Here is a 114,740-nt window from a genome sequence, read left to right on the forward strand (position 1 = left end):
GGGCTGTTTTATGGCAGGGATTCTCTAACATGTCTTGTTTAACTAAATGACATTGGGAGTGAACAGTAACCGGGCTTCGCGACGCAGCAGGTGTTTGAGACCGGCGCAAACAGTACACAGCTTCCATCTTCTCCTTGCCGATTTCTCCGGGTGGGCGTATAATACCCTTAGCGTTTCCCGCTCGCGGGATCTGGCGCTGCAATAACACAGCGCAAAAACATAGCATTTACAGATAGAATTTTACAGACAGGAGACTTAAATCATATGATTACCGGACACACACGTCTGACCGGGCTTCTTGGAAGTCCGGTCGCGCACAGCATTTCCCCCCTGATGCACAATAAAGCCTTCCAGCTTCTGGGGCTTGACTATGCGTATCTTTGCTTTGAAGCGAAGGAAGCAGATATGGAAGAGGCGATAAAATCACTTAAATTTTTGAACGCACGCGGCTTCAACTGCACGATGCCGGTAAAAATCCGCATGTGCGAGCTTGCCGACAGGCTTTCCCCCGCCGCGGAAATCATCGGCGCTGTCAATACGGTCGTCATTGAGGACGGCGTTCTGACCGGGCACAATACCGACGGCATCGGCTATATGGCGGCACTCCGGGAGGCTTCGGTAGATGTTATTGGGAAAAAAATGGTGCTCCTGGGCGGCGGCGGCGCAGCCACGGCGATTGCCGTGCAGGCTGCTCTCGACGGAGTTTCACAGCTTTCGCTCTTTAACCGCAGGGGACGTTCCTGGCAGCGCGCGCAGAAGCTTGCGGATACCCTGAATGACCGCACCGGCTGCCGCGTTTCCCTGTTTGATATTGCCGACAGCAATACGTTAAAAAAAGAACTGGCTGACAGCTATCTTCTCACCAACGCGACGCCCGTTGGCATGGCGCCGGATACCGGTGTCAGCCCGGTTCCGGACGTCACAATGCTCCATGAGGAGCTGATTGTCTCCGATGTCATTTATAATCCGCGCCGGACAAAATTGATGGAAGACGCCCAGAGCCGCGGCTGCCGCACATGCAACGGATTGTATATGTTACTCTACCAGGGCGCGGAAGCATTTCGTCTCTGGACAGGATGTGACATGCCGGTGGAAGAAATCAAAGCAGAATTTTTCAAGTAAAAATCTATCAAAAACTTAAAAATAAGAGCGAGCAGCCAACTGGAAATAACCACGCTCCCAACAATCCAGAGCATAAGAAACAAGGATAGAAAATGAGAAAACATGAAAAGCATTCCTCTTGTGATAATATTCTGATAAAGTTAAGATATAATAAGCAATGCGAAAGGAGTGTATAAACATGATACAAATTAGACCTGTTTCTGACCTTAGAAATAAATTCCCAGAAATTGAAGCCATTGTAAACAGTGGAAAACCTGTATATCTCACCAAAAATGGATATGGAGCAATGGTCGTATTAAGTCTGGAAGAATATGCAAGCCTGACTGACAGTATCGAGATGAAACTAGATGAAGCTGACAGACAGGCGGCAATGACAGAAGAAAGGCTCTCCCACGAGACAGTTTTCAGTAATGCAAGGAGTTCGGTGCATGGAAAATAAATCCATCAGCTCAGGTATTTACCACTGTTTGAACAGGATTTGATCAGCACAGCGAATTACATTACCAATGTTTTAAAAAATGAGGACGCAGCATTACGATTGATTGATGATGTTGAAGCCGCTATTTTAGAAAGACTGAACAATCCTGTTGCTTTTGAGCCGTACCATTCTGCAAAAAACGTGACTATCTATCCTATCGAATCTATGTAAGAAACTATGTCGTCTATTATGTGGTGATTGATGATGTAATGGAAGTACGCCGCTTAATGTATGGTGCAAGAGATACGGACAGACATTTATAACAGAATAAAGATTCACATGAGCAGTAAATCTATAGAGTTTGCTGCTTTTTTCATGGAAAAGAGAATTCTATATGCCACAATTCAAGTCAGCAACCACCAGTTCAACTGGTGGTTTGACATTGTTACTTGTCTGCTCAGTGCGCCGCCATCAGCTCCCGCACAATGTTGGCGTCGGTGGGATAGGCATAGAGCCGCCGTCCGATTCTCTGGAATTTTTCGCTGCCTCTTCCCAGAACGAGAACCAGCGTTTTTTCCGTTCCGGAACCGGCTTTCTCCAGCGCGCTGCGGATGGCGATTCTGCGGTCCGCTATGCAGTCGCAGGCTCCCCCTGCCATTTCCACATAGCTGCCCACCTCGTCGGCGATCCTGCTCTCATCCTCCATGCCGGGGTCGTCCGATGTCACATAAACATAATCCGAGAACATCCCAGCCAGCACACCGAGCTCCCTGCGGCGGTTGAGCGCCTTGCCGCCCGGACAGCCAAACACCGTGATAATCCGGTGAAAGCTCCGGTATTCCTGGAACACCGTCTGGAACAGCTTCTGGAAGCTGAGCTGATTGTGCGCATAATCCACAATCGCACAGACCTTCTTATCCCCGCTTTCAAAGACCTCCATCCTTCCCGGAACAGTCGTTTCCGCCAGCGCTTTTTGCATACAGTGTACCGGTACACCATACACCTGTGCGGCGGCAATCGCAGCCACAGCGTTTTCTATATTAAAGCTCCCCCTCATTTTCAGCGAAAACTGCTCCGTAAACTGCGGACAGGTGACTTCAAAGGTCTGCTTTCCATCCTTTTCAGGCAGAATCCGGTAGCGGAGCTGCGCCTCATGATGCTGCCCGAACGTCACCACGCGCTGCGCCTTCTGCGCTTCTTTCAGAATCTGCTGCGCATAATCGCTGTCCAGGTTCACGCACGCCGTGCCGCACTGTCTGAGCAGAGACAGCTTCGACTGGAAATAATCTTCAAAATCCCGGTGCTCGCCCGGACTGATATGATCCTCCGATATATTCAGAAAAATCCCCACCTGGAAATGAAGCCCGTCCACCCGGTGATACTTCAGCGCCTGGCTGGAGGTCTCAATCGTCATGTATTCGCTTCCTGCCGCCCTCACCCGCGCGATCAGCTCATAAAGCACCGGCGCCTCCGGCGTCGTCATCACCGCGTCTGACCGGCTGCTGCCGTCAAAGTTTTCCACACTGGAAATAAGCCCGGTTTTCTTTTTTCCCTTTTCCTGCTGCCATTCATCCAGCATTGCCCGCAGATACCACGCCGTCGTCGTCTTTCCCTTGGTTCCGGTGATTCCTGTGAGCTTCAGCGCCTCCGGCTCATATTCAAAAAATGCCGCCGACACCACCGCCATCGCGCGCCGGATATCTTTTACCACAAAGCCTCTGACTGTTTTCGGCGTTCCCCAGCGTTCCTCGCTCATATAGGCAATGCAGCCATACGCCACAGCCTCCAGCAGGTATTCCGGCAGAAACTCCGCCCCCTTGCAGATAAAGAGCGTGCCGGGAATTACTTCTCTGGAATCACACGTAACCCACGTAACCGGCGCCGCCTCTTCATTTTTATCCGCACGGCAGAGAAGCCCCTGCTCCCTCAAAATCCGCTCCACATCATGCGTTGTAATCATGCCCGCCACTCCTTTTCTGTTTCATTTCTGCAGAAAGGATAACTCCGGCATGCATCAGAATTTCTTCAAAACTGTATCAGAGTTGTATCTTTTTTTATTTTTCTACCAGTTTTCACTTCCGTTATAATATCCGTCTGTATACAGTACATCGCAGAACAGCTCTGTATCAATCAATCCATCGATACTCTGCCAGTAGCTCCCGTCTGTATCCTCCTTGTACAGACATTCCATAAATACGCCGGGACTCTCTGTCGGTCCGAACATCACGGCAAGTCCGTAGCCTGCGACCGAATCCGGATATTCTTTGAAGGACTGGTAATTCTCCCCTTCAATCAGGCGGCGCTGTGCTACTGTCCGGAAGGAATCGTATACAATATCCGCCTCCAGCTCCAGATACCCCGGAGAAGAGGTCACTACCGCACGGTCCGCGCCGCAGACAGCGGCAAAATCCATTCCGGAGATATCCGGGCTTACCTCAAATTCCCGCGAGCCATTCTTCACCAGATTTCTCTGCAGATCATCCAGGGAGGAATAGCCAAGCTGCTTTGCCATATACTCCCGCACCCCGTTCCCGACCGCCGACATGTAGTACGCTTTTTTCGTTTCGGCATCCAGAACCATCGTGACGCATCCGTTTTCACTATTACCCACAAATAAATCATCATCCAGCGAGAAGGAGAAGATTGCCACCGGAATCTCGTTTTCTCCCGCAATGAGCGTCCTGCATTCTATCAGATATACTACCCTTTTTGCTAAGTCAAGCTGTTCCTCCTCCAGTGGAAGCAGTCCGTTTGCACACCAGATTTTTGCTTCTTCCTCACATGCCTGAATATACTCATCCCATTCCGACGTGACGGTATAGTACCATCCCTCGCCGTTTTCCCAGAAAAAGTCGGTGCATGCCTCCAGCTCCTGCCATCTGGAAATCTGGTCCAGCTCAGCCCCGTCCAGGAAATCAATCTCCGCGCGGTCTGAGAGCTGCACCTGCCCGATCAGCCGGCTATCCTGCCAGTTACCATAGGCTTCCGGCAGAAACCAGCCCGCCGCTATGCACAGAGCCAGAACAAGAACTCCCGCCGCATACAGCAGAATCGTTTTTATTTTCTTTTTATCCGACATCTTTCCTCCTGCGCCTTCTCTGCTCCTGCCATTTCATCTGCGTGTTTCTCAGGCAGACCGTGATTTTGGTTCCCCTGCCCTGCTCGCTCTCTATTTTCCAGAGCGCCCTGTGAACCTCCAGGATTTTCCGGCAGAGCGCCAGCCCCAGACCGGCTCCGCCTTCCTTGCGCGCACGCGATTTATCCGCCATATAAAACGCTTCCGTGATACGGCTCAGCGATTCCTGCGGTATTCCGCGTCCTTCATCCTCCACTGTGATGATATAGCCGGCACCGTTTACAAAGCCCTTCACCCAGATATGCTGTCCGCTCTCAGACGCCTTGCGGGCATTATCGATAAAATTGATAAATACCGTGGAGAGCAAATCCCGGTCGCCGTAAATAACGCCCTTCTGCGCCTGGATTTCCAGTAAAATCCCCTTTTCCTCCAGCGCCGGAGCCACCGCCGCGCCTACCTCCTGCAGGAATTCCTGCACCGGGATTTCCTTCTGCTGAAAATCCTGCCTGCCCGCCATCATCAGCTCCAGCAGCTTGTAGGAAAGCGACTGCAGACGCTTTCCCTGATGGTAAATATAATTGGCGCACATATCCGTCTCTTCCCTGGAGAGCTCCATCTGCCGCAGCGTGTCCGCATAGCCGATGATGGAAGTGAGCGGCGTTTTCAGCTCATGCGCAAACGCGGAGGTAAACTCCTCCTGTCTCTCCACCTCGCTCTGCAGCTTCTCCATCTGGACGCTCATGGCATCCGCCATCCAGTTGAAATCCGCCGCCAGCGCACCGATTTCATCATGGCTCTTCACCTGCGCGCGCACGCCGTACTGTCCCCCGGCAAAGCTGCGCACCGCCGTGGAAAGCTTTTTCACATTCTTCATAACGGCGAAAATGACAAGCAGAATCAGCCCGCCCGCCGCCAGGCAGACGAACAGCATCGCCGTCTGGTATCTTGCATACATCTCCGACCGGCTGGTAAACAGCTCGGAAATGTCCGCCGTCGTCTCTATATACTGCGAAAAGCTGGTGGCGCTCATGACGACCAGATACATTTTGTCGTGCCACTTTACCAGCTCATAGCCGGTATTGTTTTCCGGCGTCAGGCTCTCCCGGATATTGTGCTCCACCTGCATACCGGTATCCTGATACAGAACGCTGCCGCTTTCGTCGTAAATCCGCGTATTCGTACCCTTTTTTCCGTCATGCTGGTAGAAGCTCTCCACCAGCCAGTCCACCGACACCTTGGCAAGCTGCTTCTTGGAAAGATTGTGCCGGGTAAGCTCATAGGAATTCTGAAAAAGCTGGTTTTCCGCCAGGCAGCGCCCGATTTCCTGCTGCAGGCTCCTCTGAAAGCTGTCCTGGATTACCCAGGAGCCTGTCAGAGTGAGAAACAGGATAAAAATCGGTGTTGTCAAAAAAAATAGTTTCCAGGATAATTTCATTGGTCCTCCTGTTATCTTCCGCCCGGAATTACACCTCCAGCCGGTAGCCTACCTTATAAATAGCGGTGATGTGTTCCTCCAGACCGAGTTTTTTCTTTAAGCGCTGCACATGCAGGTCGACGGTTCTGCCCGCCCCGCTGTATTCGCCGCCCCATACGCTCTCATAAATGGTTTCCCGGTACAGCGCACGGTTTTTGTTGCGCAGAAATAAAAGCAGCAGCTCGTATTCCTTGATGGTAAGATCCACTTCCCTGCCGCCGCGCTCCACCCTGCGCGACTGCGTATCAATTTCAATGTCAAACAGCTTTATCCGCTGCTCCGTTTTCTTATAGCGGCGCAGTACCGTCTCCACGCGCGCCAGCAGCTCCGCAATCTCAAAGGGCTTTGCGATATAATCCTCCGCGCCCAGCCGCAGACCCTTTACCTTCTGCTGCGTCTCGCCCATCGCCGTCAGAAAAATCACCGGAATATCCACCGATTTTGCATACTCCAGCACCTCATAACCGTTTAGCTTCGGCAGCATGATATCCAGCAGAATCAGGTCATAGCTCTTCTGGGCAATCTTATCCGCCGCCTCCTCCCCGTCAAAAGCCAGCTCACACTGGTAGCCCGCTTTTACCAGATTCATCCGTATGAGGTTCGCAATGGCTTCCTCATCCTCCACAATCAGTATTTTAATCACTTTCTCTTCCCCTTTTGCGTCTTTGAAATCGCACCCTCGTATAAAACTACTTTCATCATACCGTAGCAGGAATAAAAAAACAACCCCGATTTGCCAAACGCAAAGAGACGGCAGAAACCTCTGCCGCCTGAAATTTAAACCGTTGTAATGATTGCTTTTTTACTGCCTTCCTGCATAAAAGTTATGTTGGATAAGTATAACTCTTTGTCTTTTTCAATATATTCTGCCAGTTGCGTTCCTCCCGCAATACCCTTAGAATATGAACTTCCTTTTTTTCTTCCATGAGAATGTAAAAAATAATTGATGGCGGGAATGGCTTTTTATGAATAGTATAATTCCGATACAGGATTCTCGTTTTAGGAAATCCGCCGCCTATGTAACCAAGCTTTTTCATTTCCTTTTTTATATCCTCCTGGAAACGGTCAGCCCGGTTCTGTCCAAACTCAGCCTCGATATAGTCTGCAATATCAGTCACATCATAAATTGCTTCCCAGGTCAGGATCACTTCACATTCTTGCATTTCTTCTGGCGTCTCTCAATTCTGTAATTTTTTTGAAAGCATCCTCCAAAGGTAATTCTCTGCCAGCTTCCATATCGTCAATTCCTCTGTCCAGCATACGCAAGAAAGATTCGTTTTCATGCAGTCTCTCTGTCTGTCTGCTCTTTGTCAATTCCATGCCATCACTCCATCCGTTCTGTTCCATAATAGTCTATGCAGATCAAAGTTTCTTAGTCAGAGTATACCATAGAACCAACATTTCTACAATGAAATTTTTGAGATCAGACAGGGGTAAAAGCGCAAAATCTTTTTCCCTTTAGCTCACCTCTCGTTTTCTCCATATGCTCCCCGCCAGAAGGCTTCCGCCCACCGCCGCTGCTGCCGCCGCGGGAACGCCAAGGGCCGCGTAGAAAAGGTCTCCCATCTGCCCGATCCCCATGAGCAAAGCGAACTGGAGCTGATATGCCGGAAGCAGACCGAGGATTTTAAAGAGCGGAGCGCTTTCCGGCATAGTCATAAACAGCGGAAACGCAAAGAGGAACGCTGCGGCGATCAGCGAGGTGGTCTGATTTTTTGCCGCGGCGGAGACGGCAAGTGTGATGCCCGTGAGCATAAGAATGCCGCTGACAGCAAGGATCGTCTGCCAGATAAGCATTTCCTGGCAGCTTATCGGAAACGGCATCCATTCCTGGTAATAAACTCCGCAGAACCGGGTGCTTGCCTGCAGACCCTCCGTTCCCATCGCCAGAAAGGCGCCGGTAAAATTTCCGGTAAGCACCGCGAGGACTACTGCCAGGGACGCAAGGAATGCGGCCGTTATTTTCGCCATCACACATTTTGTTTTTCCAAACCGCGCCGCCAGCAGAAGCTGCTCCATCCCGGCGTATTCCCCGGCAAATACCGGACTTACCATCAATACGCAGAAGATTGCTGCTCCCAGCATCATTTTCGCAAGCAGTCTGGAAAAATCCAGCCAGCCGCTGTTGTAGCCCACCCGGATTTCCTGGTCACCAAAAACATCACGTACTGTTTTTCCGTTCCAGGTTCCGTCCTCCTTTGCGAAGTATGCATGAACCGCTGTCTGGATGGAATTTTGCCCGATATACATCACATGTACACCCTTCCACATATTGATCTGCTCCTGTGAGGGCAGAAAATCCCTAAGCATCTGCTGCACCTTTTCATCGTCCAGCACCCCCTCATATTTCCTGGCGATTTCCTGTTCGTATGCCGTTTCCTCTGCCGGAAATTCCCCCACAAAGCTGATGATATTTAAGCCCGCCAGCACAACCAGCGCCGCCAGAATAATCTTCCTCGAAAAAATTTTTTTCAGCTCAAACCAGATTAATTGTCTCATGACTCTTCCTCCTCCCCAAAATAATATAAATACAATTTTTCCAGGTCGTCCGTCATCATTTCCGTCCGCCCGGTATAAACGATTTTCCCGTTCTTCATTATCAAAATGGTGTCCGCCGTACTCTCCACATCAGATACAATATGTGTGGACAGCAGCACGATCTTGTTTTCTGCAAAAGAATGCAGCAGATTTCGGAAGCGTATGCGCTCCTTCGGATCAAGCCCCGCCGTCGGCTCATCAAAAATCAGGATTTTGGGATCGTTCAGCAAGGCCTGCGCAATTCCGAGCCGCTGCTTCATGCCGCCGGAAAACCGCCGGATCTTTTCTTTTCCTCTTTTTTCAAGCCCCACTGCCGTCAGAAGCTCCCGGCTTTTTTTCCGCGCCTCGTTTTGATTCAGCCCCTTTACCGCCGCCATATAAAGCAGAAAATCCTCCGCTGTAAAGTCCGGATAATAGGGAAACTGCTGCGGCAAATAGCCAAGCAGCCCTGTATAAGCGGCTCCCATTTGCGAAACCGGCTTTCCATCTAACCGGATCTCTCCCTCTGTCGGTTTCTGCAATCCGCACAGCAGCCTCATAAACGTGGTCTTTCCGGCGCCATTTGCGCCCAGTAAACCATAAATTCCGTTAGTCAGGATCAGATTTAAGTGATTCACCGCCGTCTTATCGCCGTATTGCTTTGTGAGATTCCTTGTCTGTAACTGCATATTTCTCCTCCTACAATGTCTGAAAATCACGGGGAACTGTCCTTCAAATTTGAAGCACTGCTTTTTCACGCTCTGTTTTCCGCAAAAAAACTCTCCCCGTGTCATGGAGAGAGTTTAAATCATAAATTTCTACTTTTTATCAACTTTCCGTTTTTTTCTGAAAAAATGCCGTTACCTTCGCGCCGGGATTTCTGTTTGTGATTTCCAGCCAGCCGCCATGCTGCCGGCAAAGCACTCTGCAAATATAAAGTCCAAGCCCGAAATGATCTGCACCGTCGCTTTCTGCCGCGGTCCTGTTTTTCTGTTCACGGTAATAAGGCTCCGCGGCGTTTTTCAGTCCCTTTTCCGAAAAACCACCGCCGTCGTCCGCGACCGTGAGCAGTAATCCGTCCTCCCTTTCCTGTACCTGTACCGCAACATAAGTCTGCGCATAGCGCACCGCGTTCGAGAGCAGATTTTCAAATACCTGCTGCAGAATATCCTCATCCATACAAAGCTCCGCGGACACTGTCTGATCATCAAAATGCAGCTCCCTGTCATACTGCGCACAGAGCACCCCGGCGCTTTGTTCCATCGTTTCCAGAAATTTCTTCAGCCGCAATATGCGATAATCCGGCGCGCGGTCCTCCAGCCGCTGGACGCTGCTCATGCTTCCGGCATAATTCTCAAGTCTCCTTATATGCTTCTGCATCATGTCCGCCGTGTGCCGTTCCTGCTCATTTCCCGTGAGCTGAAGCATCTCATTGCAGCCGCGCAGAACAGTCAGCGGCGTGCGCAGATCATGTGCAAATGCCGCATTCAACCGTTTGCGCTCCTCCATCGCCCGCCACATTTCCTTTTGATTTTTCTCCAGCGCAGCACGCATCAGCTCGAAGGAACCGCAAAGCCTGCCCATCTCATCCGCGCTGTCATATTTCACAGAAAAATCCAGATCATTTTGTGATATTTTCTCCGACGCCTCCGTGAGCAGCGCCAGCGGACGCTTTAATTTTCTGCGGTAAAAGAGCATTGCCGCCGCCAGCACGCATATCGCTGAGTACACCGGCGTTAGCAGCATCGGAAGGTTCTCCAGAATATCCAGCATCCGGTCTGCCTCCTGCGGAAGCGCCCGGGGCGTTTTATAAACATATGTGCTCCCGTCTCCAAGCCGCTGTCCATCCTCATTAACCAGATAATAACGCTCCCGCTCATCCGGGTATTTCGCATAAATCGCGTCAATCCCGCTCTGACAGACAGATTCGGTAATTCCGACAAGGAAAACCGCAAGCAGCGCAAACACGGCTATGTAGCAGGCAAGGCTTTTTCGCAGAGACATGTTCTGAAAAACTGACTTTAGCTTACCCATTTGTAACCGCACCCCCAGACCGTTTCGATGTAGGTTTTTTCCGAAACTGCAGACAGCCGCGCACGGATACGGCGGATGTGCTCGGCAACCACGCCGCTGTCGCCCTCCCCGTCATATCCCCATACCTTCTCATAAATCCGCTCTTTGTCGAACACCTGTCCCGCATTTACAGAAAGAAGCTCGATGATCGCAAATTCTTTTTTCGGAAAGGAGAGCGCTTTCCCATTTACAAAAACCTGCCGCTGTGAATAATCAATCGACAGCTCCCTGCCAAACCGGACACTCGCGCCGCTTATCCGGCGCATCTCCCGCCGCAGATGCGCAGCAACCCGCGCCTCCAGCTCCGCCAGGGAAAACGGCTTGATAATATAGTCGTCGCCGCCCACTGCAAAGCCCTGCACCTTGTCACTATCCTCAATGCGCGCTGTCAGAAACAGGATCGGACAGGACACAAAGCCCCGGATGCGCCTGCATACCTCCATGCCGTCCAGCTCAGGCATATTGATATCCAGCAGGATAATGTCCGGCTGCTGCTCTGCCTTCCTCAGCGCCTGCGCACCGTCCGTCGCCGTCAGCACAAAATAGCCGCGGCGCTCAAAAAAGCACCGCAGCATCTCCACAATATCCGGTTCGTCATCTGCAATTAAAATACGGTTCATGGGTGTCTCCTTATGATTCTTTCTCTGTTACTCATCCGACAAAGTCAATTTCTTCATGACAGATCAATTTAATTTTATTCTCTTTCTTGCGTAGCTTCAATATAAAAAATTTTAAAAATTCATTACCTGCAGGATCTGCCATCGGTAGCTTCCTTCGGAGGCACGGCAACACAAAAGCCGCCCGTGCAAGAACAGAAATATTCCTGTGCGGGCAGCCATTTTTATAACCGCCATTTCTCATGCCAGCGGATCACCGGCTTCTCCCCCTGCCATTCTACCGGCAGCCATACATACCTTGATTTCCAGGTGTTATCCTTATGCCGTGTTTCCACTTCCGGCAGCGGCTGCGCCGCCCTTGGGCTTCCATCCGGCCTGTAGTCCTTAAAATGACGCTCCATGCCGGATATGATCTGCTTTGACATTTTCGGAACCAGCCATCCCGGTTTCCACCTGTCCGCGCACGCCACATACAGCTCTTTTCCCGGTATCTTCAGCACACTGGTAATCTGGCTGTTAAAGGTGGCGTGGCTCTTATCGCCGATGCATGGATCGCCCAGGTCTTTATATTCCCCGTGATAATCGTCAAATACACACACCCTGCTCGCATTGGGGAAATAGCCGCTGGTACCGGAGGTAAATAAATACTTTTTCCCATTCCGCTCAAAAAATACCGGAGCCTCCCGCGTATAAGGCGGGAGCAGGCCGTCATAGTGTACAGAATATTCGCCGGTCACACCGGTAAAATCCTCCGTCAGACTGGCGCAGATCAGCTGGAAATGCGGGCGCTCAAAGAAAATATATCCCCGCCCGGTTTCCTTATCCACATGGAGAGCAAAATCACCGGTGTCCATCTGCAGCGGTTTATAAATTTTATGCACGAACGTATAGGGTCCCTCAAATTCATCCGCCTGCAATACAGACATAAACTGACAATCCGCATGTTCTCCGCCTGCCATGATCTTCAGCCATGCCACGTACTTCCCCGTGCTTTTACAGTAAAGGATATGCGGACGGTCCATACAGTAAGTGGGATGCAGAGGACTGCTCAGATCCTCCGGTTCCGGCGGAATAATCAGGCCCCTGTCCGTCCAGTTATACAAATCCAAAGAAGTATACAGCCGCACGCCCCAGTGCCAGATCGTTCCGCCCTTTTTCGTCCGTTCCTTATTTTCTCCATACCAATAATACAGCTTTTTTTCTTCGTTATAAAACACAGAAAAGCCATGCGCCTGAATCGGTTTTCCAGCAGTATCCAGCCATACTCTGCCCGGACGAATACAGTCATAAGTTTTCATCGTTTCCACCTCCTGTAAAATATGGACATTTTCCTCTCTGCTGCATGCTCATGAACGCAGGTTGCTGCGCGGCTTACAGGAAAGAGGACATTCGCATTCCGCCTGGCTGCTTACGTTCGAACTCATGGCAGCCTGCCGCTATCACGCAGCGATCCCCGTCCGGAAATATCACTTCGGCAGTGGTATTTGCCGGTACTATTATGGTATAGCGCACGCCATCCTCTGTCCTTGTCCATCTGCTTTCTATCTTTCCATAGATGCTCTGATAGCCTGCCTCCGCGTAAGTCAGCGTGCCTCCCGGCACAGGCGCTATTTTAAAATGGTTCTCACCATCCGGCCGGATGCCTGCCACCGTTTCAAAGAGCCACTGACACACTGCGCCGGGTGAATAATGATTCCGGCTGACCCTGCCTTCCCAGTCCTCCCAGATCGTCGTAGCCCCCGCATTAATTTCCGCCAGCCAGCCGGGCGCCCGTTCGTTTTCCAGCATTTTATATGCCGTTTCCGTATAGCCTGCCTCTGTTAAAACAGGAAGGATGAAGGGCGTGGAGAGAAATCCCGTTCCGACGCAATACGCCCCCTTCTCCACCGCCTGCTTCAGGCGCTTTTCCACATTGGATTTTTTCGCACCGGACAGCAGGCCCAGCGCCAGCGGCCGCACCAGCTTTGCCTGACGGTCCGTATCGATCGTGCCGCTTTTCAGGAACAGATAATCATACGCTTTTACTGCCCCATCCGCATATTCCGCAAACAGCTTTTCATCCTCCTGCTGCTGCAGCTCTCCGGCAATTTCCGCCATACATGACATCGTATAGTGCAGATATGCGGTAGCTTCCTCGGTATGCAGCGCACGGTGCCCGGCGGTAATTTTCTCCTGAAACTCCTCCGGCTCCAGCCACTCCCCCAGATGGAATCCCTTTTCATAAACATACTTGTTGTAGGGATTCGTTCTGGCTGCTTTTTTATTTTTGTGGCCGGTATTTTGTATCATAAACATGGCAAGCTTACGCATCGTCTGATAATTCTCACGCAGGATTCTCCGGTCGCCATACCGTTTCCAGTAGCGGTACGGCACCAGTACGACCGCATCGGCCCAGCCCACACTGGCGCCGGTATTATCATACATGAGAGAAAGTCCGTTATAAGGAACGACCGCACTTAAGCTTCCGTCCTTTTTCTGTCCATCCTTCATATCGCGCAGCCATTTGCGGAAAAACGGCGCTGTATTCATCAGATAAGCGCCTGTTTCAAAGAAAATCTGGGCGTCCCCTGTCCATCCAAGCCGCTCTCTTGTCGGACAGTCGGTAGGAACATCCAGAAAGTTTCCCTTCATGCTCCAGAGCGTATTGTGAAATAATTGATTTACCTTCCCGTTGGAGCACCGGAAGCTGCCTGTCTGCTCCATGTCTGAATAAACGGCGATTGCTTCAAACGCTTGCGGGTCAACCTCTATTTCTGTCTCAATCAGCGCATACCGGAAGCCAGACACGGCAAAGGCTGTCTTATAATGGTCGATGCCGCCGGAACAGGTGAACAGGATCTCCTGCTTTGGTGTCATCTGTTTTTCCCCTGGAAGCTTTCCGCCCATGCCGACAGCGAGGAATACCTCTCCCAGCTTTCCCACTTCCCGGACCGGTTTTACAGACTGTATATTTTTCTGCGTAAATTCTCCCTTTTCATCAAGCATTTCTCCCAGACGCAATTTTATCTGCTGCCCTTTTTCTCCATGCACGGTAAAAGATAAAAAGCCCGCAAGATTCTGCCCAAAGTCCAGAACCTTTTTCCCCGCCGGCGTTATAATAAGTTTCGCCGGAAAATGCTCCTGTTCCGTCGGGCAGACATTATCCGCCGCAGCCAGAATCATGTCCTCCGGCGCTTTGGTCAGTCTCGCTCTCCCGCGGTAAGAAGGTTTCCGCCTGGCATCATAGATTTCCCCATCCTTCAGGTCCGCAAAACGGTATGGTCCGTCGTTGCTCCAGCTCCAGCCATCGTCGCTGATGATGGTATTGCGGCTGCCGTCCGCATAAGTAATCTCCATCTGACAGAAAATTCTGCTTTCCCTTCCGAAAACATTCGTCATACCGTAGCAGCCGACGCTTCCCCGGTACCAGCCGTCTGCCAGCTGTATCTCCAATGTGTTATAAGCCGCGAGGAAATCCGCCACATCATACGTCTGGTACTGCAGGCGTTTGCGGTAATCCGTGCATCCGGGAGCCAGACAGTATCTCCCCACACGCCTGCCGTTCAGCCTTGCCTCATAAAGGCCGCAGGCTGTGATATACAGTCGCGCACGGGCAACCGTCCCCTTCACCGGAAACGTTTTCTGAAAACAATCCACCGGATAACGGACATTTTTTCCCGGACGGTAATCGCCGGTCATCCATTTCGCCGACCAGTCTGCCTTCTTTAGAAGCCCAATTTCAAACCAGCTTCCCGACCATTCGCCGGGATGATCGTTTTCATCCCAGAGGCGCACCTGCCAGTCGATGCGATCCCGGCTCTGCAGTGGTTTTCCCCCATAACAGATATGCGTCATGGAAGCCGATGCCACCTTCCCGCTGTCCCACACCTTCTCACCGTTTCTCCTGGCAATGATCTGATAGGCAGTCTGTACTGCGCCGCCCTCACAATTCCAGTAAAACCGCGGTTTCGTAATGCCAAGCCCCAGGGGCCTTGTCAGATATTCTGTCTGCAGACGGATTGCTCTCATAGCCTCTCTCTTCCTTCCTGTAATTATTTGAGAACAAGTGCTTCGTCACACCGCTGTGACGGCAACGCTTTCTGTGCCCAGCTTCTCCCCCGATACGGATATCTTTATCTTCCCCGGCTGCGGTGCATAGACCACTGCCAGCGCTCTGCCCTGATAGGCAGTAAAGCTGCCGGCATCATACCGCTCCTGTGTGCAGGGATCGGCGCTTCCGAAGGCAAGCAGCGTGCCGCCTTCCACACTGACCGAGAGCTTTTCATCCGCATTCGATTCTACGATGCCGTTTTCTCCGGTAATCTCCACCGGAACATATACAATGTCTCCTGCCTGTATGACCGCCTCCTCCGGCTTCAGAGTGATACGGAATTTCCCCTTTGCCGAAGACAGCGTGCTCTCCCCAAGGACCGCCCCGTCTGCATCATAAGCGACCGCCCGCAGGGTGCCCTCTGCGTATCTTGTCTTATACACGGCTTTGCATTCCTTCAGCCGCTTCTTTCCCAGTGATTTCCCATTCAAAAACAGTTCCACACCGGCTGCCCCGGCATAGATCTCCACCTGCGCCTTATTTCCGTCGCAGCCTCTCCATGACCAGCTTTCAATCGCATTGGTGCCGCGCCATACGGATTTTGAAACGCGCACACCCGGATGGTTCACCGGCCGGACCGCGATGACCGGCTTATCCGCGCGCTCCCAGACCGTTTCCGCATACCTGCAGGAGGCGTCCGGATTTCCCAGAATATCGATCACGCCCGTGCCGCCCAGAAGCCACGGATACGGACGGTTAAAAGGCATTCCCCCCGTATAGCTCCACGCTCCCAGCCCGGCCTCTCCCAGATAATCCCAGGCTGTCCACATAAAATCTCCCACCAGATAGGGATATTTTTTTACCTGCTCCCAGTTTTTATAGATTTCATACGGGAAGGTCTCGCTGCCAACGATCACCCGCCCAGGATGCAGCTTTCCCTCCAGCGGATAGCGGCCGGAAGCGTAATTATATCCGGCAATATCCAGCGCATCCAGTATCGGTGTGGTGACCATATCCACCTTTTTCGAATTTCCCGCTTTATTCATCCCCGGTCCTACCACGGTCGCCATCATGTTAAAAATCAGGCTGGCGTTTTTCGGCTCTTTGCTGTCATTTGCAGCTTTTTTCTTCTCTTCCTTATCCACGTTATCATACTGGCCTTTTCCTTTGGCATAATTCCCCATAATCATCAGATTCATGCCGCCGGTGACTGCACGGGAAGCATCCAGGCTTTTCACGAAAGAAATCATTTCTTTTCCCAGCTTTACTCCCTCCGGCTTTCCCGGTTCGGAGACTTCGTTTCCAATGGAATACATGATAACGGAAGGGTGGTTATAATCCCGATCGATCATGGCTTTCGTATCCGCCTGCCACCATTCTTTAAAGTCCCTGCCGTAATCGTATTTGCTCTTTCTCACGTACCACATGTCAAAGGTCTCATCCATCAGATACATCCCGTACCGGTCACATGCCTCCAGCATGGCTTTCGAAGCAGGATTGTGGGCAGAGCGGAGCGCATTAAATCCGTGTTCCTTCATGATCCGGACTCTGCGCTCCTCACTTTTCGTCCAGCATGCCGCTCCGAGGATACCGTTATCGTGATGGATGCACCCTCCCCGAAGCAGCGTCTGCTTCCCGTTTACCAGCAGTCCCCCGCTGCTCCACGTTATCAGACGGATGCCGAATTTTTCCGTTACCGTATCGCATACTTTGTCCTGTTTTTTCAGGGACACCCTGCACTCATAGAGGTAAGGCGTCTCATCCGACCAGAGCTTTGCATCCGGTATAGCAAGCTCTGCATTCCGGCCGCTTCCGGATGCAATCACCCGCCCCTGCTCCAGAATCTCCACCAGGATTTTTACTTCATCGGAAGCACTGGCGTCCGTCTCCACCCGGATACGGGCAGGCGCAAAGGACAGCGTCGTGATGCGCACGCCCTGATACGCAATATGCTCTTTGGGCGAAATCAGCAGCGAAACCGGGCGGTAGATACCGCTTCCGGTGTACCAGCGGCTGTTGGGAAGCTCTGAATTATCCACCGTTACCGTAATGACGTTTTCCCCGCCGTATACGAGAAATGCATCCATGCAGATGACAAAGGGCACATATCCATACGGTCTGCCGCCAGCTTCTCTTCCATTAATGAATACCTTGCTGTTACGGTATACCCCTTCAAATTCAATGGAAACTGTCTTCTCCCGCCACTCGTCCGGAGCTGTGAAACGCTTCTCATACACATATTTTCCTCCCGGAAAGTATCCGTGAGCGCCGCCTCCCGGCACATCCGGCCGCCTCTCCTCATGAATCATGGCGTCATGGGGCAGCGTAACGGTCTGCTTCTTCGTGCTTCCTTCTTTCCAGAATATCCAGTTATCATTAAACGTTTGTCGTTTCATAATTATTACAGACTCCTTTTTCAGCGATATATTTTGATCAGATGTACATCATTGACTCCCAGTACAGCCGCCATATGCAGTCTGCCGTCTTTATAAGTATAGGGCTGCTCCTCCTCCGCCAGAGAGGCGGCTTCATCGATTCTGGCGGCATCCGCCGGTTTCATGTCCATCGGACTTCCCATTTCCTGCCAAAGCTTCAGGGGATTTCCGTGGTCTTCATCAATTTTCTGTACCGTCACCCGCTTCGGCGCATCGCACAGAATTTCTATTTCCGCAGTTTTGACCGGCAGCCTGCGGCACTTCAGGTCGAGACGGTACAGCAAAAGCTGCAGCCCTTCCTCATTTTCAAAAGCGCCCAGCTCAATCTCATTTTTTTCCGCCTGTACTTCAATGCGTGTATCTCCCACCTGGCGCAGAAGCGCAAAGGCATGATACACCGGCTTCCGGATGCCGTGAATGGTCAGCAATCCGAAATTCCCCGAAAATTCCTGCGGAAACAGAAAGGATTCCTCAAAAATATCAGAAAAGCACCAGATCGAGCTTCCCTGCAGATGTCCCTCCACATCCAGAATATTTTTCACCGCATTGGCCGCCAGCTTCCTCGTATCATTATGGGGCGCCCCGCAGCAGGAGGCGGCATTCCATTCCGTATAAAACAGCGGCAGCCCTCCCGCCTGCTCTTTGACCGCTTTCACATTATCGGAAAATAAGGTTTCCGGAAAATCTCTCGTTTCAGAGGAATCCTCAAACATCAGCCGGATTCCCTCGTTGATGCTCCCGCCGGGATGCTTTCTTATCTTCTTCATGCCGCCGCATACCGCTTTCACCAGCCCCTTCATCATGCCGGCGTCATGTCCCAGCGGCTCGCCCATATACTGATGCGTGGAACAAAAATCTATAGGAACCCTGTGCGTCCGGCAGTAATCCACCAGTTCCTTTACCCAGGAATTAGTCGCCGTGGCAGGTCCTCCCACACGAAGCGTCCGGTCCACTGATTTGATCGCTCTGGCAGTGTGTGCGTAAAGCTTAAAATAATCCTCCTGGGTGCCGCTGAAAAATGTTCCGATATTTGGCTCATTCCATACCTCAAAGTACCACTGTTCTACCTCTTCTTTTCCGTAACGGTCAAGGAGAAAACGGATAAATTTTTTGACAAAGCCCTCCCACTCCCCATAATCCTTCGGCGGCGAAATACTGGCTTTATAGCTGAAGCCAAGCTGCTTTTAGTACCATAAAAGTGTAGTAGTTAGAGAGTAATTAACTCTGACATCTGCACTTATTTTATTATAATAGGGGAAGCAGTTGGTATGGCATGGGCTTTTTTGGATTTTTAACATCCGTCAATAAAACCGTCAACCAACCCCTTATTATAAATATTCGCTTAGGCAGGTTGATACTCTATGAGAGCTTTCGTGTAACGAACTAAACTGAATCGTAATAAGTGTGGATGGTTTTACTGATTGCTAATAAAAATTTACCAAGGTTGTAGGAGGTTATTATGATCAGTGTAGGAATTGATGTGGCAAAAGGGAAAAGTACGGTATGCATACTGAAACCTTGTGGGGAAATTGTCAGCAGGCCGTTCGACATCTCCCATGTAGAAAAGGATTTGGGGGAACTCGCGGCTATGCTTCTAAGGTTTGACGATGAAGTAAAAGTTGTTATGGAGGCAACTGGCATCTATCATCTTCCAGTCCTTACCTATTTACAGGAAAAAGGACTGTTTGTAGCTGTTATTAATCCATACTTGATGAAAGTATACCGCAGCGGGGATCTTAGAAAGGCAAAGACAGATAAGATAGATTCCAGGATTATTGCTAATTACGGCATTGAGCACTGGTTTACGATGGCAGAGTTCAAAGCATCAGGTGATGTGTATGGAGAACTTAAGATGCTGGGACAGCAATATAGGCACTATATGAAACTGCATATCATGTCCCTGCATGAATTGACGCATTTGCTGGATTATACAATGCCTGGAATCAAGGGGATGCTTGCAAGTTGGAATGAAGGAAACCGAAAGGATAAATTGAGTGATTTTGTTGAACGGTTTTGGCACTATGATACTATCACATGTCTTAGTGAAACAGAATTTATAAAGCAGTACACGTTCTGGGCAAAAGAAAAGAAATACCATCAGAGCCAGGACAAGGCGAAAGCCATATATGCCCTGGCCCGTGAAGGCATTCCTACCTTATCTTCAGAAACCCCATCCGTCAAAATGCTGGTAACTGAAGCGGTCCGAGTGCTCAAAGAAGTTGATGCAACTCTAAGCATAATCTTATCACGAATGCAGGAATTAGCAAAGAGCCTGCCGGAATATTCCGTTGTGAGGGGAATGGGAGGCGTGGGAGAAGTTCTGGCGCCAAAGCTAATTGCTGAAATTGGTGATGTCAGGAGGTTCCATAGCGGAAAGGCTTTAATAGCATATGCGGGAATAGATACTCCGCCTTATGAATCGGGGCAATTTGTTGGTTCTAATCGAAAGATAACTAAACGTGGGTCGGCGGCTCTGCGTAAAGTCGGCTATGAAACCATGAGATGCATAAAAACGCACCCAAGGCCAGATGATCCAGTTTACCAGTATATAGTCAAAAAAGAATCTGAAGGCAAGTCAAAAAAAGCTGCTAAAATAGCAGGGCTGAATAAGTTTCTCAGAATATATTACGCACGAGTTAAAGAAGTCTATACGGATATAAAATAAATATCAAAATGAAAGACTGCAAAAAGGCTGCCTAAATGACAGTCTACTTGTTGTACCTAATTTTATAAAAGAAAAATATTCTAAAAATCTGCAAAAAACTATTGACTTTTCTTAGCAGGTTTTATTGCGGGCAAAAAGCGCCGGCATAAAAGACAGCTCCACCAGAGGCCGCATCCCGGCGGACAGGACATTATCATAAGCCAGACCAATCTGATTAAACGAGACGTCTCTGAATTTTTCCATCCCCGGCATCGGAAGATAACTCTTCAGGTGGAGAACCACCTTCATATCCTCATCGAAAATGCCATGAAAACGCACCCGCTCTATCCCCAGCTCCTCATGCACCCGTTTTAACTGCGCCACATAATCTGTGCGCAGCGCCAGCGGTGCATGGCCGCTGCCAACACAAAACTGATAATGCCGGTCAAAAATATGGCGTTTTTCTTTTCCTGTGATTACATATGTCATAGGGATCCCCCTCTCTCCTGCTATTGATTCAGTTCCGCCAGCAGCTTGCGCAGCTCCTCCTGCTTCTCCTTCGGAAGAAAGCCATCCAGCATACCAAGCGGCTGCCCCAGCAGCACCTGCACGCCGCCGGTTCCTCCGGCAGCATTTCCCGCACGCTGCGCAAGCATATCGATCGCAGCCAGATTGACGCCGCCGGGAAGCTGCTCCAACATCGCCGCCATTTCTTTTGGAATGAAGCCTGCCGCCGCCATGCCCTTTATCATATAAATGATATTCTCATCCAGAAACCGGCGTCCCTTCGGACTCTTCGCAAACTCTCCCATCGGGATACCAATGTGATAGCCGCCTGCCGGCGGAACCGGCTCCGCCTCCATCTGCACCTCTGCTTCCAGACAAATATCATGCGCGTTTTCTCCAATTTGAATGGTATATTTCCCGCTTTCTGTGCGCCACTGATGAACCGTCGGATTCCAGTGGGCAAAGGCACGTTTCTGCAGAGTAAAGGTAACCGTTTTGCTCTCCCCCGGAGCCAGCTCTACCTTGACAAAATCCTTCAGCTCCCGCACCGGTCGGATCATCTCCACCTTTTCCGGAGCGACATACACTTGAACGACCGCTTTTCCCGCTCTTTTTCCTATGTTGGTTACCGTTACCGCTGCTGTTAAGTCTTCCCCTTCCGTCAGTTTCTTTTTATTTAACTGCAGATCGCTGCAGCGGAAAGTCGTATAGCTTAACCCGTGTCCGAACGGAAACAGCACCTCCTGTTTTTTACTTTCATAATAACGATAGCCGACAAACAGCCCTTCATTATAATTCACCACACCGCCCTCGCCAAAGTAATACAGATAAGATGGATTGTCCTCCAGGCGCTTCGGAAATGTCTCCGGCAAATGCCCCGAAGGGTTCACGTCTCCATAAAGCACATCTGTCACAGCCTCCCCGACGGCCTGCCCTGCCAGATAGCATTCCAGAATCGCCTTCGGTCTGTCCACCCACGGCATCTCCACCGGAGAACCATTGTGCAGCACCACTACGGTATTCGGATTCGCCGCGCATACAGCTTCAATCAGCATATTATGCCCCTCCGGAAGGCGCATATGGCGGCGGTCCACTCCTTCCGATTCCATCCCATCCGTGAGACCGGCAAACACCACCGCTATTTTTGCCTGCTTTGCTTTTTCGATTGCCTGTGCAAGCAAAAGCTCGTCTGTCCCTCCGTCGTGACGGCATCCCGCGGCATATTGTGCCCGGACGCCGCGATGCTCTGCCGCTTCCAGGGCGCCGACTACCTTAAAGCTGTTGATATGACTGGAGCCTCCGCCCTGATAACGCGGCTCCTTTGCAAAGGGACCGATAAACGCCACGTCCGCTTCCTCTGCCAGCGGCAAGATATTGTCTTCGTTTTTCAGCAGCACCACAGACTGCCCGGCGATCTCCCTGGCAAGGGCATGGTCCCCTTCGTAATCAAATGCAATATTCTCTCTGTGCTGCTCTGCCGCCCGGAACGCCAGCTTCAGCAGACGGATGCAGCACGCATCCAAAGCTTCCTCACTCAGTGTTCCATTTCTGACAGCCTCCACAATCAGATGATCCGTATCCTCCGCCGGCATCGTCAGATCACAGCCCGCCGCCACCACCGCCGGACGGTCATGCGTCGCACCCCAGTCACTTGTCACCACTCCTTCAAAGCCCCATTCCTTCCGCAGAAGGTCTGTGAGATATTTCCGGTTAGCGGTAGAATACACGCCGCCGATTTTGTTGTAAGATGCCATAACCGTCCACGGCTGTGCCTGCTTTACCACCGTCTCAAAAGCCGGCAGATAAATCTCGCGCATGGTCCTCTCGTCCATTTCCGAGCTGGCATCCATGCGGCGGTGCTCCTGACTGTTGGCGAAAAAGTGTTTCAGGCTCGTTCCCACGCCCTGGCTCTGCACACCTTTCACAAAAGCTGCCCCCAGCTCGCCCGCAAGATACGGATCTTCCGAAAAATATTCAAAATTCCGCCCGCACAAAGGGCTCCGTTTGATGTTTACTCCAGGTCCAAGAAGTACATGAACGCCGGTGCTCTGACACTCCCTTCCGAGCGCTTCCCCCATACGGTAAAGCAGATCCCGGTCAAAGCTCGCTGCTGTAGCGCAGGCCGCCGGAAAGCATACCGCAGGAATACTTGCATTTTCTTCCAGAGAATTTACCTCTCCCGCCTGGGTCCGCAGCCCGTGAGGTCCATCGCTGGTGTGCACCTGCGGTACCCCCAGACGTTCTACTGCCTTTGTAAACCAGTTATCTTTTCCCGAAGTAAGACCTGCCTTCTCCTCCAGCGTCAGCATAGAGACCAGTTCCCCGATTTTCTTTTCTGTCATAACCATCTGCTTCCTTTCTGTAATCCCGTCTGAGCGGCGTTTCAGACCGCCGCTCTGATCAAACAATGCCGGATTTATTTTTTCCGGTTTTTCTTCGCTACCTTTGCTTCTTCCTTTGCCCTCCGGGCGGCAAGCTTTGCCTGGTATTTTGCTTCTTCCGTCTTAAAATCCAGACCCTTTTTCGCACATTTGGCCTTTAATTCCTCAATGCGTTTTTCCTCCGCCTGCCGGTCAAGCTGCTCCTGCTCCATAGCCGCCTTTTCTTCCGGCGTATAATACACCTCTCCCCGCGCCTCCGCTTCCGCCTTGCGCCGTGCATTGATGTCCGCCGTCATCTGCGGCACCTTATCTTCCACATCATAAAACTTCATAATCAGCGAACCCAGCAGAAATCCGATCATCGGTATTCCCGCAAAGCACCATGCAAAAAAGGTCTGCATTGCCGGCGGCTGATTGATGACGTCCGCCGTGGACGCCGGTGCGATATAGCCAAAAGCATGGATCCCGCTCAGGATAATACTCTGACCGATTCCGGCTGTCACGGTAATAATAATGGCATATACAGAGGCAGAAAAGCCGTCTGCGCGGAATTTATTCACCCATTCAATATGGTCAAGAGCCTCCGCGAGCTGCGCCATCATACAGTATGTCGGAAGCGCGCCGAAGGATTTGATAACAAGCCCCACCATGACAAGCGTAAAACTCCCCGTATTGGTAAGGATCAGCAGGCTGCCTGCCGCGCTTGCCAGAAAACCGACCTGCGCCACGCGGCGTTTTCCGAATTTATGTACCAGCGGCCAGAGAATCACGATCCCCAGTCCAAGCGGAGCCTGGCCAATGGCATTTACAAGCACCTGCAGACCGGTACCTCCGTCCACAGAGTTGCTGAGTACCCAGTTGCAGAAATAAAGCATACTGTTTGTCTGCAGAATATTATAGATATTATAAATTACGATAAAGCCCATGATAAGCAGCCAGTATCTGTCCGTAAAACACGCCTTAATCTGTTTGCTCATGGGCACGACCTCTGTCCGGTTCTCGCCGGAGTCATTAATCGCTTCCTCCGTCACACGCTCCTTTGTAAAATAATATTCAAGCAGTGTCGCCGGAATCGCCAGGATCGAGATCGTGCTCATCATCCTGATCCAGGTATCCTGCGCGCCGGTTCCAACGCCAAACTTCTGAATCATGATCGGAAGAATAATCGTCACCAGAAATCCCGGTATCATATTCATGCCAAAGCTCTGCATCATTGCCAGACCGTCACGCTGTTTTGTATTCCGGGTGGAAAGCGGGACCATCAGACTATGGCTCATATTATAGATGGTAAATGCCAGCGCAAAAAACAGATTATAGCTGATAATGATCCAGACAAGCTGCACCTGATAAGACGCTTTCGGCACCATAAACAGCAGACATCCGGTAATCGCGATCAGAAATCCGGACAGAAATATCCAGGGTCTTGCCTTTCCCTGGCTGGTGCGTGTCTTATCAATGATGCGTCCCATGATGATATTGGTAATCGCATCAAGAATCTTGGAAAAGACCGGCATAAGCGCCAGGAAGGTTCCCGCGATGCCAAGCACGTCCGTATAAAACTGCGTAAGATAAGTACCCGCCACCGAATAATAGACCATATAGAGCAGACACGGCCCAGCAAAATAGCCAAGCCACATTTCACTTTTCTGCGTATTCGCCGACGTAATTCTGGAATTCATAAACCTTTTTGAAAATAATCCTGTCTTTTTCTTTGCTTTCATCGTGTTTTCCTCCCGCTTTTCTGTCAAAATGTACATTGTGACTAAATGATAACAAAAAGACAGGAGAAACTGTTATAACAAATCGGCTTTTATTATAATAATTCCGCTTTTATTTGAAAATAAGACTGATTTATTGCTAAAATAGCGTTTTTATGATAAAATACAAGGGCGATGATTGCTGTATTTCAGAGCAATGAAATGAATTGACATAAGAGGAGGGTATCCTTATGGAAACCGAAACCAGATTATCTCTGTTCCGTGATATGATTAGCTGCTGTCATAATCTTTACCTGTGGACCTATGACAGCGCGTTCCATCTGATTACCAGCAACTGCCCCGAACAGACGATTATCGATAATTTGTTTGTGATGAACCGCAGCAGGGACGATTTCATCCGGCAAATAGCCGAGCAGGACACGCCTGTTATTTATACAAATGAAATGGGGCTGATGTGGGTTATGACGCCTTATTTTCTGGATAATGAGCTGCTGCGCTTCTATATTCTGGGACCGTTTTTCGTAGACGATATTCCGCCAAAAAGTCTGGAAGCACAGTTAAATAAGCACAATCTGAGCGTCCCCCTGCGTCAGGAGTTTATGCTTTTCCTGCACAAGCTGCCGGTCATCAGCCTGAGCCGCATTTTCGAGTACGCGATCATGCTGTACTTCTGTATTACTGAAAAGAAAATTACCGTCAGCGCTCTGCGCTATCATGAAAACACCCGGAAGATCAACGGGGAATTTATCCAGAGGGAATCGATGGACGCCCACGGCACTTACAAGGGCGAACAGGAAATGCTGCGGATGGTGCGGGAGGGTGATCTGAATTATCAGTCTCATATGAACAAAATGTCCATAACCGGACATCTTGGCAAGCTGAGCAATGGCGACCCGCTCCGCCAGATGAAGAATGCGGTATTGGTCTGCATCACATTGTTTTCCCGTGCCGCCATTGAGGGCGGACTGACGCCGGAGGTCTCCTATACCCTGACAGACCACTATTTCTAGAGTGTGGAAGCCTGCACCGCCATCACGGACCTGGTGGAAATTGCCCACACGATGCAGGACGATTTTATCCAGCGGGTACACCGCTGCCGCACCAGCAGCCTTTCGCAGCCGGTACGCGCCTGCTGCGAATATATCAGCCTGCACCTGGAAGACAGGCTCTCCCTGTCCATGTTAGCCCGCCAGACAGGCTACACGGAAAACTATCTGAGCAAAAAATTTAAGCGGGAAACCTCGCTGACTCCCAACGAATATATCCGCAGACAGCGGCTGGAGCAGGCAGCCTTTTTGCTCCGCACAACTCAGGATGATGTGCAGAATATCAGTGAACGGCTGCAATTTTGCTCTCAAAGTTATTTTGCAGATCATTTCCGCAGATACTTCGGCGTCACCCCGACGGAATACCGGAAGCAGGAAACACACTAAATCGTTTAACGGCAAAATCCGCCTGCACGGTATAGTTGCTATATTCCGCTGTATTGCTCTCACTCAAAATCGGAAAAGCACTTGATATCGTTTTCCTTCAGTGCTATAATGCTCTTAAGTTAGCTATGGCTAACTTCCGGCATACTTATGAAAATGCGGATCGTGCGGCTGGACTTTTGCAAGGGAGGCAACTAGGCGATGAAATACTTTGAATTTGGCAAAGATCACCGGGAGCTGATGGTGATGCTCCACGGCGGCGGGGTGTGCTATCGCGGGGCATTGCCGGTGGCAGAGGAAATGGCAAAAACCTATCATGTGGTGCTGGCAGCCTACGACGGCTTTAATCCTGATGAACCGGAGACGAAGTTTCATTCTGCGCAGGAGGAAGCCAGACGGCTGGGTGACTACATCGTGAAGCACTATGACGGGAAGATTGACATTCTCTATGGTGTGTCCTACGGAACCTTTGTCCTGATGGATGTGCTGGCGGATGAACGGCTCACCATCACGACAACTATCGCCGACGGAATGCCCACTATGGATTACGCGGATATCAAAAATCCGCTTCTGCAGAACATCTATCTTTTTTTCTTAACGGGCTTTGCGTACTGGCTGATCGGAAAGGCAGGCCCCATCCGCAGGAAGATCGTCTGCAGGATGATGAACCGCAGCGAGGCATCCTTTGATCGCATTGTCTACAAAGATGCCACATGGCACAGCTGGGTCAATCAGGGCAAGTGCATGATTGGACGACACCGGGATTTTGAGCTTTTTAAGCGGACGGATATGTACATCTGGCACGGCATCCAGAGTTCCACCGAAAAGAAACTGGCAAAGCATATCAGGGCATGGCAGGATAAGGGCTATGCCTTCACCTATAAGGTATTCCCCAACATGGGACACGGTACGCTGGCGGGGGAGCATCCGGAGCAGTTTTCACAGGAAGTACAGGCAGCGCACCGGAAGTCTCTGCATCCGAAGGAATACAAAGCCACGCGGGGTGGATATCGACCGGAAGATTACCCGAATTCTGCGGAAATGGTAAGGCGCTGCAGAATAGAGAAATAGCCGTTGAACTTCAGGGAGAGGAGAAAAGGTTGTGCAGTATAATGGATTGTACTTCGCGCTGTTTCGCGGGACAATGAAAAAGGTCCTGACAGAGCGGTACGGAAAGAATTTTGCGAAAAAAACGATGAGAGAAGCCTCTTCGCTTTATCAAAGGATCGTCCGGGAAGCGGACGATCTGGGAAAAGGTAACCCTATGGCTTATAACGAACTGTTTGCGCTGGCCTTTGTCGCTCCCTATCTTGCCTGCGGGAAGCGGATCACGCCGGAAGATGTGCAGGAAATGATGCGAAGAAGTTTGTACCATGTAAAATGGTATTTCTCCATGGTCGATTTGAATACAGGCAAGGGAAAAGCAGCCAATCAAAAAAGTATCCTGAAATACGTCAATTGGTATACGCCGGAACGGGAAAAGCAATACCCAACGTCTTTCAGGGTGGATTTTGTGGGAAAGCCCCACGAGAACGCCTGCTATTACCGCATCACCCGCTGCCCTATCTGTGCCTGTTGCGCAAAGCTTGGCGTCAGCGAACTAATGCCGCTGTTATGTGAGTTGGACGAAGTGATGATCGGTTTGCAGCATGGAGTGCTTTACAGGCAATACACCATAGCCTCTGGCGGGCCTTACTGTGACTATTATATTGTCGGTGACCGTGAAACTTCTAAGGAAGAAAATGCCAGGGATGGAACCGTATGAAATATACAAAAACAGAAAGTGTCCTTTGGCTGGTCTTTGCCGGGCCGTGCTTTCGATATCTGTCCAGTCAGGGTATCCCGGTGGATCGCCGCCGGGCCAAAAAGATTTACCGGGAGCTGGCAGCCCGGACGCCGGATATTGGCGGCATAAAGGAAAACCCACTGCGGATGTGCCTGTCTGCGGGGATGGTATGGCTGTCTGTTTATGAAGCGGCAGATGGGAAACTGCCGGATGAAACGTTCGGCCAAATGGTGGAACGCAGTATGTGTACGCCCCTTATTCAAGCGGTGTACAACCGCAAGGCACAAACGGCCTTTACCCTGGAAGCACAGAAAAAACGTGCCGACGTTGCGGCGAAAACAAATGTCCTCGCAAAGGACAACCCTTTCCATTGGAGCTGCGAGGTGCTTTTGGGCAGGGATGCAGATGAATATACTATCAACTACCACCAGTGCGGCCTGTGCGCTTTGGGACGGCAGGAAAAACTGCCCAGGCTGGTTCCTTATTTGTGTGTGCTGGATACCCTGACTATCGACTGGATGGGCGGCGTACTCCGCAGAACGAAAACACTGGCCACGGGCGGAGATTGCTGTGACTTTTATCTGTGCAGGAAGGGGTCAAAATGGGATGAAAAACAGAAATAGCCCGGAGCCGGACGGTTTCCACCGCGCCAAGCTCCAGGCTATCCTGTTTTTCTTTATATATTAAGAGGTGCCGTTATCCCTCGATGGCAATGTATTTCTTTTCTTCAACCTCCGGCTTTCTTGTCTCCGCCTTCGGAATGCTCAGCTTCAATACCCCGCTCTCATACTTCGCATGGATATCTTCCTGCTTTACATCCTCGCCGACATAGAAGGACCGGCTCATGCTGCCCGCATAACGCTCCCGGCGGACGAATCTGCCTGTTTTCTTTTCCTTCTCGTCCTCGTCAAGCCCCTTCGCTGCGCTGATTACCAGATAACCGTCTTTCAGTTCCAGGGAAAGTTCGTCTTTCTTAAAGCCCGGCAGATCAATATCCACTTCATAGTGGTCGTCATGTTCCTGCACATCGGTCTTCATCATGTTCACCGCATGGCGTCCGTAGAGTTTCCGCTCTGCTTTACGCATCTCCTTATCGTCAAAGGACGGGAAATCAAAAAAGTCATCAAAGAAATCATCAAATAAGTTCTCTCCAAAAATACTAGGTGTCATCATAAGTCATCGCTCCTTTTCCTACTAATTTAAAAACATCTTGTTAATTGAAACTGAGGATGATCTGGAAGAAACAGAAACCTTTTTTCTGGTTCCTTTCTTTCCTTCTCCTTTGTTCTATATGTGTTATAACACATTTATTAGCACTCGTCAAGAGTGAGTGCTAATAAATTTTGTGAAATATTTGTGAACACAGCGTGCTGTTTTGCTCTCTGTACTTTATATTCTAACGATTTCTTTCACTCCTGCAAAAAATGAATAATATATCTACTCATCCATCCCCGCTTTCGCCTGCAGCACCTCTTCGCTTGTTACCTGCTTCACTTCTTTGATGCTGCCGTCCTCGCTGCGCTTCACAAGAATGTAGATTTTGTCTTTTTCCGTCTCGGAGGTGTTGTTTACGGAAAGTCCGCCGTCCTCATCGAGCAGAAAATAGATTGCCTTTCCGTTCCACAGCCAGCCCCCATTTTGGCTCCGGGTGATGCCCGCTTCAGCGTATTCCGCCGCCTTTTTCTTTTCGGCTTCGGTATCCGCCCAGGCGCCCTCCGATCCCTCGCAGACCATTGCTGCTGTCTCTTCTGCAACCGTTTGCAGAGCATCCTCTTTTTCTGCATCTTCGGCTTGCAGGGCACTTTCCTCTTTTTCTGCATTTTCGTTTAACTGGACATGGACGTTATCCCCCTCTTCCACCCAGGTATAAAGAACGCCGCCTTCCGGCTCACTGTACACGGTAACGCCGTCATATAATGCGTTCCCGCCTTCTTCCGACGCAGTCTGCTCCGTGCCAGAGGGCTGCCTTGCTTCCAGCTCATCCTGGCGCGTGCGCTCGTCGTACTCTTCCTGCGTCGCCGTCCGCACGCCCGTAAGCGTGTAGTCCTTCGCGCGCACCGTGTAAAGATCAATTTCACCCTCCGGCATATGGATCGCCTGGCAGTTGCTGTCAATCTGCTTGTCGATCAGCCAGCGCACAGTCTGCCCATTGTAGAGCAGCCGGTCGTTTTGGATGTCATAGGATACTCCATACTTTTCCAGGTAGGCGACCGCCTCTTGCATGGAGGCCTTGTACCATGCCAGCCTCTTCCCGCGTTCCTCCTCTGTAAGAAGCGCAGCATCCGTAAAAGCCTGTTCCGCCGTCTGCCCGGCTTCTCCTGCGATATTCACCGCCTCCTCCGTCTGTGTCTTAATTTTCGCATCCTCGCCTAAAAAATAATACGCTGTACTTCCATTGCCGAGGTCATACCCCAGCGTTTTTGCCTGCACGTTGCCTGCCGTCAATGCCAGCGCCAGTGCGCCCCCTGTCAGTAAAATGCCTGTTTTCTTCTTCATAATATCCAACTCCTTTGCTGTTTTTCGCGCGCCATCAGGCGGCGCATTTCTTATTTACAGCAAAAGGATACCACCGCTGTTTGTGGTCTTGCTGGAGTTTCTGTGTGTTTTTCGTGGAGCTGCCAATAAAAACGCACCCCATCCTTCGTATTTTCCGCGCCAAATTCTCCGGCGCAGTCCACGTCCCCGGAATGTCCGTCAAAGATTTGTCTGGCGCCGTGCTGCTCCAACGCCATCCGCACGATATAAAGCCCAAGCCCGCTCCCGCCCATCTGCCGGCTGCGCGACTGCTCGACGCGATAGAATGCTTCAAAGATGTGAGGCAGCGCATCTTCCGGGATATGTGCTCCGGTATTTTCGATATCAAAGAAAATACTTTTCTCCTGCTGCCGCAGCTGCAGACGGATCTGATTACCCTCTCCCGCCGGGGTATAGCGCAGCGCGTTTGTCAGCAGGTTGCGGAATACCTTTTCCATCAGAGACGCATTGACCTCTGCATACAGATGCTCCGGAATGTCCAAAACAAGCTCCAGCTCCTTCGTCTCAAAAAGTTCTGTCAGCTCCGCAAGCTGCAGACGGAGCTGTTCGGCAAGATCTGTCTGCGCGACAGTAAAGGGCGTCGTCTCCATCCGCGATACCGTCAAAAGCTCCTGCACCATGTCCTCCATTTTTTCCGCCGTTTCCTGTGACCGCTGCAGATAATAATCCCGGTTTCGGTATTCTCCGACGCCCTGCAGCATTCCCGAAAGATGTCCCTTCAAAATCGTGATCGGCGTTTTCAGCTCATGCGAAACCGCGGAAAAAAACGCCATCCGTCGTTTTTCCTGCTCCCGCTCCAGCTCAATATCGGATTTCAGCCTGGCATTCGCCTGCCGCAGCTCCGTAAGCGCGCCGGAAAGATTGTCCGCCAGCTCGTTTAAATCCTGTCCGAGAGCGCCGATCTCATCCGTGCGTTTTCCGGTATATCGTTCTGAATAATCAAGCTTTGCCATCTTCCGTGAAATACGGCTGAGGCGCACGACCGGAGCCGTGAGATAAAAAGACGCCGCCAGAGCAGACAGCACCGCCACGCAGACCGCGATCGCCAGAATATACGGAAAAATCTGCCGCAGAATCTCCATCGCCTGGTCAACCTGCTGCTTTCCGCCTGTGACAAACATGGTATAGGATTCTCCGCCAACTGTGAGCGGGTAGGACTTCACCGCCATCCCCTCCATGCCTTCCCCCGGAAATATTTCTGCGGCCGATTCCTGACCATCCACCGCTGTGGCCGTCATCTCTCCATCTGAGAAACCGTCCCCATCAGCAGCCACATCCTCGCCTGTGAAAGCATCCCCTTCAGCAGCCGCATCCTCGCCTGTGAGAGTGCCGTTCTCTCCCTCTGCGGCTTCTTCATCTGTCGAGAATGCCTCCTCCGAAACAATGTCCTCTTCCACCACGGTATCCTCCGCTGCATAGGAGGCAGCATCCGAAACCGCATATTCCGTGACAACGCCGCTTTCCACCGTCGTCCCCACCTCAACCCAGTACCAGACGTAAGCGCCGTCCTCATCCAGGATCGCCACGGAGGTCTGCGTATTTCCCTGAAAGAGCGCGATCGCATTGGAAGCCTCTTCGATGCCTGAAAAGGATTCGATAATTTTCTTCAGTTCCTGCGAAAGCCGGTCGATACTGTTCTCCAGCTCATTTGAATAAAAAGCGGGCAGGAACCACACGACCGCCGCGTAAGTTACGCCGCTTGCAGCCAACAGAAGCAGGCTGACAAGCAGAAAAATCTTAATCGTCAGACTTGCTCTTAGCTTCTTTATCAATGCGGTATCCCACCCCTCTTATGGTACTGATGTAATTCGTTCCAAGCTTTTTTCGCAGATTTTTGATATGTGTGTCAACGATGCGCTCCTCGCCAAAATAGTCATCGCCCCAGACAAGATTGAGAAGCTTCTGACGCGTCAGCACAATGCCCTTGTTGATAAGCAGCACATGCAGCAGCTCAAATTCCTTCTGCGTCAGCTCCGGCTCTAAGGTCTCCCCGGCTTCCTGCGCGACATACACGCGTCGTCCCGCCGGATCAAGCCGCAGATTTTTATAAAAAATCTCCGCGTTTCCGGCGTCCCTGTGCGAGCGGCGCAAAACCGCCGCGATCTTTCGCAGCAGCACCGGCACGGAAAAGGGCTTTGTAATATAATCGTCCGCCTTCAGATCCAGCCCTCGTATCTGGTATGCCTCTTCCTCCAGCGCCGTCAGCAGTATTACCGGGATTTCCGATTCCCGGCGGATCAGCTCCAGCACCCCGAAGCCGTCAATCTTCGGCAGCATCACATCCAGCAGGATGAGGTCGCTGGCACACTCATGAAATTTTGCGATGCCGTCCACGCCGTCCTCCGCCAGGATCACGCCATACCCATTCCCGCACAGGAAATTCTTCAAAATCTTCCGGATATCCTCATCATCCTCAATCACTAAAATCTGATACATATTATCCTCCTGCGAGCAACCTTTCTTTTTTGACAAGTGTACCACAGAAATATGTAGTTTTGATGGAGTTGCCATCGGCAGCTTTCTTCAGATGCATGGCAACCAAAAGAGACATCGGGGATATCCCGGTGTCTCTTCTCTCTCATTCCTGTTTTTATGTATATCAACATGCTAAGGTAAGGTCTGTATACTAATGCGTGCTGAGGTATTTTTCGATGTTGCTCATCGCTTCCTCCTCATCGGCGCCTTCCGCCTCAACAACGATTTTCTCTCCTGTTTCAAGCCCAAGCGTCATCATGCCCATGATACTTTTTGCATTTACACGTTTGCCCTCTACTTCCACGTGGATCTGGCTGTCATACTGACTTGCTACCTGCACCAGAAGGGCGACCGGTCTTGCTTCCAGCCCATTTGCAATCTGAATCGTAATAGGTTTTTTAATCATAATGTTTCTCCTCCTTATTGTCTCTCAGTTCACCGGCTATCTCACTGAGCTTTCTCAGCCGGTGGTTCACACCGGATTTTCCTACCTGAGGAGTCAAAAGCATACCTAATTCCTTTAATGTCGCGTCCGGATTGGCTAAGCGGATCTCTGCCATCTGCGCCAGATTCTCCGATAAATCGCCGAATCCTGTGGTGTCCCGAATATACTTGATGTCCTCAATCTGCTTTACCGCCGCGTTCACCGTCTTGTGAATATTGGCGGTCTCACAGTTCACCTTTCGGTTGACCGTGTTTCGCATATCTTTTAAAATGCGGATATTTTCCAGTTCCATGAGTGCCTGGTGAGCTTCCATAACATTCAGCGCGTCCACGATCTGGTCCCCTTCTTTTAAATATACCACAAAATATTTCTTGCGTGGGATGATCCTTGCCTCCAGGTCGAACGCTTTCAGCACAGATTGTATCTGCCGGGCACGGTACTCGTTGGTACACGTGAATTCCAGGTGGTAAAACTTCTGCGGATCGCTGACAGACCCTGCCACCAAAAACGCGCCGCGCAAAAACGCGCGTTTGCAGCAGGTCTGCTGGATAACCAGACTGTCCGTGATATCGGGCGCTTCCTCCGCTCCCATATAGTCCAGCCCGTCTCCTTTCAGCAGCTTCACTGCCTGCAGAATACGCACCGTATCCTCGTGTCTTTTCACGTACACCGTGTACACACGGCTCCTGCTTCGCCCCCTGCTTTGCCTGATGGAAAGCTCAACTACTATATTAAATGTTTTTTTCAATAATGTAAAGTACTTTCTTGCAACAGAAAGATTTTCCGTCTGCACCTTCAGACAAAACCGCTCGCTCGCCGACACCGACACGCCGCCGCACAGGCTGATGATCGCTGCCATCTCCGCGATCCGGCAGTGCCGCGCTCCCGGCACCTGCCGGGAAAGCTCTTCTTTAATGTTTCCGGAAAAAGACATGCGCTCTCCCCTCCATAAGCTCCTACCGTGTGATATCCCTGTGTTCTATTTTAACGCCGTACTCCGTCTCATCCGCAAGCTGTTCGTAAAGCTTATTTGCGATCGTCACCGAGCGGTGCTTGCCGCCCGTACAGCCCACGCCGATCACCAGACAGTTCTTCCCCTCCAGCACATAGTTGGGGATCAGAAACTTCACCATATCCGTGAGCTTCTCAAGAAATACGCTCGCCTGACTGCAGTTCATCACATACTCCTGCACCGGCAGATCGTTGCCCGTCTGCGTCTTTAATTCATCCACATAATAGGGATTGGGCAGAAAACGCACGTCAAACACCAGATCCGCGTCCGCCGGAATCCCGTACTTAAAACCGAACGACAGGATCGTCACTACCATATTTTTAAATTCCTGATTCTGCACAAAAATCTGATTTAATTTCTGCACCAGATCGCGGATGAGCAGCTTGCTGGTATCGATGATATAATCCGCTTTCTTTTTTAAAAACGCAAGCTGTCTGCGCTCCTCCTCGATGCCCTGATCGATGCGGCGGTCGCCCGTCATCGGATGCACGCGCCGCGTCTCCTTATAACGCTTGATCAGCGTCTGATCCGAAGCGTCCATAAACAGTATCTCATACGCATAACCGGATTTCTCCATCTGCTCCAGATGACCGCCGATCTCCTGCAGCCCGTTTCCGTTGCGGATGTCGATACCGATCGCCGCCTTTGTAATCTCTGTGCTCTGTGTGTACACCAGATCCACAAATGTCGGCAGCAGCGCGATCGGGAGATTATCCACACAGTAATATCCCAGATCCTCCAGTATTTTCAATGCGCTTACCTTTCCGGCACCCGACATGCCGGTCACGATTACAAGTCTCATCTGTCGTCTCCCTCTCTTCACAGCTCTTATCCGGTTATTGTTCACTCCGTTCACAGTAGCCGTATCCATGCTGCTGTCCGCAGTCCTCATTCGCCTGCTCATTTCTTATCATCAGAATTCCCCGAGCCGCTTTACCTCCGGCTCCAGGCGGACGCCAAATTTTTTCTCCACGGTATCCTGCACCGCTTCCATCAGCGCCATCACATCCGCCGCCGTCGCGCCGCCCTTGTTAATAACAAACCCGCAGTGCTTCTCAGAAACCTGCGCCCCGCCGACAGAAAAGCCGCGAAGTCCGGCATCCATGATCAGCTTGCCCGCAAAATACCCCTCCGGGCGCTTAAAGGTGCTTCCGGCGCTCGGATATTCGAGCGGCTGCTTTGTGACACGCCTCTCCTTCAGCTCCTCCATGCGCGCCGCAATTTCCGCGCGCACGCCGCGCTGCAGGGAAAGCTTCGCCTCCGTCACCACGTAGCCTCTGCGGGCAATGATGCTTGTGCGGTAGCCCATCTCCAGCTCACTGTTCGCCAGAGTAAGAAACGCCCCGTTTTCGTCCAGCACCGTAACACCGGAAACGACATCCTTCATCTCGCCGCCGTAGGCTCCGGCGTTCATCACAACGGCTCCGCCGATGGTCCCCGGAATCCCGGCCGCAAATTCAAACCCGGTAAGCTCCGCGTCAAGAATGCGCTTTGCCGCCAGCGAATTGATCACGCCCGCCTGCAGCGTCACCGTCTCTCCTTCGATGGAAATATCCTGGAAATTCTTAAAAAGCTGGATGACCACTCCGCGCACACCCTTATCTCCCACCAGAAGATTGCTGCCGTTGCCGATGATATGCCACGGCACCTGCTCCTTCCGGCAGAAATCGATCACCGCGGCGAGCTCCTCCCGGCTGTGCGGCAGCACAAAGTAATCCGCCGGACCGCCGATGCGAAAGGTCGTATGCCTGCTCATCGGCTCCTGCTCACGCACGTTTTCCGCTCCTGCTATCTCGCATAATCTCTGATAAATCATGAAAACCTCCCTTTAAACCGCAGCCTGGGCAAGCTGCTCCTTCTTTTCGCCGCGCGCCTGCAGTCTGCCCTCCACGTAGCAGCTCAAAAGAAACAGCGCCACGCAGACCAGCGACAGAATGCTTCCCAGCCACAGTCCCGCCGGGGTGAACGTCATGAAAATTTCATGGTCGCCCGGCTGCAGATCCAGCCCCATCAGCGCCTCGCCCACGCGGTATGTTTCCGTCTCAACGCCGTCGACAAGTACCTTCCAGCCCTCATCATAAGGAATCGTCAGGAGCAGCGTGCCTGCCTCGTCCACATGGATGGTCCCGGAAAGCTGGTTGCCGGATTCCTGCACATTTTCAAGCTGATTTGCCGCCAGCTTCTCATAGACCGCCTGGTACTCCTCATCCGTGCAGGTATAGACGCGCACCGGCACCGGCGACTCCTTTCCTTCCTTATATTTAATGGTGATATTCGCCTTGCTCGCCTCGCCCTCCTCTGTGACCGTACCGAGATTAAAGACGTTTTTCGTATAATTATTGATGGTCTTTTCGTACTGCGGCGTCTTGATGGTGATGCTCTCCACATTCTCCGTGAATTCAATGTATGTCTGCTCTCCCGGATGCAGGCGGATGATATAGGTCGGTCCCTCCTCCAGGGAATACGCCTCACGCAGCGTGTAGAAGAAATCCACACCGGTCGCAAGCACAGCGAAATCATCCTGTACCTTCATCGGCAGCCGGTCATTGATATCCCAGTTTTTGATATCTGTGGAAACCATGAAGCCGACCGACAGCGCCCCCTCGTTCTTATAGAGTGTGAGCGGTTCCTCATAATCCACCTTTTCCATCTGATAGAGCGTGTCGCCGCCCGATTTTGAAACGACGTAGCGGACGCCGAACACATCGTTAAACAGCTTTGTCACGCCGTTGTAGCCGGTCTTGTTTGTGCGCGCCTCCATGCCGATACTGCGGCACAGATTGACAGTCGCCTCCGGCATCGTCGAGGAAAACAGCACCAGTCCGTTTGCGCCCATAAACATATTTTCATTGCGCATCCGCTGGCTGTCGATCTCGCTGCGGTAGAAGCCGTCGTCGCCGTCCTCCTGCCGCGCGATCATCGTCTGATACGCCTTCTGCTCATTCACATAGGTGCTTCTGCCGACGGTTCCGTTCATGCAGACGCCGTAAATGCCGGTAGCGGCCATCTCCGCCGACATCAGCGTGATCAGTATGGTTTTCACCACGGCAAAGCCGCGCGCAAGCCCCTGCAGAAGGAGCAGCAGAATGCCGTACACTGCGAGCAGCGAAAGCGTGGTCACATAAACATACCGCTCCCGCTCTCCGACATTTGCGTACATACAGTATGCGGTAAAGGCAACCGGAATGATCCAGGACAGTGCCAGCCGCCAGACATCGAGCCTGCGGATATGACGAAGAGCGTCAAAGCCCATCACCAGGATCAGACCGATGTAAATAAACGCGAAACGGTTCGGAAGACCGTTCTGCGTGTGGAAGCCGTGCCAGATGAAATTCAGCATATTAAAATTCATGCTTAAAAGCAGCAGCCCCGCCAGCACGACCTTCGACAGTCGCTCCTTAAAGCTTAATTCCTTATCTAAAATATATAATATGATCAGAATTAAAATGATCACGCCGCAGTAAATATTAACGCCCGACTGATCATCATAAATATTGATCGGCTCGACCAGCGCAAAATGCCCGGTCCACTGCGTGGTGCCGTCGGTGTAGAATTTAATTTTTGATGGAAAGCTGCCGTCCGCTGACTCCGTCATTCTAAGCGCAAGGTACGCCGGAATCAGCACCAGCGCCGCCATGCCGCCGCCAAGGAGCGCATACCACGCAAAACGCAGCCCGGAAACAAAAAACTTTTTTATTTCAAACTTCCGCGCCGCGATCCAGTTTACCAGAAAATACAGGCAGGAAAACAGGCACAGCATGTAGCCGATATAGTAGTTGCAGTATACGCCGTAAAACAGGGCGCCCGCAAACAGCTTTCCGCTCTTTCCCGCGCAGATGCGCTCGATGCCCATCATCACGAGCGGGAGCACCATCACGCTGTCCAGCCACATGATATTAAAATAGTAGCCGATCATAAAGGCGCTGAGGGCATACATGCAGGCAAACGGAACCGGCAGGTAGTCTCTCCCCCCGCCGCGCTCGGAAAGGTACCAGGCAAACGCCGCCCCTGAGAGGGCGATCTTCAGCAAAATAAGGTACGCCATGAAATCCATAACGTGCTCCATGGAAACCGCCGTCAGCAGGAAATTGAAAGGGCTTGCCAGGTAGTAGGCAAGCGTCGCCCACATATTATAGCCAAGCCCGCCGCCGAAGGAATACAGAAGCGACTCACTGTTTGTCAGCTTCTGCTGGAAATCCGTGAAAAACGGCAGGTACTGGTGCAGGGAATCAATGATCAGCACGCCGTGGTCGCCGAACGGATACACCCCGTTGGCGATATAGGCGATCAGCATCGTCACCGCCGGAATCGCAAAGGATATCCCGATGCACTTCTTTTTGCGCATGGCGATCCGCCGCTCCTGGTAGCTGTATTCTGTCTTTTTCTCCTTAAATACAAACACCTTGCTGAACACAAAATTGAGCGTCAGCACCACAAACTGGATCAGAAGCTTCGCCAGCATATCATTCATGCCCCAGACGCTGCTTAAGAGCACCGTGCCGAAGATTTCGATAAACATGGTGATCGCACGCATCCCGACAAAGCTTACCATCTCAGCAAGCAGTTCGCGCACACCGTGCGTCCTGCTCTCAAATACGAAAATCTTATTCACTGCATAGGCAAATAAAATCGACAGCAGGATGGAAAAAAAGTTTGCCTTTGTGACGTCCACGGAAAAAATCGTCCGCAGGATAAAGTAACTGACAAAGTTTACTCCCGTGGTGCATCCCCCGAAGAAGATGTAACGCACGACCTTGTTATAGTATAGCTTTTTGATAAATTCCGACATTCTCTCGACTCCTCATTTGCCTTCCGCTTTCCCGCCAAGCGTGCGGTCCAGGCAGAAGGAATAAATCAGCTTTTCACTGACCGGAAGATGCGTAAGGCGCATCAGCGCGGTCTCATAATAGTCTAATTGTACCGCATATTTGCGATAGAGGGAAGATGCTTCTTCAGATTTCACAAAATCCGTCTTGTAATCGACCAGCACAATGTGCCCGTCCTCGACAAAATAGGCGTCGATGATCCCCTGGATGAGCACCTGACTGCCAACGTCCCACTCCGGACGGATATCCCCCGCCGGAACGGAAAGCACAAACTGCTGCTCGCGGAAAAGCTCTCCGCGCACCGCCGCCTGCGCCATCCGGCGCGCCAGCGGATGCTTTAAAAAAGCAATGATTTTTCTGCGGATGATCAGCCCCACCTCGTCCGCCTTTAAGTGTCCCGCCCGCTGCAGGCGATCGATTTCCGCATTTAAAAGCTCCGGCAGCTTTTCCTGTCTGCCGTTATCCGCAAAGAGCGTAAAATCCAGACACTCCATCAATTTATGATAAATGGTGCCGCGCGCCGCGCCCGACACCTCGCTTTTCTCCTTTAAAAATTCCGGGATCAGCGGAACCGGCGGCAATTCCTCGTACAGCGCCGCCCCGTCCTCGCGCTCGTCAAACTGTGCAAACTTTTTCAGCTCCGAGACGCTCACCTTCGCCGGAATCCTTCCCTCCTTCCCGTAAGCATAACAGAAAGAGAGATTTTCTGCAAGCCGCCTGGCCGCTTTCTTATCAAATACCGCCTCCGGCGAGAGTGACAGCAGCTCTTCCTTTGTCATATGAAGCGTTTCCTGGCGCTGCTTCTCCGCTCCGACCAGCTCCTGCACCTGTATCCTTTTTACCTGGCAGAAAATTTCCCGTGAAAACAACGGGTGCCTGTGGTCCTGGTATATGCCATATTCCTCCGCCAGCGGCGCAAAGCACTGATTGCGCAGCAGGGACGGGATCAGCCAGTCCAGATAAGTCGCCGCGTGCGCACGCTGCGTAAAGGGAAGCACGACGTCTGCTCTCCGGCAGACCTGCCCCCACTTTGGGAGCTTATCCTCCAGCTTCGTGACGGTTCCCGTCAGGATCAGCTTTTCCTTTGCGCGCGTAAGCGCCACATAGAGGACCCGCAGCTCCTCGCCGAGATTTTCCTGCACCGTATATCTTTTTATAAAGCGCTTTAAAAGCGTGGCGCTCCGCGTGCGCAGCTCCGGGTCCACCCGGTCGCAGCCGATGCCGAAATCCGCATTCATTACCACACTCCCGCGCGCGTCCGACTGGTTCATCTGCTTGCCCATTCCGCAGACAAACACGATCGGAAATTCCAGACCTTTACTCTTGTGGATGCTCAAAATACGCACAGCGTTTCCCTGCTCCCCGGTCGCAGCCTCACCGAAATCCACATCGTACCTGTGCAGGTTTTCAATGTAGCGCACGAAGTTGTACAAACCCCGGTAGCTTCCGCTCTCGTAGGCGATCGCTTTCTCCACCAGCATATCAAGGTTTGCCCTGCGCTGGCTGCCGCCCGGCATCGCCGCGGCATAAGCGGCATAGCCTGTTTTTTCATAAATATACCACAAAAGCTCGTGGATCGGCGTATAGATGGCTCTTCTGCGGAAATCCGCCAGCATCGCAAAAAAGTCTGCCAGCGATTCCTCCTGCATACACGCCTCGTAAAACGGCAGCCGCGGATGGGCGCTGCGGATGGCGGCAAGCTCGCCGCCGGAAAGCCCGCCGATCGGCGAGTGCAGCACTGCCGTCAGCGGAATGTCCTGCTGCGGATTGTCGATGATGCGAAGAAGCGAAAGCACCGTCTGCACCTCGGTCGTGGAAAAATAGCCGGTGCGCGAGCCGGTATGCGCCGGAATATCCATGTCCGTCAGCACCTTCGCAAACGGTTCCGCCCATCCCTGAATGGTGCGCAGTAAAATAACGATGTCGCCGTACTGCGCCGTCCGGTAGGCGCCCTGCTCCTTATCCCACACAAGCTCCTTTCCCACGATCTCACGGATCCGCTGCGCGACAGCCGCAGCCTCCAGTTCCCGCGACGATTCCTCCGGTTTTTCGTCCTCCTCTGTCGCATCCGCGTCGATCAGCAGCACCTCGGTATCCCGGAAAGCCGCGTTGTCCCCGGGCGCGAACCTGGCTCCCGGATAGAGCGCCGCCGCGTCGTCGTACTCCACATTGCCAAGATGCTTTTCCATCATCTGCTCAAACAGGAAATTTACAAAGGTAAGCACCTGACTGCGGCTGCGAAAGTTCTGATGCAGGTCGATGCGCCGCTGCGGTGCATCCTTTTCTCCAACGCGGTAGGTGTCATATTTTTCCATGAAAAGCTCCGGACGCGCCAGACGGAAACGGTAAATGCTCTGCTTGACGTCTCCCACCATGAACAGATTATGTCCGCCGCTGTATTTTTTTGAAATACTGCCAAGGATCATTTCCTGCACCAGGTTGCTGTCCTGGTATTCATCGATCAGGATTTCCTCATAGTGGGCGGCGAGATCCTCCGCCACCGGCGTCGGACAAATCCCGCCTTCTTCGCGCTTCACGAGGATCTGCAGCGCAAAATGCTCCAGATCGTTGAAATCCATCATGTTTTTCTTTATCTTTTCCGCGGCGTAACGGTCGGCAAAACGGTCCGCAAATTCCGTGATGCCGGAGACGACGGGCGCGCATTCCTTCATCGCCGCAATGATCTCCTCCGCAGAGGCATAATAAAATTCGCTGCGCAGATCCTCCACCGCCTTTTTATAGCCGTCGCGCATATTCTTTACCTGCTGCTTCTTTTCCTCCGAGACGGAAGCATCCTTCTTTGCGGACAGACGCGCCCAGGAGATATTCTGCAGCTTAATGCATCGCCCTGAATAGGTCTTCGCCTTCAGAATATCATCTATCAGCCGTATATCCTCCTGCAGCGCGTCACTGTAGGTATAGGGGCCGTACATGCTCTCTGCCTCTGCAAGCGCCATCTTTGCCTGCTCACGCACGTCCTCTAAAATCTTTTCGGACATCTGCTGCATCTGCTGCACCCACATTGTCTTTTCAAAATCCTCTTCCGTCAGATAATAGGCGCTCCGGCACTCCCGCAGCCACTCCCTTGGGAACGGAAAGCTCATGGAAAACTGATAGAGCGCGAGGGCGATCTCCGCCAGCGCCGTGTCGTCACGCCCCGGCGCCAGACACTCCGCCATCCGCCGGAAGCTGTCGTCCTTTTGGGCGTAGGCTTCCTCGATCAGCTTCTCCATCACGTCATTCTGCAGCAGCTTCTGTTCGCCCTCATCCGCCACACGAAGCCCCGGATCGAGGTCGATCGTATGGAAATGGTTGCGGATCACATACTGACAAAAGCTGTGGATGGTAGTGATCTGCGCATTCGAAAGCAGGGAGACCTGCCGCTGCAGGTGCTCCAGAAGGCGTTCGTCTTCCTCCGTCTCCGCCTGGAATCCCTCGATCTTCTGCTCGATCGCCACGCGAATGCGGTCCTTCATCTCCCCTGCCGCCGCATTCGTGAAGGTCACGATCAGCAGCCGGTCGATATCCCGCGGATGCTCCCGGTCCGTCAGCATCGACAAAATACGTTCCACGAGAACTGCCGTCTTGCCGGAGCCGGCCGCCGCCGATACCAGCAGGTCGCAGCCGCGCGCGTCGATCACCTGCTGCTGGTCGTCTGTCCATTTTACGTTCACGCTCATATCTTCCCGCCTCCTGCTCATTGAGATTCACAAAAAACAATCTGCCGCTTATTTTTGCCCGCCTTCTCCATTCAGCCGCTCCCAGATTTCCTGCTCGCTGTATTCCTTCAGCCGTTTTGTGTGCGTGCCGGGGATCTTGTCGTCCAGGCAGCAGACCGGGCGGTAAATACAATAATCGCACGCCTTTTGCTGCTTTCTCTGATACGGCACCGGGGCGATTTCGCCCTCCAGCATCGCGCTGCCGATCTCGCGCAGCTTCCTGTGCACAAACCCTGAGAGCGCCGCAAACTGCTCATCTGTCGCCGTTTTTGATAGCTTCGACGGGGTCCCGTCCTTGTTGACGCTCACCGGAATCACATCAGAGGACTTCTGTATTCCCAGATCCATCTCCTGGAATACCGCCGGATTTTTATTCACCAGCCCGTCCGGACGGAGCTGACGCAAAAGCTTTTTGTTTAATTCCTCCGGCGTCAGCTCTTCGTCTGTCTCCAGAAGCGGATCCTTCATATGATAATAGAAAATACCCGCCGGAACGATCTCCCTGTCCGGGTGAACCCGTTTTTCCAGCTCCATGGCGGCGTTTAAGTAGACCACAAGCTGAAGCTGCAGTCCGTAGTACAGCGCCACCAGATCAAAAGCGGTGTTTCCCGATTTGTAGTCGATCACCTTAACGTACACCTGGTCTTCCTTCTCACAGACGTCGATGCGGTCAATGCGTCCCTGCAGCTTCATTTTTTCCTCCGGCGTCAGCGCAATGTTCACCGCCTCCAGACCCTCCACCTGCGAGAAAGAGACCTCAAAATTCGCCGGGTAAAAATGCCCGGACTGGATCTGGCGGTGCAGCGCCCAGACGGTGCGGCGCATAATGCGCTTCATGCGCCCGATCATCGCCTCGTTGCGCGCGCTGTCATGCAGGATCTGCTGTCCGTATCCCGCGGACACCTCGCTGACTGCCTCCTCGATAAAACGGTCGCGCACCTCCTCCGGGATTTCGAACCAGTTGTACCCGCTCTCCTCCACCTTCTGCGAATACAGCTCGATCGCGCTGTGGAACACCCTTCCCATGTCGACCGGGCGGAACACGTATTCTTCGCGCTCCTGCAGGCGCAGTCCGTACTGCAGGAAATGCGCAAAGGCGCAGGAAGCGAACTTTTCCAGACGGCTTACACTGTTGACCAACACCTCGCCGTACAGCTCGCGCGCCGCCTGCCGTCCGATGCCGCTCCCGTCAAAGGTGAGAAATGCCGCTTCCACTAATTTCTGCGCCTGCTCCGCCGTTCCCTGGCCGCGGCGGTACCAGTTATAAAGCTCCAGCCACTCGCCGGAGGGACGCTGCTCCCGGATCGTCCCAAAGCCCTCCAGCAGATAGGCAAGTGCGTTCTGGGGCGTCTCCACGCGATCCGCAAAGGAATCGTAAGCATCTTCATCCTGCACGGAAAGCTCCGGGAACAGCCTGCCGATCGTGCGCATCACATAGGACGGGCGCAGAAGACTGCCGTCCATCGTCGCCTTGCTGCAGGAGAGATAGAGACGCTCCTGCGGTTTTGTCAGATTCAGATACAGATAAAATTTCTGGATATAGCTGTTCTGGCGCGCCGTCGGAGCCAGCTCGACCTTGCTCTCCATCAGCGTTTCGCGCTCCAGGTCGGAAAGCAGACCGCCGCCTGCGCCTGTCGCCGGAACCCAGCCGTCGTTTAAGCCGAGGAAAAACAACACCCTGATGTCCGTCAGACGGGTGCGCTCCAGATCGCCCACCTGGACGCGGTCCGCGGACGGCGGGATCATGCGCACGCGCGCCTCCTCAAAGCCGGCCTCCAGAAGCTCCGTATATTCCTTAAGCGTCAGAAGCTCATCGCCGAGAAGCTCCGCCAGCTTATCAAAAATGCCGATCACAAGAGCATAGATATTCGCAAATTCCTTCTCAAGCTCTGCCTGTCCGTCCGTGCGGAAGCCTTTTTCCATATCCGCGAGCTGCTGCTGGATCTCATAGTGGCAGAGCAGCCTGTGAAGGCTTTCTGTTTTTTCCCTCGCCGTCGTCTCCCCCGTCCGCAGACAGTGCACAAACGGAATGAGCGGCTCCATGATCCCGGCGCGCAGCTCCTCGCAGAGCGCAAGCTGCTCCTCCTCCAGAAAATCCACCGTCCGCATGAAAGGCTCTCTCCATCTGGAAAATCCGCGCACGCCCGCGGCAAGCACGTAATTTTCCAGCATGTCGAGCTTTTCTCCCTCAATTTTGCAAAGATCTGTCCGCAGATAGCGGAAAACGGACGCGCAGGTGAAATCCTGCTGCACCATGTCGAGCGCGGCGCGCAGAAATTCGATCAGCGGATTCGAAAAAACCGTCCGTGTGCTGTCCATAAAGTATGCGATCCCATACTCCCCGAACACCTGCGGAATGTAGCTGCTGTACGAAGCCATATCGCCGACGATCACCGCAATATCCTGAAAGCGGTACCCCTCCCGCAGGAGGGCGCGGATGGTGCGCGCCGCAAAGTGCGCCTCCTGCACCGGATTTGCCGCCGTGTGCAGGGAAATCGCGTCCTGCGATGACTCCGCAGCCGGCGGCTGCTTTGCATCCCGCGCAGTCGCTTCTGCTGGCTGCTGCTTTGCATCCTGCGGCGTCTCTCCTGCTGACGGCCGATTTGCGTCTTGTGACGTCCACTGCGCGGCGCGGCTTCCGCTGCGGAAGAGCCTTGCCTCCAGGAATCCGAGCTCCGGGCTTTTGACGAAACGCGGAAGCGTCCTCCACTCCATCACCACCGGCGGCAGGATGCTGCAGCACGCCTCCTGCGCCGTGTGCGTCAGAGCGCGGATAGTCTTTTTGCTTAAATAAAACAGCTCGTGCTCGCCGCGGATGCGGTAGAAATCCTCTCTTGCGTCGATCGTCACCGTCACATATACCTGCTCCGCCAGCGAAAAAAGCTCTCGCAGAAGCTTATTCTGCACGGGTGTGAAACCGGTAAAGCCATCCAGCGCCACCACGCAGCCCTTCAGGATCTCAGACTGGCGCGCCACCTGGCAGAGCGCCTCCAGCGTTTCCTCCGCCGTGATGTATTTTCCCTCCAGCTCCTCCTGGAAGCCTTCGTAGAGAAGCTGGATATCCTTCAGCTTATAAAAGAGGGACGGCTTTTGCTCCGCCCGCTGCAAAAGCCGCTCCATCTTCTCCGAGTCGATATCATACTGCGTCAGCTCCGAGATCATGGATTTCATCTGCTGCAGATATCCCATCTTTTTCAGATTTCCTTTTAAAACCTTTAGCTCATCCTGCCGTCTGGAGGCCGCGCGCCGAAGGAGCAGCGTTTTTCCAAGCTCCTCCAGCACGGTGCGCTTATCCGCCCCCACCTCTTCAAAGATGCGGTGGGCGAGACGCTGAAAGCTTAAAATATCAATATTCAGAAGTCCCCCGTCCGGGTGGAGACGCACCAGCTCACGCTGCGTCTGCATGGTAAACTGCTCCGGTACGATCACCAGAAATTTCTTTTCCGGCGACTGAACCGCAGACTCGATGATGCTGCTGTAAATGTAGCGGGATTTCCCGCTCCCGGAGCTTCCCAGGATCAGACGCAGTGACATAGCTTCTCCTTTCCTGCCGCGATGCGCCGCACTTTTTTGCCGGCTGTCCCGATTCTGCCGGGGCGCGCACCGCGATACCTTTCCTTCACTTCTGCGCAGGCTGTTTCGTTCCTGCGCCGCAATACCTTTACTTCGTCAGATGTGCCAGGCGCTCCTGCACCTGGTTCATCATATCGGTGTATTTTGCAAGCTTCGCTTTTTCCTCGGCAATTTTCGCCTCCGGAGCGCGGCTCACAAATTTTTCATTGCCGAGCATTCCGTTTACACGCGCAAGTTCCTTCGTCAGGCGCTCTTCTTCTTTTTTCAGACGCTCTATTTCTTTCTCAATATCCACCAGCTCGGCAAACGGCATATAAAGCACTGCTTCATGAATCACTGCCGATACGGCGTCCTCTCCGATGCCCGCCTTATCCGCCTGGATAACGACCTCGCTCGCATAACCGAGTGTCGCAAAGAATACTTTTCCGTCCTCAAAAATGCTGCGCACTTCCTCTTTTTCGGAAACTACGAATACCTTCGCCTTTCTGCTGGGCGGAACGTTCATGGAGCTGCGCACATTGCGGATGGCGCGCACGGCTTCTTTGATTGCCTCTACCTCGGTTTCCTCCGCCGCAAAATCCCATTCGTCCGTCCACTCCGGCCAGGAAGCGATCATGATGGATTCCTCCTGCGGATTCAGGGTACAATAAATTTCCTCGGTGATAAACGGCATGTACGGATGCAGAAGCTTCAGGGCGTTTCCAAGCACCGCCTTTAAGGTCCAGAGCGCCGCCGCCTTTGTGTTATCCGTGTCGCTGTACAGACGCGGTTTTACCATCTCGATATACCAGTCGCAGAATTCCTCCCAGATGAAGTCGTACACCTTCTGCACCGCGATGCCAAGCTCGAATTTCTCCATGTTGTCGGTAACGTCTTTTGCCAGCGCGTTCACCTTTGAGAGAATCCACTTATCCGCCTGCGTAAGCGCATCCTTTGGCATTTCGGACGGAACCTCTGCCTTCTCCAGATTCATCATGATAAAGCGCGATGCGTTCCATATCTTGTTTGCGAAATTTCTGCTCGCCTCCACACGCTCCCAGTAGAAACGCATATCGTTGCCGGGCGCATTTCCGGTCATCAGTGTGAGACGCAGCGCGTCGGCGCCGTATTTATCGATCACCTCCAGCGGATCAATGCCGTTTCCGAGAGATTTGCTCATCTTGCGTCCCTGAGAGTCGCGCACAAGACCGTGGATCAGTACGTGATGGAACGGCGCTTTTCCGGTCTGCTCAAGCCCGGAGAATACCATGCGGATTACCCAGAAGAAGATGATATCATAGCCCGTTACCAGCACGTCGGTCGGATAGAAGTATTCCATTTCTTCCGTTTTCTCCGGCCAGCCGAGCGTGGAAAACGGCCACAGCGCCGAAGAGAACCAGGTATCCAGGGTATCCTCATCCTGCGTCAGATGGGTGCAGCCGCACTTCGGGCATTTTTCCGGCGCGCCGCCTTTCTTCACCACGATCTCTCCGCACTCGTCGCAGTAATATGCCGGAATGCGGTGTCCCCACCAGAGCTGACGGGAAATGCACCAGTCGCGGATGTTTTCCAGCCAGTGCAGATACGTCTTGTCGAAGCGCTCCGGCACGAAAGTCAGCTCGCCGTCCTCCAGCGCCTTGATCGCCGCCTTTGCCATCTCATCCATGCGCACGAACCACTGCTGTTTTACCATCGGCTCCACCGTCGTCTTGCAGCGGTCATGCGTGCCGACTGCGTGCATGTGCGGGGCCACCTTCACCAGAAGCCCCAGCTCGTCAAGATCCTTCACGATGGCTCTGCGCGCCTCGTAGCGGTCCATACCGGCATACTTTCCGCCCAGCTCGTTGATGGTGGCGTCGTCATTCATGATGCAGATTTCTTCGAGATTATGGCGCTTGCCCACCTCAAAGTCGTTCGGATCGTGCGCCGGCGTGATCTTCACGCAGCCGGTTCCAAATTCTTTATCCACATAGGCATCGGCAATCACCGGGATCTGCCTGCCGGTCAGCGGCAGCTCCAGCATTTTCCCTATCAGATCCGTGTAGCGCTCATCCTCCGGGTTTACGGCAACCGCCGTATCGCCGAGCAGCGTTTCCGGACGGGTGGTCGCGATTTCCACAAACTTTCCTTCCTCGCCCACTACCGGATAGTTGATGTGCCAGAAGTGTCCCTCCTGATCCTCGTGCAGCACCTCGGCGTCGGAAATGGAGGTCTGGCATACCGGACACCAGTTGATGATGCGGGAGCCTTTATAGATGTAGCCTTTCTCATACAGTTTAACAAAAACCTCTTCTACCGCTTTGGAACAGCCCTCGTCCATGGTGAAGCGCTCACGCTCCCAGTCCGCCGAAGAGCCAAGCTTTTTGAGCTGGTTGATGATACGGGAGCCATACTCCTCCTTCCACGCCCAGGCGTGCTTTAAAAATTCCTCACGCCCGATCTCATCCTTGTCAATGCCCTGCTCCTTGAGCTTTTCGATGACCTTTACCTCGGTCGCGATCGCCGCATGGTCGGTCCCCGGCTGCCACAGCGCCTCGTAGCCCTGCATCCGCTTAAAACGGATCAGGATATCCTGCATGGTGTTGTCCAGCGCATGTCCCATGTGAAGCTGTCCGGTAACGTTTGGCGGCGGCATTACGATGGTGAACGGCTTCTTGTCCGGATTTACCTTTGCGTGGAAGTAGCCGTTGTCCATCCACTTCTGATACAGTCTTTCCTCCAATCCCTTCGGATCGTAGGTTTTTGCAAGTTCTTTGCTCATGATGATTCTCCTTTTCATACAGTTTGGCGGAGCATTTTGTCTCACAGGATTTGGGAAGGGATTGTATGGAAATCCCAGCCCGAAAATTCTTTCTGAAAATAATAACTTCCAGGAGACGACGAAAGCCCTCCGCACGGCTTTCGTGCGAAGGGCGTATATACGCGGTACCACCTTCATTTATCGCTCATTCTCCTTAACGCGGATCAGACGTGAATCCCTACACACCGCACAATGCCTCTGCAATGCTTTTGGCATACAGCACGCAAATCTGGGCTACACCCGTTTTCGCATACCGCACACAGAGCCTTCACTCCGCGGCTTCCGGATCCCGGTTCAAAAGCTACCTTCCATCCGTGCCTTCCCGGATATCCTTTCAGCCGGTGGGATATCCTCTCTGATGGCGCCGCGGACGTACTCCTCTTTCTCAAAACCTTTTCCAATGCCTTTATCATAGCGGACAGCTGAAAATTTGTCAAGAAATTTTACTGCCTGCTTCGGTATCATATAAGCCATTTATGATAATGTCCTAGTATACCACATATGAAAATGTCCCGGATGTGGTAAAATATCCTCTATCTATTTTAGATTGGAGGAAATCATTATCAGAAAGGTAATACTTACAATGGATGAACAGAAAAAATACGAAGTGATCAAATCTCTGGCAGATCACCCGGATGGGAATAAGGACAGGGCTGCCCTCACCCTTGGCTGCACCAAACGCCATATCAACCGTATGCTGGCTGGATACCGCAAAGAAGGAAAGGCTTTCTTTATCCATGGCAATAGGGGACGTAAACCGTCCACCAGCATCCCTGACGAGACCCGCAATCGCATCATCGATCTCTACCTTACAAAATATTTTGATGCTAATTTCCAGCATTATTCAGAACTCCTTGAGGCCCATGAACACATCTGCGTCTCACCTTCTTCTGTAGCTAAGATCCTGGAAAGTAAATATATTCTTTCTCCGAAAGTTACAAAGGCCAAGAAAAAGCGTATGGAAAAGGAGCTTCAGGATAAAAAGAAAAGTGCCTGCAGCCTGAAAGAAGCCGCTGTGCTCCAAACCAATCTCGTAGCGGTTGAAGATGCTCATTCAAGACGTCCAAGATGTGCTTATTTTGGGGAACTGCAGCAGATGGACGCAACTCCCTATGAATGGATCCCCGGGCAGGTATGGCACCTCCACCTGGCTATTGACGATGCTACCGGCCGGGTCACCGGAGCCTGGTTTGACACGCAGGAAACCTTAAAGGGCTACTATCACGTATTCCACCAGATCCTGACCACCTACGGCATCCCTTACAGGATCTTCACAGACCGCCGTACGGTATTTACCTATAAAAAGAAAAACTCCCCATCTCTTGATGAGGATACCTATACCCAATTCGCTTATGCCTGCAAGCAGCTTGGTGTTCAGCTGGAATCCAGCAGTGTCCCGCAGGCCAAAGGCCGCGTAGAACGCCTCAACCAGACACTACAGTCGCGCCTGCCAATCGAATTACGATTAGCAGGGATCACGACCATAGATGCTGCCAATGAATTCCTCCACTCATACATAAAAGAATTCAATGAGAAGTTCGCGCTTCCCCTTAATGGTATCAAATCTGTGTTTGAAACGCAACCGGAAAATGAAAAAATCAACCTGGTTCTCGCTGTCCTGACAGAACGGACCGTGGATTGCGGGCATGCGATCCAGTTCCGGCACCGCCATTACCGGATGCTGGACGCCAGAGGGAAACAGGTACATTACCGCAAAGGCACAAAAATAATGGTTATCCAGGCTTTTGACGGAAGCCTTTTCTGCTGTGTCAATGACAAGGATGTCCATGCACTGGAGGAGATCCCCGAACATATGGAAAGATCCCGGGATCTGGATGCAGACTATCAGCCGCCCAAAGCAAAAAGACATTATATTCCGCCAATGAGCCATCCCTGGCGCAGCAAAACTTTCCAGAAATTCGTAAAGACACAGGAGCACCATCTAATGGATGACGTTCCAGCATAAAAAGCAGCAGAAAAAGATGATAGGTATATACCTACCGAAAGGAGAGATCACATGAGGGACTGGATCGACTGCATCGAAGCGCATACAAAAGCACAGAAAAAATATGATAAAGAACATACACAGGGAATTTACTTAAAACTGAACCTCCGCACAGACCTTGATATCATCCGCTGGTTTTGGGAACAGCCGTCAAAACAGGGAGCCGTAAAACGGCTGATCCGTGAGGAGATCGCCCGAAAAAAGGCGGAAGGAACAGGGAGCGGAGGCGTTGTCAGGAGAACCGTGGAATAATGGGGTTGGGGCCCCGTTATGCCGCGAAAGTCTCTTGAGATAAGCCTCACGGAAAACGCTGTTTCTAAGGAGAAAGGATATATGCCCTTTCTCCTGCCCCCTGCGGGGCGGGTTCGGGCAGGGCCCGATTATGGGTCAAGGGACAGGTCCCTTGCGGGTTCTTAGGGCAGAGCCCTAAGCTTCCAGAGGACATCTGCCACGTAGCCATATGAAATCAGCACCGGAAAACCGGTGCTAATGTTTCAGTTTTTTCGGGACATTTTCAAAAATGCTTGACAGAAATTTTACTGCCTGCTTCGGTATCATGGAATTATAGGTTATTGTTCTTTATATTCATAAATATTTTGTTGAATATATAGAATTAATTATTATACACAAAAGATATAAAATAAGTATTGCTATTTTAAAAAATTTTAGCTATACTAAGATTGAAAACAAATTCGAAAGGAGTATATACACATGGCAACACAGAGCATTAAAAAAAATATTGTAATCCATGACAAAAACTCCGCCACTGCTTTTGTGGAAGCAATGGAAAAAGCTGCCGCTATTGCGACAAAAGCAGTTCCGACCAGTCATCAAATAAAAGAATTAAAAGGCAAGAAAAATATCAGGGCCTTCTTTGGAGATAAACTATAATGGATTATGTCGAATTGAATCTTTTAGAAATGCTTGACACATACGGGGAGGAGAAATTGCAGAAAATCCTCTCCCGTTTTATTTGTCCGCAGAATATAGATGTAGAAAACTTTATACAGACAAAAGCTATCAATTTTGCACGGCAACGAATCGCTATGACATATCTGGTTTTCTCGGATGATAATCAGCCAGAATTTGTTGGATACTTTACTCTGGCAAATAAGTTTGTATCTGTTACTGGAAAAGCATTAAGTAAAACTCTCCAAAAACGTATCCTGAAGTTTTCGCAATATGATGCAGAGCTTGACCGCTTTCTGGTTTCAATGCCTTTAATCGCACAACTGGGACGCAATTTCAATCCTGCTTTATCTGCTTCTATCCCTGTCAGTGATTTATTAACGATAGCCTGCGGCAAGGTTCGAGAAGCGCAGTTTATCATTGGCGGAAAAACTGTTTATATAGAATGTGCCAGCAATGCTAAATTATATGATTTCTATTCTGCTTCTCAGTTTGTTCAGTTCGGGCAACGGAACCGGGATATCGACGAAGTCGCCGAAAGCGCCATACTGGTACAAATGTTGAAATACTTTCGGGATTAAAATGTCACTTTTTCCACCATATTTATATGGCAATTCATTCTATCATTTCAGATATAAGCTATTATCCGGTTATCTTGGACGCTTTCCGGTAGTTCAGCGGTGTCTGCCCCGTTTCCCTCTTAAAAAGATTAATGTAATAGCTGGGACTCTGAAATCCGCACAGCGACGCAATCTCTGAAACGGAAAGCTCCGTATCCCGCAGCAGTTCCGCGCTTTTCGACAGCCGGTATTTTGTCAGATACGCAACCGGCGACATCCGGACATACTGCCGGAATAACTGACAGCTTTTGCTCCGGCAGACGGCACCGGCGCCGGCTATTTTATCAAGGGTGAGCTTTTCTCCGTAATTGTTCTGAATATATTCTGTCATATTCAAAAAAGCCATTTGTGTAACATTATTTTTCTCACTGCTTTCCACTGTTTCAATATGCTCCCCTGCATCGGCACATATAGAAACCGCTTCCGCCAGCAGTCTGAGCGGATTGAAGGAAGCCGCATTTATCTCCCGATATATCCGGTCAATCCCCTCTATAATCTTCTTTTGCCAGGAAATATGGGAATCCAGTAAGATGTAATCCACATTTGCAAAACCAAATTTCTGTTCCGCGAAAATGCGCGCTTTATCAAAGGAATTCGTAAACAGGGAAGGATGCACAACAAGCGCAATAAATGTACATTCCTCTTTCTGCCGGGAAAAACCATAATGCAGTCTGCGGCTGTTCACAAAAATTCCCTGCCCCTGCCGGATAGGAATCCTGTTCCTGTTAATAAAATAATCCATTGCGCCATCAATGATGTAAATAAATTCCAAATCCGGGTGCCAGTGGCACAGAGCCTCATAGCCATAACGGGAAAGCTTATCTTTCTTTACATAAAGCGGAAAACCGGATAAATTGTAATGTAAACGCTCCGAGAAATCGGCAGATACCTCTAAAGGTGAATTCATACAATGCTCCTGTAAAAATACGATTTTTATATTATTCTAGTGGATTTTACAAGATTTTTCAAGAGAGCTGATGTACAATATTAATATACATCCAGGGAGGAATACGGCTATGACAAACAAGGAACGGAAAGAAAAGGGACTTGTATACTGTTATGATGATCCGTCATTACTAGGCGACCAGCATATTTATCAGGACAAAATGGTGGAATACAACCGGACTTTGCCAACAGAGACAGAAAAGAGACGGCAGCTTCTGCCACTGGTTTTTGCAGAAATCGGGCATGAATGCACGGTGGAAACACCTTTAAACGCAAATTGGGGCTGCAGGCATGTTCATCTGGGAAACGGCGTTTATCTCAATTCCAATGTCACATTTGTGGATGATGAACATATTTACATCGGCGATAACTGCCTTATTGCCCCCAATGTTGTCTTTTGTACTTCCGGTCATCCTGTTCTGCCGGTTCTTCGCGAGCATCACTATGTTTATAACCTTCCGATTCATGTAGGAAGGAATGTCTGGATCGGTTCCGGCGCCCAGATTATGCCCGGAATTACGATCGGGGATAATTCCGTAATCGGAGCCGGAAGTGTGGTGACTGGCGATATTCCTGCAAATACCGTCGCCTACGGGGTGCCCTGCCGCGTCATACGCAGCATCGGCAAAAAGGATGAAACATATTACTATAAGGAAAGAAAGCTGGATGTATGGGAATAGATAGCGGCTGCTGCCCCGGCTTTTATATAAGGTACCGGGAATATCAATATATTCCCAGCACCTTATACAGCGGCTCCAGTTCTGTCTGAACATTCTGTGCGATTTTATCAATGTCCAGTCGTTCAATCATACCATTGCTTTTCATTCCTTTATAATACATTCTGTTTGCCTGTTTAAAAAGTTTTTTCAGTTTATCATATCCATTTCCTCCGGATACCTTCGTTTTCTTAGGCAAATGGAGAAATGATATTATTCCATCCAAATCAATCAGAAACCAGTCTTCAATGGAATGCTTTGCCTTTATATGAATAACCTGCTGAGCTCCATTCTCCTTAAAAACAGCTTCTACTTCATCCCATTCTACCGGCGGCTTGGTAGACAGCTCAAAAACATCAGTATCTCTGCATAATGCAACACTAAATTCACATTTTTTCCCATATTTAGGCTTTATTTCTTTTATAAACTTACGAAGTGCAATATTTTTAAATCCTCCAACTCCTCGGACATTTTTGCATTCAATATAAATATCAAATCTCCCATCTGCTCTTTTCTGTCTGGCATTCGATATTACACGTTTATAAAACTCGACCTCTGTATCTCCCTCAACAAATAATACAAGGCATTTACTCATGTATATCACACTCCAGATACTCTTCCCAGTTGCTCTCCTCGTCAGCTAACATTGAAAACAGATAGTCTCCTGTGCTCATCTTAAATGCAGCGGCATCCTGCTGCAATAACCGCTGTCCGGATTTCTTAAATGAATAAAATCCGGCAATCCCCGGTTTTCTGTTTACACCTACATGTATCCACGAAGGTTCCAAATAGCTCACAACATAAGGGGAGTGACTGGTAATGATTACCTTGCAGTCATCCAACAGTTGGCTGATTATCTGCATATAAGACTGGAACAAACTGGGATGCACCGAATTTTCCGGTTCTTCAATAGCAATCAGAGAAACATTTCTTTCGTTAGCCAGAATGACCCTCGCCAGAATCATAAATACTCTTTTTGCTCCATCTGACATCATTGCAAAGTTTATCGGATGTGTTAAATTTTTATCTTTGACAAACAGAACATATATCGCATTTGCTATCATAAAGGGAACATCCGCCGGTAATTTATCACCGCTATCGCGTTCGAATTTATACTGCTCTACAATAATATCCTCAACATCCGGGAACAGCTCCTTATATACTTCTTTTAACAGTATAAACTTATCCGGATTTTTCTCCTGCAACTGATATATTACACGCGGAAGACTTTCTGCATCTACCGCCATATCCTCCAGCCCTTTCCGGATAATCGGGTCGGGCTGATAAAAACTTTTTGCATCCAGATTATTTTCCATATAAAATCTTATGCTGTTCATTTTTTTTATAATTTCAGCATAAAATATTTCGTCGTAAGCCCGCAGTTTATTTATAACAAGCTCTGTTAATTCAACATTGATTTTGGAAGAGCATCTGCCGGTTTCAGAGCTTTTGTATAATGCTCTCTGACCCTCCCTGTTAATAAGCTGCGTATATTTTAATCCTCTGTTTTCCGGTCTTATTCTTAAATATTCAGACACAATATGAGGCTCCGCGCTTTCCCGGCACTTCCAGGCAAATTCATATCCGTACAAAACACGATATTCCATATTATCCAGTTCTGTCAGAATTTCCATTTCAAATTTATAATTTCTGCCAAACATACAACAGTTAATTGGTATCAGATTCGCATTCGCCATCATGTCCGCCTTGTCTTCTATCGAGGCTTTCATAAAAGCCAAGCCAAAATCAATGGCTGCAAGTACATTCGATTTTCCAAAATTATTCAGTGCCACCAGCGCCGTAATCTTATCAAAACTAATTTTAACATTTGACAGGTTCTTGAAACCATCAATTAAAACTGCCTGTATTTTCATATCGATGCGTCCCTTCTTTCTCTGTATTTGTATCATAGCATTTTTTCATTTAAATCGCAATATTTAATTTCATTTTATTTGTATTTTTATTTTAAAATATTTATTTTATTTTAGAAACGCAATTATTTATTTCTTTTATTCGACTTATAAACAGATAGTCTGCTGATTCGGCAGGGCGAAAGGGATACATATGCCAGGAGCCGGAGAATCCGCTGTTATGCGGCTCTCCGGCTCCCTGTCTGTTATCCGTATTTGATCGTAACAACTATTTGTCTCTCCAGATGATACGTCCCTTGGACAGATCATACGGGGAGAGTTCAATCGTTACTTTATCTCCCGGAAGGATGCGGATGAAATTCATGCGCAGCTTTCCGCTGATATGTGCAAGCACAACGTGCTTATTTTCCAGTTCTACCTTAAACATTGCGTTCGGCAGCTTCTCCAATACAGTTCCTTCTACTTCAATTACATCTGCTTTCGACATTTGCAAACCTCCTGATTACTCGTCTGATATCTTCGTTTTTTATCTCTTTTTCCGGCATACCCGCAAGCTCCTGCGGGATCGTCCGCATTACCTGGACATGCTTCTTTTTCTTCTTTTTCGGCTTATCCACCGGCTTCAGCCGTCCGTCTGTCAGATAAACATATTCTTCGTCTGTCCTCATTATGACATAAAGCGTGCCGCTGTCATGCCCGGCGCGCGACCATGCCAGCATTCCTGCCTCAAATCGATCCATTCTTACCTCCATGCCGCAGCTCTTTGCGACTCAGTTCCGGGGCTTCCCGTGTGACACATCTGCACCGGCAGACAAATCCGCCGGATGCGCAGCTCCTCCTGCACGCGTTAATCCGCATGCAGGGTGAGAATCTCCGGCGCACCGTCTGTAATCAGAATCGTGTTTTCATAGTGAGCGGACAGGGAACCGTCCTCTGTGACAACCGTCCAGTCGTCATCCAGCCAGCACACATCGTAGCGACCGGCGTTGATCATCGGCTCGATAGCAAGCGTCATACCCGCCTGAAGGCGCAGTCCGCGGCGCTTCTGTGCAAAGTTCGGGATCTGCGGGTCCTCGTGGAGCGCTCTGCCGATACCGTGTCCGACCAGGTCACGCACAACACCGTAGCCGAAGCTCTCCGCATATGCGCCGATCGCCCCGGAGATCTCATGCAGATGATGTCCGGCTCTGGCAAACTCGATGCCTTTGAAAAAGCTTTCTTCCGTAACCTTTATCAGCTTCGCCGCTTCCGGGCTGATCTCTTCGACAGCGTGCGTACGCGCAGCATCAGAATGAAAGCCCTTGTAAATAAGACCGGCGTCCAGGCTTACGATATCGCCCTCTTTTAAGATATGTTTTTTGTTCGGAATCCCGTGTACCACCTCGTCGTTGACCGACACGCAGATGGAAGCCGGAAAACCGTTATAATTCAGAAAGTTTGGAATGCAGTCAAGACCTCTGATCAGTTCTTCCCCGTAACGGTCGATATCCTTTGTGGAGATTCCCGGCTTTACAAACTCGCCGAGCTTTTTGTGTACGATCTCCAGACGTCTTCCCGCTTCTCTCATAAGGTCTATTTCTTTTGGAGATTTAATTGTTACTGCCATGTTTACGCTCCTAATATCTGCACAATTGCTTCAAATACACGGTCCATTTCCATGGTGCCGTCCACAGTCTTCAAAATACCGGCGTCGCCGTAGAAATCGATCAGCGGCTGTGTCTGCTCATGATATACATTCAGACGCTTCTGTACCGTCTCCGGCTTGTCGTCGTCTCTCAAAATGAGCTTTTCGCCGCAGGCATCGCAGACGCCCTCCACCTTCGTAGGATTAAACTCCACATGATAGGTCGCGCCGCAGCCAAGGCATGCTCTTCTTCCGCCCATGCGCTTTACAATGTTTTCATCCGGCACATCGACGTCGATCGCATAATCGAGCCTGTCGCCCTGCTTTGCCAGCGCTTCCTTCAGGCTCTCCGCCTGCGGGATCGTGCGCGGGAAACCGTCCAGGATATACCCTTTTGCGCAGTCCGGCTGCGCGATGCGGTCCATCAGCATGTCGATCACCAGCTCATCCGGCACCAGGAGTCCCTGATCCATAAATTCCTTCGCCTTTTTCCCCAGCTCTGTCTCGCCCTTTACGTTCGCGCGCAGGATATCGCCGGTGGAAACGTGCGGGATCTCATACTTTGCCGCAATACGCTTCGCCTGCGTGCCCTTTCCTGCACCCGGGGCGCCCAACATTACAATTTTCATAATCTTTCCTTTCTGCTATAAACACAGTTAGTGCACCGCCTGTCCGAAAACAAACGGTACACTTCCTTATTCGCTTAAAAAGCCTTTGTAATTGCGGACTACCATCTGCGATTCGATTTGCTTGATCGTTTCAAGGATAACACCTACGATAATGATGATAGATGTTCCGCCGAAGGATACGTAAGCCTTGAACACACCGTTGAAGAAAATCGGGATCAGAACGACGATCGTCAGACCGACCGCACCGATAAATACGATGTAATTCAGAATCTTATTCAGATAATCAACCGTCGGCTTGCCCGGACGGATGCCCGGAATGAAACCGCCCTGCTTCTTCATGTTATCCGCAACCTCAATCGGATTGAAGGTGATGGAGGTGTAGAAGTAAGCAAAACCAATGATCATCACAACGTAAACAATAAGTCCGATGGAATATACCGGCTGATCGGGATTGAACCAGTTGTTCTGATTCAGCGCCGCAAGAATTTTTCCGCCAACGCCGTCTGTGGATACGCCCAGTACGGATGCGATCATGCTCGGCATACTGAACAGAGACTGCGCGAAGATAACCGGAATAACGCCAGCCGTGTTTACTTTCAGCGGGATGAAAGTGGACTGTCCGCCCATCATCTTTCTTCCCTGCATTTTCTTTGCATACTGCACCGGGATACGTCTTACCGCATCACTCAGCACGATAACAAAGACGATCGTAACCGCGATAACTGCCAGAATAATAAGAGCAGCCAGCGCGCCGCGCGCGATTGTCTTTCCCTTGATAAAGGTCTCATAGAGAGTGGCAATATCGCTCGGTACACGCGAAAGGATGTTGATCACAAGAACGATGGAAATACCATTTCCAACGCCGTGCTCTGTGATCCGCTCACCGACCCACATCAGGAAAGCAGAGCCAGCCGTCCAGGATGCAACCACCGTGATACCCTTAAGAACATTGATATCCGGGATCATGCCGCTTCTGCCAAATGCAACGGTCATTGCGGTCGCCTCGATCAGCGCAAGCGCAACGGTAACGTAACGGGTGATGTTGGTCAGCTTCTTTCTGCCCTCTTCCCCGTCCTTCTGCATCTCCTCCAGCTGCGGGATAGCGATCGTCAGCAATTGGATGATAATGGACGATGTAATGTATGGTGTGATATTCAGCGCGAAAATTGACAGTCGCTCAAAAGAACCGCCGGTGAACGCACTGAAAAAGTTAAAGGCGCCATCCGTCTGCTGTGCAAAAAACTGCGAGATATAATCGCGGTTGACACCCGGTACCGGAAGCTGTGAACCGAACCGGATGACAACGAGCATACCAAACGTATACAGCAGACGTTTGCGGATGTCCTTCACTTTAAACATGTTACGAAGTGTTTCTAACATTAGATCACCTCTGCTTTTCCACCAAGTGCTTCTATTTTAGCTTTTGCGCTTTCACTGAAAGCATTTACCTTAACGTTCAGCTTCTTAGTAAGTTCCCCGTTTCCAAGTACCTTAACGCCGTCCTTTGCGCTCTTGATAACGCCTGCCTCGATCAGAGTCTCGATCGTTACTTCGGTATCGTTATCAAATTTCTCCAGATCGCTCACGTTGATTGCTTCGATATCCAGAGTATTTCTGTTTGTGAAGCCTCTCTTCGGGATACGTCTGTATAACGGCATCTGACCGCCCTCGAAGCCCGGTCTCGGTGCTCCGGAACGAGCCTTCTGACCTTTATGTCCCTTACCAGCCGTCTTACCGTTTCCTGAACCATGTCCGCGGCCTCTTCTGAAATTATCGCTCTGTCTGGAACCCTCTGCCGGTTTTAAGTTTGATAAATCCATCATGGCACCTCCTTATTTGATTAGATTTCTTCTACTTTTACTAAATGCTGTACCTGCTTTACCATGCCCATCGTAGCTGCGTTGTTCGGAAGCTCAACAGATTTGTTCAGTTTTTTCAGACCAAGCGCCGCTACCGTTGCACGATGTTTCGGGATTGCACCGATTGTAGATTTTACTAAGGTTACTTTTACTTTATCTGCCATTTTCTAATCCTCCTATGCGCGCACTTCTTCTACCGCTTTTCCGCGCAGTCTTGCAACTTCCTCCGGGGATTTCAGCTGTTTTAAACCTTCCAGTGTAGCAAGAACGACGTTCTGCTTGTTTCTGGAGCCGAGGGATTTTGTACGGATATTGCGGATGCCTGCCATCTCCAGTACGTTACGTGCCGGACCGCCTGCGATAACACCGGTACCTTCCGGAGCTCTCTTGAGAACTACGTGGGAACCGCCGAACTTTCCTTCGAAGTCGTGCGGGATACTTGCATTGTCATCCAGCGCAACATTGATCAGATTCTTAGCAGCGTCTTCTTTTCCTTTACGGATTGCTTCCGGAATTTCTTTTGCCTTTCCTAAACCTGCACCAACATGGCCATTTCCATCGCCTACAACTACGAGAGCTGTGAACTTCATGTTCTTACCGCCCTTAACAACCTTGGTAACACGCTTAATAGACACTACTTTTTCATTTAATTCTAACGAATTAGCATCAATAATTTCACGTTTCATGTGTCTACCTCCTAAAATTCCAGACCAGCTTCTCTTGCTGCATCTGCTAATGCCTGAATTTTACCCTGATATATGAAGCCGCCTCTGTCAAAGACAACGTTCTTGATACCTTTTTCAAGGGCTCTCTCGGCAATTACTTTTCCTAAATATGCTGCTGCATCAACGTTGTTGGTCTTCTCCAGCTCTGCGCTTACTTCCTTCTGAAGCGTGCTTGCAGAAACAAGAGTGTGTCCTACGGAATCGTCAATAATTTGAGCATACATATGATTATTGCTTCTAAACACTGCCAGACGCGGTCTTTCTGCAGTTCCTGCAAAACGATGGCGAAGTCTTCTGTGCTTATTTTCACGAACTTTTGTTCTGGATTCTTTTCTAACCATTTTTACACTCTCCTTATTTATTTCTTACCAGTCTTACCAACTTTACGTCTGATCACTTCATCAGCATACTTGATACCCTTGCCCTTGTAAGGTTCCGGAGCTCTCTTTTCTCTGATTTCCGCTGCGTATTGGCCAACTTTTTCTTTATCAATACCTTTGACTGCAATCTTGTTTCCTTCCACTACAGCCTCAAGTCCTTCCGGATCCATCATCTCAACCGGATGAGAGTAACCCAGATTCAGTACCAGCTTCTTACCCTGCTTTGCTGCCTTGTAACCTACACCGTTTACTTCCAGAACCTTTGTGTAGCCCTCGCTTACGCCGACTACCATGTTGTGGATCAGGGTTCTTGTAAGACCGTGAAGGGATTTCATTTTCTTTAAATCATTCGGTCTTGTAACGATTACATGACCGTCTTCTACTTTGATATCCATCTCAGCCGGAAGCACTCTCTCCAGAGTACCCTTGCTGCCTTTTACGGTAACCTTGTTGCCCTCGGCAACCTCTACCGTAACGCCTGCCGGAATTACAACCGGCATTCTTCCGATACGTGACATTTATATGTCCTCCTTACTTAGATTTTCGGAAAGAGCCTGTGCTCTCTCTGTTTTCAGTGAGTTTTTGACGGGTATGTTCCCTCAACTAACATGAGAACCTACCAAACAAACGCCAGCACTTCTCCGCCTACCTGGAGCTTGCGTGCTTCTTTGTCTGTGATCACACCTTTGTTTGTGGAAAGAATTGCTACGCCAAGTCCGCCAAGTACACGCGGAAGCTCATCCTTGCCTGCGTAAACGCGAAGACCCGGTTTGGAAATTCTCTTAATTCCTGTAATGATTTTTTCATTCTTGTCTGCGCCGTATTTCAGAGTGATGCGGATGATCGGAAAACCGCCTTCTTCTACGACATCATATTTACTGATATATCCTTCATCTAAGAGAATGTTTGCGATTGCAATTTTCATCTTGGATGACGGTACGTCTACTGTATCATGCTTTGCAGTGTTCGCATTACGGATTCTTGTAAGCATATCTGCAATCGGATCGCTCATAGTCATCGATATGTCCTCCTTATATAAACATTGTTATGCTTTCAACCTACCAACTAGCCTTTTTCACACCCGGGATCTGTCCCTTGTATGCCAGTTCACGGAAGCAGATTCTGCAGATTCCGTATTTCCTCAGATAAGCATGCGGGCGGCCACAGATTCTGCAGCGATTGTATTCTCTTGTAGAGAATTTCTGATTGCGCTGCTGTTTAATCTTCATTGCTGTCTTAGCCATGAATTTTCCTCCTATACTTCAAACAAATTGACCTGTTAACGGATTAAGCCTTTGCAAACGGCATGTTAAACTGTGTAAGCAGCTCGCGCGCTTCTTCATCAGTCTTTGCTGTCGTTACAAAAATAACGTCCATACCTCTGACTTTGTCGATCTTGTCGTACTCGATTTCCGGGAAAATCAACTGTTCTTTAATACCAAGAGCATAGTTTCCTCTGCCGTCGAATGCGTTCGGGTTTACGCCGCGGAAGTCACGCACACGCGGAAGCGCGAGGTTGATGAGACGATCTACGAACTCATACATTCTCTCGCCGCGAAGGGTAACCTTACATCCGATTGCCATGCCTTCTCTGATCTTGAAGTTTGCCACAGAATTCTTTGCTCTTGTAAGGACTGCTTTCTGTCCTGTGATGGTTTCCAAATCCTTTACGGCTGATTCGAGCAGCTTCGCATTTTCTTTTGCTTCGCCAACGCCCATGTTGATAACAACCTTGTCAAGCTTCGGAACTTCCATGATATTCTTATATCCGAACTTTTTGATCATAGCGTCTACGATCTCGTTCTGGTAAGTTTCTTTGAGTCTACTCAACTGTATGGCCTCCTCTCTTATTAATCAATGACTGCGCCGGTAGCTTTTGCCACGCGCACCTTTTTATCGCCATCCATCTTGAAACCAACTCTTGTTGCCTTGCCGTTAACCAACAGCATTACGTTGGAGATGTGAATGTAAGCTTCTCTGTTTACGATGCCGCCCTGCTGATTTGCTGCGGAAGGCTTTGTATGCTTTACGATCATGTTCACGCCTTCCACCAGGACTCTGCCGTTCTTAGCGTCAACCGCCAGAACCTTGCCCTCTTTGTCTTTATCTTTTCCTGCGATAACTTTAACAGTATCGCCTTTTTTGATCTTTAACGCTGACATCTGGTACCTCCTTATAATACTTCCGGAGCCAGAGAAACGATCTTCATAAACTGCTTATCACGAAGCTCTCTCGCAACCGGTCCAAAAATACGGGTTCCTCTTGGATTCTTGTCATCCTTGATGATGACTGCAGCATTCTCATCAAATCTGATATATGAACCGTCCTTACGGCGGGTTTTGTTTACAGTGCGGACAACTACCGCCTTCACAACATCACCCTTCTTTACAACGCCGCCTGGTGTTGCATCTTTGACCGAAGCAACGATAATGTCTCCAATACTTGCATATCTTCTTGTAGAACCGCCCATAACTCTGATGCAAAGCAACTCTTTAGCACCAGTGTTATCAGCAACCCTAAGTCTGCTTTCCTGCTGGATCATGCTGATATACCTCCTATACTATTTCGCTCTCTCAGTGATTTCCACAAGTCTCCATCTCTTGTCCTTGGACAGCGGTCTTGTCTCCATAACCTTTACGGTATCACCGATGTTGCACTCGTTGTTTTCATCATGTGCTTTTAATTTATAGGTGCTCTTAACGACCTTTTTATAAAGCGGATGCTTTACATGGTCTTCTACTGCAACAACAATCGTTTTGTCCATTCTGTTGCTGACAACCTTACCTGTACGGGTTTTTCTAAGATTTCTTTCCACGTCTATATGCTCCTTTCGTGGTTATTGCTTACGCATTAGCCTTCTCAGTGATAACAGTCTGGATTCTGGCAATGTTTCTGCGAACCTCTTTGATTCTGCTTGTGTTATCTAACTGGTTGGTTGCGTTCTGGAATCTTAAATTGAAAAGTTCCTTTTTAGCAGCTACTAATTCTTCATTTAATTCTGCAGCTGATTTCTTTTTTAAATCTTCTACATACTTATTAATCTTCACTGTTATCACCGCCTTCTAAATCCGCACGAGAAACGATTTTACATTTACAGGGTAATTTATGCATAGCGAGACGCAATGCTTCGCGGGCAACCTCTTCCGGTACGCCTGCAAGCTCAAACATTACACGGCCCGGTTTTACAACCGCAACCCAGTACTCCAGTGTTCCTTTACCGGAACCCATACGGGTTTCTGCCGGCTTTGCTGTTACCGGTTTGTCCGGGAAGATTTTGATCCATACTTTACCGCCACGCTTGATATAACGTGTCATAGCAACACGGGCTGCCTCGATCTGGTTGGATTTGATCCAGCACGGTTCTGTTGCAACAAGACCGTATTCACCGTTGGAGATGGTATTGCCTCTCAATGCCTTGCCTGCCATGCTTCCGCGGAACTGTTTACGTCTTTTAACTCTCTTTGGCATTAACATGATTTATCGCTCCCTTCCTTATTCCTTAGCCGTTTTTGTTGGAAGGATTTCGCCGTTATAGATCCATACCTTTACGCCAAGCTTGCCGTATGTGGTATCTGCCTCTGCGAATCCATAGTCAATATCTGCACGAAGTGTCTGAAGCGGAATAGTGCCCTCGCTGTAGAACTCTGTACGAGCGATATCTGCGCCGCCCAGACGTCCGGAAACTGCTGCCTTGATACCCTTTGCGCCGGTCTTCATGGTTCTGCCCATGGTGGACTTCATAGCGCGGCGGAAGGATACACGATTCTCAAGCTGCTGTGCGATGTTCTCTGCAACGAGCTGAGCGTCTCTGTCCGGTCTCTTTACTTCCTTGATATCTACCAACAGCTTTTCTTTTGTCAGCTTCTGTACTTCTGCTTTTACTTTCTCGATCTCAGAACCGCCCTTACCGATCACTACGCCCGGTTTTGCCGTGTAGATGATCACCTTTACTCTGCCGGATGCTCTCTCGATCTCGATTCTTGAAACGCCGGCACTGTACAATTTCTTCTTCAGGTATGTTCTGATTTTGTTATCTTCAATAAGGTAATCTGCGAATTCAGACTCTGCATACCATTTGGAATCCCAGTCTTTAATTACACCGACTCTAAGTCCGTGCGGATTAACTTTCTGTCCCATGCTTTACCTCCTATCTCTCATTCAGCACAACGGTGATGTGGCTCATTCTCTTCTCGATGCGATAAGCCCTGCCCTGTGCTCTCGGTCTGATTCTCTTCATTGTCGGTCCCTTGTTTGCGTAGCACTCCTCAACGTACAGATTCTCTCTGCTCATGCCGTTGTTGTTCTCTGCGTTCGCGATCGCCGACTCTAAAAGTTTTTTGATCAGTGAAGATGCATATCTCGGATTATAGGTCACGATTCCGAGTGCCGTCTGCACATCTTTGCCTCTGATGGCATCTAAAACGAAGCATGCTTTCTGGACAGAAACTCTCGCATAAGATAACTTTGCGGAAGGTCTTGTGTCCTTCTGAGCATTTCTCTCTCTCTTGATTTGGGATCTATGTCCTTTTGCCATGAATGAAACCTCCTTTATTTCATGCATTTGCACGTACCTCCGGGCATTTGAGAGACACCCGGAGCCGCAAATTTATCCTAGCGGGATTTTTTCTCGTCTTTGCCATGTCCTCTGTAGGTTCTGGTAGCAACGAATTCTCCGAGCTTGTGTCCTACCATATCCTCTGTGATATATACCGGAACATGTCTTCTTCCGTCATGAACTGCAATGGTATGTCCAACCATCTGCGGGAAAATTGTAGAACGGCGGGACCAGGTCTTGATAACCTGTTTGCTGCCTGCTGCATTCATAGCATCTACCTTTTTCAGTAAGCTTTCATCTGCAAATGGTCCTTTTTTCAGTGAGCGAGCCATAGGTTCTAACCTCCTTTAATTAATATTAGTTAATCGCTTTACCGTCTCTTCTTCTTACAATCAGCTTGTTAGACGCTTTCTTTTTCTTTCTCGTCTTCAGGCCGAGTGCCGGTTTGCCCCACGGTGTGCACGGACCCGGACGTCCGATACCGGTCTTACCTTCACCACCACCATGCGGATGGTCGTTCGGGTTCATAACGGAACCGCGTACTGTCGGGCGGATACCCATGTGACGTTTTCTTCCAGCTTTACCGATATTAATCAGATTGTGCTCTGCATTTCCAACAACGCCAACGGTTGCTCTGCAGATGATCGGAACCATTCTCATCTCACCAGACGGAAGACGAAGGGTTGCGTATTTTCCTTCTTTTGCCATAAGCTGTGCGCTGTTTCCTGCGCTTCTTACAAGCTGTCCGCCCTTGCCCGGATACAGCTCAATGTTGTGTACCATGGTACCAACCGGGATTGCTGTCAGCGGCAGGCAGTTTCCGATTCTTACTTCCGCATCCGGACCGCTCATGACCTTCATGCCGTCCTTCAAGCCCTGCGGAGCAAGGATATATGCCTTCTCACCATCTGCGTAGGTGATCAGAGCGATATTTGCTGTTCTGTTCGGATCGTACTCGATTCCGGTAACGTAAGCCGGAATTCCGTCCTTCTTATTTCTCTTGAAATCGATGATTCTGTATTTTCTTCTGGAGCCGCCTCCGCGGTGTCTTACAGTGATTTTACCCTGGTTGTTACGTCCGGAGTTCTTTTTGAGAGAAACCAGAAGCTTCTTTTCTGGCTCGAACTTTGTGATCTCAGAGAAATCAGAACCGGTCATATGTCTTCTCGACGGGGTATATGGTCTATAGGTTTTAATTCCCATGGTGTTTCTCCTTTCGATGATTTATTATCGCACTGTTCTGTGCATAGGTTCCCGTCGCTATCGCTGCGAACGGGTGTGTTCCCCTGTGACGGGTACGTTCGCTCAACTAAGCTCAAACTTCACTATCGCTCGTTCTCGCTAAGGTTCGCGAACAGGGTCCGACTAAGACTCAGTCATCGGCTACGCCTCGACTTCGTCAAGTCTTATAACCCTTCAAAGATCTCAATATCCTTGGAATCTTCTGTCAGGGTAACGATAGCCTTTTTGCTCTTTGCTGTCTTGCCGACTGTCATGCCGCGGCGTCTCTTTTTACCTTCCAGATTCATGGTATTTACGCTCTTTACTTTTGTTCCTTCGAACATTTTTTCAACAGCTTCCTTGATCTGGTTCTTAGTTGCTTCGGTGTGTACCTGGAAAGTGTATTTCTTCTCGCTCATCGCGTTCATACTTTTTTCCGTCACGATCGGTTTCAGAATGACGTCATAATACTGAATTGCTGCCATTATGCGTACACCTCCTCAATAGCCTCTACGGCTGCTTTCGTCATAACCAGTGTGTTATACTTCAGAACGTCGTATACATTAATGGTATTGATCAGCGCGGTCTTTACATCTGCGATGTTTCTTGCGGACATTACCACGTTCTCATCGTTCTCGTTTAAAACAACCAGCGCTTTGTCTGCGTTTACGTTTTTCAGAACATTTACCATGCTCTTTGTCTTGATTGCATCCAGCTTCAGCTCATCAAGCACTACTACTTTATTTTCCTGTACCTTGGAGGTCAGTGCGGATTTCAGAGCCGCCCTCTTCTCTTTCTTGTTCATCTTGAAAGAGTAGTCTCTCGGAACCGGAGCGAATACAACTCCGCCGCCCTTCCACTGCGGTGCTCTTGTTGAACCCTGTCTTGCGTGACCGGTTCCCTTCTGTCTCCACGGTTTCTTGCCGCCGCCGGAAACTTCGGAACGTGTTTTCGCTTTCTGTGTTCCCTGACGATTATTTGCAAGCTGGCTGAGCACTGCCATGTGTACCAGATGTTCGTTGATCTCTACACCGAACACGGCATCATTAAGCTCCATCGTGCCAACTTCTTTGCCTTCCATATTGTAAACAGATACGTTTGCCATCTGTGTGTTCCTCCTTTCCTATAAAAGCTTATTTACCGGCTTTTACTGTCTCCTTAATTGTTACTAAAGATTTCTTCGGCCCCGGTACAGCACCCTTTACGAGAAGCAGATTGTTTTCTGCATCTACTCTTACCACCTCAAGATTCTGGATGGTTACGCGTTTGCTGCCCATGTGGCCTGCCATCTTCTTGCCCTTGAATACCTTACTCGGATCGGAGCAAGCGCCGTTGGAACCCGCATGACGGTGATATTTGGAACCATGAGCCATCGGTCCTCTGTGAAGGCCGTGTCTCTTGATAGCACCCTGGAAGCCTTTGCCCTTGGAGATCGCGGTAGCGTCGATCTTATCGCCTGCTGCGAAGATGTCCGCCTTGATTTCCTGCGCTACCTGGTACTCTTCTGCGTTTTCAAACTTGAATTCTTTCAGGTATCTCTTACAGGAAACACCTGCTTTGTCGAAGTGTCCTTTCATCGGCTTATTCACAAGCTTTTCTCTCTTGTCAACAAAGCCAACCTGCACTGCGCTGTAACCGTCGTTCTCCGCAGTCTTAACCTGTGTGACAACACACGGACCGGCCTGAAGAACCGTTACCGGAGTGAGCACTCCGTCATCGTTGAAGATTTGAGTCATTCCGACTTTTGTTGCTAAAATCGCTTTCTTCATTTCTTTCCCTCCTGTTTTTCTACAGCGGATTACACTGTGTGGTGCAATCATCCTAGTAAAACAGTCAATATAAGTGGAACTTTGGCATATCGCCGCGTTGCTTCTATATTAACCCATAGGATAATTTACTTTGGCAAAAACCTTATTTGGTTTTCATTTTGATATCGATATACACGCCAGCCGGCATCTCCAGTCTGGACAGCGCATCCACCGTCTTCTGGGTCGGTGCAATGATATCAATCAGTCTTTTATGAGTTCTCTGCTCGAACTGCTCTCTGGAATCTTTGTACTTGTGTACGGCGCGGAGAATGGTAACTACTTCCTTCTTTGTCGGAAGGGGCACCGGTCCGCTCACCTGTGATCCGTTCTTTTTTACAGTTTCGATGATTTTCTTTGCGGATGCATCAATAAGCTGATGGTCATACGCTTTCAGTGTGATTCTCATTACTTGACTTGCCATAAAAAAAGTCGCCTCCTTTTCGCACTTAACATCAGTACGACAAGCGGTGACTGTACACGCTCCCGTGTGTATCCTAAATACTCCACACGTTGTTTCCGGTCTTTGCCGGACAGTTGTTCTTGTACAGTGACTTGTCGCCAGTTTCTCAGAACTTGACATTCGCTCCACGGAAAACCTGCGGCACAGACCGCAGCAACCTCACGCTTCAACGCTATCAAGGTCACAACATCTGCATTATATATGAAATTTTAGCCATATGCAAGGAGTTTTTAAAAAATATTGTATTTTTTTTCGTACAATCCTGTTTTTATTCTTTTGTTCCGTTTTTCCCCATTCGGAGGCATTAAGAATGTTCTGCCATAAAACTTGCATATTTTACTATTTTACCATATAATGATGCCAGGGTCAAAATCCCGGATATTTATTGATGGAGGAATACAACATGTGGATTGCCGATGGCTGGAAGGATTATGAAGTGATTGATACGTCAGCTGGAGAAAAGCTGGAGCGCTGGGGAGACTATCTTCTGGTGCGCCCGGATCCGCAGGTGATCTGGAATACCCCCAGGAAGGATCGCGGCTGGAAGCACCCGAACGCCCACTATCACCGCAGCAAAAAAGGCGGCGGCGAGTGGGAATTTTTCGACCTGCCCGAGCAGTGGGATATTCACTATAAATCATTAACATTTCATTTAAAACCGTTCAGCTTTAAGCACACCGGTCTTTTTCCGGAGCAGGCTGCAAACTGGGACTGGTTTTCGGAGAAAATAAAAACGGCCGGGAGACCTGTGAAGGTGCTGAATCTCTTCGCCTACACTGGCGGCGCCACGCTGACCGCTGCAGCCGCCGGAGCTTCTGTCACCCACGTCGACGCCTCGAAGGGCATGGTCGGCTGGGCGAAGGAGAACGCCCGCGCCTCCTCCCTTGAAGATGCTCCGATCCGCTGGATCGTCGACGACTGTGTAAAATTTGTGGAACGTGAGATCCGCCGCGGCAATCATTACGATGCCATCATCATGGATCCTCCCTCCTACGGGCGCGGTCCCAAGGGCGAAATCTGGAAGATCGAGGACGCTATCTATCCGCTCGTACAGCTCTGTGCAAAGCTGCTTAGCGAGGAACCGCTTTTCTTCCTTATTAATTCGTACACCACCGGACTTGCTCCGGCTGTTCTTTCCTATATGATAGCAACTGAATTGAAACCCTTCGGCGGACACGTCGACTCTCAGGAGGTCGGTCTGCCCGTCTCCTCAAACGGACTGGTGCTGCCCTGCGGTGCATCCGGACGCTGGGAGCGCTGAGGGGCGCTTCCAGATTCCGTTTACCGGCTTCTTTTTCGTAAGCCCTCCTGGCAGCACGCCAGTCAGCACTGCCGTATCGACGGCCAGGACTATTAATTCCCGTCAGACAGCCAGGCACCAGCCAAAACATCATTTTGATGTTTTGAAATCATTAAATTAACCAGACCGGCACATACCAGTTCTTTTCATTTACAGGCAGTAAGTCATTTGCCATGCAGACTACACTTCCCGTTCCAATTTCTACCCTCAGAGACTCCAGTCCCCCAAAGGCTTCTGCACGGGTCACAGGCTCTAAAACATCAAAATTCTTTATCGCGGTCTTTCCGGGGGATGCCGCTTTTTTAATCTCGATGGGAGAAAGCACACCATTCTGGTAAAGCAGCAAATCATTTTGACAGACTGTTTTTGCTTTGGACATAACAGCAAAATGATTACTCCAAGCAGATTCATTCAGAGCCCGTTTCTGACTCTTCTGAAACGTCGCTCCCCGCATAAACACCGGTTTTTGCGACATTGCAATTTATTCAAGCGCAATCGTAAACGGCTCGCCTACCTGCTGGTAATCGTTGCTCATCCGTCCGCTTTCCTCCGGGAACGCAACTGCATACAGCGTCATTGTCAGTTTCTTTGCATCTTTCCGGATGTAGCCGTGTCAAGGGTATTTACTTCCATGCGCCCCTGTCCTTCCAGGAAGGACCTCATATTGATTTCCACCGCATTGCCCAGGTCGTCCGTTCCCTCCAGTTTCAAATCATACCCGCACTCACCCGTGGAGGTTGTGAAGTACACCTTCTGATTTACATCGCTCGTCGTATATTTTTCCAGCGTCACGTCTGTTCCGTCCGGAAGACGGAAGGTCTTATCCAGCTCAACTGTTTTTGTATCTGCCAGCAGCTCCGCTCCCGACACAGAAAAACCAATCGTCCCCAGCATTTCTTCCCCGAAATAGAATTCCATTTCCATATCCATCTGCTTTTCCGTGCTTATTCCGGGAACCTCCAGCTCGCCGTATACCGCCATCGTATGCTCATCCGCTTCTTCCATGCTGCCTCCGAACGCAAAGGAAACCTGCGCGCCGTCAATGCTGACGCTCACCCCCGGATGTACGCCGCCTTCCACCTCCAGCGAATCCAGCGCCTCCTGCGAATGGATCGCATAGGAAACCAGCAATGTCTCATCATCCAGAATCACCTCATTTAAAGTAGCGGAAATTCCGTCCTTTTCCACCGTCTCTCCAACCACCGACAGATACGGGCTCAAATCCTCCCGGATTCCCAGCACCTTTGAGAGGCTGTACATGGCGGCGCTCACCCCGGCATAAGCCTTCTGCCCCACCGGGCTGATTGCTGTCCCCAGTACGCAAATGCACGCTGCAGCCGCCGCATATCGTTTCCAGCTCTTTCTTCTGCTGCTTTTGACCGGAATCGTTTTTTTCCAGTTTCTTACATCGTCTGCATCCGCTCGGAATTCTCCGTAGCTGTCTGCACTATGTTCCATTTCATTTAACAGCGTATAAACTTCCTGTTTCATATAATCTGCTCCTTTCCTTCTGCTCTCATCCTGCATTTTGCTTCGCCGCGTTCCCCTTTCATTTCCGCTCTGCACTCTGCTTCACCGCATTTACCTTTCATTTCCGCTCTGCATTCTGCTTCGCCGCGTCCACACTCCGGTGCTTTTCTTAAAGCTTTCCGTACATCCGTCATGTCCGTGAAAACAGCCGCCGGATTTTCTTCTTTCCGCGTGAAAGGCGGTTGTAGATGACCGGTCTGCTCATCCCGCTCTGCGCGCTGACCGTTTCCATATTTTCTTCCTCAACATAAATTTTCAGAAACAATTCCCGGTCCTGCGGGTTTAAGCACTCCAGCATCTGTCTGGTTTCTTCGGAAAATTCCTCTTCTATCTGAGAAATTTCCGCCATCATATCCTTCCCGCTGCAGCGCTCCGCTTCCTCCCAGCTCATCTCAAGGAGCCGCGCGGCATAGCGGCGCTTGTAATCCAGCGCTTTGATGCGGGCAACTCCGGCAATCCAGTTTGCAAAGGGATTTCTCTCCGGCATATAGGACGAAGCATGATTCCACACTGCCAGAAATACATCGCTGATGCATTCTTCCTCATACTGTGGCAGTACGTACAAATACCGGTGCACCACAGATTTCACCAATCCCCCATAATGCAGCATGACATATTCCAGCGCTTTCTCATTGCCCTGTATCATCTGCGTGACAAAATTCTGTTCTGTAATTTTCATATTCGCTCCTTTCGCAGCAGTATGGCGCCATCTTCCACAAGCTGTAAAGCATGTTGCCAAAAAACGTCCACCGGACGTTTTTGTCGTATGCATGGCAACAAAATCGCGCCGCCAGCATACAACTGCCGGCGGCGCTTTGAATGCTTTCACTATATATTCGCAAAAAAAGCGGCGTTTCTATCATAATTTCAATATTTTTTAAATATTCCCCCACATAGCGTCATTCCCATAGAGACACCCTTTTTTGCACATGGCGTTATTTCTGCACAGGCTTCTCTTTACGCCGGTCATACAGTGCGATCCCAATCAGTATCAACACTCCGATGATCGTCAGAAGGAGTCCCGCGTTCATCCACGGCGTACGGTACCGCAGCTCAATGTGGTGCTCGCCCTCCGGCAGCACCAGCGCGCCAAACATATAGTTTGCTTTCAGAAGCGGCTGTTTCTCGCCGTCCACATACGCGGTCCATCCTCCGTCCCAGGGAATAGCGAGGCACAATATTTTCGTGTCCTCCAGCGTAATATCGCCGGAGACCCGGTTTGTCTCTATCTGCTCATTCACCAGATGATCCTTTCGCAGCGCATTCATCTGCTGCTCATAATCAGTCAGCGGCTGATTCCACAGATAGATTCTGTCAAAGCTGTATTTTCCCACCAGCGGAAAAGTAATGGTAATTTCCCTGATTTCCTCTCCCGGACAGCCCAAATTCACCGTAAAATCTTCTATACCGGACGGCCACTTTGATTTCTTCGTCTCATAAAACATCTCCCGCGACACCTCTTTACCGGAAGCCGTCACCATATTTACCGAAAGCGTAATCTGTTTGCCCTTTCCTTCAAACCCATAGCCTTCCATGCAAAGATAAAATTCTCCCTCCTTACCGGTTTCTTCTGCATGAAATACAGCCGTCCCGCCTTTTTCATCAACGGTAAAACCCCGTTCAGTTTCCGTCACGCCATCGCCCGTTTTCGTCGTATACAGCGCTATCTCCCGGCCCGCAAGCGCTATCTGTCCATCTTTGCTCTGCAGCTCTTTTCCCGCCTCCGTTTCCAGAATTATGCTCTGCGCCATTGCTTCTTCCCGCTGCGCCCCATTCCAGGCGGAAGCCTCTTCTTCCGTTATATACGAATCATAACAATACCCCAGCGGAAGCGCGTTTTCATTTTCATATATCACACAGCCTTCCTGTTCATCCACTTTCCGGTAGCCGTACGGTACATTCTGCGTTTTTCCTGCTTCGCAGATATAATACCGGTTTCCTGCAAGCGTCGTTAAAATCGTTCGCTCATTCAGATTTCTATAGCTGTAAAAACGCATTACGTATGTCTGTGTTTTTGCAAAAAAGTCTGACACATTGCCGTTGGAAAGGCTCCAGTAAAAGTTCATTCCGTAAGTCCCCGCATTGGCGGCTGCATTTGGTCTTGAGGGATTTCCCACATAACGGAAGAACTCTTCCGACTCCTCCTGCAGCTTTTTCGCAGCCTTCTCCGGCTTTCCATCATAATAGGCATTTATCTGCTCTGCGGAACGATACGTTTCCGGGATGCTGCGCGTCTCAAACAATCTGTATGCATTTTGCGTCAGTCCCGCCAGCATCAGCCCCAACAGGACAGCCTGCACTGCCCTCCGGCTCTGCTTTCCTCTTCTGAAAAGGCAGACTGCCAGCAGCACGAGCGCCACGGCGATAGACGGAAGCAGATAACGGACTCTGGTCTTTCTGAGCATTGTAAAACAATGTGTGATCACCGCCGTATAGCAAACGGAAAAAGCCAGCAGACGTGCGGCATTTTTCGTGCTCATCGCTGTCAGCTCTTCCCAGAGCTCACATAAAATATAAGCGCACAGCATGGAATATCCCCACATCCACCGGTTCGAGGTATAGGAAAAACCGTTAAGGATATGACCGGCCAATGGGGACATCAGCAGCAGCGTTCCAATTACAAATAATAGTTTCAATTCCGCCCGGTACTTTTTTCTGTTTTCTCCCAAAAACAGCAACGCCACCGCAAGCAATGCCGGCATCCCGTAGCCAAGCTCCGTATAAGCGCCCAGCGACAGGCCGGAGACAAAGGAGGACAGTAATTTTTCATAATAAAGCTTCCCGTAAAAGCTTGCGATGGTGTATTCCTTCTCAATTCGGTAATCGTTCAGGAAGGTCCGTATGATCGGCAGGAAAATCACCGCGCTCAGCAGCACTCCGACCAGCGAATAGCCGCCAATCTTCAAAATCATCAAAAGCCCTTCCCTGCGCCGTTTCCAGCCATAGGTACAGATACAGCGCACCAGCACATAGATGATCGTCTCCAGCACGATCATATAGAAAAAGTAAAAGTTACTGACCGCCGAGACGCACACGGAAACGATCAGGACCCAGGGCTTTTCTCTGCGAAAGACCTTCTCCACCCCAAGCAGGACCAGTGGGAAATAGATCATCGGATTCACAAAGAATGGATGCACGGTTCCCGCGTATAACGCATAACTGCACAGCATGTATGTAATTGCGCCCGCCAGTATCCCCATCGGCCGGCTTTTCTTCATATAGATGCAGAAAGCGGAAAACGCCAGCCCGGAAAGGTAGTTGCGCACAAGTACCAGAAAGCTGAAAAAATACGGCATATAGCGTGCCGGTACAAACGCTGTGAAAAGGTTCAGCGGATCGCCGATCGCATAATAGTTTAATGTTGTCAGAATATTTGCGCCAAGACCGATGCTGAAATCCCATTCCGGGATCACCAGACGGTGCTCTGTCACCAGCGTTCGTCCAATTTCCCTCAGCCATTCGCCGCAATAGATCAGCGCGCGGCAATGCTGCGCCACCCCGTCCTCACGGTAAACGAACGTCTTCCCGGAAGCAGCAAAAGGCGCATAGATAATCGCCAGCATCAGCACCGCAGCCACGGTATAGGTCAGATAATATTGTTTGATCTGTTTCTTTGTCATTGGTTTCCTCCGTATATCTTACAATATACCTTCCAGCCGCAGCAAGTATTTCTTCACTTCCAGGCCACCCGCGTATCCTGTCAGGCTTCCGTCTGTTCCCAGCACGCGGTGGCAAGGGATCAGGATACTGATCGGATTATGCGAGACCGCGCCGCCCACCGCCTGCGCTGACATGCTCCTCTGTCCATGCGCCGCCGCAATTTCTTCGGCAATTCTTTTGTACGCAGTCGTCTGACCGTAGGGAATCTTCTGCAGGAGCTTCCACACCTCCTGCCGGAATGCACTCCCCTTCGGTTTTAAAGGAGGCAGAAAATCCGGCTGTTTTCCGGAAAAATAAAGCTCCAGCCAGCGCACCGTATCCGCGATCACAGGCGGAACACCGCCTGCGCATGCTGCCCCCGCAGAGCGGCCTGATATTTCGTCACACGTCTCACACACATACAGCCCCTCCCGTTTCTGCAAAGTCGCCCGATCATACTTCTGTCCGTCGATCCAGAGCCCGGTAAGATACTCGCCGTCAGCTGCCAGCGTAAGCCGTCCAAACGGCGTCCGATAAGAATACAGAAGCTCCATATTGTTCCTCTTTTCCATCATCATCGTCTCTTTTCCCTGTAACGGTTATAGCACGCAATTCCCAGAAGCGCCGCAGCACCGAGCAGCGCAAGCACGAGTCCCGCCGGCAGTCCCGGCGTACAATATCGCAGCTCTATATGATGCTCCCCTTCCGGAAGCGCAAGCGCACTGAACATATAATTTGCTTTCATAAGCGGCTGTTCTTCTCCGTCCACATATGCCGTCCATCCGCCGTCATACGGGACCGTAAGGCAGAGGATTTTCGCTTTATCCAGAGAAATGTCTCCGGATACCCGGTTTGCCTCCAGCTTTTCATTGACGAGCCGGTCCCTGCCAAGCGCCTCCATCTCCTCCGCGTATTTCTTAAGCGGCTGGTTCCACAGGAACAAACTGTCAAGCTGATATGTCCCGGGTGCCAGAAATGTAACGGTAATCGTTCTGACGGCCTCTCCCACGCATCCAAGATTCAGCGTGTAGTCCTCCACTCCGGAAGGCCACTTTGAATCCTTCGTTTCATAAAACATGCTCCGCGACACCTCCTGCCCGGAGGCAGTCACCGTATCCATTAAAAGATTGATCTGCTTTTTTTGCCCTCTGTACTCGAATCCCTCCATGTAGAGATAGCTTTCTCCTTCGCTGCATACTTCTTCCACTTCAAACGTGATACTTTCTCCTCTGCTCTTTACCGTAAAGCCCTGCTCATTTTCCGTTATTCCCTCGCTCATCTGCACAGCACGCAGCGGGATCTCCCTGCCTTCCAGAAGCGGCTGTCCGTTCCGGTACGCCTCATCCCCGACAGACAGAGCCTCTTCTAAAATCACGCTCTGCGCCATCGCCTCTTCCTTCTGCGCGCCATTCCAGCCGGCAGCCTGTGTTTCCGTAACATAGGAATCATAGCCAATGTCATTTAGTTAAGGCAATTGAAAAAGATCAATCTGAAGGTCTAACTTAAATTTTTTAATAAATTTAAGAAAAAGGGTTGACACAGAATCCAAAATGTGCGGCCGCTCTCGCTACTGATTATATTTTAAGAAGTAGCGAGAGCGGCCCTTGAAATTGAAGCTAAAATTATCATTTCAATTTCAAGGAGGTACCCGTATGTCATTCCCGCAAAAAGTTAAATCTACCCTCTGGGCAATCGTCAACTCCATGACCAGCAGCATGGACAAATTTGTCAAAAATCCCGAAAAGGATTTTACTCGTGACCGGAAACTGGGCTTTCTACAACTGGTCCGTTTCTTCCTTTGCATGGAAAGTGGATGCATCAGCCATGAGTTGCTGAAATATTTCTATTTTCTGCCCGATGAAGTTCCGACGGCTTCCGCTTTCATCCAGCAGCGCGCAAAGCTCCGCCCTGATACCTTCCTGCACATCCTCAGACAGCTTAACCTCCGCTTTCCTACACAAAAGCTTTGGGGAAAGTATTCCCTTATTGCCGCAGACGGCTGTGAATTTAACATTGCGCGGAATCCGCAGGACCCTTCCACCTTCCATCCCACAAGCGGCAGGTCAAAGAAGGGGTTCAACTCCATCCATACCATTTCCCTGTATGACCTGCTTTCCAAGCGGTATCTGGATGCCATCATACAGCCGGGCAGACGCAAAAACGAATTTGCTGCCCTCTGCCAGCTTATAGACCGCTATATTTATGGCGGCTCCCCTGTCTTCGTTGCAGACAGGGGCTTTGCCAGCTATAACGTCTTCGCACATGCGCTTGAGAAAGGCTGTTTCTTTGCCATCCGCGCCAAGGATGTCAATATAAAGCGTCTCCTTGCGATTGGCAGCCTCCCCAGCCAGATGGACCGGTGGGCAGAGGTGATACTTACCCGGTCAATGGCCAAAAAGAAAAGGCAGCATCCCGAATTGGAAAGCCTTTACCGCTATATATGCAAGACGGTTTCCTTTGACTTTATCACAGAAAGCAGTCCCGAATACCGCATGCGTCTGCGCGTAGTCCGTTTCCAGATAGCGGAAGGGGTTTATGAAAATGTCATCACGAACCTTCCGGAAGATGAATTCTCATCAGAACAGATCAGGCACATTTATCATCTCCGGTGGAACCAGGAAACTTCCTTCCGTGACTTAAAACATACGATCGGAACCGCAAACTTCCACGCCAAATCCCAGGAATACATTGAGTTTGAGATTCTCTGCCGGATGACGCTGTATAATTTTTGTACCATCATAATCATGGATACCGCTATAAAAAAGGAAACGGGGAAATGGGCGTATCAGGTCAATCTGTCTATGGCGATAAAAATATGTTTTGCATTCCTTTCAGACCATATGGGTCCCGGAAATATAAATGACCTGATCAGCCGTTATATACTGCCGATCAGGCCAGACCGAACCTATGCCCGCCAGCTAAGGTTCCAGGTACCGGCCAGTTTCGCTTACCGTTTCGTGTAAAGCGGAACTGCCATTAGCAGTATACCATTTTTAAGGCAGATATGCAATCTGTCTGTTTGCCATACCCAAAAACTTCCCATTGTACTACATATCCGGTTATAGAGCTTCGTACAGCTGGTAAAATCCCCATATCATTCCAATATAGGGCTGTTTTATGGCAGGGATTCTCTAACATGTCTTGTTTAACTAAATGACATTGAATCATAGCAGTAACCGAGCGGAAGCGCATACATATTTTCATAAACGCAGACGCCGTCCTCCTCACTGATCTTCTGATAACCGTACGGCACGACCTGCTCTTTTTTCGCATTGCAAAGATAATACCGGTTCCCGGCAAGCGTTGTCAAAATGGTCCGTTCATTCAAATCCTTATAGTGATAGAGTCTCAGTACATATGCCTGCGTCTCTATCAGAAACTCCGAAATATTCCTGTTGGAAAGACTCCAGAAATACTTCATGCTGTGCGTCCCCTGATTGACCGCCGCATTATCATCCAGAGCATTTCCGGTATAGCGGAAAAACGTTTTTTCCTGTTCCTGCAGCTTTTGGACGATCCGGCCAGCCTTCCTGTTGTAAAAATTATTTACCTGCTCTGCCGTCTTATAAGAGCTCTCTTCGTTTCCTCCGCGCCCATACATATCATGAAAGTTTTGTATCAGCCCCGCAAAGGTGAGCATAAACAGAATCGCCTTTATTGCCCGCACCGGTATCCGGTTTCTTTGCAGCAGACAGCCGGCAGACAATATGCATGCGATTCCCAGATACGGCAGTGCGGACAGCATTCCCGACATACTGATTCCCCATAGCTTATTTGCTGCAGCCGCCAGGACGATCAATACGCCCGCATATCCCGCCAAAAATATCAGCAGTCTCTTTGCATCCCGTCGCTGCATGGCGGTCAGCTCTTCCCAGGTATCGCAAAGTATAAAAGCCACCAGCAGCGAATATCCCCATACCCAGCGGTTGGATACATAAGCAAATCCGTTCAGTACATGCGCGGCCGCCGGAAATATCAGCAAAAGACTGCCAATGATAAACAGCGCCTTTTCTTCCGGCCGATATTTTTTTCTGTCCTTACCAAAAAACAGCAGAAAAACTGCCATGAGCGCGGGGACTCCGCACCCCAGGATCGCAGAATATCCCATGGATACCCGTGACACGAAAGCCGCCGGGATCTTGGCATAATATTTCAGGTCGTAGAACAGATCAATCACATATTCTTTGTCAACACGGTAATCATTCAAATATACAAGGATCACCGGTAATAAAATCACTGAGGCAAGAAGCACTCCGATCAGTGAATAGATCCCGATTTTAAGAATCGCAGCGCCAAATTCCCGCTTCCGCTTCCATCCGTAAAGCACGCAGCAGCGCACCAGCACATAAATGATCGTCTCCAGCACGATCATATAGAAAAAATAAAAATTGCTGACTGCCGCAGCAAATACCGAGAGGCACAGGACATACGGCTTCTCCCCGCGCAGGACTTTCTCCACGCCGAGCAAAATCAGCGGAAAATAAATCATCGGGTTCACAAAAAACGGATGCAGAGGTCCTGAAAGCAATGCATGTCCGCAAAATGCATATACAAATGCCCCCGACAGCAGCGCCAGCGTCTGTTTTTTTCCGAGATAAATACAAAAAAGAGAAAACGTTATTCCCGACAGATAATTTCTCATCAGCACCAGAAAGCTATAGAAGTAAGGAATATAACGTGATGGAACAAATACAGAAAACAATGCCAGCGGATCGCCTATCGCATAATAATGAAGCGTTGTCAGAATATTGGAACCATAGCCAATACTGAAATCCCACTGCGGAATTACGAGCCGTCCTTTCGTCACAAGATTCTTCCATATCTCCCTCAGCCACTCACTGTAATAAAGCAGCGCGCGGCAATGCTGATGCAGTGCATCTCCATTACAGACAAATGTTTTTCCTGCAAACGGCGCGTAAGCCCCCAGCATCAGAAGCAGGCTGAGTATCGTATAGACTAAAAAATACTTCCGTATTTCTTTTTTCGTCATGATTCTTTCTCGCCCCTTTTCCCCGTCAGATATCTGATACAAGCATACCACACTGCCTGTTCTTTTTCAACGGAAACCCCTTTCGCTTTTCTTCAAGTATAAGCAAATTTTCGTTTTCTATTTCGGACAGAGGGTGTATAATAACAGCGTATCTTTCAGACATTATGATCAGGTTTACCAACAGGGAGGTTTTTATGAAAACAGGACTTGTATTAGAGGGCGGCGCCATGCGCGGCATTTATACTGCCGGTGTGCTTGACGTCCTGATGGAAAATAATATCTATACGGACGGCGTGATCGGTGTATCCGCCGGCGCTATCCATGGATGCTCGTACGTATCGCATCAGCCCAGGCGCAGCATCCGCTACTATATGAAATACTGCAAAAGCTGGCGCTTTATGAGCTTTCGTTCGCTGCTTCTGACGGGCAACATCGTAAATACCCGCTTTTGCTACGAGGAAATCCCGGAGCGGCTTGACCCGTTCGATTACCAGGCGTTTATCACCTCCGGCATTGAGTTTTACGTAACCTGCACGAACATGAAATCCGGAAAGGCGGAGTACATCCGCTGTACAGACCTGCGCCGCCAAATTGACTGTATGCGCGCATCCGCTTCCATGCCCTACGTCTCCAGACCGGTGTATCTGAACGGCACGCCCTATCTGGACGGCGGCGTTGCCGACAGTATTCCGCTGGAAGCCTTTCAATCCCTCGGCTTTGACCGCAACCTGGTGGTTCTCACGCAGGTGGAGGGCTACCAGAAGCACGGTTCCCGCATCGACAAAGTGAACGCCTACCGAAAGTATCCGCTGTTCCGCAAGGCGCTGCACGACCGCCCGCAGCAGTACAACGAGACGCTTGCAAAAATCAAACAGGAGGAAGAAGCCGGAAACATCCTTGTGATCCGTCCAAGCCGCGACCTGCATGTACAGCGCATGGAAAAGGATCGCGAAAAAATCCGCATGATGTATATGCTCGGCAGACACGACGCGAAAAAGGCGCTGCCGAAGATACGCAGGTTCTTCGAAATGTAATTGCAGACCGGAGCTGATCTTTTCTTTTTCGATATAGATCAGCTCCGGTCTTTTCCTAGCGGATATGGTCCTTCAGATTTTCATCGTCATAATCAAAAATGCATCGCTCATACGCGTTGATAATATGGGTATTCTGATACTTGTCATAACGCTTATGCTGTCTCCCGTAGGTCACATGCACATGACCGTGGATGAAAAACCGCGGATTGTATTTTTCCATCAGACTGACAAAATCCCGGAAGCCCTGGTGCGGCAGATCCCTTCCGTCATTGAGCTGATAGGCAGGCGCATGTGTCAGCAGTATATCAAAGCCTCCGTTCTTCTTCAGCTTCCACCAGAGCCTGCGGACGCGCCGGTGCATCTGTTCATCGGTGTACTGGTTTCCGCCCATGCGGTACCGCATAGAGCCGCCGAGTCCGAGAATGCGGATGCCGTCATGAACATAGATATCGTCATCTATACAGATACAGCCCTCGGGCGGCCGCACCTCGTACTTGTCATCATGGTTTCCCGGCACATAGAGCACCGGGATCGCATACATTGTCGTCAGAAAAGAGAGGTATTCCGGCTTCAGATCGCCCGCCGAGAGGATCAAATCTACTCCTTCCAGCTTTTCTCTCTCATAAAAATCCCACAGATATTTTGATTCTTCATCTGCAATTGCAAGTATCTTCATGTGTCCAGTATTCCTTCCATACCGGACATCTCATATCCGGTTTCTGCTGTTCCCTGCCCGCCGTTTCTGCACCGGCCCCGCAGGGCAGTCTCTTATTCCTCTGCAGATTCCACACCCTGCTGCAGCACAACAGCCTTTGCCTTATCCTGCAGATCCGCCATCTTCGGGATGTCTCCGATCACGTTTTCCGCAAGCCAGTCCATCGTGATGATCTTCTCAGGCGTCAGCACATTATTGCTGTCCTCCTGCACCGGTCCCTCCTGAGAATACAGCACGCCGGAAAACGGATTAAATTCTCCTGAGCTGATGGTATTTTTCAGAAGCTGCACCAGGCGCGCTGTACCAAGCGGAAGATTCTGTGAGCAGATAACGTCCACCATGCCCGAGGACATGCCCCACCAGTAATTGACCGCTTTCACTTTAGAGTTTTCCTCATTTTTCCAGGTACCGCTCAATATCTGACGGATCATCTTTTCATAAAACTTGCCCCAGTGCCAGATCGGCATCGCCAGGTTATGCGGCGATTCTTCGTCCAGCTTAAACAACCCGAAATGACGCGAGCCCTGGCTCTTTCCCGGGATAATAATATCTCTTCCCGACACGTAGGATACGCCCTGCTCACGGAAATGCTCATAAATATCGACATTTTTCTTTGCCGTCCACTCCACGTAGACCTTTGCACGCGGGTTCACCATCTTTGCTCCGAGCGCAAACGCATTTACATTTGAAACCGTCCCATAAATGGGGTAGTCCGCCATATAACCGATGCGGCTGTTTTCCGCCATCGCCCCGGCGATCGCGCCGATGAGGAATTTTGCCTCGTACATCCGAGCGCTGTAGGTACGGATGAAACCGTGGCTTGCAAGCAGGGAGCAGTTCAGGATCTTCACATCCGGATACTCCATCGCCGCTTTGATGCTGGCGTGCGTGAGAACCGGAGAGGTGGTGAAGATCAGCGTGCTGCCATCCTCCACCGCGCACTTGATCATTGCTTCCGCCGCTTTCTCACTCTGCTCCTCCAGATGATATTCCTGGATCATCACCTGATCCGGGAACACCTGCTCCAGATGCATTCTGCCTAGGTCGTGCGCATACGTCCAGCCTGATTTCTGCGGGTCCGTCTCATGTACAAACGCAATCTTCAGCATCGGCGAACTGAGCGGGATCAATCTCTGCAGAAGCGGTTTTTTATTCTCCTTCGGCGTCATCTGGATCTCCACCGCACCGCTGTCCGCAAGGGTGTCAAACACCTTCCAGCTCTTCGTCAGCGTCTCCTTAAACTCTGAGGTGGTCATCTTATCCAGCTCGTCATACCCATGAATCTCTATAAAATCAAGGAAAGCATCTCCCACCGTAATCCTTAATTTATTTCCGCCCATCGCCTTATAGCCGGCGCTGAAGCTGGAATAAAGCGCACTGAAGGTCTGCCTGTCTTCGTCAGTCCATACCTCATCCGGGCGCTTTCCCAGAAGTCTCTGCAGCTTGGAAAAACGTCCTTCCTCAGAGAAATAAATATAGTTTACGCTGGAAAGGTTGTAAAAATCCATAAACTCATAGTAGATCTTATTTTCCTTTTCCTCTGTGCGCGGCGGCACAATACGCGTAACCGTGCCCGGAATAGAAACCGCGTCAAAATACTTTAAAACACTGACGCGCTTATTTCCCTCCAGAACATAAAATTTGTTCATAAACTCGTAAGCCTTGATCGGATCGCGGATCCCTTCCGTCAGATGCGATTCGCAGAGATTCGCCCACTTCCGTGCAAATTCAGATTCTTCGCCAAGAATCGGCATAAAGTTTGCAGCAAACGCCTGGCTCCTGCCCTCTGTTTTCGTACCGACGATCTGATCCGTCGGAATCTGCACAAGACCAAGCGGATATTCCATAATGGAATTTGCCGCCTCCGGTATATCGTCGAGCACTTCCAGATACGGATACAAGCCTTCCGCCTTTCTCACGGCAACCTCTCTCTTACCAAGCTTTAATGCCTTTCCATATTCCTCTAAATTCATTCAAACTCTCCTTTATTTAGTCAAACAGATAGATACTGAAAAACGCTACCCGGTTCATGCCGCACCAGTACTCCATCCCGCACTTTTCCGCCATATCAGCCGCATGGATGCAGTAAGCGGAAAGACAGGAAGCGACCTTCTCCGGAAAACGGCACGGTTTCCCTTCGATCCTGGCGCAGACGCTGCACGCCGAGCACGGTCCCGCCATGACCGGCAGTCCCTCTATGCCCTTTCTGCGCAGCGCTCCGATCAGCTCCCAGGAAATCATATTGTGAAATTTCTTCGCCTCTTTTGTCTGTACGCCGTCCATGATATCGTCCACCTGTTGGATAGTCTGCAGAACCAGCGCCTTCTGATAGACTCTCACCCGCGCTTCCATCTCCTGCGGGCTTCCGCAGTCGGGCGGACACGCGTAGTTTTTCCCATAATTGCCGCACTCGTTCGCCTCACAGCAGGCGCGCAGGCTGTGTATAAACGTAAGCTCCTTCGTCTCTATGATTTCTGCTTTTGTAAAGCCCTCCGAGAGGGCAAGCTCCTTCATTTCCTTCTCTGTCATATTTATCCCCCACCTGTCACGGAGGCATCCTCGCCTCTGCCTAATGCAAATATCTGTCGGCACGTCTGTCCCGCCGCCTATTTCATCGTATACTCCAGCATCTCGTAATGCAGGATGCAGCCCTCACTGATCTCTGACGGCAGCAGCGCACGCGCTACAAGCTTTGTCTCTGCGCTCTCCCCGTCCAGTCTCCGAAGATGCGCATAATCCCCGTCGATCATCACTACTTCATAATCGCATATCGGCACAGATGTCTCCCCCTTTCCAAAATACCGCTGCTTCTCTTCTGTTCTCTGCCTGTGTTCGCCAGGAACATCCTCTCCATGATACCTTTCCAGACAAATATAGCAGGGCATTTCTGGAAAAGCAAGTAAAATTATGCTGTTTTACACTATAACTTATAACTACTCGGCTGTCAGAAATTCCGTCACATGCTTCCGGTACCAGAGCGGCATCATGTTTCGCTGGCACTTTGCATTTCTTCTCTGTTCAATCCCGATCGTGCGGAAAAACTCTTTCCACAATTCCGTAAAGATATCTCCCCGCCGCTCCGTCTCTGCAAGTTTTTGCATTTCCTCCTCCGTAAGAACCGTCATATAAAACGGCTGATCCTTCGGGTGCACCGCCGCGATCCGGCGGTTATCGTCAATGATCATCCATGCCTCCGAGGGCATCCTGTCCGCAAAATGATTCGCGGTGAGCGCAGCGATATTACATTTCGGCTCAATATGCGCAACATAAACCTTCGCAGATACGCGCTGCGCATCCGCATCGTTATTCTGTACCGCGCAGCTCTCATCTGCGTCAAAATCCGTCTCCGCGCCTTCTCTGCCTGCATCGGAGGCCTGCACCGTTTCATATCCGTCTATCGCAGTAAAGCGCGTAAACTCACGGAAATAATGCATCTCGTTGCCCGCCTTCCGACTCAGCTCCAGCACGCGCATCACAGACGGCTCGGAGAACATTTTTGTAACCCCTGCGCCGCAGGCAAAGCCCAGTATAAGAAAACGGTAGATCGCATCCAGGCGATCCGGATAAAAGGACATCGCCGCATAAAATACCTGCCGGTACGCTTCGGCGGAAATCTTCTGTCGGATAGCGCGGACCACCTTCTCCGCCTTTTTGGCATCTGCGCTCACAGATATGTACTCACAGAACAGCTCCGGTTGTTCGACCGGCTCCAATTGCAGCTTTACATTCGCGTGCCCGCGTCTGCCCGCCCACGCTTCGTAGACACATGTCATCATTTCTTCAAAAGTTTCCCCGCACGTATAAATCGTCATTTTCCCCTCCTGCTGCAGCCTGCGCTGTATTTCGGTTTCCATCCATCCAAAGGATCTGCTTTCACGCCTGCATCTGAAAATCATCAAACAGCGACATCTGCCGGAAGCTCTGCTCATTCTGATGCATGATCTGCCAGTTTTCCTTCTGATTGGTACCGACAAGCTGCCGCGTGATATACTGCTCCTCGATCGGCGTCTTATACATCATCCTGCCGGAGCAGGTGATAAAATAATGCGCTCTTTTCAGCACCACTCCGATACGCTTCAGATGAGAAAAATCAAGCGTGCCGTGTTTTCGCGCCTGTACGATCCGCATCGCTGATTTTGGTCCTACCCCCGGAACGCGCAGGATCATATCATAGGGCGCACGGTTGATCTCCACAGGAAACAGCTCCAGATGCCGGAGCGCCCAGTCGCATTTCGGGTCAAGCAGCTCGTTAAAATTAGGGCGCTCTATCGTCAGAAGCTCATCCGCCTGGAAACCGTAAAACCGCAGCAGGAAGTCCGCCTGATACAGCCGGTGCTCCCGCAGCAGCGGCGTGGGCGTATCCAGCGCTGGCAGGGCGCTGTCCTCGTTCAGCGGCACATAAGCCGAAAAAAACACACGCTTTAGATCGTAGGTCTGATATAAATGCTGCGTCGTTTTGATCAGATGGTAATCTGACTCCGGCGTCGCTCCGATAATCATCTGCGTACTCTGTCCGGCAGGCGCAAACGGACGCCTCCAGTCCATTTTGCGAAACCCGGCAGGCAGTGCGAAATCCCCCGATGCACCCGGATCTTCAAGCGGCGCATCATCCCCGGATATGCTTAGGTTTCCCGCCGATGTATTTTTCCCGGATACGCCCGCATTTTCAGACGGCAGCGTGGAGCCGGTATCATTTTTCCCCTCAAGCTGCGCTGTCGAGAAGATACTGTTCGCCAGATACCGGTTGCCGAAACTGCGCTCCATCTGCGCGCTTTTCCCGATTGCGAGGCGGTGCTGCGCGATGGTATCCGTCATCATGCGCATCGGCTTTAAAATTGCTTTGTGGCTCTTGTTGGGCGCAAGCTTTTTTAAGCTTTCCCCCGTCGGCAGCTCCAGATTGACGCTCATGCGGTCCGCGAGATAGCCTGCCGCCGCCAGCAGCTCCTGCGGCGCTCCCGGGATCGCCTTTACGTGGATATATCCGTTAAACCGGTACTCTGTGCGCAGCAGATACAGCGTCTGGCAGATCTGCTCCATAGTGTACGCCGGGTTCTTCCAGACGCCGGAGCTTAAAAACAGCCCTTCTATATAGTTGCGCCTGTAAAACTCTATCGTAAGCTGACAGACCTCCCGCGGCGTGAACGCCGTACGCACAACGTCGTTTGAGGAACGGTTGATGCAGTATTTGCAGTCGTAAATGCAGTGATTCGTCAGCAATATCTTCAGAAGGGAAATACAGCGTCCATCCGATGCAAAGCTGTGGCAGATACCGCACGCCACGGAATTCCCCAGAGATCCCTTTTTCCCCTTTCGGTCTGCCCCGCTGGAGGTGCAGGCGACGTCGTACTTTGCCGCATCCGCTAATATATGCAGTTTTTCCTGAAGCGATAAATCCGATACGATTTCCATGGTGCATTCTCCTTTGCCTTTCTGTCTGCCCCTGCCGCGGCATCTTTTTTGCACGCAAATTTCCTGATTGGGCGCCGCGCAAAAAAGAACATAAGTTCTATTTACAGTATAGAACTTATGTTCGATGATTGCAAGTATTTTTTTACATTTCTGCTACACTTTTCCTGCGCTTCCAAACAACTGTATCTTTTCCATCGCGACCTTCTTCATTGCCTCGATCTCATACGGTATCAGCTTATACATGGAATCCGCCCCGGCTTTTATTCCCGCCTCAATTCCGGTTTTTCCAGCCCTATCAATATCCGTAAAAATATTCACCTTGCAGACGCCTTTCTGCACCGCAATTTTAAAATCATCATCAGACAGGCCGCTTCCTCCGTGAAGCACCAGCGGCAGCTTCGTCGCCTCTTCGATTTCCGCTATTCTGTCAAAATCAAGCTTTGGCGTGAATTTATAATCGCCGTGGGCGTTTCCAACCGCCACCGCAAGGGAATCCACGCCTGTGCGCACCGCAAAATCTGCAGCCTGCTGCGGGTCGGTATAAAAATCCTCCGGGTTCGCCAGCCGTCCTGCGCCCTCGTTGTCTCCCACGTGCCCAAGCTCGCCCTCAACGGTCACGCCCATCCCGTGACAGATTTTTACCATTTCCGCCACTTTCGCCACATTTTCCCCGTAACCCGCCGTGGAGCAGTCGTACATCACCGACGTAAATCCAAGGCGCAGCGCCTGCATACAACGCGCAAAGGTCAGACCGTGATCGTAATGGACACACACCGGAACAGATGCTTTCTCTGCCATCGGAATCAGATATTCCGCCACGCGCTCCAGCTCCATTGCCGGAAGCAGCACCTCTGCCGTTCCAACCATCACCGGCGCGCGAAGCTCCTCCGCCGCCCCGATGACTGCCCGCGCCATCTCCACATTTACCGCATTGAAAAATCCTACGCCGTAGCCGCCCTTCTTTGCCGGAAGCAGCACCTCATTCATATTTACTAACATACTTTTTCCTCCCCGCCTGTCTTTTTCCATCCGGAATCTATCTTTGCCTGCAATTCTTCGAAGGATTTTAAGCCTCCAAGTGCATCATACGCCGTCACACAGGAAGCGCCGGCCGCCGCGGCAAGATGCATGGTATCCTCCAGGGAACAGCCCTTCAGCATTGCCGTCAGAAACGCTGCGATGCTGGTATCCCCGGCTCCGGTCGCCGAAAGCACCCGCTCCGGGACGTAGCTCTTTTCAAAGCCACGCTTCCCTGCCCATCCTTTTGCATCCAGTCCTGCTTTCGCGCCGATCCCCCGCAAAATCTCCGCGTCCGCCGTCTGATAATACATGCCCGGCACGCCGCATTTAATCAGAAGCACCTTCGCACCGAGCTCCATGCAGCGATCCGCCAGCGGTCTGACGTCTGTCTCCACGTCCAGGATCTCCGTGATATCACGCCCGGCAGCGCGCTCCTGCCATCTTCCAAAGCGCTCCTTATCCAGCATAAAGCAAAGCTCCTCCACGCTTGGAACAAAAAAATCCACATACGGTATCACTCGTGTGAGAATTTTTTCCCAGTCCGCTCTCCCGGCTTCCGAATCGGGATCAACCGCCGCAAGATCAAGGGAGGTCGCCGCCCCGCACGCTTTCGCGCGCCGCATGATTTTCAGAAGCTCCTCCCCGTCATCCGCGTAAATATTTTTCATGATCGGCGAATACCCGAAGTGAAACAGAGCCGCCTCCTCAAGCGCTTCCTGCGGGATATCGTCGCTGCAAAAGGTATCATTTGCTCCCGGATCATGCAGGAAAATGCGGTCGATACCCGGCAGCGCCAGGATCACGGAGTATGAAGTCGCCTCGTCCGCAGCAACCAGCATTCCTTCCTGCGCGCCGTATTTCTTTAAAATACCGAGCACAAGCTCGCCGAACGCATCCGCGCCGACCTTTCCCATCAGCGAAACGTCTGCCCCCAAAAGCTTCATCGCAAGCCCGGTATTCGCAACCGATCCGCCCGTATGCACCTTTGCGCCGTCCATATGTACAAGATTTCCCGGCTTCAGGATCTCTGTCAGACTCCCCATCTTTCCCGCCGGAAAAACAGGTGTGATATCCAGACAGATATGACCTGCCGCAATAATTTTTTTCTTCATATATTCACCGCCTTTTTTGCAAACTGTATTTCTGTGATAAATTTATCATAACATATTTGGGCAATATATGCCCGGACAAATTTGTTTTTCAGCGTATGACTTTTCCATAGCAAAAGCGCCGGTGACTGCCTGATGCGCACCGACGCTTTTCGGTAAAAATTTTCCACCTATAAAAACTGATAAATATTATACAGACAAATCAACATGATGACTGCCATCAATCCGATAAATAACCGGTTTACAACACTTCCGTCTATTTTCCGGTTGATAGCTCTTCCCGCCATACCTCCAAGGATTCCGCCGCCAACCATCAGAATCAGCAGACCAATGCTGAATTCCGGTACGGTGCGCGTTACCAGCGTATTGATGAGGCTGGTTATCTGCGAAAACAGAATGATATAGAGAGAATTCTGTGCCGCTGTTTTGGTATCCATAGAGAAAAAGAAAAACAATACCACCAGATTAATCGGTCCGCCGCCAATTCCAAGGAAAGAGGAACAGATACCAAGCGCCAGTCCAATTGCTATGCATACTGCCGGATTTTTTATATGATGCGTTCTGATTTTGTCCTTACGCAGCGTATAGACCAGCGTTCCAAAGGTAATCACCAGCAGGCAGGCGGCCTGAACCGCTCCCACACGATCTTTATCCGGAAACAGCTCTGTCAGATACTGAAACATCATTTTACCGGCAATACCGCCTGCTGCCGCACCGATAGCAAGCGGCGTCCCCGTTTTTCTATCTACCAGAGAATCACCGCTTTGCATTGCCTTTCCCACAGAGTAGCAGGACATCGAGAGCACTGTGCAGCCGGACAGAAAGCTGATGGTGGATACGCTGAGTACCCCGAAAGCATCCAGTAAAGGCTTGATCAGCACCCCGCCGCCAATTCCACAGATTGCGCCAATAACCGAAGCGCCGAAGCTGACCGCCAGAAAAATTATATATAGATAGCTCACCATACCTGTTCTCCCATGATTACCTGCAGCATATTGGCTACAGGAAGAATTTTGGTTCCGGTACCTCTGCCGACCGCCTGAATCTTCATAGCCGGCATTTCGCCAAAGGACTGCGCCAGCTCGCAGATAATTGCCGCCCCGGTAGGCGTAACCATTTCCGTATCCACATCGATCTGACGCAATATACCCTCTGATGCTGCAAAAATCTCCAGCACTGCCGGCACCGGCACGGATAATATCCCATGCTGACAGTGGATAAATCCATGACCATCCTGTACTACCGATGCATAAACAGCTTCCGGCTTTATCATAGAAATCAGTATCGCGCATCCCACAATATCTACGATAGAATCAACGGCTCCCACCTCATGAAACTGCACGTCCCCGACAGCTTTCCTGTGCACCTTTGCCTCTGCCTCCGCCACACGCCGAAAAATGCGCAAAGCAAGGTCTTTCACATCAGATTCCAGCCCGCTCTCCATGATCAGCTCCTGAATATCCCGAAACGCACGGTGCGAATGTCCATGATCGTGCCCGGCTTCCCCGGAATGCTCCGGTTCCCCGCCGTGCGCGTGCTCATGCATATGCGCGTGCTCATGCGTATGCGCGTGCTCGTTCGTATGCGCGTGCTCATGCTCCTCAGTCAGAATTACATCTGCATGGTTTGCCTGTATGCCATTTCGCTCTGTGCGGCCGATCTTTATCCGGTATCCATCCAGATGCAGCTTTCCCAGCTCCGTTAAAAAAACGTCCTGATCCACACCCAGATCCAGAAGCGCTCCCAGCGTCATATCGCCGCTGATTCCGGAAGAGCAGTCAAAAAATAATACCTTTTTCGCCATAATATCCTCACTTTTCTCCATCGCTCCGTGAAAGCTGCCGGAATAATTCCTTCACCCACGGCGTCGGCGCAAAGGGCTGCTTTCGCGTTACCAGTTCTTCGGGCAGATCCAGCTCGGGGCATACCCATCGTTCCTGCGTATCGTCATAGCTGCACTTCATTAAAATGCGAAGCTGATCCATCAGCCAGCTCTCATACTCCATCACGGTATCATAATCTTTATATTCCCTGGTCTTTGCCAAAAGCTTTTCTGCAATTTCCGGGTACTTTTCAATCACATTCTCCGTTTCCTGCGGATCATTTTCAAGATCAAAAAGCTGATCTGCTTCTTCAAAGCCAGAATAAGTAATATATTTCCACTGTTTCCAGCGCACCATTCTGCCCAGAGAGGAGCCTCCCTGCGCGAGATAGGTGTACAGTTCGCCGACTACCATACGCTCCTCATCCTGTTTTCCAGATATAAGCTGAGACGCCAGGCTCTTTCCATCGCCTTTTAATACCTGCGCACCTGCCAGCTCGCATACCGTCGGTGCCAGATCCAGCAGACTCGTCGGGCTGTCGATCCGTATTCCCTGCGGGATGCCGTCTCCCTGGATCAGGAACGGAATATGTACGGAATCATCGTAAAATACCTGTTTTCCATAATAGCCTTTATTCCCATTCATATCTCCGTGGTCAGAGGTATAAATAAAAATCCCCTCATGTCCTGTCCGCTTCAGATATGCCTGGAAAGCCTCATAAACCTGCGCGATATTACGATCGGTCTCTTCCACCAGACCATAATAAGCAGCGCGCGCGGCACGCACAACCTCCGGATCTGTCTCCGCCATCTTCCCTGCAAGCACCGGATGTTCCTTTTTCTGCAGTGTGATATCGTCCACCGGAACACGATCATAGTAATAATCGTATAATTCCTTCGGCGCCACATACGGGAAATGCGGCCCATATACGCCAACCGTCAGAAACAGCGGCTTTTCATGTTCCTGCTTCAAAAAATCCACCGCACGCTCCGTCACATTGCGGTCGTATGCAAGCACCGGGGAATCGCCGCTTCCCATATAATACAGGGAGCTGTTCTCGTCGTAGCCGCGCACGCCGCGTCCGCCCTCCTTTTCCTGCTGCTCCTTCGGCACCGCATTGTGGAATACCGGAGTGCGATCCCCTGCGATCCTCTTCGCATACCCATGACGCTGATCCGGTCCCACAAAATGCATCCGCCCGCACAGTACCGTCTCGTAGCCGGAAGCATTAAGGCTATGCAGAAATGTCGCCTGATTGGAATCCAATGCGCTGAAATTGAATAATACCTTATTATTGCTCGGCAGCTGTCCCGAAACCATCGCCGCACGGGCCGGAACACAGAGCGGACACGCTGTCATTGTATTTGTCATTGCCGCGCCATGCCTGGCTAGCCAGTCCAGCGTCGGTGTGCGCACGATCGAATTTCCGGCGCAGCCCTGAAGCCGGTAGGAATGCTGATCCGACATAAAAAGTAAAATATCTTTTTTCATTCTCCCTGTTTCCCTCCTGCAAAGCGAATCATTCGTTCTCTGCCGTTAAATATGCTCTTTTGACCTGCGTTCTATTTCCGCCGCTATCATCGCCGGACCCGCTCCGCTGTCAATCAGAGCACGAATCCGTTCTTCCTCTCCCGGCGGACATTTTTTCTGTACCCGCCGCCAGAGTGCCTCCTTTGTAAAACGTCGGTCATATTCCCTCGGCACGACGTCGCAGGTAGTCTGATACCAGTCAAGCATCGCCATCCTCATATCCAGGATCTCTTTTTCATATTCAGCCTTCCCGCAGCAGTTCTTTTCCTCCAGCGGATCCTTTTTCAAATCATAAAATTCATGCGCGCCCGACGCACGATGCACATATTTAAATTGCTCCGACCGGATCATCGTTCCCTTTGTGTGAGCCTCCGCATCCGTCTGCGCAAGCTGCCGCGGATAGTACAGACTTTCCATCGGAACCTTCTGGCTTTTTCCGGCTGCGGCATGATACTCATCACACTGCAGCTCATACGGCATCCGTCCGCCCTCGCAGAACACATATTTTCTGCCAGGCTTTGTGCGATCCTCCAGGATCGGACGCAGACTTTTTCCAAACTGATCCTGAGTGGGTTCTGCCCCGGCATAGTCCATCACTGTAGCGTAAAAATCTACCAGCTCCGTCAGCGCATCTGCAATTCCGGGGTCCGTATGCTCCGTCTTAGGCGGTTTGATCAAAAGAGGCACCCTTGTCAGACAATCCTCAAAGGTATTCTGCGCTTTCTCCGGAATATCATAATCTCCGGTGTAATCCCCATGATCGCTCAAAAAGAAAATTGCAGAATCATCATAGATACCAGCTTGTTTCAATGCATCGCACAGTCTGCGGAACTGATCGTCCACCTTGCGGCACATGCCAAGGTAGCATGCGCGCAGCTCATCCCAGTCTTCCCCGGTGTAATCGTCCATCTGCATATATTCGCGCAGGCGTTTCTGGAGCACCGGCTTGCCTTCCCCACGTCCTGCGCGGCGCGGCAGCTTCTTTCGATCTATCATAGAAAAATACGGTTCTTCCACTGCATACGGCGGATGCGGGTACATCAGCCCGAGAAACAGGCAAAGCGGTCTTTCATCCGCCGGGTGCAGGATGCGGTCAATCGCCGCATCCACTGCAATGTCATCCGCAGAATAATTTCTCCCCTGTGCGTCAAGTCCCAGACGTCCCTCAAAATGAGAATAATAATTTTTGTCTCCCGGTTTACCGCGCAGATGTTTTTCCGGTCCCGGGGCATCCGACTGCCCGGACGCATAGCAGATCTCATCGGCAGCCGACTCAAAAAGTCCCGGAATCTGTCCTGCCATCAGGTCATTGCGGTCGTTCATCCACACATAGTAACCGGCGTCTCTCAGTTCCGTAAATAAGTTGCTTTCATCCTCATGCAGCAGATACTGCATCGTGCGATGTCCCCGCACATGCGGATACAGCCCGGTAAAAAAACTGCACCTGCTCGGAACGCAGACCGGATTCTGACAGAAAGCATTTCGAAAGGACACGGCATCTGTTCTCGCAAATTCATCCAGAAACGGTGTGGACGACGCCGGATTGCCCAGATGCGCCAGAGCATCCGCGCGCATCTGATCCGGATTAAAAATAATAATATGCGGTTTTTTCTTCATTACGCGATCTCCGATTTGCAGGTATAGGCGCGTCTGCCCATCACGTTTACCGCTTTGCCGGTGAGCTTCACCAGGCGTCTCTCTGTCAGATGATCGGACGAATTACCTGCCATTATTGTGAGATCGCCCGGCTCTACCACAAATTCCATATACTCGTTATAATAGCCAAGCTGCGCGGTATTCAGATGGAATTTCACAGTCGCTTCCTCACCTGGTTTTAAGGAAACCCGCTGAAAACCTGCAAGCTGCATATTCGGTCTTGTCACATGCGCCCCGAAAAAGCTGGTATAAAGCTGCACCACCTCATCGCCCGCAAGCGCACCCACATTCTTCACACGGCAGGATGCCTCGATCATACCATCCGTCGGCACCTCCGTATTTTCCAGCTGCAGATCCGTAATCTCAAAATCCGTGTAGCTCAGTCCATAACCAAACTTATAAAGCGGGTCGCAGGCGCCGTCCACATAACCGCCGCTGAAGATGCCGGAACCTGTTCCCGTATCGGCGCCGCTCTGATAACCGGAACCGTTTTTGTGATTATAGTAAACCGGAATCTGACCGGCACTGCGCGGTACCGACATCGTAAGCTTTCCGCCCGGATTCACGTCGCCGTACAATACCTTTGTGACTGCCTCCGCCGCAAACTGTCCCGGCATAAACGCCTGCAGGATCGCGGATACATGCTCCTGCGCCCAGTTCACTGCAAACACGCCCGGTCCGTAGAGAACGACTGCCACCGGCTTTCCGACCGCTGTCACCGCCTCCAGAAGCTGCTGCTGCACACCCGGAAGATCCAGGAACTGACGATCCTTTCCCTCGCCTCCGGTCACATTCACCCAGCCGCTGTTTCCGCCAAGCGCCATGATCACAACATCCGCTTCTTCCGCCGCCCGTACGGCCTCCGCAAAACCATCTTTGGATTCTCCGATGATATCACAGCCCTGCGCATACACGACCTCTGCCCGCCGTGCAAGCATTTCCCTCAGACTATGCGCGCCCATACCGCGCAGCACACTGTTCATGTCGCCAAGCTTTGCCCTGTCATCATCTGAAAACATCTCATACATTGCAGCAAACGGTCCTTTTACTTTCTTCTTGCCCGGCTCTTCGCTCTCCGCTTCCAGCTTCGCCTGCTCGTCCGCAATTCCATTGAAAGAGGTCTGCTGTCCGCTCGCCCCGGCAGTAAGCATCTCAATGTATGCCGGATAGGTATATCCGCTCACCGGATAACGAAGATTGTCCGCGTGCGGTCCGATCACCGCTACCTTTGCCCCCTGCTTCAGCGGAAGCATTCCGTCATTTTTCAGAAGCACCAGAGACTTTTCCGCGATTTCTCTGCTGAGCGCATTTTTCTGCGCATTGTTCATCGCCTCTTTTACTTTTTCCACATCACAGTACGGATTCTCAAACAGACCCGTTTCAAATTTAATGGTCAGGATACGGCGTACCGATTCGTCCAGCAATGCCTCGTCTAACTCCCCTGATCGTACATATTCCGGAAGATGTTTATATGCAGCTCCCACCGGGATCTCCGTGTCACAGCCGCCCTTTTTCGCCAGCAGTCCCGCTTCCTCATAAGACTTTGCAATTTTAAAATAATTGTAGGTTTTTAAAACCGCCGCGCCGTCCGATGTCAGCATACCCTTAAATCCCATCGTATCTCGCAGAAGCGTACGTGCAATCTTCGGGTTGTCGATAACAGGAAGTCCGTCAATCTCGCCGTAGTTTGCCATCATCCCGCCCAGATGCGCCTCCTTGTCTGCCGCCTCAAACGGTGTTGCAAATACCTCGTACAATTCTCTGTCATTTAATCGAGCCGCTGCCGTATTTAAACCTCCCTGTGTCTCTGCATAACCCAGAAAATGCTTGGCAATGCAGCTGACACCCTGCTCCTGCATTCCGCGTACATAATGGATACCAAACTGACTGACTACATAAGGATCCTCGCCAAAGCATTCATAAGTGCGGCCCCAGCGCGGATCCCGGGAAACGTCGATTACCGGACTCATCGCAGAGCTGATGCCCACGCTGCGGCTCTCCTGTCCGATAATCGCGCTCATTTTCTCCGCCAGAGACGGCTCCCATGTACATCCCATATTAATCATTGCCGGAAACAGTGTCCCGCCCGCCGCCGGATAACCGCAAAGATTTTCTGTCTGCAGCGCTACCGGGATACCAAGACGTGTCTCCTTTACAAAATATTCCTGCACCTGATTGGAAATTTCCGCAATCTGAACCGGATCTACCAGTCCTACCAGAGAATACTGGGTGAATCGTCCGTGCCCATCCGGAAATTTTTCACGCAGCGCATTGATATCTACCTTACCGTCCACGATAAATGCCGCTGCGAGATCTCCGCAGAGCTGCGCCGCTTTCTCTTCCAGCGTCATTCTGGAAAGAAGATCTTCTACGCGCGCCTCTGTTGTCTGATTTTTGTCCTTATAAATTTCCATCCTTTATCCTCCTGTATTATTTATTTAATTTAATTAATTATATAATGACAATGTTTTTTCGTCAATAGGGAGATATTACTAAATATAATACATTATTTTTGGTTGTATTGTACACGCATTTTTCCTTATTTTCCCTAATTTCATACTTGCAATCCAAAAGTACATTTTGTATAATTTTTCTATAATCATTAATTAAATTAATTATACATGCTTTTTCTATAATCTTATACAGAAGGGAAGTGGATTTATGCAGTTTTCTCAAGGTGCAAACCCAGTGCGTTCCAAAGCAACCAATCATTCTTCTATTCTCCGGATGATTTACTATTATGGGCCGTTGAAACGGTCTGATATTGCCGGGATGCTTGGTCTCACGCTTCCCACGATCACTGCCTGCGTAAATAAAATGATTGCCGCCGGGATTGTGCATGAAGTGGACGGCGCCGTCTCCGGCTACCTTGGACGCAAAGCACATCTCATTGACATTAACGCAGATGCCCGCTATTTTCTTGGCGTAGAAATGCGCGGCACCCGCCGGGCCGTCTGCATTACAGACTATCGCGGCAGCGTCCTTTATCAGTTAGAGGATGAAACTCCCTATGAAGATTATAATCAAAACATCCAGGCAGCATGCGGCATGATTCTGGAGACCGTAGAAAAAGGTGGTCTGAAGCTTGACCAAATTGCGCGGATCGGTTTCTGCACCCCCGGACTTGTAGATCGGGAAAGCGGATATCTTGGCATCCACCCCGGCTATAACTGGGCAAACAAGAATCTGCGCGGAGATATCGCAGCGCTTACCGGCTACCGCGGACCAATTGAGGTGGAAAACAATTCCTGTGCCCGCGCCACTGCTGCTCAGATGTTCCAGCGTGATCTTTTAAACAATGTTCCTACCTTTGCGTATCTGTTTGTTGCATCCGGAATTGCCTGTCCCTTTGTATTAAATACCTCCATCTCTATGGGGTCCATTGTCGGCGCCGGCGAGATCGGACATATGGTAATGAATCCTTCCGGTCCGCTTTGCGTCTGCGGAAACCACGGATGTCTGGAAGCTTACTCCGGAGATCACGTGATCATCTCCGCCTGCCGTGAGCTTATAACCTCCGGCACATCTTCATTTTTGAAAAAGCTCTGTCCCTCCGGTTCAGGTCTGACGATGGAGATGATCCTTGAAGCGCAAAAGCAGGGGGATACAAAGGTCCGGGAAATTATCCAGGGTGCTATTTTCATGCTTGGACTCGCAATCGCCAACATTATTAATTTCAGCGGTCCGCAGAAAATGCTGATCGAGGGCAAGCTTTTCCAGAATCCGCAGAATCGTACTGACCTTCTGGATATTGTCTCTCAAAATCTCTATAATAAAATACATACCGATACAGAATTCCATTTCATGGACGCCAGCAGCTTAAGCGGCGCTATCGGTGCAGCAGCTGTTGCGATCAGCAGCGATCTGGAAAGCTTCACGGAATAATCTGATACAGAAAGGAAACAGTCATGAGCAAACGATTTTTTGCAAATCCATATAAATTTGCCGTCGGTCTCGGAACAGTTCTGGTATGCGGCACTATTTCCGGAGCCATGCTTTATATCCGGGAACCGCTCTCCGCACTTATCTTCGGAATCCTGGCACTTATTTTTGTATTTCCTGTTTTTGTCTACGGCTCCACTGTCACGATAGACGAGGAAGGCGTATACTGCTCGTTTCTTGGAATCGCCCGCAAAAAAATTCTCTGGAGCCAGGTAAAAGAAACCGGTGTAATTGGAACAAAAGTATTCAACAAATCGAACCCCGATAAGACCGGCGATATGTATTTATACTTTTCACCAAAGGAATTAAACGACGCAGAACGGTTTAATCTCGGTATGAAGTGGCCGCCAAAGGATCTTATTTTTCTGCTCTATACGAAAGAACGCACCGCCTGGGTGCAAAGTATGTGGAGCAATAAAATACACACCTACAATACCGGAAAGCTGCATATCGAATAGCAGTCAAATCCCCCGTTGCAAGCATACGGGGCATCAAGCTAGTAGCGATGGACGCATCGGGGATTTGATCCTACACGACAGGTCTGCGTTTCACTTCGGTCGGTGCTAAATGTGTGCCATCGGCACACAGTACCGCCAAATAGACACTCTGGCATGTCTACTTAGCTCATTGCTCGTGGGAATAAAAAAAGAGTTGCTGCACCAATCACTTAATGCGGCAACTCCTTAAACATAGCTTATACCTTTTATACTTTACTCTTAAATCTAATTGCTCAATATTACACTTCTAGTTTCTTAAATAATATATGCTTCCTTAAACGTATTTTTATTATACACAAATTTAAATCACTTTACAACCCCAAAGTTGAAAAAAGCTAAATTTTTAACCAATCAACATCTGGTTTAACTATCCTTCTGGAGTTTACATATGCCCATTCTAATGTAAGAATTGTTTTTCCAATATAATTATGCTGTGTTTTGTCAACAACCAAGGCTAAATCCGCATGCATATTATTTCCTTTTAAAAATAACGGCAATAAAAGCTGTATCTTTGATTCTCTTGTCCCTTTATCAGTAAAGTACTGTGGTATTGCCAGCTTATAGTTTCTTTTTATCTTCTCTTTAATGCTGACAGTTGCACTCATCAGAAGTGCTTTTATCACATGTTTATCAGTATATCCAATGTCCACAAACCTGTCATAATTATCATCAATGATATGATCATAATCCATAATCAGTTCCAATGATCTGTCATAAATAAAATCCGCTGGATTTGTAAAATAATTTGCAATCTCCGGAAGGTTGCTGAAACACTTCATTCTAGAATCGACTCCCTGATTAAATCCAATAAAATACCAATCCTGTCCTTCGCGAGCAGCAGGACTCAGATTTTTAACAAAATATGCATATATATCATTTCCATTCACAGTTTGGAGTCCCGTGTTAAAACACATACTATTTCCATCTGAAGATATCCCTATTTTCCCTTCATATCTTACTTGATCATAAGTATATAGGATATAGTTCTTCAGAATAAAATGATCTTTGCTCTGATTAACTCCGGGATAATCCCATTCCTCTGGCTGTGCCATTTTGGCTAGGTAATTTATTTTACTTTGATAGGAATCTTTGTTGCCCAAATATGCATCTTTATACAAATACCCTTCCGGTGAGTACTCTTTCTCCATCATCATTCCTCCCAATTTTTATATAATATTTTTTATTTCATCTTTATTATAGAACATATGTTCTGTAATGTCAAGATACAACATTATGAAATACCGCTCGCTATTCTCACAATTACCTCTTCAAAAAGGCTCAGCCGCAACCGACTGAGCCTTTTGTAATTTATTTTTTGTATTACGAATTTTTCTAAAAAATTGTCCATTTTGATGCTGTGGGCGCAATGTAACCCAATGTTTCAATTACCTCTTCTTCCAACCCGCACTCGTTATTCCATACAGTAAAAATCTTTGGATTGATCAGTCCGTAAGCAATCGCATGATCTCTCAGATAATCGTGTACCTCATCAATATTCTCTTTTGTATAACCTTCTACCGTCCAGGTTTTATAAAGCAGCTCCGCAAGCTCATAGTCATGTCTGCTTGTTCCATCCCCGGTGGAATATGCTGCCGGATCATATCGTATAGACCAGTGATCCGCCAGAAACGGTCCCTGAATCGTATTGATAAACATATCATACTGACTTCCATCCAGACGGATTGCCATAACGCCCGCGATATCCAGACTGTTCAGCTCTACATTAATTCCAACCGCTCCGCAATATGCCTGGATCATCTGTGCCATACGCTGGTTAAAAGTCTCGGACGAACAAAGAATACTTAACGTTTCACCATTATAATCGGATTCTGCCAGAATTTCTTTCGCCTTTTCCGGATTATAGGAGTAATAATCCTCGTTTTTCCACTCCGGATCAAAACCGATCAGCCCCTGTCCGCAGGGATCCGCCATCACATCCCCATATTCGGCGCTGTTGCACAGACCCACCACCATAGCCTCCGTATCAATCGCATAGCAGATCGCCTGGCAGAGCTTTTCGTCTCTTCCTGCCGGACGTTCTTCCGAGCCTGAAAAAAACAGCGTCCATCCCTTCGTTCCATCCGTAATCTCCACATGAAAATCGGGATTGTCTATAAACTGAATTGCCGTACTGTTATCCATCTGAATCGCCACGTCAATCACATTTGTCTCCAAAGCAATTCCCATCTGGGAGGCCTCTGTTATGATATGATATTTGCAGCTCTGCACCTGCGGCCGGACAGCCTTTGGGAGCAGCTCAATATCCTGCCAGTAATCATCGCGCCGCTCAAACTTCAGTGTTGCAGAAGCAACAAACTCCGTTACTTCATAAGCAGATGTCGTAACCGCCTGTGTGGCAAATTCATTTTCACTTGCCAGAAACGCATCCTTCGAAACAGCAAACGTTGCCAGCATTACCGCATCAAATGATCCGATCATATTTGTATTCATCTTCAGCCGGATCGTATAATCGCCTGTTTTTTCCACACTCTCAACCTTTGTAAAGCAGGGTTTCAAACCGCGCGTTTTTGCTTCCTCAATAAACCATACAATATCATCCGCTGTGATATTGTTTCCCGCTGAATCCGTCACGTAATCGTAAATTTCAATATCATAGGTAAAATAATCCTCTGTAGTCCAGCTCTTTGCGACCCACAGCTCCAGCTCCCCATCAGAATTTGTCAATCCAAGCGACTCATACAGGTTAATCATGTAGGGCGCGTCATTCGCCACGTTTGAGCGAAACGGCGTCAGCGTGTCGATCGCAGCCCCATATCCCACATCTAACACTCCGTCCGCGATCCCCGCATTATCCGCCGCGCCCGCACTTAAGCCAAGCGCTGCCGCCAGGATCCCCGCCAGTACCACTGTCATTGTTCTTTTTTTCATATTGTTGTTCTCCTTTCATTTTTTAAAGGCATACAGCCTTTTTATCCATCTCATCCAGCACCCTTTCCACCCGAATTCCATAAATCAGCGACGCAGCCGCATCCCTTCTTTCTGCCGCATGCTTTGCAAAATCCGCTGCATTACAGCTGCACGCCGCTGCCATTGCGTTCGGCGCTTCCGTCAGAAACTTTTCTATTTCTCCGCCCTCCGCTGTGCAAACCTTCATAAGGCCGCTAAAGCCTGCGCCCGGCTCCCTTATCTCCAGCAGCACTTCATATGGTTTGTCCATAGAAAAGGAGGCAATCGCTTTTGTGCCAATTATTTCGAGCCTGTTTCCAAGACCCCCCACGCGGCTCGTAAAAAAGGTAAATAACGTTTCTTTTCCCAACACTCCCTGTACAACGGCGCAGTCGTCATTTTCCACAGCTCTTGAGATTCCATTGCACATCCGTTCTTTTATCTGTATCTTTTCCATCGACTGACTGCAGCAGATATCCTCCGGTCTTTTTCCGGTAATAAAAAGCATGGTATCCAAAATATGAGAGCCAAAATCTCCAAGAGAGCCGCTCCCGGAACATTTGCGGTCCATCCGCCACTCAAAGCCGACCATTTCATTTGCCAGCCGTCCGGCTCCCATCGTATGGCGGTATAAAACAATCTCTCCCAGCGCGCCCTGTTTATTAATTTCACTCAGAAAATGGATTCCCGGTATTTTTCGATAATTGAAATCCACCATCTGCACGCCCCCTGCTTTCCGGCATTCTTTTTCTAAATCAGCCAGTTTCTCCTCCCCCGCCCCTACAGGTTTTTCACAAAGTACGTGCTTTCCAGCTTTCAGACATTCTTTTATGTATTGCACATGCGTATCATTTGGCGTGCAAATACTGACAATATCTACTTCCTTAAAAAAATCTTCCAGAGAACGACACACCTTTACTCCCTCAATCCCATATTTTCGGCACCATGCTTCCGCCGATTCCGTTCTCCTGTTATAAACCGCCGTCACATACGCGCACTCTGATTTCTGATAGCCAATATAATGTGCATAAGAAATCCCGGTCGCTATTCCCGTGCCGATGATCCCTGCCCTTAATTTTCCCATTCTGTTTTCCTCTCTTTCGCCTCAATCCTTTGTCCAATCATATACAATGCCAAGATAATCCTCGTCTCCCTTTGCCAGATGCCGGTATACCTCCGGGGCCTTCTGCGGCGGAAGCAGCTGCGTCAGCATAGGCGCCACCTGGAATCGTCCCGTCCTGAGAAAATCCAACAATATTTCAAGAGTCCGCTGCGTCGAATGCTTAACATAAGGCGTATGATATTTCGGATAGCGGGATTCATGCGCTCCTTTTACGTCAATGCGATATCGGAACTGATGAATATACTGGAATATCTGTGTAACATTTGCTTCATAAGGCGCCCGCGGGGAACCAAGAAGAATCGCTTCCCCTCCTATTTTTACATGCTGCAGATTATCGCAGATAACTTTAGAACTTCCCGTAGCATCGATCAGCGTATCCACCTTTGTTCCTTTTGTTATTTCGCTGATCGCAGCGCCCATATCATCCGCAGCAGGATTCAGCGTATAATCGGCCCCAAGCTCCTTTGCCAGTGCAAGGCGCTTTGCAGAGGTATCCGATACCAGCACTCTCGCTCCCTGAAGCCTCGCAAGCTGCATTGCCATCAGACCAATCAGCCCCTGTCCAACTACCAGAACAAAATCTCCGAATTCAATCTCTGACGCTCTCACTGCAGAAGAAGAAATCGCTGCCATACGCAGAAAAGGAATATATTCCAGATGTTCAATATCGGAAACCTTCAGCAATACGTCCTTTTCGTCTATGATCTCATACGCACTGTGTTTTCCCTGGAAGTAAACAATGTCTCCCACCTGATACTTCTTTGCTCTGTCACCTGCCGCTGTAATTTCACCTACCGCGCTGTAGCCCAGCGTCCCCGGCAGAGAAAACCATAATTCCTTTCCGGTAATGCACGCTGACTCCGTTCCGGCGCTGACCAGAGAATATTTCTTTTTAACCAGAATCTCATTATCCTGCAGAGCACTCTCATCCAGCGTATCTTCCACGACCTCGACCCTGCCCGGTTCCTCTGCCACTATTTTCTTGTTCAGAATCATACTTATTCCTCCTAATATCTTGTTACTTTATCGTTAAAGTATTTGGGTAAAATAAAAATCCCTTAAAGGATATTTACAGTATATAATAAATTAAATTAATTTTCAATTGTAATTTTTGACAATTCTGCTTCTGTATTTTTGTATATAATATCCATACTGCATTTTTATGGATGCCGGATAGACATTTTTCATTTTCTCCGCTATAATTGCTTTATCGTTACATTAATCAAAAATGAGGAATTTTTATGAATCACCAGAAAACAACTATCCGCGATATCGCAAAAGAGGCCGGCGTTTCCGCCATGACAGTCTCATACGTATTAAATCAGAATCCCAATCAGACGATTTCCGCTGCAACAACGCAGAAGGTACTGGAAGCAGCCAAAAAGCTGCATTATATCCCAAGCAGCGCTGCAAAAGCATTGCGCTCCCGACAGACCTTTTGCGTTGGCATTGTAATGAGCAATCCGCTTTCCCATCACCGCTATTCCCAGACGATCGACGGTATCCGTGACAGTCTGGAACGGCAAAAATACAATGCCCTGTTCTGTTCAAATACCATTCACCAGGACAATCTCCCGGAATATGTATACTGCTATCTTCAGCATAAGATTGACGGACTGATTTACATTGGAGAAAACGGAACAGATATTCCTTCGGATACCCAGGCGCTCCTGACGAAATACCACATTCCAACAGTCGCCCTCGACTGCCGTCATGCCGGCGTTGATATCTCCTCCGTTGATTTTGACTATTATAATGACGCATACTGTCATGCCTCCTATCTGTTGGAGCATGGAGCGTCACGACTTCTTTATCTGCGCCCGGATATGGATTCCCTCCAGGAGCGCGAACGGGAAGCCGGAGTAAAAGCCGCGCTGTCCCTGCATCCGGATGTAACAGCGGATATCCGCACAATCCATCATCTAAAGGGAAATAGTCCGGATGGTCGGGCTTCCTCATCCCTTTACAGCTTTCTTGACGAGCTGATTTCCATAATGCAGCAGACGGTTCCCTTTATGTCCGAAAACGACGCGATCCTCTGCAGTTGGGGCATTTATGTAGAAGCAGTCTATGCCAGCGCAGCTGCCCGCACCTCCCGTCTCCAAATCGGCAGCCTTGCGGAGGGGCCTTTAAATATAAGACTCTGGAAAAATCTCAGCTATACCGTACATTCCCATTATGAGGTTGGCTGCCACTGCGCATCCCTTATCATCGAAAAAATCACCAGCGGCACTGTCCGGCATGAAATACTGGACACCAGTCTCATCTTTTCTCCGTAATTTCCATCTGCAGCCAGAGGCAGTTTCGATACGAAGCTGCCTCTGAAAAAATATTATTTTGTTTAGTTTACCTCATGCACTCTGCAGCATGTTACAAAATGTCCCGGTGATACTTCCTCCTGCACCTGCGGCTGATGACACGCTTCTGTCGCGTACTTGCAGCGCGCGGCAAAACGGCAGCCCGGCTTCGGATTTACCGGCGAGGTGATCTCGCCCTTTAAAATCTCACGCTTGATCGGATTGTGGATATCCACAGACGGGATCGCGGAGAGCAGTGCCCTGGTATACGGATGCATCGGATTACGGAACAGCTCTTTGGATTCACATTTTTCCACCATCTGTCCCAGATACATAACGCAGATATCATCCGAAATATGACGCACAACCGACATATCGTGCGTTACAAACATGTAGGTGAGCCCTTTATCCTGCTGCAGCTTTTTCAACAGGTTAAGTACCTGCGCCTGGATGGATACGTCCAGCGCTGACACCGGCTCGTCGCATACCACAAACTCCGGATCCAGAGCGAGCGCGCGGGCAATGCCGACTCTCTGGCGGCGTCCGCCGTCCAGCTCATGCGGATATGCCATCCGCAGACGCTCGTCGATTCCTACAAGCTCCATCAGCTCCTGTGTTTTTTCCTCTATCTGCTGCTTTGTAAATTTCTTTGATACCTTCAGCGGCTCGCGCACCGTCGCGTCAATTGTCTTTCGCGGATCAATAGACGAGTACGGATCCTGGAAAATAATCTGCATCTTCTCACGCGCCTCACGGAGCTGCTTTTTGTCCAGCTTTGTAATGTCGCGCCCGTTCAGAAAAATCTGTCCGCCGGTGCTCTCATGCAGATGGATGATAGTACGGCCAAGGGTGGATTTTCCGCATCCGGATTCTCCCACCACGCCAAGCGTCTTTCCCTTTTCAATGGTAAATGTCACGTCGTCCACTGCATGAAGCATTCCGCGGGGCGTGGTAAAAAACTTCTTTAAATTTTTCACTTCTATTACCGGCTGCATACTCATCCCTCCTTTATCTCATTCAACCGGCAGCAGCGGCAATCATGTCCGTCTGCTGTCTTTGCCATCGAAACAGCGCCATTTTTACAGGCGTCCGTCGCATATTTGCAGCGCGGATGGAACGCGCAGCCCTGCGGCAGATTCGTCGGATCCGGCGGAAGCCCCTCAATGGGATGCAGCCATTCCTCATCCTCATTCATATCCGGGATTGCCGCAAACAGTCCCTTCGTGTACGGATGAGACGGATGATCAAAAATCTGCTCTTTCGTACCGTACTCTACAATGCTGCCTGCATAGATAACCGCAACATTATCGCACACCTGCGCAACAACGCCAAGGTCGTGCGTGATCAGCAGCATTGCGGTATTATATTTCTCTCTCAGATCTGCGATCAGATCCAGCACCTGCGCCTGGATCGTCACATCCAGCGCCGTCGTCGGCTCATCCGCAAGAAGCAGATCCGGGTTACATGCAAGCGCGATAGCGATCACTACACGCTGCTTCATTCCGCCGGAAAACTGGTGCGGATATTCGTCGTAACGGTCCGCCGGGATTCCAACGATCTCCAGCATCTCCTTTGCACGCTCCGCAGCGTGTGCCTTGTCCCCATGCTCTGAATGAAGACGGACTACTTCTGCGATCTGATCGCCCACCTTCATAACCGGATTCAGCGCCGTCATCGGATCCTGGAAAATCATAGAGATATTATTTCCGCGGATTTTCCGCATCTCCACCTCCGGCAGATTCAGAAGCTCCCTGCCGTCCAGATGTACCTTTCCTTCTTTGATCTTACAGCCAACATCCGGCAGGATGCGCAGGATCGACTTTGCGATGGTCGTCTTTCCGGCGCCGGTCTCCCCTACCAGTCCCAGTGTTTTTCCTCTCTCCAGTGTCAGATGTACTCCGTTTACCGCATGGACCACTTCCCCATCGGACATATATTCCACTACAAGGTCGTCCACCTGCAGAAACGGCATGTTTTTCTTTTCTTCCTGTGCCATATCAAGTCTCCTCCCTTAATTTTTCAGCTTCGGGTCCAGAGCATCGCGCAGACCGTCTCCCAGAAGGTTCAGCGCAAGCACGGTAACAGCGATCGCAAGTCCCGGGAAAATAACCAGATGGGGATACATACGAATAAACTGACGCGCGCTGGAAAGCATTGCGCCCCACTCCGGGATCGGCGGCTGAATGCCAAGACCGATAAAGCTAAGACCTGCTGCCAGTGTAATTGTCTGCGCAACGCCCATGGTCGCCTGCACAATGATCGGCGACATACAGTTTGGGATCAGATGACTTATAATGATTCTCGGCGTGCTGCAGTTAATCGAAGTAGAAGCTTCAATATATTCGTTTCCGCGCTCCTTGAGCATCTGGGCACGCAGCATGCGCGCCATACCGGGAATCGACCCGAACGCCATCGCAATAATCGTATTGATATAGCCAGGCCCCAGCACTGCGGAAATAACGATCATCATCAGCATACCCGGAATCGCCTGAATAACGTCCAGAAGACGCATGATCAGGTTGTCCACCCAGCCGCCAAAATAACCGGCAACCGCTCCGATAAACATGCCGATCACAGTCGCCAGAAGAATTGCCAGGATACCAATGGAAATGGAATATTTCGCTCCATAGAGAATACGACTGAAAATATCGCGCCCCATATCATCACAGCCAAAGAAATGCTGCGCAGAAGGCAGGGCAAACATCTGCGTCATATCCATTGCATCGTACTTGTAAGGCGCAATATAAGGCGCCAGAATAGCCAGAACAACCTCAATAATAAAAATAATCAATCCCAGCATAGCCAGCTTGTTCTTGCTGAGCTGTCTCATAATTCTTGCAAATTCACTTTTCTTCTTTGTCTTCGTCTTAGCCATTCTCTTTCCCCTTCTTCACTTTCTTCGCGGAAGCATACTGCGCTTTGATACGGGGATCAACGGCAGCATACATAAGGTCAACGAGCAGCATGCAGAAACTGAAAGAAATAGCAAGGAAAATCGTTCCTCCCTGTACGATCGGGTAATCACGGTTATTAACAGCGCCGATAATATAGGTTCCCATACCCGGAAGAGAAAATATGGATTCAATGATAACCATGCCTCCCAGAAGATGCCCAAAGGTACTTCCCATCATGGTGATGATCGGGATCAGTCCGTTTTTCAGCGCGTGCTTCATGATAACGGTTCCCTCCGGCACGCCCTTGGAGCGCGCGGTCGTAATATAATCTGCACGGATAACATCCAGCATCGACGAGCGCGTCTGTCTTGCACAGGTGGCAAGACCGCCCATGCATCCGGAAAGGGCAGGCAGAATATAAGATTTCAGCCCCGCTTCAATACCCATCGCCGGCAGCCACCCAAGATTAACAGAAAACAAAATGATCAAAAGCAGCGCCAGCCAGAAATTCGGAATAGATACGCCGACCAGAGCGATCACCATGGAAAGGCTGTCCTGCCAGCGGTTCTGATGCGTCGCCGCAAAAACGCCAAGCGGAATGCCAAGACCAAAAGAGATCAGCATTGTTACCAGCGTCAGTATCAGAGTACGCGGTAAGCGTTCTATAATAGACTCCATAATGTCTACATTGGTGATCCAGGATTTTCCAAGATCAAAATGAATAAAAACATCACTCAGATAATCTGCCAGACGAACGATAAAGGGATCATTCAGGCCCAGCTCCTCTCTCTTTGCTGCCAGTTCCACTTCTGTCGCAGTGCTTCCGAGGATCGTTGCTGCCGGATCGCCCGGACAGAAAGTCATTAAAGTAAATACCAGGATCGCAACACCCAGAACGATGGGAATCATCCATAAAATTCGTTTTGCTATATATTTTCCCATTCACACATCCTCCATTATACAGCTTGTGCGGGAGACGTCCTGCCTCCCGCACGCCAATTTACCCGATCTTAAATACCTGTCCATGTGGAAGCTGTCGGCATGATATATCCGGCAAATTCCAGAACCTCATTCTCCAGGCCGGCATCATTTCTCCATACACTGAAGAATTTGGGATTGATCATACCGTAAGCAATCGCTGTATCCTTAATGTAATTATGAACAGCATCAATGTTTTCCTGTGTGTAGCCTTCGCGCGTCCAGGTGCTATACAGCATCTCCGCCAGCGTCTCATCATGACGGCTGGTAGCATCGCCTGTTGCATACGCATTCGGATCGTAACGGATAGACCAGTGGTCGGAGCAGTATGTTCCGCCGATAGTATTAATAAACATATCATACTGGGTACCGTCCAGACGGATCGCTGTAACCTGTGCCATCTCACGGATATCAAGTGTCACGTTAATACCTACTGCTGCACAGTAAGCCTGGATCATCTGTGCCATACGTGAATTGAACGTACTGGATGACGTAAGAATCGAAAGTTCCTCTCCGTTATATCCGGATTCTGCTACCAGTTCCTTAGCCTTTTCCGGATCATAATTGTAATACTCTTCTGACTCCCATGCTTCATTGTAGCCGATGTGACGCGGTGTGCAGACATCCGCCATCTTGTCGCCGTATTCTGCGCCCTGGCAGAGACCGGCTACCATACCCTCTGTGTCGATCGCATAGCAGATTGCCTGACGAAGAAGCTGATTTTCACCTACCGGTCTGCTCTCAGCGCCGGAGAAGAACAGCTCCCATCCCTGGTTGCCGTCGCTCAGCTCTACCGTGTAATCCGGGTTATCGATAAACTGCACGCCTGTGGAATTATCCATGCGCAGACAGATATCAATTTCACCTGTCTCCAGTGCGATTCCCATCTGGGAAGCCTCTGTAATTGTGCGGTAAGTCACCTTATCTACCATTGGGCGCACACACTCCGGAAGCTGCTCTATATCCTGCCAGTAGTCATCTCTCTTATCGAAGGAAAGTGTAGAGGAAGCCGTAAATTCTGTCACCTCATATGCGGAAGTAGAGATAATTGACGTCGCAAATTCATCTGCACTCGCCTCAAACGCCGCCTGTGAAACTACATAAGTATCGTATAAAACATCTTCAAAAGCACCGATCTGATCAGCATTCAGCGTGACCTTCAGAGTATAATCCCCTGTCTGCTCCACGCTCTCCACCTTTGTCCAGGTCGGATTCAATGCCCGTTCTTTTGATTCCTCCATAAACCATACAATATCTGACGCCGTAATATGGTTTCCTGCAGAATCCGTCATATTGTCCCATATTTCTATTTCATATGTCATATTATCCTCTGTGCTCCAGCTCTTCGCCGCCCAGGGCTCCATCTCCAGATCAGAGTTGTATACGCCGAGGAATTCATACATGTTCTTCAGATACGGCGACTCCCGCCCGGTCCTGGCACGAAACGGTGTCAGAGAATCAATTGCGGTGCCGTAGCCGATATCCAGCACGCCGTCGCCTGCCGCGCTCACCGTCGTCGTGCCTGCAAACATGCCTGCGGTGAGACTAAGTGCCAATGCCATTGCCAAAACTTTTTTCTTCATGATTTTCCTCCTTTTTTTCAAAGCTTTTTGCTTTGTATTTTCATCATTTGTAGTTACCCGCAGCACGGATGATTTCCATATTCATCCATGCAGTCCTCCTGCGGATTCTTCATGCACAAGTGAACGGCTGCCGTCTTAAAGGTAAGCGGGAGTGCAAGAATATTCGGTTCCTCACCGACAAATTTCTTTTTCGCATCTGCCAGCGCTTCCTCAAAGGTCGCTCTCGTTTTCAGTCCCATGCCTCTTGCGTAGCCCGGATTCTCCGCGCCGACGATATAAATCGCGCTGGTGTTTATCTCGGCGATATGGCCGCAGCTCATCATGGAAAAGCCGTGGAACGGATGGAACGCATTCGCGAAACGGTATTTGCGCACATATTCCTCATTCGTCGCAAAATATTCGCCCAGACGGTCCATATCCGGCAGCTCGTTCATCTGATCTCTCTGGAACCACTCGTAGCATTCCCGCAGATACGGCCACTTATCGTCATTGAAGAAGCCGTTGCAGAGACTGGAGCAAATGATCACGCAGTGATCGCTCATCACACGCTTGAAGCGCAGTACCTGTGCAGACAGCGCCTGCATCATCATGATCGGGTTGGTGCCCATCCCGTCGCCGTAATGAAATTTCTGCGGCATTCCAAATACCAGCACATCATATTTCTTTTCCGCCCAGTGGACGTAGGTGCGCTTATCCGCCACCTTCCAGCTCATCGGCATCATCTCTTTTGCGTAGCCGGAAAAAATAGCGATCTGACGGCTCCTGGAATCCAGTACGGCATCGCAGCAGAAGAACGGATGTCCCATACACTCTTCCATCTTCATACTGATTTCATTAAACTTATCACGCATCAGACTTCCGCCGTTTACCGGGGTAAAATCTGCGCGGTGCATAACGGACGGAACGTGGTGGCTCGCAATACTCTTCCAGTTTGTAATACCGGTCGCGCTGTGCTTGTAGCCGCCCGAATAGCCTCCGTACGGATTTCCCTGCACATGTCCGATCAGGATCGGCAGGTCGCATTCATACACGAATTTGTTCATCCACACCGGATCCCCGCGGTCGGTCAGGCCCAGGTCAACCATATGCTCCATGTCCTCGGAGTCATGGCTGATGATCTGTCCGCTGTACCAGAAGTCATTATAGATTTCCTCTCCGAACAGCGCCTTCGCATCCCCGGCGGTGCTGCGCGGATGCAGACCATTCGAGATGATAAAGAGGATATCTTTCTTCTCCACGCCGACGCTGTACAGCTCTCTCAGCAGATACTTAATGGACAGCTTGCGGTGGCTGGTCGCCTGCTCACCGCCCTTTACGCGGTCCGGCACTACGAACACGACCTTACTGCCCTTGTGCGCAAGCTCTGTCACCGGCTTCATACCGATCGGATTGTGCAGGCTCTCCATATAGGCAGCCTCCAGCTCTTCCTCCGGAATATACGCGGGGTCTTCCACCGTCACACCCGGAATAAAGACGTCGGTATTATCCGGCAGCTCTGCTCCCATGGTACCTGCGCCATACTCAAAATCAAAATGTTTCATGGGTTTCTCCTTTCCCTATCCATTTTTATCTTCCCAGGTAAAGACGGATAATCTCCAGATATTCCTCCGGATAGAATCCAATCTCTCCTGTAAAGCGCGTTAATGCGATCAGACCGCCGTCAATTTCCGGAACAGACGCCAGCATAGCGGCATTGTCCGCCTTCAGCCCGCCTCCGTAAACCACGTCCATGCCGCCCGTGCATTCCTTCACAAAACGGGCGATTTTCTGGATATATGGCTTATCCGCCGGAGTTTTGCCCGGTCCGATGCTCCATACCGGCTCGTATGCAATAACGACCCGGTTCTTATCAACCCCATCCAGACCTTCGGAAAGCTGTTTCCCGAGCACCTCTTCCCATTGCGGCTGCTCTTCGCCTGTCTCGCCAATGCAGTACAATACGGATAGACCTGCCTCCTGCGCACAGCGGATTTCCTGGTTCAGCAGGCGGTTCACAGCGCCTGCATCGGTCACGCCCGCTTCTGCAAGGATGCTCTTTTTGTCATTGCGCTCCTCACAATGTCCGATCAGGGCAGACGTGCAGCCCATCGCCTTTACAATGGACGCCGGACGGTTCGTGGTAAAAGCGCCAAAATTTCCGCCCACCGCAGTGTCTGCGCGGTATACCCCCTGGCTGCCAAGCTGCACGGGGCTGTTTTCGCTCAGCGCTCCCACAGCAGACAAAAGATGTGCCTCCGGCAGATACTGCACAAATTCCACTTCCTCCGGCGCGTATTTTTTCAGCGCCTCCTGGGTGCTCTCCACGATCGTCTGTCCCCACCTGGCCACCGGAGCCAGGCGGTTCACTCCGCCAAACTCTGTCGGGACGTCAAAGCGTTTCAGATTTAAATAAATATGCTTCATGATTTTTCTCACTTTCTCAGTAATGCGTACTGGTCAAACCCGCCGCCCATCAGCGGCATTGCATAGTCAAAGAAGTCATCCGAAATCTTGTTTCCATCCACGATCCACTCCAGCGGGAATTTCTTTTCCACATTTGCCACTTTGTCAAGCGGAGCGAGGAACAGCTCTGTTTTGTATTCCGGCGTGCGCTCTGCTTTAATTGCCACCATATAGCCGCTCTCGCCCTTTAATGCGGATTCCAGCGCATATTTTCCAACTGCATAAGCTTCCTCTCGGTCTGTCTCAGATACATAGGGAATGCTCGCGCGTCCCAGAAGTCCCGGCTTCTCCGCACGGGATTTCAGTCCCAGCTTTTGCATGATCATATCAGAAATATGCTGCGCGGTTCCTCCCGGCACGGTATGTCCGAACCCGTCCACGATACCGGTGTCCGCCAGCGGCT

109 protein-coding genes and 1 pseudogene (1 of these 110 running past the window's edge) are annotated in these 114,740 nt (G+C 50.2%); 19 read left to right on the forward strand and 91 right to left on the reverse strand.

Going from position 1 to position 114,740, the window contains the following annotated elements:
• The first annotated feature begins 264 nt into the window (after positions 1 to 264).
• Positions 265 to 1,122 carry a shikimate dehydrogenase gene (locus ACLU9Q_RS00465; protein ID WP_302592930.1) on the forward strand — a complete coding sequence of 286 codons (858 nt, stop codon included), beginning with the start codon at positions 265 to 267 and terminating at the stop codon, positions 1,120 to 1,122.
• 178 nt (positions 1,123 to 1,300) lie between these two features.
• Positions 1,301 to 1,561, forward strand: coding sequence for a type II toxin-antitoxin system Phd/YefM family antitoxin (locus ACLU9Q_RS00470; protein WP_302592931.1), 261 nt, complete (start codon positions 1,301 to 1,303; stop codon positions 1,559 to 1,561).
• Positions 1,562 to 1,997: 436 nt separating this feature from the next.
• On the opposite strand, the gene ACLU9Q_RS00475 is transcribed toward ACLU9Q_RS00470, so the two are convergent.
• The 15 genes and pseudogenes from ACLU9Q_RS00475 to ACLU9Q_RS00545 all read right to left on the reverse strand — a co-directional run.
• Positions 1,998 to 3,500, reverse strand: a complete 1,503-nt coding sequence (locus tag ACLU9Q_RS00475; protein ID WP_302592932.1) for a Mur ligase family protein — start codon at positions 3,498 to 3,500, stop codon at positions 1,998 to 2,000.
• Positions 3,501 to 3,602: 102 nt separating this feature from the next.
• The gene (locus ACLU9Q_RS00480; protein WP_302592933.1) at positions 3,603 to 4,619 is read right to left on the reverse strand and encodes a hypothetical protein; all 1,017 of its coding nucleotides are present in this window, start codon (positions 4,617 to 4,619) and stop codon (positions 3,603 to 3,605) included.
• The gene (locus ACLU9Q_RS00485) at positions 4,609 to 6,051 is read right to left on the reverse strand and encodes a sensor histidine kinase (RefSeq protein ID WP_006862918.1); all 1,443 of its coding nucleotides are present in this window, start codon (positions 6,049 to 6,051) and stop codon (positions 4,609 to 4,611) included. Before ACLU9Q_RS00485 ends, ACLU9Q_RS00480 begins: the two co-directional genes overlap by 11 nt.
• Positions 6,052 to 6,079: 28 nt before the next feature.
• A complete protein-coding gene (locus ACLU9Q_RS00490) occupies positions 6,080 to 6,733 on the reverse strand; it encodes a response regulator transcription factor (RefSeq protein ID WP_296837399.1) in 654 nt (217 codons plus the stop codon).
• Between the two features lie 181 nt (positions 6,734 to 6,914).
• Positions 6,915 to 7,253, reverse strand: coding sequence for a type II toxin-antitoxin system RelE/ParE family toxin (locus ACLU9Q_RS00495; RefSeq protein ID WP_302592935.1), 339 nt, complete (start codon positions 7,251 to 7,253; stop codon positions 6,915 to 6,917).
• The gene (locus ACLU9Q_RS00500) at positions 7,240 to 7,410 is read right to left on the reverse strand and encodes a hypothetical protein (protein WP_296837405.1); all 171 of its coding nucleotides are present in this window, start codon (positions 7,408 to 7,410) and stop codon (positions 7,240 to 7,242) included. The genes ACLU9Q_RS00495 and ACLU9Q_RS00500 overlap by 14 nt, the downstream gene beginning before the upstream one ends.
• Before the next feature lie 138 nt (positions 7,411 to 7,548).
• Positions 7,549 to 8,589: a hypothetical protein gene (locus ACLU9Q_RS00505; RefSeq protein ID WP_302592936.1), complete on the reverse strand. Its 1,041-nt coding sequence runs from the start codon at positions 8,587 to 8,589 to the stop codon at positions 7,549 to 7,551.
• On the reverse strand, positions 8,586 to 9,296 hold the full coding sequence (locus tag ACLU9Q_RS00510; RefSeq protein WP_296837411.1) for an ABC transporter ATP-binding protein: 711 nt from the start codon (positions 9,294 to 9,296) through the stop codon (positions 8,586 to 8,588). The genes ACLU9Q_RS00505 and ACLU9Q_RS00510 overlap by 4 nt, the downstream gene beginning before the upstream one ends.
• 139 nt (positions 9,297 to 9,435) lie before the next feature.
• Positions 9,436 to 10,641 carry a sensor histidine kinase gene (locus tag ACLU9Q_RS00515; protein ID WP_296837414.1) on the reverse strand — a complete coding sequence of 402 codons (1,206 nt, stop codon included), beginning with the start codon at positions 10,639 to 10,641 and terminating at the stop codon, positions 9,436 to 9,438.
• The gene (locus ACLU9Q_RS00520) at positions 10,629 to 11,300 is read right to left on the reverse strand and encodes a response regulator transcription factor (RefSeq protein ID WP_296905866.1); all 672 of its coding nucleotides are present in this window, start codon (positions 11,298 to 11,300) and stop codon (positions 10,629 to 10,631) included. Before ACLU9Q_RS00520 ends, ACLU9Q_RS00515 begins: the two co-directional genes overlap by 13 nt.
• A gap of 221 nt (positions 11,301 to 11,521) precedes the next feature.
• Positions 11,522 to 12,595 carry a family 43 glycosylhydrolase gene (locus ACLU9Q_RS00525; protein WP_296837417.1) on the reverse strand — a complete coding sequence of 358 codons (1,074 nt, stop codon included), beginning with the start codon at positions 12,593 to 12,595 and terminating at the stop codon, positions 11,522 to 11,524.
• A gap of 73 nt (positions 12,596 to 12,668) precedes the next feature.
• A complete protein-coding gene (locus ACLU9Q_RS00530) occupies positions 12,669 to 15,305 on the reverse strand; it encodes a family 78 glycoside hydrolase catalytic domain (protein ID WP_296837420.1) in 2,637 nt (878 codons plus the stop codon).
• 45 nt (positions 15,306 to 15,350) lie between these two features.
• Positions 15,351 to 17,723 (reverse strand): glycoside hydrolase family 2 TIM barrel-domain containing protein, encoded by a 2,373-nt coding sequence (locus ACLU9Q_RS00535; RefSeq protein WP_296837424.1) that lies wholly within the window; start codon positions 17,721 to 17,723, stop codon positions 15,351 to 15,353.
• A gap of 20 nt (positions 17,724 to 17,743) precedes the next feature.
• Positions 17,744 to 18,595, reverse strand: a complete 852-nt coding sequence (locus tag ACLU9Q_RS00540) for a GH39 family glycosyl hydrolase (protein ID WP_412624590.1) — start codon at positions 18,593 to 18,595, stop codon at positions 17,744 to 17,746.
• 9 nt (positions 18,596 to 18,604) lie between these two features.
• Positions 18,605 to 18,925 (reverse strand): annotated as a pseudogene (locus ACLU9Q_RS00545) (GH39 family glycosyl hydrolase); the annotation flags it as partial.
• A 296-nt stretch (positions 18,926 to 19,221) separates the two neighbouring features.
• Here ACLU9Q_RS00545 and ACLU9Q_RS00550 point away from each other — a divergent pair.
• The gene (locus tag ACLU9Q_RS00550) at positions 19,222 to 20,427 is read left to right on the forward strand and encodes an IS110 family transposase (protein WP_296832919.1); all 1,206 of its coding nucleotides are present in this window, start codon (positions 19,222 to 19,224) and stop codon (positions 20,425 to 20,427) included.
• A 111-nt stretch (positions 20,428 to 20,538) separates the two neighbouring features.
• Here ACLU9Q_RS00550 and ACLU9Q_RS00555 read toward each other — a convergent pair whose 3' ends face one another.
• The 3 genes from ACLU9Q_RS00555 to ACLU9Q_RS00565 all read right to left on the reverse strand — a co-directional run bounded on the left by ACLU9Q_RS00555 (position 20,539) and on the right by ACLU9Q_RS00565 (position 25,051).
• Positions 20,539 to 20,895, reverse strand: a complete 357-nt coding sequence (locus ACLU9Q_RS00555; RefSeq protein ID WP_412624526.1) for a GH39 family glycosyl hydrolase — start codon at positions 20,893 to 20,895, stop codon at positions 20,539 to 20,541.
• Positions 20,896 to 20,915: 20 nt separating this feature from the next.
• Positions 20,916 to 23,261, reverse strand: coding sequence for a glycoside hydrolase family 3 C-terminal domain-containing protein (locus tag ACLU9Q_RS00560; RefSeq protein ID WP_412624528.1), 2,346 nt, complete (start codon positions 23,259 to 23,261; stop codon positions 20,916 to 20,918).
• 68 nt (positions 23,262 to 23,329) lie between these two features.
• Complete coding sequence (locus ACLU9Q_RS00565) at positions 23,330 to 25,051, reverse strand: MFS transporter (protein WP_330490536.1); 1,722 nt, start codon at positions 25,049 to 25,051, stop codon at positions 23,330 to 23,332.
• 191 nt (positions 25,052 to 25,242) lie between these two features.
• Here ACLU9Q_RS00565 and ACLU9Q_RS00570 point away from each other — a divergent pair, with 191 nt between their 5' ends.
• The 5 genes from ACLU9Q_RS00570 to ACLU9Q_RS00590 all read left to right on the forward strand — a co-directional run bounded on the left by ACLU9Q_RS00570 (position 25,243) and on the right by ACLU9Q_RS00590 (position 28,851).
• Entirely contained in the window at positions 25,243 to 26,022 is a 780-nt protein-coding gene (locus tag ACLU9Q_RS00570) for a PocR ligand-binding domain-containing protein (RefSeq protein ID WP_412624529.1), read from the forward strand.
• A gap of 51 nt (positions 26,023 to 26,073) precedes the next feature.
• Positions 26,074 to 26,445, forward strand: coding sequence for a helix-turn-helix transcriptional regulator (locus ACLU9Q_RS00575; RefSeq protein ID WP_412624531.1), 372 nt, complete (start codon positions 26,074 to 26,076; stop codon positions 26,443 to 26,445).
• 198 nt (positions 26,446 to 26,643) lie between these two features.
• Positions 26,644 to 27,513 carry an alpha/beta hydrolase gene (locus ACLU9Q_RS00580; RefSeq protein WP_302592924.1) on the forward strand — a complete coding sequence of 290 codons (870 nt, stop codon included), beginning with the start codon at positions 26,644 to 26,646 and terminating at the stop codon, positions 27,511 to 27,513.
• Positions 27,514 to 27,544: 31 nt separating this feature from the next.
• Positions 27,545 to 28,207, forward strand: a complete 663-nt coding sequence (locus ACLU9Q_RS00585; protein ID WP_296836383.1) for an L-2-amino-thiazoline-4-carboxylic acid hydrolase — start codon at positions 27,545 to 27,547, stop codon at positions 28,205 to 28,207.
• Positions 28,204 to 28,851 carry an L-2-amino-thiazoline-4-carboxylic acid hydrolase gene (locus ACLU9Q_RS00590; protein ID WP_296836386.1) on the forward strand — a complete coding sequence of 216 codons (648 nt, stop codon included), beginning with the start codon at positions 28,204 to 28,206 and terminating at the stop codon, positions 28,849 to 28,851. The genes ACLU9Q_RS00585 and ACLU9Q_RS00590 overlap by 4 nt, the downstream gene beginning before the upstream one ends.
• 73 nt (positions 28,852 to 28,924) lie before the next feature.
• Here ACLU9Q_RS00590 and ACLU9Q_RS00595 read toward each other — a convergent pair whose 3' ends face one another.
• From ACLU9Q_RS00595 to ACLU9Q_RS00650, 12 genes are all read right to left on the reverse strand, one after another.
• Positions 28,925 to 29,401: an Hsp20/alpha crystallin family protein gene (locus ACLU9Q_RS00595; RefSeq protein WP_296836389.1), complete on the reverse strand. Its 477-nt coding sequence runs from the start codon at positions 29,399 to 29,401 to the stop codon at positions 28,925 to 28,927.
• A gap of 264 nt (positions 29,402 to 29,665) precedes the next feature.
• On the reverse strand, positions 29,666 to 30,724 hold the full coding sequence (locus tag ACLU9Q_RS00600; protein ID WP_296836393.1) for a hypothetical protein: 1,059 nt from the start codon (positions 30,722 to 30,724) through the stop codon (positions 29,666 to 29,668).
• Positions 30,725 to 30,774: 50 nt separating this feature from the next.
• Positions 30,775 to 32,535, reverse strand: coding sequence for a sensor histidine kinase (locus ACLU9Q_RS00605; RefSeq protein ID WP_296836396.1), 1,761 nt, complete (start codon positions 32,533 to 32,535; stop codon positions 30,775 to 30,777).
• On the reverse strand, positions 32,501 to 33,199 hold the full coding sequence (locus ACLU9Q_RS00610) for a response regulator transcription factor (protein WP_296836399.1): 699 nt from the start codon (positions 33,197 to 33,199) through the stop codon (positions 32,501 to 32,503). Before ACLU9Q_RS00610 ends, ACLU9Q_RS00605 begins: the two co-directional genes overlap by 35 nt.
• A gap of 190 nt (positions 33,200 to 33,389) precedes the next feature.
• The gene (locus ACLU9Q_RS00615) at positions 33,390 to 33,644 is read right to left on the reverse strand and encodes an HPr family phosphocarrier protein (protein ID WP_296836402.1); all 255 of its coding nucleotides are present in this window, start codon (positions 33,642 to 33,644) and stop codon (positions 33,390 to 33,392) included.
• Positions 33,637 to 34,617, reverse strand: coding sequence for a DNA-binding protein WhiA (gene whiA, locus ACLU9Q_RS00620; RefSeq protein ID WP_296836405.1), 981 nt, complete (start codon positions 34,615 to 34,617; stop codon positions 33,637 to 33,639). Before whiA ends, ACLU9Q_RS00615 begins: the two co-directional genes overlap by 8 nt.
• Before the next feature lie 22 nt (positions 34,618 to 34,639).
• Positions 34,640 to 35,497 (reverse strand): RNase adapter RapZ, encoded by an 858-nt coding sequence (gene rapZ / locus ACLU9Q_RS00625; protein ID WP_296836410.1) that lies wholly within the window; start codon positions 35,495 to 35,497, stop codon positions 34,640 to 34,642.
• 111 nt (positions 35,498 to 35,608) lie between these two features.
• The gene (gene murB / locus ACLU9Q_RS00630; protein ID WP_296836413.1) at positions 35,609 to 36,511 is read right to left on the reverse strand and encodes a UDP-N-acetylmuramate dehydrogenase; all 903 of its coding nucleotides are present in this window, start codon (positions 36,509 to 36,511) and stop codon (positions 35,609 to 35,611) included.
• A gap of 12 nt (positions 36,512 to 36,523) precedes the next feature.
• Positions 36,524 to 39,484 carry a GtrA family protein gene (locus tag ACLU9Q_RS00635; RefSeq protein ID WP_296905868.1) on the reverse strand — a complete coding sequence of 987 codons (2,961 nt, stop codon included), beginning with the start codon at positions 39,482 to 39,484 and terminating at the stop codon, positions 36,524 to 36,526.
• A 12-nt stretch (positions 39,485 to 39,496) separates the two neighbouring features.
• Positions 39,497 to 43,201 carry a helicase-exonuclease AddAB subunit AddA gene (addA, locus tag ACLU9Q_RS00640; protein ID WP_298514655.1) on the reverse strand — a complete coding sequence of 1,235 codons (3,705 nt, stop codon included), beginning with the start codon at positions 43,199 to 43,201 and terminating at the stop codon, positions 39,497 to 39,499.
• A 48-nt stretch (positions 43,202 to 43,249) separates the two neighbouring features.
• A complete protein-coding gene (locus tag ACLU9Q_RS00645; protein ID WP_296905876.1) occupies positions 43,250 to 46,774 on the reverse strand; it encodes a PD-(D/E)XK nuclease family protein in 3,525 nt (1,174 codons plus the stop codon).
• Positions 46,775 to 46,901: 127 nt separating this feature from the next.
• Positions 46,902 to 49,553 carry a valine--tRNA ligase gene (locus ACLU9Q_RS00650; protein WP_298514651.1) on the reverse strand — a complete coding sequence of 884 codons (2,652 nt, stop codon included), beginning with the start codon at positions 49,551 to 49,553 and terminating at the stop codon, positions 46,902 to 46,904.
• 622 nt (positions 49,554 to 50,175) lie between these two features.
• Here ACLU9Q_RS00650 and ACLU9Q_RS00655 point away from each other — a divergent pair.
• The 4 genes from ACLU9Q_RS00655 to ACLU9Q_RS00670 all read left to right on the forward strand — a co-directional run bounded on the left by ACLU9Q_RS00655 (position 50,176) and on the right by ACLU9Q_RS00670 (position 53,087).
• Positions 50,176 to 51,558, forward strand: a complete 1,383-nt coding sequence (locus tag ACLU9Q_RS00655) for an ISNCY family transposase (RefSeq protein ID WP_412624485.1) — start codon at positions 50,176 to 50,178, stop codon at positions 51,556 to 51,558.
• A 51-nt stretch (positions 51,559 to 51,609) separates the two neighbouring features.
• On the forward strand, positions 51,610 to 51,849 hold the full coding sequence (locus ACLU9Q_RS00660; protein WP_412624486.1) for a hypothetical protein: 240 nt from the start codon (positions 51,610 to 51,612) through the stop codon (positions 51,847 to 51,849).
• A gap of 459 nt (positions 51,850 to 52,308) precedes the next feature.
• On the forward strand, positions 52,309 to 52,488 hold the full coding sequence (locus ACLU9Q_RS00665) for a hypothetical protein (protein WP_296835672.1): 180 nt from the start codon (positions 52,309 to 52,311) through the stop codon (positions 52,486 to 52,488).
• Positions 52,488 to 53,087, forward strand: a complete 600-nt coding sequence (locus ACLU9Q_RS00670; protein ID WP_298514648.1) for an N-acetyltransferase — start codon at positions 52,488 to 52,490, stop codon at positions 53,085 to 53,087. The genes ACLU9Q_RS00665 and ACLU9Q_RS00670 overlap by 1 nt, the downstream gene beginning before the upstream one ends.
• A 61-nt stretch (positions 53,088 to 53,148) precedes the next feature.
• Here ACLU9Q_RS00670 and ACLU9Q_RS00675 read toward each other — a convergent pair whose 3' ends face one another.
• Positions 53,149 to 54,033, reverse strand: coding sequence for a helix-turn-helix domain-containing protein (locus ACLU9Q_RS00675; RefSeq protein WP_412624538.1), 885 nt, complete (start codon positions 54,031 to 54,033; stop codon positions 53,149 to 53,151).
• Between the two features lie 109 nt (positions 54,034 to 54,142).
• On the opposite strand from ACLU9Q_RS00675, the gene ACLU9Q_RS00680 reads away from it, so the two are divergent.
• On the forward strand, positions 54,143 to 54,751 hold the full coding sequence (locus ACLU9Q_RS00680) for a sugar O-acetyltransferase (protein ID WP_296835666.1): 609 nt from the start codon (positions 54,143 to 54,145) through the stop codon (positions 54,749 to 54,751).
• A gap of 43 nt (positions 54,752 to 54,794) precedes the next feature.
• Here the strand turns inward: ACLU9Q_RS00680 and ACLU9Q_RS00685 are convergent, their stop codons facing one another.
• The 28 genes from ACLU9Q_RS00685 to rpsJ all read right to left on the reverse strand — a co-directional run bounded on the left by ACLU9Q_RS00685 (position 54,795) and on the right by rpsJ (position 69,880).
• Entirely contained in the window at positions 54,795 to 55,382 is a 588-nt protein-coding gene (locus ACLU9Q_RS00685) for a hypothetical protein (protein ID WP_296835664.1), read from the reverse strand.
• Complete coding sequence (locus ACLU9Q_RS00690) at positions 55,375 to 56,697, reverse strand: AAA family ATPase (protein WP_296835661.1); 1,323 nt, start codon at positions 56,695 to 56,697, stop codon at positions 55,375 to 55,377. Before ACLU9Q_RS00690 ends, ACLU9Q_RS00685 begins: the two co-directional genes overlap by 8 nt.
• Positions 56,698 to 56,926: 229 nt before the next feature.
• Positions 56,927 to 57,145 carry a translation initiation factor IF-1 gene (gene infA, locus ACLU9Q_RS00695; RefSeq protein WP_005428560.1) on the reverse strand — a complete coding sequence of 73 codons (219 nt, stop codon included), beginning with the start codon at positions 57,143 to 57,145 and terminating at the stop codon, positions 56,927 to 56,929.
• Positions 57,123 to 57,398, reverse strand: a complete 276-nt coding sequence (locus tag ACLU9Q_RS00700) for a KOW domain-containing RNA-binding protein (RefSeq protein WP_296835659.1) — start codon at positions 57,396 to 57,398, stop codon at positions 57,123 to 57,125. Before ACLU9Q_RS00700 ends, infA begins: the two co-directional genes overlap by 23 nt.
• Positions 57,399 to 57,505: 107 nt before the next feature.
• Positions 57,506 to 58,264, reverse strand: coding sequence for a type I methionyl aminopeptidase (gene map / locus ACLU9Q_RS00705; RefSeq protein WP_296835656.1), 759 nt, complete (start codon positions 58,262 to 58,264; stop codon positions 57,506 to 57,508).
• Between the two features lie 2 nt (positions 58,265 to 58,266).
• The gene (locus ACLU9Q_RS00710) at positions 58,267 to 58,911 is read right to left on the reverse strand and encodes an adenylate kinase (protein WP_296835653.1); all 645 of its coding nucleotides are present in this window, start codon (positions 58,909 to 58,911) and stop codon (positions 58,267 to 58,269) included.
• Between the two features lie 66 nt (positions 58,912 to 58,977).
• Positions 58,978 to 60,291, reverse strand: a complete 1,314-nt coding sequence (gene secY / locus ACLU9Q_RS00715) for a preprotein translocase subunit SecY (protein WP_296835651.1) — start codon at positions 60,289 to 60,291, stop codon at positions 58,978 to 58,980.
• Positions 60,291 to 60,731, reverse strand: a complete 441-nt coding sequence (rplO, locus tag ACLU9Q_RS00720; protein WP_296835681.1) for a 50S ribosomal protein L15 — start codon at positions 60,729 to 60,731, stop codon at positions 60,291 to 60,293. Before rplO ends, secY begins: the two co-directional genes overlap by 1 nt.
• A 20-nt stretch (positions 60,732 to 60,751) precedes the next feature.
• Complete coding sequence (rpmD, locus tag ACLU9Q_RS00725) at positions 60,752 to 60,934, reverse strand: 50S ribosomal protein L30 (RefSeq protein ID WP_296835650.1); 183 nt, start codon at positions 60,932 to 60,934, stop codon at positions 60,752 to 60,754.
• Positions 60,935 to 60,946: 12 nt separating this feature from the next.
• Complete coding sequence (gene rpsE, locus ACLU9Q_RS00730; protein WP_006862758.1) at positions 60,947 to 61,456, reverse strand: 30S ribosomal protein S5; 510 nt, start codon at positions 61,454 to 61,456, stop codon at positions 60,947 to 60,949.
• A gap of 11 nt (positions 61,457 to 61,467) precedes the next feature.
• Positions 61,468 to 61,836: a 50S ribosomal protein L18 gene (rplR, locus tag ACLU9Q_RS00735; RefSeq protein ID WP_296835646.1), complete on the reverse strand. Its 369-nt coding sequence runs from the start codon at positions 61,834 to 61,836 to the stop codon at positions 61,468 to 61,470.
• A gap of 17 nt (positions 61,837 to 61,853) precedes the next feature.
• The gene (gene rplF / locus ACLU9Q_RS00740; protein WP_298514344.1) at positions 61,854 to 62,393 is read right to left on the reverse strand and encodes a 50S ribosomal protein L6; all 540 of its coding nucleotides are present in this window, start codon (positions 62,391 to 62,393) and stop codon (positions 61,854 to 61,856) included.
• A 98-nt stretch (positions 62,394 to 62,491) separates the two neighbouring features.
• Complete coding sequence (rpsH, locus tag ACLU9Q_RS00745) at positions 62,492 to 62,893, reverse strand: 30S ribosomal protein S8 (RefSeq protein WP_296835642.1); 402 nt, start codon at positions 62,891 to 62,893, stop codon at positions 62,492 to 62,494.
• Between the two features lie 40 nt (positions 62,894 to 62,933).
• Entirely contained in the window at positions 62,934 to 63,119 is a 186-nt protein-coding gene (locus ACLU9Q_RS00750) for a type Z 30S ribosomal protein S14 (protein WP_296835640.1), read from the reverse strand.
• A 43-nt stretch (positions 63,120 to 63,162) separates the two neighbouring features.
• On the reverse strand, positions 63,163 to 63,705 hold the full coding sequence (gene rplE / locus ACLU9Q_RS00755) for a 50S ribosomal protein L5 (protein ID WP_296835638.1): 543 nt from the start codon (positions 63,703 to 63,705) through the stop codon (positions 63,163 to 63,165).
• A gap of 20 nt (positions 63,706 to 63,725) precedes the next feature.
• On the reverse strand, positions 63,726 to 64,037 hold the full coding sequence (rplX, locus tag ACLU9Q_RS00760; RefSeq protein ID WP_296835636.1) for a 50S ribosomal protein L24: 312 nt from the start codon (positions 64,035 to 64,037) through the stop codon (positions 63,726 to 63,728).
• Between the two features lie 11 nt (positions 64,038 to 64,048).
• A complete protein-coding gene (gene rplN, locus ACLU9Q_RS00765) occupies positions 64,049 to 64,417 on the reverse strand; it encodes a 50S ribosomal protein L14 (RefSeq protein WP_296835634.1) in 369 nt (122 codons plus the stop codon).
• Between the two features lie 18 nt (positions 64,418 to 64,435).
• Positions 64,436 to 64,690, reverse strand: a complete 255-nt coding sequence (gene rpsQ, locus ACLU9Q_RS00770; protein ID WP_296835632.1) for a 30S ribosomal protein S17 — start codon at positions 64,688 to 64,690, stop codon at positions 64,436 to 64,438.
• Positions 64,691 to 64,718: 28 nt separating this feature from the next.
• Positions 64,719 to 64,922 (reverse strand): 50S ribosomal protein L29, encoded by a 204-nt coding sequence (rpmC, locus tag ACLU9Q_RS00775; RefSeq protein WP_296835630.1) that lies wholly within the window; start codon positions 64,920 to 64,922, stop codon positions 64,719 to 64,721.
• A complete protein-coding gene (gene rplP / locus ACLU9Q_RS00780; protein ID WP_296835628.1) occupies positions 64,912 to 65,349 on the reverse strand; it encodes a 50S ribosomal protein L16 in 438 nt (145 codons plus the stop codon). The genes rpmC and rplP overlap by 11 nt, the downstream gene beginning before the upstream one ends.
• Before the next feature lie 18 nt (positions 65,350 to 65,367).
• On the reverse strand, positions 65,368 to 66,012 hold the full coding sequence (gene rpsC / locus ACLU9Q_RS00785; protein WP_296835626.1) for a 30S ribosomal protein S3: 645 nt from the start codon (positions 66,010 to 66,012) through the stop codon (positions 65,368 to 65,370).
• 10 nt (positions 66,013 to 66,022) lie between these two features.
• Complete coding sequence (rplV, locus tag ACLU9Q_RS00790; protein WP_298514352.1) at positions 66,023 to 66,409, reverse strand: 50S ribosomal protein L22; 387 nt, start codon at positions 66,407 to 66,409, stop codon at positions 66,023 to 66,025.
• Positions 66,410 to 66,486: 77 nt separating this feature from the next.
• Complete coding sequence (rpsS, locus tag ACLU9Q_RS00795) at positions 66,487 to 66,762, reverse strand: 30S ribosomal protein S19 (protein WP_296835621.1); 276 nt, start codon at positions 66,760 to 66,762, stop codon at positions 66,487 to 66,489.
• A 25-nt stretch (positions 66,763 to 66,787) separates the two neighbouring features.
• Positions 66,788 to 67,633 (reverse strand): 50S ribosomal protein L2, encoded by an 846-nt coding sequence (gene rplB, locus ACLU9Q_RS00800; protein ID WP_296835619.1) that lies wholly within the window; start codon positions 67,631 to 67,633, stop codon positions 66,788 to 66,790.
• Between the two features lie 203 nt (positions 67,634 to 67,836).
• A complete protein-coding gene (gene rplW, locus ACLU9Q_RS00805; protein ID WP_296835617.1) occupies positions 67,837 to 68,136 on the reverse strand; it encodes a 50S ribosomal protein L23 in 300 nt (99 codons plus the stop codon).
• On the reverse strand, positions 68,136 to 68,756 hold the full coding sequence (gene rplD, locus ACLU9Q_RS00810; RefSeq protein WP_296835615.1) for a 50S ribosomal protein L4: 621 nt from the start codon (positions 68,754 to 68,756) through the stop codon (positions 68,136 to 68,138). The genes rplW and rplD overlap by 1 nt, the downstream gene beginning before the upstream one ends.
• Positions 68,757 to 68,784: 28 nt before the next feature.
• The gene (rplC, locus tag ACLU9Q_RS00815; protein ID WP_412624545.1) at positions 68,785 to 69,420 is read right to left on the reverse strand and encodes a 50S ribosomal protein L3; all 636 of its coding nucleotides are present in this window, start codon (positions 69,418 to 69,420) and stop codon (positions 68,785 to 68,787) included.
• A 142-nt stretch (positions 69,421 to 69,562) separates the two neighbouring features.
• Complete coding sequence (gene rpsJ / locus ACLU9Q_RS00820; protein ID WP_296835611.1) at positions 69,563 to 69,880, reverse strand: 30S ribosomal protein S10; 318 nt, start codon at positions 69,878 to 69,880, stop codon at positions 69,563 to 69,565.
• A gap of 442 nt (positions 69,881 to 70,322) precedes the next feature.
• On the opposite strand from rpsJ, the gene ACLU9Q_RS00825 reads away from it, so the two are divergent.
• Entirely contained in the window at positions 70,323 to 71,180 is an 858-nt protein-coding gene (locus ACLU9Q_RS00825; protein WP_296905881.1) for a class I SAM-dependent methyltransferase, read from the forward strand.
• A 151-nt stretch (positions 71,181 to 71,331) separates the two neighbouring features.
• On the opposite strand, the gene ACLU9Q_RS00830 is transcribed toward ACLU9Q_RS00825, so the two are convergent.
• The 6 genes from ACLU9Q_RS00830 to ACLU9Q_RS00855 all read right to left on the reverse strand — a co-directional run bounded on the left by ACLU9Q_RS00830 (position 71,332) and on the right by ACLU9Q_RS00855 (position 77,844).
• On the reverse strand, positions 71,332 to 71,694 hold the full coding sequence (locus ACLU9Q_RS00830) for a hypothetical protein (RefSeq protein ID WP_296905884.1): 363 nt from the start codon (positions 71,692 to 71,694) through the stop codon (positions 71,332 to 71,334).
• Between the two features lie 104 nt (positions 71,695 to 71,798).
• Positions 71,799 to 72,710: a DUF4179 domain-containing protein gene (locus tag ACLU9Q_RS00835; RefSeq protein ID WP_412624547.1), complete on the reverse strand. Its 912-nt coding sequence runs from the start codon at positions 72,708 to 72,710 to the stop codon at positions 71,799 to 71,801.
• 169 nt (positions 72,711 to 72,879) lie between these two features.
• Complete coding sequence (locus tag ACLU9Q_RS00840) at positions 72,880 to 73,428, reverse strand: sigma-70 family RNA polymerase sigma factor (protein ID WP_296840740.1); 549 nt, start codon at positions 73,426 to 73,428, stop codon at positions 72,880 to 72,882.
• Positions 73,429 to 73,684: 256 nt separating this feature from the next.
• The gene (locus ACLU9Q_RS00845; RefSeq protein ID WP_296840742.1) at positions 73,685 to 76,369 is read right to left on the reverse strand and encodes a YfhO family protein; all 2,685 of its coding nucleotides are present in this window, start codon (positions 76,367 to 76,369) and stop codon (positions 73,685 to 73,687) included.
• A gap of 18 nt (positions 76,370 to 76,387) precedes the next feature.
• The gene (locus ACLU9Q_RS00850) at positions 76,388 to 76,942 is read right to left on the reverse strand and encodes a methylated-DNA--[protein]-cysteine S-methyltransferase (RefSeq protein ID WP_412624591.1); all 555 of its coding nucleotides are present in this window, start codon (positions 76,940 to 76,942) and stop codon (positions 76,388 to 76,390) included.
• A 20-nt stretch (positions 76,943 to 76,962) separates the two neighbouring features.
• On the reverse strand, positions 76,963 to 77,844 hold the full coding sequence (locus ACLU9Q_RS00855) for a YfhO family protein (RefSeq protein ID WP_296840757.1): 882 nt from the start codon (positions 77,842 to 77,844) through the stop codon (positions 76,963 to 76,965).
• Positions 77,845 to 78,040: 196 nt separating this feature from the next.
• On the opposite strand from ACLU9Q_RS00855, the gene ACLU9Q_RS00860 reads away from it, so the two are divergent.
• Positions 78,041 to 79,351, forward strand: coding sequence for an IS4 family transposase (locus ACLU9Q_RS00860; RefSeq protein WP_412624502.1), 1,311 nt, complete (start codon positions 78,041 to 78,043; stop codon positions 79,349 to 79,351).
• Positions 79,352 to 79,533: 182 nt separating this feature from the next.
• Here ACLU9Q_RS00860 and ACLU9Q_RS00865 read toward each other — a convergent pair whose 3' ends face one another.
• Positions 79,534 to 81,378: a YfhO family protein gene (locus ACLU9Q_RS00865; RefSeq protein ID WP_296838868.1), complete on the reverse strand. Its 1,845-nt coding sequence runs from the start codon at positions 81,376 to 81,378 to the stop codon at positions 79,534 to 79,536.
• 194 nt (positions 81,379 to 81,572) lie between these two features.
• Between ACLU9Q_RS00865 and ACLU9Q_RS00870 the strand changes: the two genes are divergently transcribed.
• The gene (locus tag ACLU9Q_RS00870) at positions 81,573 to 82,412 is read left to right on the forward strand and encodes a patatin family protein (RefSeq protein WP_296838871.1); all 840 of its coding nucleotides are present in this window, start codon (positions 81,573 to 81,575) and stop codon (positions 82,410 to 82,412) included.
• A gap of 55 nt (positions 82,413 to 82,467) precedes the next feature.
• Here the strand turns inward: ACLU9Q_RS00870 and ACLU9Q_RS00875 are convergent, their stop codons facing one another.
• From ACLU9Q_RS00875 to ACLU9Q_RS00935, 13 genes are all read right to left on the reverse strand, one after another.
• A complete protein-coding gene (locus ACLU9Q_RS00875) occupies positions 82,468 to 83,088 on the reverse strand; it encodes a metallophosphoesterase family protein (protein WP_296838875.1) in 621 nt (206 codons plus the stop codon).
• A gap of 92 nt (positions 83,089 to 83,180) precedes the next feature.
• Positions 83,181 to 85,100 (reverse strand): BMP family ABC transporter substrate-binding protein, encoded by a 1,920-nt coding sequence (locus ACLU9Q_RS00880; protein ID WP_296838878.1) that lies wholly within the window; start codon positions 85,098 to 85,100, stop codon positions 83,181 to 83,183.
• Between the two features lie 16 nt (positions 85,101 to 85,116).
• Positions 85,117 to 85,656, reverse strand: coding sequence for a DUF2284 domain-containing protein (locus tag ACLU9Q_RS00885; protein WP_296838883.1), 540 nt, complete (start codon positions 85,654 to 85,656; stop codon positions 85,117 to 85,119).
• A 77-nt stretch (positions 85,657 to 85,733) separates the two neighbouring features.
• A complete protein-coding gene (locus ACLU9Q_RS00890) occupies positions 85,734 to 85,904 on the reverse strand; it encodes a chorismate--pyruvate lyase (RefSeq protein ID WP_296838886.1) in 171 nt (56 codons plus the stop codon).
• A 156-nt stretch (positions 85,905 to 86,060) separates the two neighbouring features.
• Positions 86,061 to 86,939, reverse strand: coding sequence for a TIGR03915 family putative DNA repair protein (locus ACLU9Q_RS00895; protein ID WP_296838889.1), 879 nt, complete (start codon positions 86,937 to 86,939; stop codon positions 86,061 to 86,063).
• A 61-nt stretch (positions 86,940 to 87,000) separates the two neighbouring features.
• On the reverse strand, positions 87,001 to 88,536 hold the full coding sequence (locus ACLU9Q_RS00900) for a putative DNA modification/repair radical SAM protein (protein WP_296838892.1): 1,536 nt from the start codon (positions 88,534 to 88,536) through the stop codon (positions 87,001 to 87,003).
• A 153-nt stretch (positions 88,537 to 88,689) separates the two neighbouring features.
• Positions 88,690 to 89,535 carry a class II fructose-bisphosphate aldolase gene (locus ACLU9Q_RS00905; protein WP_296838895.1) on the reverse strand — a complete coding sequence of 282 codons (846 nt, stop codon included), beginning with the start codon at positions 89,533 to 89,535 and terminating at the stop codon, positions 88,690 to 88,692.
• Positions 89,529 to 90,668, reverse strand: coding sequence for a carbohydrate kinase family protein (locus ACLU9Q_RS00910; RefSeq protein WP_296838909.1), 1,140 nt, complete (start codon positions 90,666 to 90,668; stop codon positions 89,529 to 89,531). Before ACLU9Q_RS00910 ends, ACLU9Q_RS00905 begins: the two co-directional genes overlap by 7 nt.
• 167 nt (positions 90,669 to 90,835) lie before the next feature.
• Positions 90,836 to 91,630 (reverse strand): sulfite exporter TauE/SafE family protein, encoded by a 795-nt coding sequence (locus ACLU9Q_RS00915; RefSeq protein WP_296838919.1) that lies wholly within the window; start codon positions 91,628 to 91,630, stop codon positions 90,836 to 90,838.
• The gene (locus ACLU9Q_RS00920) at positions 91,624 to 92,469 is read right to left on the reverse strand and encodes a LarC family nickel insertion protein (RefSeq protein ID WP_296908481.1); all 846 of its coding nucleotides are present in this window, start codon (positions 92,467 to 92,469) and stop codon (positions 91,624 to 91,626) included. Before ACLU9Q_RS00920 ends, ACLU9Q_RS00915 begins: the two co-directional genes overlap by 7 nt.
• A 7-nt stretch (positions 92,470 to 92,476) precedes the next feature.
• Complete coding sequence (locus ACLU9Q_RS00925) at positions 92,477 to 93,979, reverse strand: sulfatase-like hydrolase/transferase (protein ID WP_296840563.1); 1,503 nt, start codon at positions 93,977 to 93,979, stop codon at positions 92,477 to 92,479.
• A 45-nt stretch (positions 93,980 to 94,024) separates the two neighbouring features.
• Positions 94,025 to 95,635 carry a sulfatase-like hydrolase/transferase gene (locus ACLU9Q_RS00930; protein WP_296840560.1) on the reverse strand — a complete coding sequence of 537 codons (1,611 nt, stop codon included), beginning with the start codon at positions 95,633 to 95,635 and terminating at the stop codon, positions 94,025 to 94,027.
• Entirely contained in the window at positions 95,635 to 98,088 is a 2,454-nt protein-coding gene (locus ACLU9Q_RS00935; RefSeq protein ID WP_296840557.1) for a glycoside hydrolase family 3 N-terminal domain-containing protein, read from the reverse strand. Before ACLU9Q_RS00935 ends, ACLU9Q_RS00930 begins: the two co-directional genes overlap by 1 nt.
• A 247-nt stretch (positions 98,089 to 98,335) precedes the next feature.
• Here ACLU9Q_RS00935 and ACLU9Q_RS00940 point away from each other — a divergent pair, with 247 nt between their 5' ends.
• Both ACLU9Q_RS00940 and ACLU9Q_RS00945 read left to right on the forward strand, forming a co-directional pair.
• On the forward strand, positions 98,336 to 99,559 hold the full coding sequence (locus tag ACLU9Q_RS00940; RefSeq protein WP_296836859.1) for an ROK family transcriptional regulator: 1,224 nt from the start codon (positions 98,336 to 98,338) through the stop codon (positions 99,557 to 99,559).
• 23 nt (positions 99,560 to 99,582) lie between these two features.
• A complete protein-coding gene (locus ACLU9Q_RS00945; RefSeq protein WP_296836856.1) occupies positions 99,583 to 100,074 on the forward strand; it encodes a hypothetical protein in 492 nt (163 codons plus the stop codon).
• 374 nt (positions 100,075 to 100,448) lie between these two features.
• Here the strand turns inward: ACLU9Q_RS00945 and ACLU9Q_RS00950 are convergent, their stop codons facing one another.
• From ACLU9Q_RS00950 to ACLU9Q_RS00965, 4 genes are all read right to left on the reverse strand, one after another.
• Positions 100,449 to 101,267, reverse strand: coding sequence for a DUF3825 domain-containing protein (locus ACLU9Q_RS00950; protein WP_296836853.1), 819 nt, complete (start codon positions 101,265 to 101,267; stop codon positions 100,449 to 100,451).
• A 178-nt stretch (positions 101,268 to 101,445) separates the two neighbouring features.
• Positions 101,446 to 103,002, reverse strand: coding sequence for an ABC transporter substrate-binding protein (locus tag ACLU9Q_RS00955; RefSeq protein ID WP_296836851.1), 1,557 nt, complete (start codon positions 103,000 to 103,002; stop codon positions 101,446 to 101,448).
• Between the two features lie 22 nt (positions 103,003 to 103,024).
• Positions 103,025 to 104,104: a Gfo/Idh/MocA family protein gene (locus ACLU9Q_RS00960; RefSeq protein ID WP_296836848.1), complete on the reverse strand. Its 1,080-nt coding sequence runs from the start codon at positions 104,102 to 104,104 to the stop codon at positions 103,025 to 103,027.
• A gap of 21 nt (positions 104,105 to 104,125) precedes the next feature.
• Positions 104,126 to 105,139: a zinc-dependent alcohol dehydrogenase gene (locus ACLU9Q_RS00965; RefSeq protein ID WP_296836845.1), complete on the reverse strand. Its 1,014-nt coding sequence runs from the start codon at positions 105,137 to 105,139 to the stop codon at positions 104,126 to 104,128.
• Between the two features lie 245 nt (positions 105,140 to 105,384).
• On the opposite strand from ACLU9Q_RS00965, the gene ACLU9Q_RS00970 reads away from it, so the two are divergent.
• A complete protein-coding gene (locus ACLU9Q_RS00970) occupies positions 105,385 to 106,422 on the forward strand; it encodes a LacI family DNA-binding transcriptional regulator (protein WP_296836842.1) in 1,038 nt (345 codons plus the stop codon).
• A gap of 62 nt (positions 106,423 to 106,484) precedes the next feature.
• Here the strand turns inward: ACLU9Q_RS00970 and ACLU9Q_RS00975 are convergent, their stop codons facing one another.
• The 8 genes from ACLU9Q_RS00975 to ACLU9Q_RS01010 form a co-directional block, all read right to left on the reverse strand.
• Positions 106,485 to 107,435: an oligopeptide/dipeptide ABC transporter ATP-binding protein gene (locus ACLU9Q_RS00975; protein ID WP_296836839.1), complete on the reverse strand. Its 951-nt coding sequence runs from the start codon at positions 107,433 to 107,435 to the stop codon at positions 106,485 to 106,487.
• Between the two features lie 2 nt (positions 107,436 to 107,437).
• A complete protein-coding gene (locus ACLU9Q_RS00980; protein WP_296836837.1) occupies positions 107,438 to 108,436 on the reverse strand; it encodes an ABC transporter ATP-binding protein in 999 nt (332 codons plus the stop codon).
• A gap of 15 nt (positions 108,437 to 108,451) precedes the next feature.
• Positions 108,452 to 109,315, reverse strand: a complete 864-nt coding sequence (locus ACLU9Q_RS00985; RefSeq protein WP_296836835.1) for an ABC transporter permease — start codon at positions 109,313 to 109,315, stop codon at positions 108,452 to 108,454.
• A complete protein-coding gene (locus ACLU9Q_RS00990) occupies positions 109,308 to 110,276 on the reverse strand; it encodes an ABC transporter permease (protein WP_296836832.1) in 969 nt (322 codons plus the stop codon). The genes ACLU9Q_RS00985 and ACLU9Q_RS00990 overlap by 8 nt, the downstream gene beginning before the upstream one ends.
• 68 nt (positions 110,277 to 110,344) lie before the next feature.
• The gene (locus ACLU9Q_RS00995) at positions 110,345 to 111,895 is read right to left on the reverse strand and encodes an ABC transporter substrate-binding protein (protein ID WP_296836829.1); all 1,551 of its coding nucleotides are present in this window, start codon (positions 111,893 to 111,895) and stop codon (positions 110,345 to 110,347) included.
• Between the two features lie 53 nt (positions 111,896 to 111,948).
• Positions 111,949 to 113,436, reverse strand: coding sequence for a lactate racemase domain-containing protein (locus tag ACLU9Q_RS01000; RefSeq protein ID WP_296836825.1), 1,488 nt, complete (start codon positions 113,434 to 113,436; stop codon positions 111,949 to 111,951).
• A 25-nt stretch (positions 113,437 to 113,461) separates the two neighbouring features.
• Positions 113,462 to 114,298, reverse strand: a complete 837-nt coding sequence (locus tag ACLU9Q_RS01005) for a triose-phosphate isomerase family protein (protein ID WP_296836820.1) — start codon at positions 114,296 to 114,298, stop codon at positions 113,462 to 113,464.
• Positions 114,299 to 114,306: 8 nt separating this feature from the next.
• Positions 114,307 to 114,740, reverse strand: partial view of a 6-phosphofructokinase gene (locus ACLU9Q_RS01010; RefSeq protein ID WP_296836817.1) — the end only. Its footprint extends 730 nt past the window's final position; 434 of the gene's 1,164 nt are visible here — the last part of the coding sequence; its start codon lies off the right edge, out of view; the stop codon is at positions 114,307 to 114,309.

Origin of the sequence: Marvinbryantia sp. (assembly GCF_047017445.1) — a bacterium.
GTDB lineage: Bacteria > Bacillota > Clostridia > Lachnospirales > Lachnospiraceae > Marvinbryantia.

What these genes read in the sequence shown, in the direction of transcription:
- ACLU9Q_RS00465 (WP_302592930.1), top strand. Translation starts at nt 265, where the DNA reads ATGATTACCGGACACACACGTCTGACCGGGCTTCTTGGAAGTCCGGTC.
- ACLU9Q_RS00470 (WP_302592931.1), top strand. Translation starts at nt 1,301, where the DNA reads ATGATACAAATTAGACCTGTTTCTGACCTTAGAAATAAATTCCCAGAA.
- ACLU9Q_RS00475 (WP_302592932.1), bottom strand. Translation starts at nt 3,500, where the DNA reads ATGATTACAACGCATGATGTGGAGCGGATTTTGAGGGAGCAGGGGCTT.
- ACLU9Q_RS00480 (WP_302592933.1), bottom strand. Translation starts at nt 4,619, where the DNA reads ATGTCGGATAAAAAGAAAATAAAAACGATTCTGCTGTATGCGGCGGGA.
- ACLU9Q_RS00485 (WP_006862918.1), bottom strand. Translation starts at nt 6,051, where the DNA reads ATGAAATTATCCTGGAAACTATTTTTTTTGACAACACCGATTTTTATC.
- ACLU9Q_RS00495 (WP_302592935.1), bottom strand. Translation starts at nt 7,253, where the DNA reads ATGCAAGAATGTGAAGTGATCCTGACCTGGGAAGCAATTTATGATGTG.
- ACLU9Q_RS00500 (WP_296837405.1), bottom strand. Translation starts at nt 7,410, where the DNA reads ATGGAATTGACAAAGAGCAGACAGACAGAGAGACTGCATGAAAACGAA.
- ACLU9Q_RS00505 (WP_302592936.1), bottom strand. Translation starts at nt 8,589, where the DNA reads ATGAGACAATTAATCTGGTTTGAGCTGAAAAAAATTTTTTCGAGGAAG.
- ACLU9Q_RS00510 (WP_296837411.1), bottom strand. Translation starts at nt 9,296, where the DNA reads ATGCAGTTACAGACAAGGAATCTCACAAAGCAATACGGCGATAAGACG.
- ACLU9Q_RS00515 (WP_296837414.1), bottom strand. Translation starts at nt 10,641, where the DNA reads ATGGGTAAGCTAAAGTCAGTTTTTCAGAACATGTCTCTGCGAAAAAGC.
- ACLU9Q_RS00520 (WP_296905866.1), bottom strand. Translation starts at nt 11,300, where the DNA reads ATGAACCGTATTTTAATTGCAGATGACGAACCGGATATTGTGGAGATG.
- ACLU9Q_RS00525 (WP_296837417.1), bottom strand. Translation starts at nt 12,595, where the DNA reads ATGAAAACTTATGACTGTATTCGTCCGGGCAGAGTATGGCTGGATACT.
- ACLU9Q_RS00530 (WP_296837420.1), bottom strand. Translation starts at nt 15,305, where the DNA reads ATGAGAGCAATCCGTCTGCAGACAGAATATCTGACAAGGCCCCTGGGG.
- ACLU9Q_RS00535 (WP_296837424.1), bottom strand. Translation starts at nt 17,723, where the DNA reads ATGAAACGACAAACGTTTAATGATAACTGGATATTCTGGAAAGAAGGA.
- ACLU9Q_RS00540 (WP_412624590.1), bottom strand. Translation starts at nt 18,595, where the DNA reads ATGGGCGAGCCGCTGGGACATGACGCCGGCATGATGAAGGGGCTGGTG.
- ACLU9Q_RS00550 (WP_296832919.1), top strand. Translation starts at nt 19,222, where the DNA reads ATGATCAGTGTAGGAATTGATGTGGCAAAAGGGAAAAGTACGGTATGC.
- ACLU9Q_RS00555 (WP_412624526.1), bottom strand. Translation starts at nt 20,895, where the DNA reads ATGACATATGTAATCACAGGAAAAGAAAAACGCCATATTTTTGACCGG.
- ACLU9Q_RS00560 (WP_412624528.1), bottom strand. Translation starts at nt 23,261, where the DNA reads ATGGTTATGACAGAAAAGAAAATCGGGGAACTGGTCTCTATGCTGACG.
- ACLU9Q_RS00565 (WP_330490536.1), bottom strand. Translation starts at nt 25,051, where the DNA reads ATGTACATTTTGACAGAAAAGCGGGAGGAAAACACGATGAAAGCAAAG.
- ACLU9Q_RS00570 (WP_412624529.1), top strand. Translation starts at nt 25,243, where the DNA reads ATGGAAACCGAAACCAGATTATCTCTGTTCCGTGATATGATTAGCTGC.
- ACLU9Q_RS00575 (WP_412624531.1), top strand. Translation starts at nt 26,074, where the DNA reads ATGCAGGACGATTTTATCCAGCGGGTACACCGCTGCCGCACCAGCAGC.
- ACLU9Q_RS00580 (WP_302592924.1), top strand. Translation starts at nt 26,644, where the DNA reads ATGAAATACTTTGAATTTGGCAAAGATCACCGGGAGCTGATGGTGATG.
- ACLU9Q_RS00590 (WP_296836386.1), top strand. Translation starts at nt 28,204, where the DNA reads ATGAAATATACAAAAACAGAAAGTGTCCTTTGGCTGGTCTTTGCCGGG.
- ACLU9Q_RS00595 (WP_296836389.1), bottom strand. Translation starts at nt 29,401, where the DNA reads ATGATGACACCTAGTATTTTTGGAGAGAACTTATTTGATGATTTCTTT.
- ACLU9Q_RS00600 (WP_296836393.1), bottom strand. Translation starts at nt 30,724, where the DNA reads ATGAAGAAGAAAACAGGCATTTTACTGACAGGGGGCGCACTGGCGCTG.
- ACLU9Q_RS00610 (WP_296836399.1), bottom strand. Translation starts at nt 33,199, where the DNA reads ATGTATCAGATTTTAGTGATTGAGGATGATGAGGATATCCGGAAGATT.
- ACLU9Q_RS00615 (WP_296836402.1), bottom strand. Translation starts at nt 33,644, where the DNA reads ATGATTAAAAAACCTATTACGATTCAGATTGCAAATGGGCTGGAAGCA.
- whiA (WP_296836405.1), bottom strand. Translation starts at nt 34,617, where the DNA reads ATGTCTTTTTCCGGAAACATTAAAGAAGAGCTTTCCCGGCAGGTGCCG.
- rapZ (WP_296836410.1), bottom strand. Translation starts at nt 35,497, where the DNA reads ATGAGACTTGTAATCGTGACCGGCATGTCGGGTGCCGGAAAGGTAAGC.
- murB (WP_296836413.1), bottom strand. Translation starts at nt 36,511, where the DNA reads ATGATTTATCAGAGATTATGCGAGATAGCAGGAGCGGAAAACGTGCGT.
- ACLU9Q_RS00635 (WP_296905868.1), bottom strand. Translation starts at nt 39,484, where the DNA reads ATGTCGGAATTTATCAAAAAGCTATACTATAACAAGGTCGTGCGTTAC.
- addA (WP_298514655.1), bottom strand. Translation starts at nt 43,201, where the DNA reads ATGAGCGTGAACGTAAAATGGACAGACGACCAGCAGCAGGTGATCGAC.
- ACLU9Q_RS00645 (WP_296905876.1), bottom strand. Translation starts at nt 46,774, where the DNA reads ATGTCACTGCGTCTGATCCTGGGAAGCTCCGGGAGCGGGAAATCCCGC.
- ACLU9Q_RS00650 (WP_298514651.1), bottom strand. Translation starts at nt 49,553, where the DNA reads ATGAGCAAAGAACTTGCAAAAACCTACGATCCGAAGGGATTGGAGGAA.
- ACLU9Q_RS00655 (WP_412624485.1), top strand. Translation starts at nt 50,176, where the DNA reads ATGGATGAACAGAAAAAATACGAAGTGATCAAATCTCTGGCAGATCAC.
- ACLU9Q_RS00660 (WP_412624486.1), top strand. Translation starts at nt 51,610, where the DNA reads ATGAGGGACTGGATCGACTGCATCGAAGCGCATACAAAAGCACAGAAA.
- ACLU9Q_RS00665 (WP_296835672.1), top strand. Translation starts at nt 52,309, where the DNA reads ATGGCAACACAGAGCATTAAAAAAAATATTGTAATCCATGACAAAAAC.
- ACLU9Q_RS00670 (WP_298514648.1), top strand. Translation starts at nt 52,488, where the DNA reads ATGGATTATGTCGAATTGAATCTTTTAGAAATGCTTGACACATACGGG.
- ACLU9Q_RS00675 (WP_412624538.1), bottom strand. Translation starts at nt 54,033, where the DNA reads ATGAATTCACCTTTAGAGGTATCTGCCGATTTCTCGGAGCGTTTACAT.
- ACLU9Q_RS00680 (WP_296835666.1), top strand. Translation starts at nt 54,143, where the DNA reads ATGACAAACAAGGAACGGAAAGAAAAGGGACTTGTATACTGTTATGAT.
- ACLU9Q_RS00685 (WP_296835664.1), bottom strand. Translation starts at nt 55,382, where the DNA reads ATGAGTAAATGCCTTGTATTATTTGTTGAGGGAGATACAGAGGTCGAG.
- ACLU9Q_RS00690 (WP_296835661.1), bottom strand. Translation starts at nt 56,697, where the DNA reads ATGATACAAATACAGAGAAAGAAGGGACGCATCGATATGAAAATACAG.
- infA (WP_005428560.1), bottom strand. Translation starts at nt 57,145, where the DNA reads ATGTCGAAAGCAGATGTAATTGAAGTAGAAGGAACTGTATTGGAGAAG.
- ACLU9Q_RS00700 (WP_296835659.1), bottom strand. Translation starts at nt 57,398, where the DNA reads ATGGATCGATTTGAGGCAGGAATGCTGGCATGGTCGCGCGCCGGGCAT.
- map (WP_296835656.1), bottom strand. Translation starts at nt 58,264, where the DNA reads ATGGCAGTAACAATTAAATCTCCAAAAGAAATAGACCTTATGAGAGAA.
- ACLU9Q_RS00710 (WP_296835653.1), bottom strand. Translation starts at nt 58,911, where the DNA reads ATGAAAATTGTAATGTTGGGCGCCCCGGGTGCAGGAAAGGGCACGCAG.
- secY (WP_296835651.1), bottom strand. Translation starts at nt 60,291, where the DNA reads ATGTTAGAAACACTTCGTAACATGTTTAAAGTGAAGGACATCCGCAAA.
- rplO (WP_296835681.1), bottom strand. Translation starts at nt 60,731, where the DNA reads ATGGATTTATCAAACTTAAAACCGGCAGAGGGTTCCAGACAGAGCGAT.
- rpmD (WP_296835650.1), bottom strand. Translation starts at nt 60,934, where the DNA reads ATGGCAGATAAAGTAAAAGTAACCTTAGTAAAATCTACAATCGGTGCA.
- rpsE (WP_006862758.1), bottom strand. Translation starts at nt 61,456, where the DNA reads ATGAAACGTGAAATTATTGATGCTAATTCGTTAGAATTAAATGAAAAA.
- rplR (WP_296835646.1), bottom strand. Translation starts at nt 61,836, where the DNA reads ATGGTTAGAAAAGAATCCAGAACAAAAGTTCGTGAAAATAAGCACAGA.
- rplF (WP_298514344.1), bottom strand. Translation starts at nt 62,393, where the DNA reads ATGTCACGTATCGGAAGAATGCCGGTTGTAATTCCGGCAGGCGTTACG.
- rpsH (WP_296835642.1), bottom strand. Translation starts at nt 62,893, where the DNA reads ATGACTATGAGCGATCCGATTGCAGATATGCTTACAAGAATCCGTAAT.
- ACLU9Q_RS00750 (WP_296835640.1), bottom strand. Translation starts at nt 63,119, where the DNA reads ATGGCTAAGACAGCAATGAAGATTAAACAGCAGCGCAATCAGAAATTC.
- rplX (WP_296835636.1), bottom strand. Translation starts at nt 64,037, where the DNA reads ATGTCAGCGTTAAAGATCAAAAAAGGCGATACTGTTAAAGTTATCGCA.
- rplN (WP_296835634.1), bottom strand. Translation starts at nt 64,417, where the DNA reads ATGATCCAGCAGGAAAGCAGACTTAGGGTTGCTGATAACACTGGTGCT.
- rplP (WP_296835628.1), bottom strand. Translation starts at nt 65,349, where the DNA reads ATGTTAATGCCAAAGAGAGTTAAAAGACGTAAACAGTTCCGCGGAAGC.
- rpsC (WP_296835626.1), bottom strand. Translation starts at nt 66,012, where the DNA reads ATGGGACAGAAAGTTAATCCGCACGGACTTAGAGTCGGTGTAATTAAA.
- rplV (WP_298514352.1), bottom strand. Translation starts at nt 66,409, where the DNA reads ATGGCAAAAGGACATAGATCCCAAATCAAGAGAGAGAGAAATGCTCAG.
- rpsS (WP_296835621.1), bottom strand. Translation starts at nt 66,762, where the DNA reads ATGGCTCGCTCACTGAAAAAAGGACCATTTGCAGATGAAAGCTTACTG.
- rplB (WP_296835619.1), bottom strand. Translation starts at nt 67,633, where the DNA reads ATGGGAATTAAAACCTATAGACCATATACCCCGTCGAGAAGACATATG.
- rplW (WP_296835617.1), bottom strand. Translation starts at nt 68,136, where the DNA reads ATGGCAGCAATTCAGTATTATGACGTCATTCTGAAACCGATCGTGACG.
- rplD (WP_296835615.1), bottom strand. Translation starts at nt 68,756, where the DNA reads ATGGCAAACGTATCTGTTTACAATATGGAAGGCAAAGAAGTTGGCACG.
- rplC (WP_412624545.1), bottom strand. Translation starts at nt 69,420, where the DNA reads ATGAAGAAAGCGATTTTAGCAACAAAAGTCGGAATGACTCAAATCTTC.
- rpsJ (WP_296835611.1), bottom strand. Translation starts at nt 69,880, where the DNA reads ATGGCAAGTCAAGTAATGAGAATCACACTGAAAGCGTATGACCATCAG.
- ACLU9Q_RS00825 (WP_296905881.1), top strand. Translation starts at nt 70,323, where the DNA reads ATGTGGATTGCCGATGGCTGGAAGGATTATGAAGTGATTGATACGTCA.
- ACLU9Q_RS00830 (WP_296905884.1), bottom strand. Translation starts at nt 71,694, where the DNA reads ATGTCGCAAAAACCGGTGTTTATGCGGGGAGCGACGTTTCAGAAGAGT.
- ACLU9Q_RS00835 (WP_412624547.1), bottom strand. Translation starts at nt 72,710, where the DNA reads ATGAAACAGGAAGTTTATACGCTGTTAAATGAAATGGAACATAGTGCA.
- ACLU9Q_RS00840 (WP_296840740.1), bottom strand. Translation starts at nt 73,428, where the DNA reads ATGAAAATTACAGAACAGAATTTTGTCACGCAGATGATACAGGGCAAT.
- ACLU9Q_RS00845 (WP_296840742.1), bottom strand. Translation starts at nt 76,369, where the DNA reads ATGACAAAGAAACAGATCAAACAATATTATCTGACCTATACCGTGGCT.
- ACLU9Q_RS00850 (WP_412624591.1), bottom strand. Translation starts at nt 76,942, where the DNA reads ATGGAGCTTCTGTATTCTTATCGGACGCCGTTTGGACGGCTTACGCTG.
- ACLU9Q_RS00860 (WP_412624502.1), top strand. Translation starts at nt 78,041, where the DNA reads ATGTCATTCCCGCAAAAAGTTAAATCTACCCTCTGGGCAATCGTCAAC.
- ACLU9Q_RS00865 (WP_296838868.1), bottom strand. Translation starts at nt 81,378, where the DNA reads ATGACGAAAAAAGAAATACGGAAGTATTTTTTAGTCTATACGATACTC.
- ACLU9Q_RS00870 (WP_296838871.1), top strand. Translation starts at nt 81,573, where the DNA reads ATGAAAACAGGACTTGTATTAGAGGGCGGCGCCATGCGCGGCATTTAT.
- ACLU9Q_RS00875 (WP_296838875.1), bottom strand. Translation starts at nt 83,088, where the DNA reads ATGAAGATACTTGCAATTGCAGATGAAGAATCAAAATATCTGTGGGAT.
- ACLU9Q_RS00880 (WP_296838878.1), bottom strand. Translation starts at nt 85,100, where the DNA reads ATGAATTTAGAGGAATATGGAAAGGCATTAAAGCTTGGTAAGAGAGAG.
- ACLU9Q_RS00885 (WP_296838883.1), bottom strand. Translation starts at nt 85,656, where the DNA reads ATGACAGAGAAGGAAATGAAGGAGCTTGCCCTCTCGGAGGGCTTTACA.
- ACLU9Q_RS00895 (WP_296838889.1), bottom strand. Translation starts at nt 86,939, where the DNA reads ATGACGATTTATACGTGCGGGGAAACTTTTGAAGAAATGATGACATGT.
- ACLU9Q_RS00900 (WP_296838892.1), bottom strand. Translation starts at nt 88,536, where the DNA reads ATGGAAATCGTATCGGATTTATCGCTTCAGGAAAAACTGCATATATTA.
- ACLU9Q_RS00905 (WP_296838895.1), bottom strand. Translation starts at nt 89,535, where the DNA reads ATGTTAGTAAATATGAATGAGGTGCTGCTTCCGGCAAAGAAGGGCGGC.
- ACLU9Q_RS00910 (WP_296838909.1), bottom strand. Translation starts at nt 90,668, where the DNA reads ATGAAGAAAAAAATTATTGCGGCAGGTCATATCTGTCTGGATATCACA.
- ACLU9Q_RS00915 (WP_296838919.1), bottom strand. Translation starts at nt 91,630, where the DNA reads ATGGTGAGCTATCTATATATAATTTTTCTGGCGGTCAGCTTCGGCGCT.
- ACLU9Q_RS00920 (WP_296908481.1), bottom strand. Translation starts at nt 92,469, where the DNA reads ATGGCGAAAAAGGTATTATTTTTTGACTGCTCTTCCGGAATCAGCGGC.
- ACLU9Q_RS00925 (WP_296840563.1), bottom strand. Translation starts at nt 93,979, where the DNA reads ATGAAAAAAGATATTTTACTTTTTATGTCGGATCAGCATTCCTACCGG.
- ACLU9Q_RS00930 (WP_296840560.1), bottom strand. Translation starts at nt 95,635, where the DNA reads ATGAAGAAAAAACCGCATATTATTATTTTTAATCCGGATCAGATGCGC.
- ACLU9Q_RS00935 (WP_296840557.1), bottom strand. Translation starts at nt 98,088, where the DNA reads ATGGAAATTTATAAGGACAAAAATCAGACAACAGAGGCGCGCGTAGAA.
- ACLU9Q_RS00940 (WP_296836859.1), top strand. Translation starts at nt 98,336, where the DNA reads ATGCAGTTTTCTCAAGGTGCAAACCCAGTGCGTTCCAAAGCAACCAAT.
- ACLU9Q_RS00945 (WP_296836856.1), top strand. Translation starts at nt 99,583, where the DNA reads ATGAGCAAACGATTTTTTGCAAATCCATATAAATTTGCCGTCGGTCTC.
- ACLU9Q_RS00950 (WP_296836853.1), bottom strand. Translation starts at nt 101,267, where the DNA reads ATGATGATGGAGAAAGAGTACTCACCGGAAGGGTATTTGTATAAAGAT.
- ACLU9Q_RS00955 (WP_296836851.1), bottom strand. Translation starts at nt 103,002, where the DNA reads ATGAAAAAAAGAACAATGACAGTGGTACTGGCGGGGATCCTGGCGGCA.
- ACLU9Q_RS00960 (WP_296836848.1), bottom strand. Translation starts at nt 104,104, where the DNA reads ATGGGAAAATTAAGGGCAGGGATCATCGGCACGGGAATAGCGACCGGG.
- ACLU9Q_RS00965 (WP_296836845.1), bottom strand. Translation starts at nt 105,139, where the DNA reads ATGATTCTGAACAAGAAAATAGTGGCAGAGGAACCGGGCAGGGTCGAG.
- ACLU9Q_RS00970 (WP_296836842.1), top strand. Translation starts at nt 105,385, where the DNA reads ATGAATCACCAGAAAACAACTATCCGCGATATCGCAAAAGAGGCCGGC.
- ACLU9Q_RS00975 (WP_296836839.1), bottom strand. Translation starts at nt 107,435, where the DNA reads ATGCAGCCGGTAATAGAAGTGAAAAATTTAAAGAAGTTTTTTACCACG.
- ACLU9Q_RS00980 (WP_296836837.1), bottom strand. Translation starts at nt 108,436, where the DNA reads ATGGCACAGGAAGAAAAGAAAAACATGCCGTTTCTGCAGGTGGACGAC.
- ACLU9Q_RS00985 (WP_296836835.1), bottom strand. Translation starts at nt 109,315, where the DNA reads ATGGCTAAGACGAAGACAAAGAAGAAAAGTGAATTTGCAAGAATTATG.
- ACLU9Q_RS00990 (WP_296836832.1), bottom strand. Translation starts at nt 110,276, where the DNA reads ATGGGAAAATATATAGCAAAACGAATTTTATGGATGATTCCCATCGTT.
- ACLU9Q_RS00995 (WP_296836829.1), bottom strand. Translation starts at nt 111,895, where the DNA reads ATGAAGAAAAAAGTTTTGGCAATGGCATTGGCACTTAGTCTCACCGCA.
- ACLU9Q_RS01000 (WP_296836825.1), bottom strand. Translation starts at nt 113,436, where the DNA reads ATGAAACATTTTGATTTTGAGTATGGCGCAGGTACCATGGGAGCAGAG.
- ACLU9Q_RS01005 (WP_296836820.1), bottom strand. Translation starts at nt 114,298, where the DNA reads ATGAAGCATATTTATTTAAATCTGAAACGCTTTGACGTCCCGACAGAG.